Origin of the sequence: Polyangium sorediatum (assembly GCF_029946465.1) — a bacterium.
In the GTDB taxonomy this organism is placed as follows: Bacteria; Myxococcota_A; Polyangia; order Polyangiales; family Polyangiaceae; genus Polyangium; species Polyangium fumosum.
Genome location: NZ_JARZHI010000006.1, coordinates 115,343 through 230,685 on the forward strand (window position 1 = coordinate 115,343; position 115,343 = coordinate 230,685).

The window sequence follows — 115,343 nt, forward strand, 5'->3', positions numbered from 1 at the left end:
ACGCCATCTTCTAGCGTGGCGTCGCCATGGCTTCGCGCCGCGCGTTCGTTTCGTCGTTGCATCTGCGTCTGTGGATGCTCGGGGCCCTGCGGTTCTTTCGGCGCGGGCTGCTGGGGCTCGTCGCTCTTGGCGTTTCGGCATGGCTCCTCGGGTGCGGCGCGGCGACGCGCGTGCCGACGGAGGCGTGGGCGCAGGAGCTGCACGGCAAGAGCGTGTTTCGCGTCTGCCGGCGGCATCCCCGCGTCGGCGCGAATACGCGCTACTGGTACGAACTCGGGGACGGGGTGCATCGACCGGCATTCGAGCCGCTCGAAAAGCTCCTGGAAAACCCTTCGGTCAAGGCCGTCTTCATCCATGACCCTCACGCGTCGCCCGAGAGCCGGAGGCTCCTGGGGCTCGCGTACCAGGATCTGCCCTGCGACAAGCCGCCGCCGCCTCCACCGTCTCCGCCGCCTCCGGAGAAGATTGCGGCGAAAGAGTCGGAAGCCACGCCGTCCAAGCGTACGACGGTCCGAACCGAGACGCGGACGTCGGCGATAAGGCCCTGCGAGAGGCCGCGCAACAGGCCTCCGGATCAGCGTTTCGTCGGGCAAACGGCGCCCACGCCTGCGCCCGCGCCGGGGATGAGCGCGCCGTGTCCGCCGCCTCCGCCCGGGAGTACATACGAGGAACAGAAAGTCAACCTGGCGCGGAGGGACGCCGAGGAGGAGGCGAGGCGTACGGGGGAGCGGATCGGGCGCGAATGGGGGGCGACGCTTGGCAAGGCGGATGAACTGCCGAAGACCTTTGACCGCCCGTTTGTGGCGTTGGGGAAGGAGGGAGAATTCAAGAAGTTATTCCAGCAGGCCCCCCCCGAACGCGCCGAGCAGATTCAGGCCGATCTGGCCAGACAACTGAATGCAATCCCCGACCTGCCGACGTACGAAGACGAGCGGCTCGCCAGGATCGCGTGGGAGGCTTTCCTCAAGGGGTATGGCAGAGGCTGGGCGGACGCCGAGCTGAAGGCCGCGATTCTGAACGCCCTGGCGGACACGGCATTGACGCTCGCCACCATGGGAGCGGCGGGCCTGGAGACCGCGGGGGCGAGGGCGCTGCGGGCGGCTCAGCAGAGGCTCCGGAGCATGCCGGTGTTCCTGCCGAGCGCGGCGGGCGGACCGGGCGGGTTTCTGCGGCGGCCGAAGCTGCCGGGGCCGCCGGCCGCGAGCCCGCCGAAGGCAGCGGCGCCGCCCAGTGGGACGACGGTCACGACGACGACGAAGCCGGTCACGGGGCCGAACGGGGCGGCGGGGCAGGCGGGGGCGGCGAGACCCCGGAACGCGCACCTCGCGGGCAAGAAACACCCCGAGACCGGCGTGCCCTTCGATCCCGAGGGGTATCCAGACTTCAAGGCTGCCGGCGTCGTAAAGAAGGAGGTAAAGATTAACCAGACGGGGAACAGGCGTGCCGATGACAGGCTCGCCAACAAGGAGGCGGGATTGACGGAAACGCCGGAAGGCTATACGTGGCACCATCACCAGGACGGGAAGACGATGCAGCTCGTGCCCAAGGACATCCACGGGGCCACGGGCCATACCGGTGGGGTCGCAACGCAAGGGAGACAATGACATGGGAACCAAAGACCGTGGAGACCCCTGAGCGAGCAGTCCGGTCCCGCATGTGTTCAGTAATTCCCGCAGGGATAGTGAGGAGCGATCAATGACTACACCGTCCATCGATATACCGAAGCACCTCTTCGAGGTTCCCGTCTATCTGCCCTCTCTTCAGCCGAAGCTCACGCCGCGCGCGATCCAGAAAGCCGAGGCCCAGCTCGGCGTGAAGCTTCCGGCCGCCTACCTCGCGGCGCTCCGCGTACAGAACGGGGGCTACTTGCGCCTGTCGGACCACCCTTCATACCTTGCGCCTGTCGACTGTCTCGCCGGCATTGGCCCGCGCTTCCCGTCGATTCTCAGACACGACTGGGGCGATCTGAAGGCGTACATGAGCGAGAACAAGATCAAGAAGCCGCGCCGCATCGACGACCTCATTCCGTTCTGCGGAGACGGGCACTATCATTTTTGCTTCGACTACCGAAAGCGTGGGCGTGAGAGCGAGCCATGCATCACGTACATCGACGTGGAGTGCTTCGATGTCGACAAGGTCCTCGCCCCCGATTTCCTTACGTTCCTGCACCAGCTACGGGCCGAGCAGGAGCCTGCTTGTGGGATCAGCACGTCCCAGCCGATCGAAGCCGTGGCGGCGGCGTTGGCGGATGCGAGCGGATGCCCACTCGAAGATCAGGGCGATTGGGGGCATGGCTATCGCACATTCCATTTCGACCTGCCGGTGGCTGATGACAAGCAGGGGGCGTGGCTCACCCCGAACCGCGTCAGACGAGGCTTCGTGCGGCAAGACGATCCGGAATACGCCACGCTCGCCGCGCGGATGCCCGGGTTTGCGCTTCGCTATCCTGAGCACGCCGACTGCGACTATTTCCTTTCGACGAAGGTCGACACGGAGGCTTGGCGAAGTCTCACGCGTGCGCTCTCGTCGCTGCCCTACGAATCACGAGCCATCGTACTCGAATGACCATGCTTTGCCCCAGGGCAAGCGGCGCGCTCGTCGGACTTTGGGTCACGGGCCTGGTCCGAATCGGGGCACATTGGCTCACCACGAAGAAGCACGGCCTCGCCCTGAAGCTCTTCGTCGCGTACGCCTCGCTCGTGATACCCAATGCTGTTCTACGAGCTGTCCTTTCGCTCGTGGACCCGGCTTGAGTCGGCTCCCGGCCCTGGCCGCTCGAAAATCTGGCCTTTTCCCGCGCTTCGCGCTACCCGTCGGGCTCCCAGCATGAAACCCGGGGACGTCGTCGCGGATCGGTTCGAGCTCGAAAAAGTGGCGGGCTCGGGCGGCATGGGGAAGGTGTTTCGCGCGAAGGACCGCAAGACGGGCGGGATCGTCGCGCTGAAGGTGCTGTGGGCCCACGCCCACCAGGACACCGAGACACGCTTCGTGCGAGAGGCGGAGCTGCTCGAAGGGCTCGATCATCCAGGGATCGTGCGGCACATGGCGCACGGGCTCGGCGCCGAGGGAGAGCCGTGGCTCGCGCTCGAGTGGCTGGAAGGCGAGACGCTCGGCGAGAGGCTGCGGCGCACAGGGCTCGACGCCGCCGAGAGCGTGGGCGTGGCGCGGCGCGTGGCCGAGGCGCTCGGGGTCGCGCATGCGGCGGGGATCGTGCATCGGGATCTGAAGCCGGCGAACATTTTTCTCGTGGGGCAGAGCGCCACGGACGTGCGTCTGCTCGATTTCGGGATCGCGCGGGTCGAGGGGGGCGAGGCGCTGACGCACACGGGGTACGTGCTCGGGACCCCCGCGTACATGGCGCCGGAGCAGGCGCGGGGATCAAAGCGGATCGACGCGCGGGCGGACGTGTTCGCGCTCGGCTGCGTGCTCTTTCATTGCCTGACGGGGCGGCCGCCGTTCGCGGCGGAGGAGATGCACGCGGCGCTGCTCAAGGTGGTGCTGGAGGAGGCGCCGCGGGTCTCGTCGTTGCGGACGGGGGTGCCAGAGGCGCTCGACGCGCTCGTCGCGCGGATGCTGGCGAAGGCGCCGAAGGATCGGCCGAAGGACGGGATCGCTGCGGCGGCGGAGATCGCGGCGCTCGGGATCATCGAGGACACGGACGCGATCGAGGCGAGCCTGCGGCCGAGCGGGCTGACGGGCAAGGAGCGGCGTGTGGTCTCGCTCGTGCTCACGAAATTGCCCGCGGGCGAGCGGGCGCCGCGGGCAGGGGAGAGCGAGGTCTTCGCGCCGACGCTCGAGCTCGCAGGGGCCGAGACGGCCATCGAGGCGGGCGGGCGGGCGCGGTCGCTGGAGGCGATTGTCGAGCGGTATGGCGGGCGGCTCGACGCGCTTTCGGATGGAACGCTCGTGGTGAGCCTTTTGTCGACGGGCGCGGCGACGGATCAAGCGGCGCGGGCCGCGCGGTCGGCGCTGGATTTGCGGGCGGCATTGCCGGAGGCGCCGATGGCGCTCGTGGCGGGCGCGGAGGTGTCGTCCGAGGGGCTGCCGATGGGCGCGGTGATCGAGCGCGGCGTGCGGCTGCTCGGGAAAAAGGCGGCCGCGGGGAAGGCGCCGCCGATCCGGCTCGACGACGTGATGGCGGGGCTGCTCGACGTGCGGTTCGACGTCGACGGCGACGAGGGGGGGCTCTATCTGCGCGGCGAGCGTGACGTGGCGGAGGCGGCGCGCACGTTGCTCGGGCGGCCCACGCATTGCGTCGGGCGCGAGAGCGAGATGGCGATCCTGATGGCGCTCGTCGACGAATGCTTCGACGAGCCGCTCTCGCGCGCGGCGGTGATCCTCGCGGCGCCGGGCATGGGCAAGAGCCGGCTCCGGCACGAGCTTTTGCGAAAAGTCCGCGAGCAACGTGATTCGATTGGCGTATGGGTCGGGCAGGGCGATCCGATGAGCCAGAATTCGCCCTTTGCGCTGGTCGGACAGATGCTGCGCGGGCAAGCGGGGTTGTCCGGGGGGATGCCGCTCGACGTGCAGCGGCAGCGGCTGCGCGCGCGGCTCGGGCGGCACCTCGCGGGCAAGGCGCTCGAACGCGCGATGATGTTCCTCGGCCCGCTCGCGGGCGTGGCGCCGGCGGACGAGGAGAGCATCGAGCTGCGCGCGGCGCGGCGGGATCCTTTGCTCATGGGGGATCAGATCCGGGCCGCGTGGGAGGATTTGCTGCGCGTCGAGACGGACGAGCGGCCGGCGATGTTGATCCTCGAGGATCTGCATTGGGGCGATCGGCCCACGGTCAAGCTCGTCGACGAGATGCTGCGCGCGTTGCCCGAGCGGCCGATTTTCGTGCTGGCGCTGTCGCGGCCGGATTTGCCGGAGATCTTTCCGCGGCTCTGGGAAGGGCGCCCCTTGCAGGAGATCCGGCTGAAGGAGCTTTCGAAGAAAGCGGCCGAGCGGCTCGTGCGGGAGGTGCTCGGGGACCGGATTCCGGATGTGATGGTGGCGCGGCTCGTGGAGCGGGCCGGGGGCAATGCGTTTTATCTGGAGGAGCTGATCCGCGCGGCAGAGAGCGGGCGGGCCGCGGAGCTGCCGGAGACGGTGCTGGCGATGGTCGAGGCGCGGCTCATCGCGCTTGCCCCCGAGGCGCGGCGGCTGCTCCGGGCCGGGAGCGTGTTCGGGCAGGTGTTCTGGCGCGGCGGGGCCGCGGCGTTGCTCGGCGAGGGGCTCCGCGAGGACGCGCTCGCGCCGATGCTCGCGGATCTCTGCGCGCGTGAGCTCGTGGTGAAGCGGGCGCAGAGCCGTTTTCCCGCGCAGGAGGAGTACGCGTTCCGGCACGCGCTCGTGCGCGAGGCGGCGTATGCGGCGCTGACGGAGGCGGATCGGGCGCTCGGGCACGCGCTCGCGGGGGGCTGGCTGGAGGAGGCGGGGGAGCGGGACGTGGTTGTCCTGGCAGAACATTACGAGCGCGGGGGCGTGCCGGCGCGGGCGGCGACGTGGTACCGGCGGGCGGCGGAGCAGGCGCTCGAAGGGAACGATTTCCGGGCGGCGATCGAGCGGGCCGAGAAGGGGGCGCGGGGCGCGTCGGCCGAGGCGCGCGGGGAGCTCGCGTGGATCCAGGCGGAGGCGTTTCGCTGGCTCGGGGAGGCGGCCGAGGCGTCGGCGCGCGCGGCGCGCGCGATGCAAGCGCTGCCGCGGGGCAGCGGGGCGTGGTACGGGGCGGCAGCGACGGCGGCGTCGATGCTGGTCCGGCTCGGGCAAAAGGACGCGCTGGAGGATCTCGCGAAGGCGGTGCGGGCGCCGGGCGCGGAGGCGATGGGTTCGTCGGCGCCGGCGGTGAGCGCGGTGGCGCACGTGGCGGCGTCATTGCTTCACGCGGGGGAACACGCGGGGGCCGAGGAGCTCATCGGGCAGCTCGGCATGGTGGCGTGGCCGATCGCGGAGCGGGATCAGGGGGTGGCGGCGCGGCTTTATGCATTGCATGCGTCGCGGGCGCTCTGCGCGGGGGATCCGGCGGCGTCGCTGCTCGCGACCGAGCGGAGCATTCCGGCGTTCCTCGCGACGGGCAACCGGCGGGACGCGTGCGTGGGGCGGGTGAACGCGGCGCACGCGCGGATTCAGCTCGGGCTTTTTGCCGAGGCGGAGCGGGATCTCGTGGAGCTCCTGGGCGAGGCGCGGCGGCTCGGGCTTTCCAACGTGGCGGCGCTCGCGAAGCAGAACCTAGGGCCGGCGCTGGCGGCGCGCGGGGCGCTCGAAGAGGCCGAGAAACACGTGCGCGAGGCGATCGCCGATTTCGCGAAACAATCGAACCGGCGGCAGGAGGGGCGGGCGCGGATTTACCTGTCCGCGCTGCTGCTCGCGCGGGGCGACCTGGAGGCGGCGGAGATCGAGGCCGAGGGCGCGGCCGAGGCGCTCGCGGCGATCGGGCCGCTCCGGGCGTTCGCGCTCGCGGCGTGGGCGCGCGCGCTCCTCGCGCAGGGCAACTGGCCGTCGGGCCTCGGCATTGCAGGGGCGGCGATGGGGCTTTTTGCGTCGCTCGGGGGCATGGAGGAGGGCGAGGCGCTGCTCCGGCTCGTGTATGCCGAGGCGCTGGTCGCGTCGGGGAGCGCGGCGAGCGGGAAGACCGCGATTTTCCAGGCGCGCACCCGGCTGCTCGCGCGGGCGAATCGAATGACGGACGGCGCCATGCGGGAGAGTTTTCTGGAGCGGGTGCCCGAGAATGCCCGCACCATGGAGCGCGGGCGCGAGCTTGGCGCCTGAACCGACGCGCGCCGTGACGCCGTAGGTCGGGGGCGCCGGCCTTGTGCCAGCGTGGGCCACGGGGGCGGCGAGAAATGAAGCGCGCTTCGACGCTGAAATCGTGCACCCGCGGCCTGGGCATGCGGCTTGCTCGGCTTTGTCACCTCGCTTCGGGAGGTCTTCATGAACCAACGGTCGATGCGCGCGCTCGTCTTCCTTCCTTTGTTGGTGGCTTCGCTCGGCGGGAGCATCGCTGCTTGTCTTGCCGTGGATGACAACTCGGTCAGCACGGGCGGGTTCGACGAGTCGTCGACCGGAGACGGGCCTGCGGGATCGGTGGGCGTGGGCGGCTCCGGGGGTGGATTCAATGGGGGCGGCGGTTCCAGTGGGGGGGGCGGCGCGGGCGAGTTCCCGGGGGAGCCCGCGCCGGATCCGGCCGCGCCGCCCGCGCAAGGCCCGGATGCGGGCACGGACGCCGCCGCCCCGGAGTTCACCTGTGAAGGGCTCGATTCGTCGAAGCCCGTCGTCCTTTATCTCTCGGCCGACGATTCCAATTCGATGGGCTCTCCCGTCCACGTGCGCGAGCTGCTCGGCCAAGGCATCGAGCCGATGGCCCAGGAGATCCGCACGTACGAGTTCCTCAATTATTATCGAATCCAGTACGCCGCGCCGCCCGCGGGCAAGCTCGCGCTCTTCCCGGAGCTCGCGAATACCGCGGTGGTGAACGAGTTCGATTTCCAGATCGCCGTGCGCTCGTACGATGCCGTCAAGCCGCGGCGCCCGATGACGGTGACGTTCGTGCTCGATACCTCGGGCTCGATGGGCGGCCCCGGCATCGAGCGCGAGCGGGCGGCGGTGAAGGCCATCGCCGCGAGCCTCCAGGAGGGCGATATCGTCAATGCCGTCACCTGGAACACGAGCAACAACGTGGTGATGGCCGGTCACGCGGTGACGGGGCCAAACGATCCGGAGGTCGTGTCCCTGGCGAACGAGCTCACGGCGAGCGGCGGGACGGACCTGCACAGCGGGCTCGTGAAAGGGTATGAGCTCGCCGAGCTGAATTATGGTCCGGGGCGGCTGAACCGCGTGGTGCTGATCAGCGACGGCGGGGCGAACGTGGGGCAGACGGACGCCGATTTCATCGGCCAGAAATCGAAGGACGCCGACAAGGAGGGCATTTACCTGGTCGGCGTGGGCACGGGGCCCGGCGGATCGTATGACGATCGGCTGATGGACGTCGTGACCGACAAGGGGCGCGGCGCATACGTCTATCTCGACAGCATCGGCGAGGCGTCGCGTATGTTCGTCGATCGGTTCGACGAGACGATGGAGATCGCGGCGCGCGGCGTGCAGGTCGAGCTGACGATGCCGTGGTACTTCCAGATGCACAAGTTCTACGGCGAGGAGTATTCGGAGAATCCCGAAGAGGTCGAGCCGCAACACCTCGCGCCGAGCGACGCGATGATCTTCAATCAGGTGCTGAAGGCCTGCGACCCGGCGCAGATCGTCGCGACCGATACCATCACCGTGCGGGCGCGCTGGAAGACGCCGCTCACGTACCTCGACCAGGAGACCGAGGTGACGACGACGGTGGGGGATCTGCTCGCGGCGCAGAAAGCGGGGCTGCCCAAGGCCAAGGCCATCGTCGCGTTCGCCGAGGCGCTGAAGTCGCCGACGGCGCAAAACCTCGCCGATGCGTATGCGCTGGCGAGCGCGGCGAACGTGAGCGGAAACGATCCCGAGCTGCTCGAGATCGTGAGCCTCATTCAGAAGCACCCGCAGTATTGATGCCCGCGTAGCGACCTTAGGGCTTCTCCCGACGGCATGGAGGCCCTTGCGTACGGCCTCCATCCATTCGCTCCTACACGCCCACGTCCATTTACTGCTTTGCCAGGTTTGCCACATCAGGGGCGTGGCGCTGGGTATATGTCCATGGTACCCCCTGAGACCATTACAATTCGATCGGCCTTTTCGGCCGGCGGAGGGTGGCATGGACGGTGGTGGAGTCGACCGCGGACCTGCTGCAGAGGCCGCCATTTTGCGCTCGCTGCTCGATAACCTGGACGTCGTCGTCTGGGCCGTCGACTCTGAGGGGTACATGAGGTTCCACGACGGGAGAGCCGCGCGGAGCGAGGGCGATCTGACGGGGAAAAACGTTCACGATCTTTATACCCCCGAGGTCAACGTGTGGCTGAACCGCGCGCTCCAGGGCGAGGCGCACCGCAAGATCACGGAGCCTACGCCGGGTCATTTTTGGGAGAGCTGGTATACGCCGGTCAAGGACGAGAACGGCGTGGTGACCGGCGTGATCGGGATGTCGATCGACGTCTCCGAGGCGCAAAAGGCGCAGCGCGAGCTTTCGCAGAAGCTCGAGGTGATCGAGCGGCAGCAGGACGTGATTCGGAACCTGGAGACGCCGGTGCTCGAGGTATGGGAGGGCGTGATCGCGCTGCCGCTCGTGGGGATCATCGATTCGAGCCGCGCCGCGCGGGTGATGAACGATCTGCTTTCGGCGGTCTCGCGCACGAACGCCCGCTTCGTGCTGCTCGATTTGACCGGCGTCGATGTCGTGGATACGGCGACGGCGAACTACCTCATCGGCATGGTGCGCGCGATCGGGCTCCTCGGCGCGTGCGGGGTCGTCACGGGCATCCGGCCGAACGTGGCGCAGACGATCGTGTCGATCGGTATGGATCTCTCGTCCTTGAAGACGCTCGGGACCCTGCGGCAAGGGCTGTCGTATTGCATCCGGCAAATGGCGACGCAGAAGAAGGAGCCGGCGTTCTGACGGGGATTGGGTTCAACAGCCCTTGGGCAGCTCCGCGAGGAAACGGCGGAGTCGGCTCATCCCTTCGTGCTCGACGAGGTCGGCCTCGGACGAGGCGGGGTCCTTCGGAGGTTTTCGGTCCTTGCCCTTCCATGCGGCTTCGATGTCCGGCCTCGGCGTGACGATGGGGAATGCGGGGTCGCCGTCGTCGAGCAGCAGCAAGAATTCGAGGAACTTGCCGACGTTCCCTTCGAGCCGGGCCTTCTGCGTCGTGACGGCGTCGCGGAACGAGAGCTGTCCGAGCAGGACCGCGTCGAACGTGCTGCGCGTCGTCGTCACCGTCACGTCCGCGCCGGCGCGCACGTGGGCCACGTAGCTCAGGGCCCCGTTCGATACCTCCAGCGCGTAATGCTGGCCGGTATCCGTGAAACTCCAGTTCATGAGGATGTGCTCACGCGCCTGTGGGCCCATCAGGCGCGCGCCGAGCGAATCGAAGATCATGTCGAGCGTCATCGCGGAGAACATGCTCGCGTCGGTGGACGGCGCGTCCGACGGGATCGTCACGCCGTCGCGTAGCTCCTGTGCGCCCATCAGGTAGAAGTTCCTCCATGGGCCGGCCTCGGCCTGGTAGCCGAGCTGTTCGAGGGTGTTCGCCAGGAGGTCTTTGGCTTTCGTGTTCGTCGGATCGTGGAAGACCACCTTGTCGAGGAGCTCGGCCGCCCAGCGGTATTCGCCTTTGTCGAACGCGGCGCCGGCCGCCTTGAGGACCTTGGAGGCGCCGCCCATGAGCTCCACGTATTTCGAGCTGCTTCGCTCGGGCGGGAGCGGATGGAGGCGCGCCGGGTTGCCGTCGAACCAGCCCATGTACCGGTCGTACACGGCCTTCACGTTGTGGTTGACCGTGCCGTAATAGCCGCGGTTGAACCATTCCCGGGCGATGCTTTGCGGCATCTCGAGGACCTCGGCGATCTCGATGCCCGTGTAGCCCTTGTTGAGCATTCGCAGCGTCTGGTCGTTCAGGTAACGATACATGTCGCGCTGCTTGGAGAGGAACGAGGCGATTCTTTCCTGACCCCAGCGCGGCCAGTGGTGTTGCGCGAAGAGCACGTCGGTCTTGTCCCCGAAGAGGTCGAGCGCTTCGTTGAGGTATTTCGACCATTCGAGCGCGTCCCGGACGCGCGCGCCGCGGAGCGTCTGGATGTTGTGCATCGTGTGTGTGGCGTTCTCCGCTGCGCAGAACACACGGTGATCCGGGAAGTAGAAGTCGAACTCGGCCGGCGCTTCGGCGCCCGGCGTCATATGGAACTCGATGCGGACCCCGTCGAGCTCGATCGTGTCGCCCGTCTGCGAGATGGTTTTCGTCGGCGCGATGATCGAGATCCGGCCGACGGACTGGCCCTTGGCGAGGCCCGAATCGATCTGGCCCCGGGGACCGGCCACGAGGTAAGGGCCGTACATGTATTGCGCGCGCCGGATCATCGCGACGCCCGCATACACGTTCTCGCTGACGGCGTGCTCGAGGAAGCCCGCGGGGGCGACGATTTCGATCCGTTTGGCGCGGACGTCCTCGGGATCGACGACGCCGCACACGCCGCCGAAATGGTCCACGTGGCTGTGCGTGTAAATGACGGCCTTGACCTTCACGTCGGGGCGCTTGCGGAGCTCACGGTAGAGGCGGAGCGCGTCGGCGGCGCATTCGCAGGAGATCAGCGGATCGATGAGGATGAGGCCCTCGGCGCCCTCGATGATGGTCATGTTCGACATGTCGAACGCGCGGACCTGGTAAAACCCCTCGGTGACCTTGAAGAGGCCATTCATCGTGTTGAGCCTGGCCTGGCGCCACAGGCTCGGGTTCACCGTGGGCGGGCAAGGGGCGTCGCGCGTTTGATCCACATAAGGCGCGAGGGTCCAGACGGTCTTGCCTTTCTCGTTCGTGATCTGGAGCGGAGGATCCCACGTCCCGATGTAACCGCGGCTCGCGTCCTCGAAATCCGCCGTGTCGTCGAAGGGGAGGGTGTTCAACACCGCCGCGTTTGCGTCGATCGTGTAGGGGGAGGCGTCTTGGGGTTTCGTGGACATCGCTTCCGGATCCTTTCGACCTGGTGATTCGCAAGGGGCATACCAGGCGGCGAAAGGGTTCTTCCGAGCGAGCGTTACGCTCCTTTGACGGCCCTCGGCTTTCGCAACGCGAGGAGCACACCCGCCGCGAGCATGGCGCCCGCGAGGACGATGCGCGGCGTGAGGCGTTCGCCGAGGAGGAGCACGCTGCCCGCCGTCGCGAGGACGGGGACGAGGAGCTGCACGACGGCCGCGCGAATGGCCGTAAGGCGCGGGAGCGCCGCATACCAGAGGCTATAACCGACCCCGGAGGTGAGGGCGCCCGATGCGATCGCGAGGAGGAGGCCCCGCGGCGTGGCGCGTGGGATTTCGAGGAAAAACGCGCTCGCCAGGGAAAGCACGAGGGTGAGCGGGACGGCGCGGACGAAATTGTCGGCGGTCGCGGCGAGGGGGTTTGGGGGCGCAGCTCGGCTTGTCCGAGCGGAGCCCCCAAGCGTTGAATGGTTTTGGGCGGAGCGGCCCCGCAGGGAATAGATGCCCCACGCGACGCCCGCCGTTGCCATAAGGAGGGCGCCCACGGGATCGGGCGCGGTGGCTCCCGGCGCGGCGAGGACGAGCAGGCCGCCGAGTGCGAGCGCGAGGCCGATCCAGCCGCTCGCGGAAGGGCGTTCGCCCCGGAAAAGGCCCGCGCCGAGCATGGTCGTCTGGACACACCCGAAGAGGACCAGCGCGCCGATGCCGGCGCCCATACGGACGTATGCGAGGGAAAAACCCGCCGCATAAGCAAAGAGCGCGAAAGCCGAGCGAAAGGTGCCCTCGTGAGGGCGAGCACCCTGGGCGAGGAGGAGGAGCACGAGCGTCGCCGCGCCCGACGCGAGGCGCACGGTGGTGAACGTGACGGGATCGATGCGCGCGGCGCCGTCGGCGAGGGCCGCGCGGCAAAGCAAGGAGTTCCCGGCGAAACCGAGGAGCGCGAGGCTTACGAGCAACGGGACGGGAATACGACCGGGCGGCATCGTGGGAGGAGCGTAAACGAAAAGAGGCCGGGCGTCCTCGGAGATTCAGGGTAGAGTGGGGGCGTCGAGGAGGCCCATGCGGCACGATTCCACAGGACGAACGTTCGCCCCGGAGAGCATTGCGGCGCAGGCGCTCGGATGGGTGGACGCGGAGACGCGGGCGATCGTATCGCCGATTCACCCATCGACGACCTTCCTGCGCGATCCGGACAATCAATACCGGTCAGGCAGGGTGTACGGTCGATCGGACAATCCCACGTTCGATCAGGCCGAGGCCCTCGTGACGTCCCTCGAAGGCGGGGCATCGAGCATGCTCTTTGCCTCGGGAATGGCGGCGGCGACCGCGGTCTTTTTGAGCCTTTCGCCCGGCGACCACGTCGTCGTACCGGAGGTGATGTACTGGTCTTTGCGGAGCTGGATATGTGGCCCGGGAGAGCGGTTCGGGTTCCGGGCGTCGGTCGTGGACATGACGAACCCGGAGAAGGTCGCGGCCGCGATCGAGCCGGACAAGACGCGGCTCGTGTGGGTGGAGACGCCCGCGAATCCGCTCTGGTGCGTGACGGACATCGCCGAGGTGTCGCGGATCGCGCACGCGGCGGGGGCGCTCGTCTGCGTGGACTCGACGTCGGCGACGCCGGTCCTGACGCGGCCGCTCGCGTGGGGCGCGGATTTCGTGATGCATTCGGCGACGAAATACCTGAATGGTCACTCCGACGTGCTCGCCGGGACCTTGACGGCGGCGCGGACGGGCGATTTCTGGGAGCGCGTGCGCGCCACGCGGTCGCAGGTCGGCAGCATCGCGGGGCCCTTCGAGGCCTGGCTGCTCGTACGAGGCATGCGGACCTTGTTTCTGCGGGTGCGGGCGGCGTCGAAGAGCGCGCTCGCGATCGCCGAGCACCTGGAGCAGCACCCGCGGGTGCTCTCCGTGATGTACCCGGGTCTGCCCTCGTTCCCCACGCACGTGGTGGCGGCGCGGCAGATGGATGGGGGGTTCGGCGGGATGCTGTCGGTGCGGATCCGGGGCGGCGAGGAGGCGGCGGTGCGGGTCGCATCACGCGTGTCGCTCTGGAAACGGGCGACGTCGCTCGGCGGCGTGGAGAGCCTCATCGAGCATCGATCGAGCGTGGAAGGGCCGGATTCTCCGGTGCCGAGGGATCTGCTCCGGCTCTCGGTGGGGATCGAGGCGGCCGCGGATCTCATCGCGGATCTCGATCAAGCGCTCGCGCTCTAGCGCGGTTCTTGTCGAAAAACGTCTCTCGGTGCATCCTCGCGCGCCGATGATGGAGACGATTCCCTCCTGGATCCTCGCCCGCTTTCGTGACCTCGATCAAAGGCCCCACGCGCCCCACGGCGGGGGCCTCATCAACCGCACGTTCCTCGTCGAGGGGCGCGCGGGGAAGGTCATCGTGCAGCGGCTGCACCCGGTGTTCGCGGGGGTGGTGAACGAGGACATCGACGCCGTGACGGCGCACCTCGCGGCCAAGGGCCTTTGGACGCCGCGGCCTCTGCGCACCGACGACGGCGCGTTATGGGTCGACGACGAGGAGGGGCGGGCCTGGCGCGCGCTCTCGTACGTGGAGGGGCAGAGCCATGACCGCGTGCCGGGCCCGAGCTTCGCGCGCGAGGCCGGCCGCATGGTGGCGCGGTTTCACGCGGCCGTCGCCGATCTCGTGCACGACTACCGGCACGTGCGGGCTGGGGTGCACGATACGAAGAAACACCTCGCCACGCTGGAGACGGCGCTCGACGCGCATGCGGAGCATCGGCTGTTCGGCGAGGTCGAGCCGCTCGCGCGGCGGCTGCTCGCCGAGGCCGCGCGGCTGCCGGATCTCGACCAGCTCCCGCTTCGGCACGTGCATGGAGATCTCAAAATATCGAACCTCTTGTTCCAGGGTGAACAAGCGGTGTGCCTCGTGGATCTGGACACCCTCGGCCGGATGATCTGGCCCTTCGAGATGGGCGACGCGCTCCGCTCGTGGTGCAATCCGGCGGGCGAGGACGTGGCGCACGTGGCGATCGACGCGGGCACGTTTGGCGCGGCGCTCGCGGGGTATGGCGAGGTCGCGCGGGGGGCGGGGCTCGTGTCGGCGGAGGAGGCGGGGGCGGTCGTGGACGGGCTCGCGACGATATGCCTGGAGCTCTCGGCGCGGTTTCTCGCAGACGCGCTGCGCGAGGCGTATTTCGGCTTCGACGCGCGGCGATTCCCGGCCCGGGGCGAGCATAACCTGGTGCGCGGCCGCGGACAGCTCGCGCTCTTCGACAGCGTACAGGCAAGACGCACGGAGCTCGAGCACGCCGCGCGCGCGGCGCTGGGCTGAGAGGGTGTTCCATAGGCTGCTGCGCGGCTCGATACGTCGGTCGGCCTCGCTCGACGTACAGTGTACGCCTCGCTCGGCCTCCCTAGTATCGAGCCGCTCGCGACGCCTATGGAACACCCTCTGAGGCCTCGGTCGGGTTCGTCCCGTGGTAAAAATTTCGCCCAGGCGAGCGACTCCGCTCTTGCCGCGGAGGCGGATTCATGATCGTTTCCTCCCCTCTATTTGACGAGCCATCGAGGGCGCGTGGAGGATACGATGATCAAGCGCGGGTTCTTCGGGGTGATGTGGTTCGGCGCGCTGCTCGGAGCGACGAGCAGCGCCTACGCCGTGCCCATCACGCAAAACACCGATCCCCACTCGACCGGTCTTGGGATCTCGACCGCGTGTGGCAACAGCTCCGGCACGTCCCAGGCCTCCTATTATCGAGCGTTCGATCTGTACGGCATGGGCATTCCCGCGAGCGGGATCCGCAGCGTGCAGTTTGGCGTCGACGCGCTGTACAACGGCCCGCTGGAGATCCTCGTCAAGTTCTACACGCTCACCTCGACGCTCGCGGTGGCGAATCTCGTCCCGATCGGCTCGCCCACCGCCGTGACGGTCCCGTCGCAGCAGGGGACGCTGGTGACCGTCCCCCTGAACCCGAACCTCTCGTTCGATACGCAGGATCAGATCGTCGTCGAGGTCTTCGTGCCGGATGGCCAAGCGACCGGCGCGTTCTTTTATTTCGGCTCGAACTCGGCCGGCCAATCGGCGCCGGGGTACGTCCGCGCGCCGGCCTGCGTCGGCATGGAGGACATCACGGAGCTCGGGTCGCTCGGCAATGGGAACATGCACATCGTCATGACGCTCGACGTCGGCACCTGCGGCGACAGCATCGCCGAGATCTCGGCCGGCGAGACGTGCGACGACGGCAATGCCGTGAGCGGCGACGGCTGCGACGTGAATTGCACGGTGACGGCCTGCGGCAACGGCGTCCTGACGAACGGCGAGACGTGCGACGACGGCAACACCGTGAGCGGCGACGGCTGCGATTCGAACTGCAAGCCGACGGGCTGCGGCAACGGCGTGGTGTCGGCGGGCGAGGCCTGCGACGACGGCAATACCGTGAGCGGCGACGGCTGCGATTCGAACTGCACGGTGACGGCCTGCGGCAACGGCGTGAAGGCCGGCGCCGAGGCGTGCGACGACGGCAATACCGTGAGCGACGACGGCTGCGACGCGAACTGCACGTTGACGGGCTGCGGCAACGGCATCGTGACGGGCGGCGAACTCTGCGACGACGGCAACACCGTGGGCGGGGACGGCTGTGACGGCAATTGCTTCAACCCGGCCTGCGGCAACGGGTTCGTCGGCGTCGGCGAGACGTGCGACGACGGCAACGACGTGAGCGGCGACGGCTGCGACGTGAACTGCACGGCGACGGGTTGCGGCAACGGCGTGCTCACGGCCGACGAGATCTGCGAGGACGGCAATACGGTCGACGGCGACGGGTGTGATTCGAATTGCACGCCGAGCTTCTGCGGCAACGGCATCGTGACGCTCGGCGAGGACTGCGACGACGGCAACACGACGGACGGCGACGGGTGTGATTCGAACTGCAAGCTGCCCGCCTGCGGCAATGCGATCCTCAACGAGGGCGAGGCCTGCGACGACGGCAACAAGAGCGACGGTGACGGCTGTGATGCGGACTGCTCGCTCACGGCGTGTGGCAACGGCATCGTGACGCTCGGCGAGGAATGCGACGACGGCAACGACGTGGACGGCGACGGCTGCGACAAGGCCTGCAAGTCGACGACGTGCGGCAACGGCACGAGGACCGAGGGCGAGGACTGCGACGACGGCAACGACGTGGACGGCGACGGCTGCGACACGAACTGCACGGCGACGGGCTGCGGCAATGACGTCGAGACCGAGGGCGAGGACTGCGACGACGGCAACACGACGGACGGCGACGGCTGTTCGGCGACATGCAAGTTCGAGTCGAATGGCGAGGGCGGCGGCGCGGCGGGCGCCGGCGGCGACGGCACGGCTGTCGAAGGCGGCTGCGACTGCGCCGTCGCGGGCGCGAGCGACACGAAGACCTCGGCGGGCCTTTTCGGCGCGCTCTTCGCGGCCCTGCTCGTGCCCTTCCGGCGTCGTCGCCGGGCGGCGCAGGGCTGAGCCTTACGGAGCGACGCCCTCACCCTCCGCGGGAGAGGGGCTTTTCATCTAAAATTGTGACCATTGCGGAAGTCGGTGCGTCCGCGCGAAAAAGCATGGACGCGGCCGTCGGCCCCGGGCTATCCTCGCTTTTGCGCGCGCTTCTTGCCGTGACGAAAGCGAGATTCTCATGAGAATGCTTCTTCCCCTCGTCGCAATTTCCTTGGCAATCGTCGGTTGCTCCAGCTCCGGGAACGTCGATCTCGGAGCGGGTGCCGCCGGGCCCGGCGGGGCAGGCGGGAGTGGAGGGAGCGGGGGCGGCGGCACCGGTGGGAGCGGCGGCAGCGGCGGCAGCGGCGGCAGCGGCGGCGGGACGACGTCGTATACCGTGACGTTCGACCCCGTGAAGGTGCCGCCGGGGACCGAGCACACGCAATGCGTGGTGAAGCGGCTCGGCAACGACGCGCTCGAGCGCATCCACGAGATTCGCAACGTGCTGCCGACGGGCTCGCATCACCTCATCGTGTACCGGACGAACGACACGGTGGAGCAGCTCGAGCCCTTTGATTGCCAGCCCTTCGCCGACACGCTGGACCCGTCGAAGGGCGCGCCGGTGATGATCACGCAAAAACACGAGGACACGCTGACCCTGCCGGACGGGGTGGCGTTCACGATGCAGCCGAACCAGATGGTGCGGCTCGAAATGCATTACCTCAATGCGTCGCTCTCCGAGATCGACGTGTCGGCGACGTCGACGTTCTACACGATGAAGGAAGCCGACTTCAAGGACGAGGCCGATTTCCTCTTCATCGGCAACCCCGACATCAACATCGCGCCGCATACAAAGGCGACGCTCGGGCCGACGTTCCTGCCGCTGCCCGCGGACCTCGTGGGCTCGAAGTTCTTCGGCATCACCGGGCACACGCACCAGTGGGGCAAGGACGTGACCGTGTCGTGGGCGCCGTCGAAGAACGGGGCGGATACGACGGTGTACGACGTCGATGGATGGCTCTGGAGCGAGCCGCCGACCGTGGTGCACAATCCGCCGTTCCAGGTCCCCGAGGGCGGGGGCTTCCGGTTCACGTGCTCCTGGGACAACCAGAGCAGCCAGCAGGTGGGCTTCGGGGAGTCGGCGAACGACGAGATGTGCTTCTTCTGGGCCTATTACTACCCGAGCAAGGGGTCGCGCGTCTGCGCGCACACGGACCAGGTCGGGGGCGGGCTCGACATCTGCTGCCCAGGCAATCAGCTCTGCGGGCTCCTTTTCTGAGCCCTCCCCGGGGGACGGGTCCGCGCCCGTCCCCCAGCCTTCCCCTTCACCAGCCGCAGGTCTCGCCCTTGCTCTCCTCGCGGATGAACTTCCGCAGGGGCTCGAAGTATTCGAGGATCGCGCTCGCGTCGCCCTGGGTCTCGCCCGAGATCGCTTTCATCGCCTCCGGCCAGGGCTTGCTCGCGCCCATGGCCAGCATCGCCTTCAGTTTGTCGCCCGCCGCCTTGTTGCCGTAAATCGAGCAGGTGTGGAGCGGGCCCGTGTGGCCAGCCGCCTTGCAGAGCGCGCGGTGGAACTGGAACTGATAGATGTGCGCCAGGAAATACCGCGTGTACGGCGTGCCGCCGGGGACGTGGAACTTCGCGCCGGGGTCGAAATCCTTTTCGCTGCGCGGGACCGGCGCCGAGACGCCCTGGGTTTTCTGGCGCAGGTTCCACCAGGCCTCGTTGTACTTGCCGGGCGGCGTCTTGCCCGCGAAGACGTCCCAGCGCCATTGATCGATGAGCTTGCCGAAGGGCAGGAACGCGATCTTCGCGAGCGCCTGCTTCATGAGGAAGTTCGTCTCGGCCTTCGGGTTCTGCGGGGCGTCCTTGAGCAGGCCGATCGTCTTCAAATACCCCGGCGTCACGCTGAGCGCGATCGTGTCGCCGATGCCCTCGTGGAAGCCGTCGTTGGCGCCCGATTGGAAGAGGACCGGCAACGTGTAGTAGTAGGCATAGTAGTAGTTGTGCCCGAGCTCGTGGTGGATGGTGATGAAATCCTCCTCCTTGGGCTCGATGCACATCTTGATGCGAATGTCGCCGCCGTAGGTGACGTCCCAGGCACTCGCGTGGCAGACGACGTCGCGGTCGCGCGGGCGGACGAACATGGAGCGCTCCCAGAACGTCTTCGGCAAGCTATCGAGGCCGAGCGAGGTGAAGAACCGCTCGCCCATCTTGACCATTTCGACGGCGTCGACCTTCTTGTCGACGAGCGCCTTCGTGACGTCGAGCGACGCCTCCTTCGGGTAGGGCGTGACGAGGTCGTAGAGGTTCGACCAGTCCTGCGCCCACATGTTGCCGAGCAGGTGCGCCGGGATCGGGGCCTTGTCGCCGATCTTGTCCTTGCCATAGACCTTGCGGAGCTTCGAGCGGACGAGGCAATGCAGCTCGTCGTAGAGGGGTTTGACCTGGTTCCAGAGGCGCTCGGTGTCGGCCTCGAACGCCTCGGGCGTCATGTCGTACCCGGAGCGCCAGAGCGCGCCCACGTCCGAGAAGCCAATCGAGCGCGCGCCCTCGTTGCCGAGCTCGACGTACCGCGTGTACCGCTCGCGGAGCGGAGGCGCGATCGAATGCCAGCCCGTCCACGCGTCGAGCAGCTCGTCGTACTTGCGGCTCTTCCCCATGATGTTGGAGAGCTCGTCGAGGTTCAGGCATTTGCCGCCGAGGCGCGCGGGGCAGTACTTGCCCTTGCCGTAATCGGCCTCCATGGAGACGGCGATCTGCGCGAGCTCGGCGCGCTTCTTCGCGTCCGCAGGGGCCGGCAGGGTCGTCGAGAGCTTGATCAGCTTGAGCTGGCGCGCCACGGGCTCGGGCAACGTCAGGCCGTCGAAGCGCGTCGCGCCCGTGATCGCCGTGCCGAGGTATTCCATGTTGGCTTCCTCGGCCGCCGCCGAGATCGCCGTCGTATCGTCCGTGATGTACGTCTTGTTGACCCAGGCCGCGCGCGCCGAGGCGGTCCAGAGCTTCTTGAGGTCGTCGTTGACCCGGACCGTGAAGCCCTGCGCCTCCTCGGCCGTCGGCGGTTTTTCGCCTGCGGCCGCCTGGGTTTGCCCGGGCGTGGTCGTGGCCACCGCCGACGCCGTGGTCGGCGTGGGCGGCGGCGGCGCAGAGCTACACGCGAAGACGGCGGCAGCGAGCGTGAGCGGGGCGGCGAGGGCGATCGAGGCGTAGGGGCGTTGTTTCATGAACCGGGCTCCTAGGTTCTGCCCGGTATAGTCCGGAAACTAGGCGTCCGGGAAGAGCATTGCGAAGGCGCCGGGCGAAAGAAGATTGTCGCAGACAAACGTGGCGCCAGCCTCGCGCAGTGCTTCCGGGACGAACCTGCCCGTCGCGACCGCGAGCGACTCGGCGCCGATGGCGCGGGCCGCCGCGATGTCCTTGGGCGTGTCGCCGATGATGACGACGCGGCAATCGTCCCGGTCCTTGCCGAGCCGCTCGGCGCCGCGCCGGGCGCCCGCGTCGAGCAAGGCCGCGCGGTCCTCGTGGTCGCAGCCGAAGCCGCCGAAGGAGAACCTTTCGAAGAGGCTCGCGCGATCGAGCTTGATCCGGGCGCCGTCCCGCACATTGCCGGTGCCGAGGCCGAGCGCGATGTGGGGACGATCGGCGGCGTGATCGAGGACGTGGTTGATGCCGGGGTGGGTGATGTACCCGGTGGAGGCGGCGACCTCGGCGACGAGGGCCTCGAGGTAGGCGGCGAGGACACGATCGATCGCCGTGTCGTCGACGCTCGCGCCGACGGCGTCGAGGCCGCGACGGACGATGGCGCGGTCGGTCATGCCGTCGAAGGAGAAGTGCGCGCACGCGTCGGCCCGGCCGGCGATGCGCTCGAAGGCGCGGTCCATGGAGCGACGGCCCGCGCCGCCCGTGTCGATGAGCGTGCCGTCGATGTCGAAGAGGAGGACGGTGGGGTGCACGGGCGGAGTATGGCAGAGCCGACGGATCGTGCTCCCCGCGGCGTGCGGCCGGTCGATCGGAGAGGCGCGCGTCTCAGGCGCGGCCGGCGCGCCGCGCGAGCTCGTGCAGGTCGGGGGCGCCGATCGGGAGCTCGCCCGTGAAGCCCCTGCAGGTGAGCTCGAGGTGATTGCCGAAGGGGTCGTAGAAATAAAGGGACGCATGTCCGGGCGGGCCGAGCCTTCGTGGCCCCTCGGTGGCCACGCCGTTCGCTTCGAGGGCGTTCTTCATCGGGACGATGTCCTCGGGCGCGACGGCGAACGCGAGGTGGGGGTGGTCCTGCGTGGGGGAGGGCCATCCGTGGCCTTGCGGGAAGAGGTCGATACGCGCCGTGCCGAGCTCGACCGTGATGTGCGTGCTGCGCGCGACGTCGTCGCTGCGGCCGAGCGAGGCGAGGAGCTCGGGCGTGACGCGCATGAGGACCTTCGCGCCGAGGAGGCCGACGTAAAAACGCTCGGCGACGGCGAGATCCCCGACGGGCAACGTGAGGTGATCGATTCCGTGGATGCGGCCCGCGAAGGGGCTCTCTTCTACATCGCTCATGATGAGGACCTCCCCGAAGCCCTTCGTGAAGCAAGGGGAGGGCCAGGTCCCCTCGGTTTCGTGGGGTCCCGAGGCTGGGCCCTCGTGGACATACGCCGTGGGAAGGCAAGGGCATCCCCCCGAGGAGCTGTCGACAGGGCATGGACGGGAAGGCCTTGCTCCCCGTGCCTGCTCGATCGGACGTCGGGGGCAAGGCGACTCCGTCGATGCGCAGTCGACAGGGCATGGGGGTGAAGGCGACGCCCTCGACGTGCTGTCGACGGGGCATGGGGGAGGAAGGCGACCACCTCGACGTGCTGTCGACAGGGCGTGGGGGTGAAGGCGACCATCTCGAAGGCCTGTCGACAGGGCGTGGGGGGGAAGGCGACCCCCTCGAAGGCCTGTCGACAGGGCGTGGGGGTGATGGGGACTCCGTCGATGTGCTGCCGACAGGGCGTGGCCCCGGCGCCGGCGCCGAGACAGCGCCGGGGCCATTTCATTTCAGGGGTCGAGCATGGCAGGGAGAATCAGGATTCGGGGGGTGGCGTTTCGCGCGGCGGGGAGGATACGGAAAGCGTGAAGCTCGGGTTGGTGAACGTGCCGATCCACACGCGGTACGTGCCAAGGGCCGGGTTCTCGATGTCGAGCTGCGACTGGAAATCCCGCGGGCTGGCGTCGTCGTTGCAACGGTACGACCCATCGGGGAGCTGAACGACCAGCACCGCGTCGGAGGGCGGCGGTGATTCGATCCGCAGCCGCAGGGACGGCCGCTCCGTATCCACTTGCACCTCGAAGTTGGCCTCCTCCCCCACAAAGCCCGCGCAGCCCTCCAGGAGCTCCGACGCCGGCTTGGCGCCGATCGCGATGCCCGCCGCGCTCCCACTTCCATCAGGTCCCAGGGGCAAAGGACGCGGCTGAGCGTTCACCGACGCCGCAACCAGCCCTGCCGCCGCCATTACCATACCCATCGCCATTGTTTTCATGGGGATCCCTCCCTCTGTCCCCATGAAGAAGCAATGGTCGCGCCAGGACGAAACGGGCACAGCCGGTGCAACAGGCGCGCGCGATGCGCAGCACCGTGACAGCCGCGCCGGGGCGCTGCCCCGGTCCCCGCGGGGGGCTGTCCGCCCCCTCGACCCCGGACCAGCGAGGCGCTGGACCCAGGGTTGAAAAACTGCGCGGTGCGCAGTTTTTCAAACGGCCGACGAAAAGCCGGATTGCCGGCAGAACCCGCCGCGCGGCGGTCTTGGTGGGCAGGGTCGTTGTGGGTCTTGAACGGGCCTGTTCGATGAACTGCGCATCGCGCAGTTCATCGAGCTTGGGTCCAGCCCCTGGCTGGTCCGGGGTGGAGGGGGCGGAGAGCCCCCTCCTCGGGTCTGGGGCAACGCCCCAGCTCCGCGCCCCGGCTCACTTCGGCGGTTTTTGCGCGCAGAAGCCGTCGATGCACTCGTCGACCGGGTTGCAGCAGTCGGCCTTCGTGGTGCAGGCGTTGCCGGTCTCGGAGCAGGAGCCTGGGGGCGGGGGCTCGCCGCAGATGTACGCGCCGCTCGCCGGGTCCTTGACGCACTGGCCGCCGCAGCAATCGGCGCCCGTGACGCAGCCCTGGCCCTGCTCCTTGCAAGGCTCCTGCGCCATGTACGCGTTCTCGGAGAGGCCGCAGCCCTCCTGGCCGCGCATGTAGAAGGGCGGATGCGAGGGGTCGCCGGCCGTCGGCGGGTCGTCGATCGCCGTCATCCAGAGCTGCTGGCGGTTCGTGCTGACCAGCGTGTTGCCGTAGTCGCGGCGCGAGACGAAGACGAGCCAGTAATACCCGCCGGCGCGCTGGGGCGCGAAGACGGGGTTGAAGCTCTTGTTGTCGCTGGAGGCGATGGCGAGCTTCTTCAGCTCGCCGCCGTCGTTCTTGACGAGCCAGAGGTCGCCGTTGCCCGTGGAGCGTGAGCCCTGCGTGGGGCGGCCGAACGCGATGTACTGGCTGTCGGAGGTGAAGCTCGGGTACGCCGGGCGGCCCGGGCTGCCGGCCTGCTGGACGATGGGATGGACGTTGCCGACCGTGATGCCGTCGGCCGCGACGTCGCCCGTGGCGAGGTACCCGCTCGACGCGTCGAAGACCCAGCCGCCGCCGCCGAGGCCGCAGATGGCCGCGACCTTGTTGCCGTCGGGCGACCACGCAGGCTCGCCGCAGCCGTTGCCCATGACGTTCGCGTTGAGGACGCCGCCGCCCGCGGCGTTGACGATCCGCAGGATGGAGTTGCTCGGGTTCGAGGCCGCGTCGTTGCTGACGAGGATCTTGTCGCTCGAGTGGTTGAAGGCGCTGAAGGTGCCGCCGAGGCCGGAGCCGGGCGGGATCGCGCCGTACTGGGCGGGGGCCTGCGTGAGGTCGATCGTGATCTGCGGGAAGGGCAGGCTGCCGTCGAGCGTGGCCATCATGGTCTTGCCGTCGCGGCTGACCGTGTGGCAGCCCCAGCAGCCGCCGGGGTTGAAGAACTCCTCGGGCGTGGCGGAGTCGGGCTTGATCTTGAGGATGCGGCCGTTCGAGTTGCCGCCGCAGACGCCGGGCAGCTCCCAGTAGTACACGGCGCCGCGGACGCGGCCCTGCGCGACGTGCCAGACCTGGCTCGTGGGCGCATACGCGCCGCCGCCGGGCGCGAGGCGCGAGAGCTGCACCATGATCGGGTCGCTCTGCGCGCCCGTGCCGGAGGCGCCGATGGACTCCCAGTCCGCCTGGTTCATCAGATGCCGCGCCGGCGCGCCCGTCTGGAAGTACGTGACGTACTCCATGTGCTTCTCGGTGATCTTGAGGCGGTAGGTCTCGGTGCCGCCGACGCCGTTCCACTGGACCTCGGGCGCGAGGACGCCGAGCGGGAAGACGGTGTCGTGGTACGGGTAGACGATCTGCATGCCCGGGTCGGGGCCGATGGGGGTGTCGAAGGCCGCCATCTGCGCAGGATCGAGGCCCGCGGTGTTGATGTTCTTCTTGACGTTGACCGTGACGTTGGTGCTTGCCTCGGCCATGTTGAGCTTCGCCGTGAGGACGCCGGTGCCGCCGACGTTGCCGGTCGGCACGAAGGTGGCGCTGGTGATGTCACCGATGTCCGGCCGCTCGTAGACCCACGTGACCTGGTTCGTCACGTCTTGGCCGTCCTGCGTCTTCACCGTGAAGACCTGCGTCGGCTTGTTGAGGTCGACGACGTTCAGCGTGGGGTTCAGGGGCGCGATGATGAGCTGCTGGACGTTCGGCGTGCCCCCATTGCCGCCCGAGCCGCAGTTGAACAAGCAGCCGCCGTCGCCGCCCTGTCCGCCCTGTGCGGTGCCGCTGCTCCAATCACCAGCGTCGCCACCGTCGCCGCCCGAGCTGCTGTTTCCGCCGGTGGCGCCGCAACCGTAGGCGAACATCGCCACGCCGAGCGTGCTCACGAAACCAAGAAATGCGAAGCGTCTGCGCATGCCCTTCTCCGCGTTGGGTCGCCGACCGTACCTGGCGGGCGAGTGGCGCCAAGGATACCACCCAGCGGAGAGGCTCTACAGGGCGAAGTGGCAACTTTCCGACGGGAAAGGGGGATGCGCCCGGGTTTCCGCGTTGCTCGGAAGAAGGGGCTCTCGGGCGAAGGCGGGGGGTTCAGCCGCGGGCGGTCCTGCGGCGCAGGACGAAGGCGGCGCCGAGGAGCAGGGCGGCGAGGGACGCGCCGGAGGAGGGGGCGGGGACGCCGGCGACGCGGCATCCGCAGCCGCCTTGCTTGGGGGGCTCGGCAGGGGGCGCCTCGGTGGGCGTCTCGCCGGTCGCGGCGGGCTCCGCGGGCGCCTCGCCGCCGGCGGCAGGCTCGCCTTCGCCGTCTTTTTTCTCGGCCGAGGCGTCGTCCTTTTTCTCTTCGGGCTTCTTCTTCTTTTCGCCCGCGAAGACCATGGCGCGGCGGTCGACGATGGGGTTGTCGCCCTTGAGGATCAGCTTGATGGTCTGGCCCATCTGGGCGCCGTCGGTCTGGCGGGTGATCTTGAGGTCGTATTCGCCGGCCTCGAAGCCCTTGTCACGACGGATCACGAAGTCGAACTTCGTGATGTTGAAGACTTTGCCGCTCGCGTCGGAGAAGCCGACGTCCATGCTCTCGTTGATGCTCGGCTGGCCCTTCAGCGGGAGCCGCGTGAGGAGAGGGCGCTCAGGCGACTGGTCCGTGAGCGAGCGCTCGTAGAGCACGACGGGCGTGAAGCTGAAGATCATCGGGATGTACGAGATGTCCGGCTTCGCTCCGTAGTTGATCGTGAAGTTCAGCTTCCACTTGCCGTTGACCTCCTCGGGCTCCCGCGTGGCGAGGGTGACGGTGCCGGCGGCGCGCGCGTCGGTCGGCGCGAAGAGCACGAATGCGAGCGCGAGGGCGGCGAAGAGCGCGCGGAGGAGGGCCGCTCGACGCGGCGGTGGCTGGTTTGTGAGCGCTGATTTCATGGCGGGGCAACCTATCAGGTTTCAGGTTCGAGAGATCAGGGGAACCAGAGGAGCTTGTCCTCGGCGCCCTTGTAACAATCGGCCTGGGCCTGCTCCTCGTTGTCGCCGCAGCCGCCGCCGAGGCAACTGGCGATGTCGTGGAGCGCGGCGGCGTTGTAGCGGGTGGTGAACATGGCCTGCTGCGCGGGCTCGAGGCGCTTCATGGCGGCCTTGCACTCGGCAAACTCGACCTTCTCGCAGCGCGTCGCGCGGTTGCAGCGGGCGTCGATGACCTCGTCGACGCCGGGGCTGCTTATGGGGAGGTCGACGAGGGCCTTTTCGTTGCACTCGGAGAGGAGGAGCGCGCGGTCGGCGGCGGCGGGATCCCCGGCCTGCTTGGCCTCCTCGACGCGCTCGAAGTAGCACTTCGTCATGACACGGATGTACGCCGCGGAGGCCTTGGGGGAGGCCGAGCGGCACTCGGTCATGCGATCCCAGGCGCCGCCCGGGCCCTCGGACTTGGCGAGGGCGTCGCACCACGCAGCCTGCGCGGTCGTGACGTCGGGGCGGTCGGGGTAGTTGGCGTTCCCGCCGCAGGCGACGATGGCAAAGCCGGTGACGAGCAGGGCCACGGCGCGGCGCGCTGCGCGCAGGGGAGCCTTGGGAGGGGAGGAGACGTCGTGCATGGCGCGACGGTATCACGCATGCGCGGACAGGGACGAGTTCGTCTGTTCGCAGGGGTGTCAAGGGGGAAGTACGAGCAGGCGTGGAGGCGGGGACGGGAGCCGAAGGGGTTCGTCCGCGGAGACGATGCAGGGCTCCGGTGTGGAGGGGAGGGGGGAGGGGGGGAGAGGCGAGGCGCGACCGTCCTGAACAGGTCCAAACGCGTTTCCCTGCTCGCACGCTTGCGAAACGTGACGAAGCGCGGTACAAGTGCGCTGTACACGAAAACGTCCCTGGCCACTTGGCACGTCGCTCCTCTTCCGAAGAATGACGCTCGCTCGGAAGACTGGATGACGCAACGTGCGCCGCGGCGGACGACATTCCCATGATGGGTCTTCGTGCGTTTCGGTGCGCCACCGTTTCGCCTCCTGAGGCTTCTTCGAAACGGTTGGCGTGGGGCGTCCTTCACGGACGCTCATGAGAAGCCACGAAAGCAACATGGGCAATCGTCTCTACGTCGGAAATCTCTCCTTCAGCACCACCCAGGCCACCCTCGAGAGCGCCTTCGCCGCGGCCGGCGATGTTCGCGAGGTGGCGATGCCCACCGATCGCGAGACGGGCCAACCGCGCGGCTTCGCGTTCGTGACCATGGCCAACGCGCAGGCGGCGAACAACGCGATCGCGCAGCTCAACGGGCTGATGCTCGACGGGCGCTCGATCAAGGTGAACGAGGCGCAGGAGCGTCCCCCGCGCGGCGGCGGCGGCGGCTTCGGCGGTGGTGGTGGTGGCGGCGGCTTCGGCGGCGGCGGTCGCGGCGGCGGCGGCGGTCGCCGCTACTGATCGATCGAACGTGATCGGCGGCGCGAAGGCGCGGCGGCTCTGACGAGCTGGCGCGCAACGCGCCGCCGATGTGCGTTTCAGCCCTCGAAAGAGGGGCCCGATGGATGGGGCCGGGCCCACGACCCAGGGCCGCGGAGGTACGAATGGCGGTCGACAGTTGCGGAATCTGCGGCGGCGACGGCCGTATCACGAACTCCTTCGGAAACGAGACGCGATGCCCGGGCTGCCACGGGACCGGGCGAAGGTCCGAGGATGGCGGGCTGCGTGACGTGACGAAGACGAAGCCCTCGCATTACCGGGCGACGAACAAGGCCGCCGCCCCCCCGAAGGCCCAGGGGCCTGCGACGCTCGCGGGCATCGCCCTCGCGAACGAGGTGCAGGCGAGCGCGCACGTCTCGAATGACACGAAGGCCAAGCTGACGCGCGAGATCGCCGAGCACGAGGCCACGCACGGCAAGTGCACGGAGACCTTCATCAAGAAGGTCAAAAAGCAGCTCCGGCCGATCGCTCGTTGAAGGGCGCCGGGGTCGCGCCGCGCGGCCCCTCCACCGTGAGATTCAAGGAATCGAGGCTCTTCGGGGCCTTTGCGCCTGCGCGCTCGCTCGTCAGCGCCTTCCGCCCACCTTGGCTGTTCATGCATTGCCGTCGAACGACGATTCGAGGAGGGCAGCCGGCGCGCGGGGTTTCGACGTGGTCGGAGAACCATAACCTTCCGAGTCCTCTACGTCCGGAACAATCGCGTGAGCAAAATGCTTTCGGCTGTGGTATCTTACGTATCTTGGCCTGACGCGAGGAAACCACGATCGAGCTCGTCGAGAAGCGTGGCGCGTGATCGATCGTGACCGCGATCAAGGAGGACGATGAATTATCGCAAGAACCTCGAGCGCACGGAGCGTCGGAACCAGCGGATGGCGCGGGAAGACGCCGCGGGCAAGCTCCTCGAACGAGCTCCGGATTTGACGGATCTCCAGATCGAAATCGACGAGACGCCGAGGGGCGGCAGCGTGGGCGGGACCCGCTACATCCGGCGCGTCGTCCTCGCGCAGGCGCCCGCCCTCTTCGAGGTGTCGTGCTCCGAGCCGCGGTGTCGAGACGGAGGGTACGACGTGACGAGCGAGATCCTCGCGGCCCTCGCGTCGCGCCGGACGATGTTCGAGGGCCAGCAGTCGTGCGCGGGGCGGTGCAGCCTGGGCGATTGCGGCAGGGTCCTTCATTATGTGGCGACGGCGACGTATCGGCACGTCGAGAACGCAAAGGCCCCGCCGATGGGCTGATGTCGCGGCAGCCTGTCCGCAGTCATCCTCCGCGAATCCGCGCGAGCACGGCCCGCGCGATCGTCGACAACGTCGGCGAAATCTTTACGCTTGCCTTTCTCGCCTACGTCTCCGAAGGTGATGGACGAGCGTCGGCCGCCATGACGAACACCCCGGAGACAAGCTCCGCCGCGCGAACCGTGAGCGGCTGCGACGTGAACGAGCCTCCAGATCCAGGCCTGCTGATGTTCGGGCGTGGCATGAGCCGCGCGAAACACGTGAAGGCGGCCGATCGGCTCGATCCGAGGCGCTCGGGGGCCGATGCGCGGGCGCCTGATCTGGCGCGGGGCCCTCCGTCCGAAGCCGCGGCGCCGTAGCCGAGCCGCGCGCATCCGCCGATGATTTCGTCGGCCCTGGGTCGTGCGTCGTCCGCGATGCGCATGCGCCCGCGCCTCGGCGTTCTCCATTTGCGTCGTGATGCCGCTCGTCCGCGCTTTTGATCCGGAGGGGACGATGAGGTTTTCGTACATTCTCACGCGCTCCGAGCTCGTGCTTTTCGTGAAGCTCGGGCTGTTCGTATCTTGTGTCGTCGGATTGCGGTCGCTCGTCGGGGTGTTCGCCGATGGGGGCGATGACGCGCCGGACGAATGACCCGCATCTCGTGCCCCGGGAGGTCCAAGCCCCATGTTTCCTATCGCTCCGAGCCTCGTGATCACGACCCAGGATGCCGAACGCCTTCGCCGGGTGGTCGAGCTGCACCTCGAAGGCACCTCGCGCGCGGCGGCAGAGGCGCTCGACAGGGAGCTCGCGCGCGCGAAGCTCGTCGCGCCGCCCGCCGTGCCGTCCGACGTGGTGACGATGAACAGCCGGGTGCTTTATCTGGACGAGGGGACGCAAAAACGCCGCGAGGTGGTGATCACGTATCCGCGGGACGCGCGCGTCGAGGAGGGGCGCGTGTCCGTGCTCTCGCCCATTGGAACGGCGCTGCTCGGGCTCTCCGTGGGGCAAAGCATCACGTGGCCGATGCCGACGTCCGGCTCCCGGCGGCTCTGCGTGCTCGCCGTCCCCTATCAGCCCGAGGCCGCGGGCGATTTCCAGCTCTGACGGGCCGAGGGGCTCGGCCTGCAGCTCCCCCGTGGCAGACGCCTTGCTTGCCCAGCTCTGACGGGCCGAGGGGCTCGGCCTGCAGCTCCCCCGTGGCAGACGCCTTGCTTGCGGGGCCGTGGAACGGAGGCTGTCATGGCAAACGAGCTGACGGGGATGCGGGTGGCGATTCTCGTGGAGAATGGCTTCGAGCAGGTCGAGCTGACCGAGCCGCGGCGAGCGCTCGATGTGGCGGGTGCGCAAACGGCGATCGTGTCGCCGGTGAGCGGGCAGGTGCGCGGCTGGAAGTTCAAGCAGTGGGGGGATTCGTTTGATGTGGACGTGTCACTCGCGGATGCCCGGCCGGAGAACTTCGATGCATTGCTGCTGCCGGGCGGGGTGATCAACCCGGACAGGCTGCGGATGAACCCGGCGGCCGTTCAGTTCGTGCGCGCGTTCTTCGATACCGGCATGCCCATCGCGGCCATTTGCCACGGGCCCTGGATGCTGGTGGAGGCAGACGTGGTGCGCGGTCGTCAGGTCACGTCGTGGCCGTCCGTGCGGACGGATCTCGTGAATGCGGGCGCGTCGTGGGTCGATCAGGAGGTGGTGAACGACGACCAGCTCGTGACGAGCCGCAAGCCGGACGATATCCCCGCCTTCAACCGGGTGATGATCGAGCTGTTCGCAAAGGCCCGGACCGCGGCGAAGGCCGCGTAGGTCAAGGGCTCGAACAAATCGCCGCGTCGCTACGGCCCGCCTCCCGCACGAGGGATGCGCCGGGGGACGGAAATCGGACCACGAGGGTCGTGTTGTTCGGGGACAACCGGACCTCGAGCCCCTCCAGGCAGGTGCGGCCGGCCGAGACAGCGACGAGGGCCGTGGCCCCGAGGCTCGGGGCGTCATACGCGGGGTGCGGCGGGTCGAACTGGACGTCGACGAGGACCTCGGCAAGGAGGCGGTAGGCGTCGGGGTCGGGGCGGCACGCCGGGGAGGGGTCGAGGTTCGTGAGGCTGCCAGCGGCGCGCACGGGGCCGAGGGCAGCGCGGGCGAGGTCGAGGTCGGCGAGGAGGATGTCGCCGGAGGTGCCGGAGACGGCGCTCACGGCGAGCCGAGCGGAGGCGGCATCGCCGCGGCGACGGGCGATGCCGAGGCGGTGGCGGGTGACGTCGGGGACGCGGGCCATTTCGGTGATGGAACGGACGAGGCCGCCGCGGACGAGGGAGAGTTCGCCATCCATGCCATTGAGCGTGAGGAGGTCGCCGCGGCCGAGGTCGGCGGCGGAGGTGAAGACGCCGTTGTGCTTGAGGGCGACGGGGCCCTGGCTCGGCGCGCTGCCCGGGAGGCCGACGTCGAAGCGAAGCTCGTTCGTGCGGAGGAAGAAGCCGACAGGCGAGGCGTCGGTCGCGAGGAGGACGGGGACGACGGCGCCCTCGACGCGGGTGAGGGTCGGGGCCTTGAAGGTGACGCGGCGCGGGGGGCGCGGGTCGAAGGGGAGGCCGACGTCGACGTGGAAGCTGCCCGCGCGGACGACGCCGACGGCGACGCCGGGCGGGTTGCGGAGCGAGGCCGGGAGGGGCGGGGCGGCGGCGTCGCTCTTGCCGTCGTCGCGGGGCGCAGGGGCGCCGGGGCGTTCGAGGCGGCAACGGAGGGGGAGCGAGCCGAGGCGCTTGACGGGCGGCGCGGGGGCCGGGGCGAGGTCGGGCGGCGGGGGCGGCGGGGCCGCGGGCGCGGGGCCCCCCCAGCCGAGGCGGACGACGCCGTCGCCGAGGGCGCAGCCGAGCTCGGAGCAGCCCTGGACGACGTTGGCGTCGTAGGGGGCGCTGAGCTCGCCGACGGGAGGCGGGGCGACGGGGCGGAAGGTGCGGCCGCCGTCGGTGGTCTCGTGGTAGGTGGCGAGGCCGTCGGCGTCGGCGCGGGCGAGGGCGAAGGGGCCGCCGCGGATGAGCTCGACGATGCCGGGCGGGAGGGGATGGACCTCGACACGGCCGTCGGGCTGGATGTGGACGCCGGCGAAGCGGCCGCCGGGGCGCGAGGCGACGGGGAGCATGCGCTCGGAGCGGCCCTGGGGGAGGGGCTCGCGATCGAAGGCATCCTCGGCGGACTCGCCTTCGGGCGGGAGGACGATCCAGCCGTGGACGGAGCCGTCTTTCTCGTCGAGCCAGAAATCGCGGTCGATCGAGCGGTAGGGAGGCTCTTCCATGGGCGTGAGGACCGCCGGGAAGCGGGCGCCGTCGAGGGCGGGGTCGTCGGGGTCGACGCGGAGGATGCGGACGCCCTCGGGCGCGGGGGTCGAGGCGGGTTTCGTGTCCTTGCCGCGGAGGACAAGGGCCGTGGCTGTGCCGCCGTCGCCGGGGAGGAACCGGTACAGGTGGGTCGCGTCGTCGCCCGTGAGGCGTCGCTCGGTCCAGGCGCCGTCGGCGGCGCGGACGCAGACGTAGGCCTCGTCGGTGGGGGTGGGGTCGAGCGGCTCGGGCGGGTCTTCGGGGGGCGCGGTCGTGGACTCGCTGGGCCCGAAGAGTCGCAGGGGCGGCTCGCTGACGGGCGGAGCGCCCCGGAAATCGGCGACGGTGGGGACGAGCGCGCCGCATCGACCCGTGAACGCGAAGCGCGTGCCGAGGCCGGCGATGAAGGTGGACGGCTCGGGGAAGGTGGCTTCGAGGCGCGGCGCGGAGGGGTCGTCCCGGAGGGCGAGGACATGGGCGCCATGCGGATGGGTGCACGCGAGCAGGACATCGGCGCCGCGGGTGAGGGGCTGGCAGTGCGTGTAGGGCTCGGCGACGCCGAGGGAGTAGGCATCGTCGAGGACCTGGCCCGTGGCGAGGGCGAGGACACGGACGGACTGTTCACGCGTGACGAGGGCGCGGCCCCCCGGGAGGCGCGCCCCGGCAAAGACGGCGCCCGCGAGCTCGGACGGGGCGAGCTGGCGGCTCGTGGGGAGCGGGTCGTCGACGGCGTAGGGCGTCATGCCGACGCCGAGGTCGTTCTGCGGGGCCACAAGGAAGGGGACGAGGCCGGCGGCGGGGTCGAGGGCGAGCGTAGGGGGGTAGCCCCCCCGGTTTGGGTAGAGGAGGAGCCTGCCCGACGCGCCCTCCCCCACGTTGAAGACGCGGACGCCCCGCTCGGCGGTGAGGTCGCGGAAGGTCTTGCCGCCGTCGGTGGTGATCTCGGCGCGGCCAAAGGCGTCGAGGCGGACGCCGTGCTTGCCGTCGAGGGAAAAGGCCTCGGCGAAGCGCGCGAGGTCGGTGCGGCGGACGGTGGGGGTCGGGGCGCGGGGGTCGAGCTCGAGCAGGCCGAGGTCGGTGCGCAGGACGAGGGTGTCGAGCCAGGGGCGCGCGCCGCCTTCGGCCGCGATCTGCGCGAGGGGGCGGAGCTCGCCGAGGAAGGTGTCGGCGTGGTAGGTGCGCGTGTCCGACCAGAAGACGTAGCCGCCGCCGAGGCGCGCGGGCAGGGAGCGGAAGCCGTACAGCGTCTCGGGGCCACGCGCCTCGGCGAGGACGAGGCCGCCGTCGAGGAGGAAGCGGTTGCCGGAGGCGATGGCGGGCTCGGGGCGGGGCAAGGCGGAGGCGCGGCCAGCCTCGTCGAAGGAGACGCCGACGCCCTCGGCGAGGACATACCGGGCCGGGCCGAGGAGGGGCTCGGGCGTGGCCGCGGGTGTTGCGCGGAGCGGCGCGGGCGGCGGGGCGGAGGCGCTCGGGCGCGCGGGCGGCGTGGAGCAGGCGGCGAAGGCGGCGAGGGCGACGGACGCGGCCGCGGGGAAGGCGCGTTTCTTCATCGGACGATGCCTTCGCAGGTGAGCGGCTGGCGGACTTCGGTGCCGAAGCCGAGGACCACGAGTGTGCCCTTGCCGGGGCCCTTGCCGTCGAAGCGGGCGATGAGCTTGCGGACGGTGCCCGGCGGGTCGTAGGCGCCGAGCTCGACCTCGTGGCGCTCGTCGCGGACCGCGATCTCCACGGCTTCGAGGCAAACACGGGCCGGCGACCAGCGCAGGACGGCGAACCCCGCCGATCCACTCGCGACGATGCCGTGGAGCATGCCCTGGGCGAGGCCGATCTCCGTGTCGAAGGGCAGGACCACGCGGGCGTCGTCGGGCTGCGGCGCGCAACGAGGATCCGAGGCGGCGGTGAGGCCTTCGAGGGACGCGAGGCGTTTCTCCGGGCCGAGCGTGCCCCGATCCGGGTCGAGCGGCGCGAGCACGGCGTCGCCGCCCGCGTCGACGGCGACGACGACCGGGTCCTTTCCGCGCAGCAGGCCGGCGGCGAGGTCGAAGCGGCTCGCGGCATCGGGCGGATGGAGCAAGCCGAGCTCGCGCCGCGCGCCGGGGAGGACGGCGCGGCCCGGGGTCGGCGCGGAGCGGGGCAGCTCCACGGCGGAGACGGCCTGGCTGTTGCCGGTCCCGCTCACGAGCAGGGCGCGGCTCCCGTGCACGACGCCCACCGCGGGATCCTCGATGCACCCGCCGATCGGCAAGGTCAGGCCCGCGTCGTCGACGAGAGAGGCGGCGCAGCGGCCCATGCCCGCGGTGGCCACGGCCCGCACCTTCGTGCCGTCGAGCACGTAGCCGAGCCGGATTTCGTACGGATGGAACGGGGTGGGGCCGAGGCGCGAGAGCGGGATCGTGGTGCGAACGATGGGCGCCGCGAGGTCGAGCAGGGGCACGTAGGCGACTTCGGCGTCGCCCGTCGCGCCTCCGGGCTGCGGGCCGCTCCAGGGGATGAACATCCCGCCCGTGAAGCCGATGCGGCCCGGCGTCAGGCGGGCGATGGGCGTCTGCGTGTAGCCGAGGCCAAACGAGTCGGGGATGCGCTTGCCCTCGCCCGGGCCGGCGTACCGGCAGGCGAGGCGCACGAGCGGTGGCTCGGGGATCGGGCGCTGGTACTCGGGGTTCTGCTTGGGCGGGGCCGTGTCTTCGGGCGCCGGCGTGGAGCCGTCGTTCCAGCCGATCCGCACGAACGTGCCGACCTGGCAGCCGATCTCGCTGCACGACATGGGCTCGGCCGATCCGCCGCTTGGCGGGGGCTCGACGAGGCGGAAGCTACGGCCGTAGTCCGTGGTCTCGAAGAGGCGCTCGGTCTCGGTGCGGGCGATGCCGAAGCGGCCCGAGATCGTGAGGCTGACGGTCTGCGCCGGCAGGGCGTGTTGCCGGGGGCGGCCCTCGGCGTCGATGGTCACGGCCGCGAGGTTCGACGGGCCGTGCGCCGAGGGGAGCCAGCCTTCGAGGGTGCCGTCGGGCGTGACGTGGAGCGCCCGCGTGAGCAGCGCGCTCGTCTCGGAGCTGTACGTGGTGATGTCGAGCGGCGGCTCGTTGCGGCCCACGCGCACGACGCGGAGGGCGCCGCGCACGGTGACGCGGGGCGCGTTGTGGACGAACGTGACGGGGAGGGCCACGAGGGCCACGGCGGCGCCCTCGGCGCGCGGGATCCAGGCGACGACGTCGCTCGCGTCGGCGGGCGCGACCCTGTGCTCGACCCACGCGCCCGGCCCCTTGCGCACGCAGAAGACCGGGCTCCGTTGGTTCGAGGCGTTCGTCGGCGAGGCCGAGGCGACGACGTCGGCAGGCGAGCCCGGCGCGGGCCCCTCGCACGGGCCGACGAAGCCGAGCGCCTCGCCGTCCGCGACGACGAAGCGATCCCAGGTCGGCGCGTCCGGCAGGTCGAACGTGCGCTCGATGCGCCCGCCGCTGGCCAGGTCGAACACGGTGGCGCGGTTGTGCGACTCGCAGACGAGCAGCGCGCCGTCCTTCACGCGGAGCGGCGCGCACGTGTCCTCGGCCGTCTCGAGCGCGAGGAGCGCGGTCGCCCGGCCCGTGCGCAGGTCGACGCGCGCGACGGCGCCCTCCGCGATCGCGAGGGCGTCGCCTTCGAGCCAGCGAAGGCCGTACGCGGCCGCCGCTTCGAGGGGCGACTGGGCGGCGTCCTCGGGCCAGAAATCATCGAGCTCGGGCGGCGGCTCGTGGCGTCTCGGGCCCTGCGGCGCGCGGTCCGATACGAGGGCGCCGCGCGCGTCGACGAGCCGGCTCTCCTCGCCCCGGAGCAGGACGTGCAGATCGTCGCCGCGGACCTCGAGCTCCGTCGCCTCCGGGAGCTCCGCCGACACGTCGCGGTAGGTCGCGCCGCCGTCCGTCGTGAGGCGCGCGTGGCCGAACACGGTCAGCACGAGCGCGCGGCGCGCGTCGGCCGCGAGCCCCGTGGCAAAGCCAGGCAGGTCGAGCTTCCGTGGCGGGCCTCCCGCGGGCGACACCACGAACACGCCGGCCGCCGTCACGAGCCCGACGCCATCGAGCCAGTCGAACGTGTTTTGCACGGTCGCCGGCAGCTTCCCGAGGGGCCGGGCCTCGCCGAGCCACGTGGCCGCGCCGAACACCTCGCGCTCTCTCCAGAGCACGTACCGCGCGGGCGCGGCCGGCGCGGCGCTCCACGGCGGGGCCGCCGCCGCCCCCTCGAAATCGACCGTGTCCTTGGCCCGCGCGATCACGTCGGCGCCGCGCGCCTCGACGCGGCGTCCGCCCGCGAGGGATCGATCGATCCCGGCCTCGGTCCGCTCGATCCACGCGGCCGCGCCCGTCACGACCCAGCGCGGTGGACCGAGGGCCGGCGCCCGCGGCGACGCCTTGCTGTCCTCTTTCGCCCCGCGCGCGGCTTCCGTGGACGAAGGCTTGTTCGGCGTGGGGCGCGCCCCCGTGCAGCTCACCGCGGCCATGAGGAGCGCGCAGGCCGACGTGAGGGCGGCGCGCTTCATCGGGCTTGCTCCTGCGGCGTCGGTTCGAGCTTGCAGGTGAGCTCTTGCCGCAGCCCGCCCGCCTGGAGCACGGCGCCGCGGCGCTTCGAGCCCGAAGCTTCCCAGCGTACGATCAGGCTCCCCTCGCTGCGCGTGACGTCGTCGGGCCGGCGCTCGGCTCCGACGTCGATCGCCTCCACGCAGACCCGCTCCTCCGTCCAGCGCACGAGCGCCGCGCCCGAGCCGCGCAAGGTCACGCCCGGCAGCGCGCGGCTGTCGAACCCGAGCCACGCCGAGGGCTCCATGGGGACGAGCGCACGAAAGCCTGTGGCCTTCTTGCAGCGCGGATCGTCGGCCGGCGTCGCCGTCGTCCACGGCGCGAGCGGCGTCCGGGGCCGCGGGCTCGACGTCGCCGGATCGAGCTCCGCGACGGCGACCACGCGCGGCGGGCTCCCGTCCCAGAGCAAGATCCCGATCGCCCCGTCGTCCCGCCGGGCCAGCGTCAGCGGCCTGCGCCCGCCCGCGTCGCGCTCCTGGCCCACGAAGACCGGCGGGCGCAGCGGCGCCTGCGCGTGCTCCTCGAGCGTCATGCGCCGACGGATCTCGCCCAGCACGAGCGCGCGCTCCGGCCCGAGCAGGAGCCCGCCGCCCGGCGCGGTGTCGGCCACCGAGTAGCGCCGGGGCTCGAAGAGCGGCAGCGTCGCCACCCGCTCGGGCGTCACCACGAGCTCGTGCTTGTCCGTCACGAACAGGAGCCCGACCTCCCCTTTCGGCGTCAGCAGCGGCGTCACCACCACGCGCCGCACGTTCTCGAGGTCCGCGCCTGTCGCGTCGATCCGCAGCGGCGACGCGCCCGGCTCGAACGGCGCCCGCATCAGGAGCGAATGCGTGCGCAGCGTCGCCGCGCTCGGCTTCCGCGGCGGGGTCTTCCCCGGCGCCGGCGGGGCCGCGTCGGCCTGCGGCATGTTCTTCAGCATGGCCTGGAGCGCGTCCTTCGGGAGCTGCGCGAGCACCTCCGGCGGCAGCATCTGCACGAGCTCGGGCGGCAACCCCGCGTGCCCCGCCTCCTCCCCGGGCAGGTTCTCCACCTCGCGCACGAGCGTGACGATGTCGCCGAGCCCCGTTTGCCACGACAGCCGTCCCTTGTCCGGCACGAGCGCCGCGTCCGGCATGATCTCCGGCTTGCCGTTCGGCGTGCAGGTGAGGCGCATGGGCGGCTTCGACGCCGGCTCCTCGGAGGGCTCGGCCGGGTGCACCACGGGCGCCGCGCCGGTCGATCCCCAGCCGAGGCGCGTCACCGGGCCGAGCACGCACCCGAGCGCCGAGCAAAACCCGCCGAAGGACGCGGGCGGCAGCGGCGACCGCCCCGCCGCTTGGAAGCTCCGGCCATGATCGATCGTCTCGTACAGATCGCCGTCCCGCGTGAGCGCCACGCCGAAGTCGCCCGTCACGCTCATGCCGAGGACCCGCGACGGCAGGGGGAACGTCGTCACCCGCCCCTGCGGATCCACGACGACCCCGGCGAAGATGCCGCTCACCTCGCCCGCGTTCGGCGCCGCCACCCAGCCCTCGATCGAGCCGTCCTCGCGCGCCTGGAACCGCCGCTCCACGAGCGGCCCGATCGGCCCGCGCAAGCTGCCCGCGTACATGCCGTACGGGCTCCACGACGGGCGCGAGAACAACATGCCGGAGACCTCGGCCGGCACCCGCACGATCCGCACCCCGCCCTGCACGACCACGCGCGACGTGTCGTGTTTCGCCTCGGGCAAACCCTCCGTGTGGGGATCGACGACGAGCGCCACCGCCGTCCCGTCCCGCCGCGGCGCCCAGCCGTACACCTCTTGCCCGGGCGGCAGCTCGATCGCGTGCTCGACCCATTCGTCCGGCCCGCGCCGCACGCAGATCCGCGTCGCCGGCCGGACCTCGCTGCCGAAGTCCATGCGCGACGGATCGTTCGGATCGAGCAGCCGCGGCGTGTACTTGCACGGCCCCACGAACGCGATCGCGCCCGCGTCGTCGGTCACGAAGTAGCCGTCTTCGCTGAAGGCCCGGTCGACCACGGGCGGGAGCGCCCCGTCTTGCAGGCGCATCACGTACGACGTCGTGTCCTGGTACATCTCCCAGCCGCACACGACGAGCGGCGCCTCGGGCCCCGCCACCGCCGAGCACAGGAGCCCCGGCTGCGGAAAGTCCGTCACGGCGCGGAGGATCGAGGCCCGGGCGAGATCCACCTCCGCCATGGCCGACGGGCTCATCGCCAGCGCTCGCCCCGCCGCGACCCTCGCCCCGCCGAGCACCGCGGCCTGGATCGGCGGCGTATCCCGCCAGATCCACCACGCGTTCCGATCGTCCGCCCTCGACCCGGGCAGGATCGGCTCGAACCCGCGCCCGTGGCTCGATCCGTGTTGCGCCCCGTCCATCGGCCCGAACCGCCCATCCGCGCCGAGCGGCAGCCGCCCTTGCCACGTGTCCACGGCGAGCGCGCCCGGCTGCACCAGGAACGTCTTGCTCCCGAGGCCCGCGACCGAGGCCGCGTCGGTCCACGTCGCGCCCCCGTCCCCCGTCGAGGCGAGCCGGCCGAGGTAGTCCACGCGCGCCGCGCGCTTCGCATCCAGCGCCGCGAAGTCCGCGAGCCCCGCCTCGCTCGGCGCTTCCAGCGCGTCGCTCCCCTTCCGCAGCGCGGCCGTGCCCGCCTCCCCGAACACGAGCACCACGTCGAGCCCGCTCCGCGCCCCGCGCACGGCCCCGACCCCGAGCGCCCCACCGAGCGCGACCGGCCGCATCGGTCCCGTGAACGTGTCCGACCGGAACACCCGCGTCCGGCTCCAGTGCACGAACCCGCCGCCGAGGTGCGGCGCCACCACGAGCGACCCGACGAGCGGATCACTCTTGAGCGCCAGATCGACGTCCCACGCCGCCGCCAGCACCTCGCCGCTCTCCGGCGCGAGCTCGAACCGCACGCCCGCCGAGACCAACCGATCCCGATCCGCCTCGTGCGAGACCCAGAACGCGTCGTCGATCGCCGTATGAAACAGCCGCGCCCCGCCCACGAGCGGCTTGTCGAGCCCGAGGGACGGCGCCGGCTTTGGGCTGCTCTTCGCATGCACCGGCTCGGGCGCCGGGCGCGTGCAGGCCCCGAGCGCGAGGGCCGCGGCGAGGAGAGACGTTCGATCGAGTCGTCCCAGCATCGGGAAAGCGCGCCGACGGTAGCGAAAGCGGCGCCCGTGTCCTAGGGGTTTTTGCTACCTCGCCCCGCGTCCGAGCGGCACGTGCGCCTGCGAATACGTTCGCTTCTCCCGCACCTTGCCCCCCTCGAAATGCAGCACGTCGAGCCCCTGCCAGGCGAAGACCCGCCCATACACCCCGCGAAACACCAGGTTCCTCACCTCGGCGAGCCCGGGCAGCGCCGCCTGCCCGCCTTCGAGCTCGTGCCGGCAGGTCCAGCGCACCATTGCTTTGCCGGCCTCCTCGTCGAGCAGCCGGTCCTCCGCGAGGAATGAGATCTTGCCGAATTCTCCGCGGAATTGCGGCTCGAATGCCGCGCGGATCTTCCCCTTGCCGCGATGCTCTTTGCCGTCGTACGTCACGTAGAGCGCGTCCTCCGTGAAATGATGCATCACGGCGTCGAGGTCGTTCCGGTTGAACGCGTCGAGGAAGCCGTCGACGAGGACGAGCAAATCGTCACGGGAGAGCGCGTGGATCGCCATCGGCCGCGGCATCGTCGCCGCCGCTCGCTCCCTTGTCAACACGCGCGCTCGCCGCGCGGGGGCCTCGCATCCTCCTTCCCACGGGCGCCCCTTCCTGTGGTACGAACGCCCCGCGGCGCGCCTGTCCTCGCGGGCGGGGGTTCGCCGCGTACACCCGACGCGCCGCCTCTCGGTTTTTCGGATGTTCCCATGTGTGGCCGATACACCCTGACGAACGTAGCGCCGAACCTCCTCGGCCCCCTTTTCGGGGTCCTCGACGTCCCGCTCCTCTCGCCGCGCTTCAATGTCGCGCCCACCCAGGACATGCCCGTCGTGCGTGTCCTCTCGCCCGGCGCGCCGCGCACGATCGAGCTCGCCCGCTGGGGCCTCGTCCCTTCGTGGGCGAAGGACGTCTCGATCGGCGATCGCATGATCAACGCCCGTGTCGAGACCGCCGCCGAGAAGCCCGCGTACCGATCGAGCTTCAAGTCGAAGCGTTGCCTCGTCGTCACGGACGGCTTCTACGAGTGGAAAAAGCTCGGCACCGGCAAGAAGCAGCCTTGCCGCATCCACATGCCGGACGAGAAGCCGTTCGCCTTCGCCGGGCTCTGGGCGCGCTGGAAGAACGCCGAGGGCAGCGCGCTCGACACCTTCACCATCCTGACGGCCGAGGCCCGCGCCGCCGTGGCCGACGTGCACGATCGCATGCCCGTCCTCCTCGCCGCGGACGCCTACGGCCCCTGGCTCGATCCCGAGGAGCAACGCGCCGATGTTCTCCAGGCGATGGTCGCCGCGCGCGTGGGCGACGACCTCGTCGTGACGCCCGTCTCCCCGCGCGTCAACAACCCGCGCAACGAGGGACCGGAGAACGTGCGCCCCCTTTTCGCGCAGGATTTGCAGTGATCGCGCGACGTGCGAGGGGCGCGGACATCAGTGCGATGTCCAGGCATCAGCGTGGCTCGCGCGGGACGGACCTCCGGCGCGCGATCTTTGCGCGACACGCGCCACCTTCGCGCGTCATCTGCTCAATCGGGCCCTTCCCGACCGCATCCATGCCGTGGCATAAGAATTGTTTAAGTTGGTGGCGAATCCCCTGAACCCCCCGCCCCCCGGAGGAGGTACCTCATGTCCGCATTCGCCCTCGTCGCCGAACCCGATCCAATCCTCTCTGCTGCCCAGGTCGCCGTCGTCGACGCCCTCGGCCTCGTCCCGCTCGTGGCGCAGGACGGCGAGCGCGCCATCTGGCTGCTCCGCCGCTTCGGCACCCCGGCGCTCCTCATCACGTCGCTCTCGCTCCCGGTCGTCGACGGGTTCGAGGTGCTCGACTGGCTGCGCGCGCGCATCAGCGGTCGCAGCGCGAAGGTCATCGTCACCTCGCCGTTCCCCGAGCTCCGCGCCTTCGCCGGCGCGCTGCGCGAGCACCTCGGCATCAGCGCGATCCTGCCTCGGAACGCCTCGCCGGACACGCTCCGGAGCCTCGCCGAGGCCTTGCTGAAGGGCGCAGAGCTGCCGGCGCCGCTCTCGGAGGCCGCGCGCTCGACGCCGGTCCATTCCGTCCGCTCGATGCAGGAAGGGCCGCGAGATCCTCGCCTCGACTGGTTCGTCCGGTCGGCCGCGGAGGAGCTGCACGCGTCGGTGGCGCTCGCGATGGTGGCCCAGGGGGAGGGCCGCGCTCTGATCTCGGCCGTGGGGATGGATGCGCGCAGGTGGCCGGTGCTCGGGGGAATCGGCCGGCACGTGCTCGGGGCAGGGGAGACGCTCGTCGTGTCGGACGCGTTCGCGCATCCGTTCTTCCAGGGCGACGTATCGGTGATGGAGGGGCTCGTGCGAGGTTTCGCGGCAGCGCCGGTGCTCGACGCGGCAGGCCGCACGCGGGGCATGCTCTGCGTGATCGAGCCGAAGGCGCGCCTGCGCATCGGTCCGGAGGGCCTCGTGCGTCTCGCCGAGCGCGCGCGCCTCATCGGCACGGCAATCCCCAACATCGAGCCCGGCGTGGGCCGCCTCCTCCGCGCCAGCCGCCGCCGGATCATCGAAGCGATGCCGGACAGCGCGCCCATCTCGAGCCCGCGGTAGTCGACCTCCTCCCCGCAAAACCGAGGGTTCTACGCGGAAATGCAGGCCGAAGCTGGCCTTCCGCCTTGGATTCCGGTATCAGTGGCGCATGCCCCCGGCAGGCCCCCCGCGAACTCACTCCAGTGCGGAAGACCACGTCCGCTGGAGTAGGGGGGAGCTGCGTATCAAGGTTACCGACGACGTCGTCTACGAGCAGGTCAGCGGCTACCTCGAAAAAGAGGTGGTGAGTAAAATCACGCACCCTATCGACAAGCTGATCAGCCAGGGCGCGAAACCCATCATCTTCAACGATTGGTGGGAGCTCAGCGGCTACGACTCCGATGCGCGCCTCAAGCTGACGGATTGGATCTTCTGGATCCGCGGCAAGATTGTGGGCAGCCACATCCTCGTCCGCTCGAAGATTGTCAGCATGGGCGTCTCGATCGCGAACCTCGCGCTCGGTGGAATGCTCACGGTCTACACCGATCGGCAGGAGTTCACGCTCGCGTACCATCGCGCCTTACGGCAGAGCATGAAGCCGCCGCACACGTCGCCGTCCTCGGCGTCGAGCCCCGCCTCGATGGGTGCGCCCGCGTCCACGGCGACCCCGCCGGCCTCGCAGACCTCCGCCGGGGTCGCCGCGTCGCCGAGCGGATCCTCGCCGGGGTCCTCGCACGACGACCCGGTGCGGCCTCCCCGCTCGATCCGCTGATACGCCGTGGGCGGCGCGCGGGGTGGGGTGTCAAGAGGCAATGACCTGCCTTTGGGCATTCCGTGGCGTCCGTCCGGCATGATAGGAGTCGGAGAGGAGAGGCGGCCATGAGCACCGACAGCCCCAGGCTGCATCCCGACATCCCTGAAGGCGCGGCCGTGCCGCGTGTGCCGACGTGGTACGTCGATCGAACGGCGGCGCGTGAGCGCTTCGGCGAGGCCGTCGACTCGTTCGGGCCTTTCCTCATGCGCGGCGACCCGCCTGCGGACGAGCTCGTCGCCGTGTTGAACGAGCTTCGCCCTGCGCAGGCGAACCGCATGCTCCAGCAGGCGCTCGACGAGGGCATCGCCAGCGTCCGCCGCCCGCCGCGCGCGTTCGTGCAGTTCTTCCGGCAGATCGACGAGATCCCGCTCTGGCTCGACTGGGACAAACTCGACCGCGGCGGCCGCGCCGTGTTACGCACCGGCCCGCTCGGGGCGGTCGTCCTCGCCTGTTACTCGCTCCCGCTCTCCTATGCCTCGCCGGATGGTTCCAAGCCCCTCACGGCCTCGGGTCGCCTCGTCCAGCGCGCCTCCCGCAGGCTCACCGAGACGGCGCGTTTCCTCGTGGAGACGTGCCGCCCGGGGGGCCTCCGTCGTGGCGCCGAGGGCTTCAAGATCACGATCCGCGTCCGGCTCATGCACGCCCAGGTGCGCAGGCTCCTGCTTCAGCGCAAATCCTGGCCCTACGAGCGCTGGGGCATCCCCGTGAACCAGGCGTACATGGCCGGGACGAACGTGCTCTTCTCGTCCGTCCTCATCGAGGGCCTGTCCAAGCTCGGCTACGAGGTCCCCCAGGCCGAGCGCGACGACATCGTCCAGCTCTGGCGTTACGGCGGCCTGCTCAGCGGCGTCGATTCGACGATCTGCGCGGCCACGGAGGCCGAGGGCCTGCGCCTCATCCGGCTGATCCATGCGGTGATGGATCCGCCGGACGACGACTCGCGCGCGCTCGTGAAGGCGCTCATGGAGGCGCCGCTCGAGCTCGCGAAGAGCCCGGCGCAGAAGGTGGTGGCGCAGCGGCTCGTGGATCTGCTCTACGGTCTGTCGCGGCACCTCGTCGGCGAGGACCTGGCGAACACGCTCGCGTATCCGCGCACGTCGTGGCGCCATGTCGCGCCGGTGCTCCGGGGGATGAACATGATGATGAACTCCTTCCAGCGCCGGGTGCCCGAGAGCCGCGACGCGCTCTATCGGTTTGGGCTCGAAGCTTGGGAGAGGGTCATCGAGAACGGCCTCGCCGGCATCCCGGCGGCGTTCGATTTCCGCAAGGCGACCGTGGGGGATCAGGGAGGTCCGACGCATGCTCCGTGACAAGCTGAGTTTCCTGGGGGATCAGGACATCGAGCTCCTGCTCCGTTCGAGCCAGAGGCGTCACGTCGTGCGCGGCGAGACCATCGTCCGGGAGGGCCAGAGCCCCGAGGCGATCTTCCTCGTGCAAGAGGGCTTCATCTCGGTCCGCGCCGGCGGCGTCACGGTCGGCTACTTCGGCCCGGGGCAGATCCTCGGCGAGATCTCCTTCCTCGAACGGCGCAGCGCGAGCGCCACCGTCGTCGCCGAGGGCGACGCCGTCCTGAACCGCATCGACAACGCCGACCTCGAGGCCCTCCTCTCCGCGCACCCCGACCTCGCGGCCCGCTTCTATCGCTCGCTCGCGGTGAGTTTGTCCCGCCGCGTGCGCGCCTTGAGCGGCAGCCTCACGAAGCTCCGCGGCCAGCGCTCGCACAAGGCGCGTTACGGCCAGCTCTCGGCGCGGCACGTCCCTTCGAGCCTGGTCGACGGCCTCACGGGCGTCTTGCGTGAAGTCCAGCGCGTCGAGGAGTCGCTCGCGGCGCGCCGGATGGCGTCGGATGCGGCGGCGCGTGTGGTCGCGTCTTCGTGTGATCGCGTGGTCGCCTTGCTCGAAGAGCACACCACGGAGAAGGCGCTGCTCGCGATCAGCGTCGACGACCTCCTCACGTTCCGGGACATCAGCCGCTTGCGCGAGGGCGTCGGCAGCTTCGTCTTCCGCATCTGCTTCGCGCTGCTCATGTCGAGCGCGACGATCGCGCGCCTCTACGACAAACCCGGCGGTGTCGCCGAGGACGACGAGACGCGCCGCGCGATCGCCGACGCGGATGCCGAGGGCGACGGCCTCATCGGCCCGCTCGTCGACCGGTGGTTCCTCGATCGCGCCGTCTGCCGGGCGCGCCGCGACAGCCGCAAGGCGATGGTCGCCGAGATCGTCCGTCGCGCCACCGAGCACGCGGGCCCTGGCTCGTTCCTCGTGACGAGCATCGGGAGCGGCGGCGGCGACGAGCTGCTCGACGCGATGGACGAGGCGGGCGAGGGGGTCCTCGCGGCGACGTGCATCGACCCGGATCCGGACGCGCTCCGCCGGGGCAACCACCTGGCTTCGGAGGCGGGGCACGCCTCGTCGATGACGTTCCTTTGCGCGGAGCCTTTGAGCCTCTCCGGCTCGGGCTCGGAGATCTTCCTTGGACCGCAGCACATGGTCTACGCGCTCTGCTTCTTCGATTACCTCTCGGACGACGACGCGGTGGCGCTGCTCGACTGGATCTGGGGCCACCTCGCGCCTTCGGGGACGGCCGTATGGACGGCGCTCGGCCCGGACCTCACGGATTTGCCGATGATGGAGCACCTGCTCGAATGGGCCGTCGTCCCGCGCGACGCCCCGGCGATCCGCGCGCTCGTCTCGCGTTCGCGTTTTGGCCGTGCGGTCGAGGTCCAGCCGCTCGAGAGCTCTTCGCTCCACCTGGTCACGTGCACGCGGGAGTCGGCTCCGTGACCATGATCCCGTCGAGTCGCGGCGGGCCCAAGGAGGTCTACCGCAACCCGTACATGGTTGTGCGGCACGACGTGACCCGAAAGCTCCTGATCGTGACCCGAACGAGCGTCTCGTACCCCAGCATCGAGACGTTGCGAGACACGTTCGTCGAAATGGAGACGGCGATCGGATACGTCTCGCGGCCGCGGACGATGTTGCTCATCGACGCGCGCCTGGCGCCGCCGCGAAACGACCCTGATTTCGAGGCGGAGTTCGGGCGACTGCGAAAGCACTTTTTGCGGGAGTTCCAGAAGATCGCGACGCTGGTGCAGACGGCGGTGGGGATCCTGCAGGTGACGCGGCAGGTGCGTGCGGACGAGCGGCCGACGGGGGTGTTCACGGATCCGAGCGAGGCGCTGGCGTACCTCGGGGTGGTGCTGGAGCCGGAGCGGATTGACGTGCGGGGGTAGGGGCGAAGCGCGGGGCGTTCATTCCCGATGTGTCGATAGTCCCCGGGTTTGCGCGTGATGGGCGACCTCCTCCAAGAGCCCAGGAAGCGAAGCGACTCGCCTCAGTTCTTCGAGCGTCGACCAAGAGAGCGCAATGCCCTCTCCCTCGCGCGGCTCCGCGTGACCGCTCACGCGATGGGCAAAATAGAAAAAGCCCTCCCAGGAGATTCCAAAGAGGTCGAAGACGCCTTGATGGATGAGCTCCAGCGAGGTGATCTCCGCATCGAGCCCCACTTCCTCAAGGAGTTCCCGTCGGGCTGCTTCGATTGGTAACTCGTCCCTTTCGACTTTGCCGCCCGGAAAGTTCCACCACGGCCTGCCCAGCTCGCGAAGCACGAGGAACCGCTCTTCGGGGGTGCGAATGAGCACACGCACGAAGCGCTTCATGGCAGGACGTTCTCCTCGCGGAAGCAGTCATGATTTCGCCGCGAGAACAAGATGAACCAGCAGAAGACCGTGCGCAGTCTGTACCTCAGAGGTCGTGGTAGACGGTGAGCCCCGGGGTGATGACGAACGACCAACTCCCGATGAGACGCTCGCCAAAGTTGGCGACTTCATCCGGGGTCTGCGACGTCCTGAAATTCGCGGTGAATGAAGCTTCGTATTGCGGTACATTCGTGGGAGCGACCCCGAGGATTCCCAGCCTCAAATGAATCGGCCAGCCAGGAGCGAGCGACCAAGGGGTACGCCATGACGCCTGTAGCTGAGTTACCACGCCTGCGAATCCGGCTACGGGAGTCTCTGTCGGTGGCACGAGGTCGAACGTGGGCGAAGCATCGAAGGCAGGGCGGCCCTCCTGCGCAGTTCGTCTATTGACGAGGGGGCCACCCATGATTCCCAGGACGAACCCGACGTCGAACTGTCCGCCGCCAGCCATGAAAGAAGCAGAAATCTCGGGCCCAGCAAAAAACGAGTTCAAGAACAGATCGTCATCGACGTCGGCGAACTGGGGGGCTCCATCGACCAGCACCCGCGCGCCGAGTCGAGATCGTGTCTGCCACAAAAAAAGATAGCCAGCCGTTGCGCCGATATGAAGGAATTCGGTGAACCTGTAGCGGTAGCCGCCGCTGATGAGCGCGCCAATTCCGGGCCCGGCGCCACATGCATCGTCGCAGTCGGTCACCGCCCCACCGAGGCTTGGGCTCAACGGGAGGCCGACTCCGACATGCATCGAATGCACGGCGAGTGGTGGCCGAGGCGCTTCCTGGGGCGTGGTCGGTGCAGGGGCCAACGACACCGCGACCCGGACGGTTTCCTTCGGGAGCACGGTGAACGTCGTCTCGAGGGGCAGATAGGACTGCGCCTCGATCTTGACGGTGTGCATTCCTATGGGCAGACGCAACGGTCGAGCTTGAGGTATCGTGCCGACATTCTTGCCGTCCACGATGATCGTCGCGCCTGGATAGTCGCCATCGAAGACCGCCATCCCGACAATACGATCGAGCGAGGTGCGGAGTTCGACCGCAGTCGCTTCATTGTCGGGTCGAAGCGTCGGAAAATCACGCCGGAGCACGTCGAGCATGTCGAGCGCCTCCACGGGCCGATCGAGCGCTTTCAAGACGAGCACGATGTTCAGCGTGTTATTTTCGGACGGGCACAACTCCCGTGAGTTTCGAAAACTTGCTAACGCGCCATCGAGCTTGTTCGCATCGAAGAACTCCCGTCCTTGCTTGATATACGAAGTGGCTGCAGTACGATCTTTGCAAGATAACTCTGAAGCCTGTGCAGAGGTGGCTGGAGCCAGCAGCGAGACCGAGAGAGCTGGACTTAGCAGCAGGGCGATGCGTTGGATTCCGCGCATGATTCTAAATCTTCTGACGGTCCGAGGAGATCAAAGCTCGTCTCGAATTTTGTGATTCGCCGAAGCGTTGGGCTTGGGCGCTGTCGCTGTACTGGGAGGCCTAAGGCGCGAACCTTGCGCACTCGAGGTGCCTACGACGTTCGCCGCGCTCGGGGGCGGTTCCGGAGCTTTGTTGCTCGCGTGGGTCGTCGGCTCGGCAGGGGGGGCCGTCTTTTCCACCGGAGGAGCAGCCGGTGCTGACTCCGCCCCTCCCGTCTTCGGCTCAGCCGTATCCTCCGTGCTGGACGAAGTATATTTGAAAGTAAAAAGCGTGACCGCGGAGATGGCGATCATGACGACCCCAGCGAACGTCAGGACGGCCGTTCGCACCTTGGCGCTCTGGGAGTGTGGCGCGAGTCCAGGAAGGGGCCCCGAGGCTGCAAGTGGCGGTGCCGTCGTCGACGGCATCGGTGCGCGACCTGCCATTGGCAGCCGCGGTGCTACCCGTAGACGCTCTCGTTCGGGCAGGGGGGAGAACATCTCCTTACGAAGGTTCCAACCCGCAGGCAAAAGCTGCTGAATGGCGGCGAGCATTTCGCTGACGTTTGCAAATCGATCCTCAGCGTTCAGTTGGAGCGCCTTGTGAGCGATGGCAGCGACCTCGGGCGGGACCCAGGGCGCGAGATCCTGAAGCGGCGGAGCGGGTTCGGTGCAGATGGCCACGATGAGCTGCCCGATGACCTGATGCACATGATGCGGGGTCTTCCCGCAAAGCGCCTTGTAGAGCACAACGCCGAGCGACCAGATGTCGCTGCGATGATCCAAGGTTCGCAGGCCCTTGGCTTGCTCGGGCGACATGTATTGCGGAGATCCGATCGTCGCGCCCGTCTGCGTCAGTTCGCCGGTCGTGACAGCCGAGGGGTCGTGTTTTCGGATTCGCGCGATCCCGAAGTCCAGGAGTTTCACCACGAGTTCCCCGCCGTCACGCTCTGCCAGGAACATGTTGGCGGGCTTGATGTCGCGATGGACGATACCTGTCTCGTGTGCCTTCTGCAGCCCAAGGCAAGCCTGCGCTACGACGCGCAGGGCGAGTTCCGGCGGCAACGGTCCATTGCGCTTGATGTGCGCATCGAGATCCATGCCCGCGAGCAGCTCCATCACCATGTATGGATGCCCGGACGAACGGTCTACCCCGAGATCGAAGACCTGGACGATGTGCTGTGTCTCGATGGCCCCAAGGGCGCGTGCCTCGCGCTGGAACCGCACGAGCATCTCGTCGTTCGCCGCCAGCGCTTCCGACATCACCTTGACGGCGACGCGGCGTCCCGTACCCGTGTGCCGAGCCTCGTAGACGGAGCCCATGCCGCCCGTCCCTAGCGTACGCGCCACGTGGTATTTGTCGTCAATGGTGCTGCCTATCAAAGTGTAGGCAGGAAATCATGGTTTGGCCGTGCCTGTCAAGTTGCGGCACCCGGTTGTGGGAGCGTGGGCAGGGCCCGGTCACTTGAGGAGTGCCGCGGAGTTGCTCCGGGGTAGGGCATCGACGGGAGCGCGAGCTTGGGGACCGAATTCATCGGATGGAACGATCTCCTCATGAATCGCAAAGTGCGGCCCTCGCGAGCTTGCAATCGGAGCTGGCCCTGTTCCCCGTCGCTGGCGGCCCCCTCGATCCAAGCGCCACCGACGCCCAGGCCAAGGGCAAGACTACGCCGAGGTCCCTCCGCCACCTTCCGCCGGAGAGGCGACGCCCACCACCCCGTAGCACCTCGAACCTGCTCGCCGCCCCGCGGCTTCCCCCGGCGAGCTCCTCCGACCTGCCCGAACCTACCTCCCGCCGCCTCCCGCGGTGAGATCCGACAAGCTCCCCGGCGCCGCCCGGCGCCTCGACCGAGCATCTCCGACCTTCTCGCGGACCCAGCCCGAGGCACGGGCGCGCTCCTCCAACCTGCTCCGAGAGGCTCCGCGCGGGTGTTCGGGCAGGTCCGATCTGCTCGGAAGTGGGGGCCTGCGGGTATCCGAGCAGGTTCGAGAAGGTCGTCGGGAGGACGCCATCCCACCTCCGAGCAACGTCCACCTCCTCGCGATACCCGACCGCACCCCCTCGAAGCTGGTCCGATGAGGTCGCAGGGGCGCGCGTGACGTGGTGCGGGTATGTCGGGGAATCTTCCCGGAGATTCGTCCCGCTCCAGCGAGCGCCTCCGAACCCTGGCAAACCCCCCACCCCCGTCCCCCGTTTCACCCGCCCGACGCTTCCCCCGGGGAAACCTCTTGCCCCCCGATCCCCCCCCTGCCAAAAAGGCGCGCCTGTTTCTCGCGCCCACCGATCGCCACGTCGAGCTCGCTCTTGCTGCGCCGGGCCAAGCTGCTCGTGGCGCCAGGACCTTGCGCGCCTTCGTGCAGGGCGCCCTTGCCATGGTCGAGCCGGATTGTGGCCTCGCCTCGAACGCCGTCACCCGCCTCGTCTCCCGCGTCGCCCTCGAAGCCGGCCCCGTCGCCGGCGTGGATCTCCCCGACGCACCCGCCGAGCGCGTCGCGTTTGCCGATGTCGTCGACTCTGCCCTCGGCCGCCTCCGGCGCGCGGGCGTTCGGCCTGACCACCTCTTCCAGGCCGAGGGCCCCCAGGCCGCGCTCCTCGCCGAGGTCATGCGCCGGGCCGACGAAATCCTCGCGAGCAAAAGCCTCGTCGACCCCCGCAGCGCCGGGTTCGTCCTGTCTCGCGCCCTCCGACGGGGCCCTTGTGACGCCCTCCTCCAGGAAATGTCGGCGTACGACGTCACCGTCTCCGGCCTCGTCTCCTTCGAGGCCGACGACCTCTCCTGGCTCGAAGCCTTGCACGCCCGCGCACGCGAGGCCGGCGGCCGTGGCCTCGTCGTCGACATGCCGCTTTTCTCGGGCGAATCCCTGTTCGAACCGACGGACCTCGACGAAGAGGCCGTCGGCTCTGTCGCCACCGTCCTCGAAAAACGCTGGTCCGAGCTCGCGTTTGGCCCCTCCCTCGATTGGAGCCCGCTCCGCGACGGCGCTGCCTCCCTCGTCTTGCGCGCCGCGGGCCCCGAGGGCGAAGCGCGCGCCGTCGCGGCCGAGGTCTTGAGCGCGCTCGGCAGCGGCGTCCCGCCCGAATCCATTGCGATCGTCGTCCCCGCGCTCGACGACGGCACCCTCGATCCGCTCCGCGCCGCCCTCTCCGATGCGCGCATTCCTTTTCACGAGCCCCGGGGCCCCTCGGCCGACGCTTCGCCCGAGGGCCGCGCCGCGCTGGGCCTCTTTGCGCTCGCGTCCGGGCCCGTCACGCGGGAACGGGTCATCGATATCCTCCGCGCGCCCGGCCTTCATTCCGGTATCTGGGTCTCCGAGCGCGCCGAGCGCGACGCCGAGGCAAAGGCCGCATTGCTCGCGCATAGGTTGCGCGACGTCCCCGTCGAGGTCGATCGGACCGGCACGCTGCTCGTCGAGAATCTCCGCGCCGTCATCGAAGCTGCGGGCGATACAGACGAGGCCTGGATGCCGGATGCGCTCACGCGAATGCTGGAGAGCGTCGCGCTCCTCGCGAAGGGAACCACCCGGGCCGAGATTGCGGTGAGGTTTGGCGCGTTATGCGACAAACTCGATCTCGGCCGGCCCTCGATCGGCGAGCTCGGCGCGGCGCTCCGGGTCGAGGCGCTCCGCGGCCGATCCCTCGCGCTCCGGGCCATTGGCGAAGGGCAAGCCGCGGTGCGGGCCATTCGCGACGCGACACGCGCCGTCGTCGAAGCGGCGGCCATGCTCGGCCTCGAAGCGACGCCGGCCCGCGTCGAAGAGCTTTATGCCGAGGTGCGTCGGGCGAGCGCGACGCAAGGTCGATCCGACGGCGGCGGCAGCCGGGCCAGCGCCGTTCGTATTGCCCGGCCCTCCGAGCTTTGTGGCATCCCGTACGACGTCCTCCTCGTCACGGGACTCGGGCCTGGCGGGTATGGGCCGGAGTCGGACGGCGGCCTCATCGACGAGCGGCTCTGGTCCACGCTGCCGGCCTCGGCCCGACCGCCGACGGCGCGCGAGCGGGATCGGATTCGTCGCGCCGAACTCGCCTGGGCCATGGGCGGAGCGCGGCGCGTCGTGCTCTCGTACAGCACCACCGACGACGAGGCGGCCCCGCACCCGACCGTCACGCGCGCGCTTCGATCGAAGATCCCCGAGCGCGTCGAGCCCTCCTCGCGTGTGTCGCGGGCGGCCTCGCGGATCGATCCCCGCGGCGCGGAGCTCGTCGCGCTCTCGGCGGGCTCGCTCCCGGCGCCGCTCATCGCGGATCGCGTCTCCATCGAGCGGGCGCGTCTTGCGTACTTCCTGGATCCGCGTGCGGACGCGGGGCCCTTCACGGGCCGGATCGACGTGGCCGATCCCGAGCTCGCCGCGCACCTCCGCGCGTGCGTGGGCGGGGACTTGCCCGGGCGCCCGATCGCGGTCACGCACATCGAGAAGGCCGCGGGCTGCGCGTTCGCGGGGTTTGCTCGGCGCGTCTGGCGCACGCGTCGCCAGGAAGACGCGCTCGAAGCGGCCGATCCACGCGAGCGGGGCACGCAGGTCCACGCGGCCACGGCGGCGGCGTTCCGGGCGGCGTGGGAGGCGGGCGGGCGCGCGAACCGCAGAAAGGCGCTCGAAGCTGCGCGTGATGCGGCGATGCGCGAGGTCGGCGCGGACAAGGAGGCGGCGCCGCTCCGGCGTGAGCTCTTGATCGCGGCCGTCGACGTCGCGCTTGGCTTCGTCGCGCATGGCCTCGAAGAGCAAGGGTATTCCTTCGCGCTCGCCGAGCAGCCCTTCGGCCCGTCGGTCGCGGCGCCTTGGGACGCGCTCCCGATCACGCCGATGCCGGGGGAAGGGGAGGGGGACGCGGCGCCGGGGGCGTCGGTCTTCGTCGAGGGCAAGATCGACCGCGTGGATCGAGGCGACGGCGGCAAGAGCGCGGCGCGCGTCGTCGACTACAAGACGGGGCAGATCCCGAGCAAGAGCGAACAGGGAACCTTGCACCTGCAACTGCCGCTCTACGCCGCGGCCGTGGCGCGGGCGACGGGCGCCGAGGAGGTGCAGGCGCTTTACCTGGGGGTGGACAAGCGCGGCGAGATCAGCGCGAAGCCCGCCAAGGACACGGATCGAAAGGCCATCGCGGACAAGCGCCTCGACGCCGAGCGCACGGCCCGCAAGGTGGTGCTCTCGCTCTGGGACGGGCGTATCGAGCCGCGGCCCGTGAAGGGGGATCTCTGCGATCGGTGTGACGCGCGGGACGTCTGCCGCAGGCCGGCCGTGGTGCCGGGCGAGGCGGACGAGGAGGGCGGCGGATGAGCCTCACGCTTCCGCCGGAAGACGCGCTCCTCTACGCCTTCCGCCGCAACATCGTCGTCGCCGCGAGCGCGGGTACCGGCAAGACGTACCGGCTCACGGCGCTCTACGTCCTGCTCACGCTCGGGCTCACCTCGATGGGCCAGGCCGAAGGCGACGAGCCCGCCGCGCCGATCCCGCCCGAGCGGATCGTCGCGACGACCTTTTCGCGCGCCGCGGCGCAGGAGATCGCGACCCGCGTGCAAGCCGCGCTCTCCGAGATCGCCGCGTGGGACGACGAAGGACCCGAACCCAAGCTCGCCGGGCTCATCGCAGCGCGGCGCGCGATCCTCGCCGATCCCCCGTCCATCCCCGAGATCAAGCGCCGCGCGGCGGACGCGCTCGGACGCGCCGCGGGCGCGCGCATCGACACGTTGCACGGCCTCGCGCAGCAGATCGTCCGGACCCATGCGCTCGCGCTCGGCGTGGATCCGCAGGCGCGCGTGGTCGAGGAGGACGAGGCGCAGGCGCTCGCGGATCTCGCGGTGGACGAGGCGCTCTCGGCTGCGCTCTCGGCCGGCGGCGATCAAGCCGAAGCCGCGCGCGCGCTCGTCGCCGCCGCGAACGGCGTGTGGGGCGCGCGCAAGCAGGTCGCGAGCCTCTGCGACCGCCTCGACGAAGAAGGCCTCTTGCCCTCGGAGCTCCTGCTCGCTGAACACGAAGGCGGCGCCCGCTCCCTCCGCGCCTCGCTCGACTCCATCGTCGCCACCTGCATCGCGGGCGGACAACGCACCAAGGACGCCGCGCAGGTCCTCGCGCGCGCCCTCGCGCAGGCGAGCCCCGGCGAGCTCGTCCCGGCCGTCGCGGAAGAGCCGCTCCGCGAGCTTTTCGCCGTCGCCATGCGCGGCAAGACGAGCGACGCCGACAAGGAGTTCGCCGCCTTCCGCGAGGAGCTGCCCGGCGACAGCAACCCCGACCGCGCCGCAGGCCTGCTCGCCCTCCTCCGCGAGGCCCCCGCGCTCTCCGTGCGCGAGCGTGGCATCGTCGCCCTGCTCGAAGACGCGCGCACCCGCCTCGGCGCCCTCCGCCGCAAGGAAGGCCTCCTGAGCTTCGGCGACATGCTCCGCATGGCCCGCGACGGCCTCCGCGATCGCCCCGAGATCGCCGCGCAGGTCCGCGCTTCCATCGACGCGCTCCTCGTCGACGAGTTCCAGGACACGAGCCGCGCGCAACGCGACATCGTCTACCTCCTCCGCGAGCGCGAGGACAGCGACCGCCCACCCGGCCGCGCTCCCATCGCGGAAAACCTCGTCGCCCACGGCCTCTTCCTCGTCGGCGACCGCAAGCAATCCATCTACGGCTTCCGCGGCGCCGACGTCGCCGTCTTCTCGCGCATCACGGGCGAGCTCTGCGGCCCGCTCGCCCGCGAGGCCCTCGCCCTCGCGCCCGAGATCTGCGCCGACGAGGCCCGCGCCGACCTCGTCGCCCTCCGCGAGAGCCGACGCAGCGGCGGCAAGATCCTCGACTTCGTCAACGCCTTCTCCGCCCACGATTTCCACGCCCCGGGAGACGCGCACCCGCGTGACTTCGAGGTCGTCTATGGCCCCGCCGATCGCCTCGTCCCCGTCGCGGAAGCCGCAGGCACCGGCGAGGTCGTGCTCGTCGACGACGACGGCGCCTCGCCGCCCGACGCCGAGCCCGTCGTCCGCGGCGCCACGCGCTCCATGCGCGAAGCCTTCGTCGCCGCGGCCTTCACCGCGCGGTACGTTCGCAGCGGCGAGGGCGCCTTCCGCGACATCGCCATCCTCGCGCGCCGCCGCAAGACACTCCCGCTCCTCGAGCTCGCGCTCGCCCGCATCGACATCCCGCACATCGTCGCGGGCCGCGCCCTCTTCGACACCTCCGAGGTCCGCGACGTCGCCGCGGTCCTTCGCCTCCTCGTCGATCGGCGCGACCGCCTCGCGCTCGCCACGGTCCTGCGCGGCCCAGCGGTCGGTTTGTCCGACGCCGCGCTCGCGTGGCTCGGCGCGCCGAAAACCGGTTTGTCGTTGCCCCTCGAACGATCGGACGCCCCGCGCCTGCTCCCGGCCTTGCCCGCCTGGGAAAAGCTCGGCCCCGCGGATCGTACGCGCCTCGAAGACTTCGTCCGCCGCTTCACCGAGCTACGCCGCGCGGCCCTGCGCCTGCACCCGGGCGAGGCGATCCGCGCGGCCGTCGCGGCCTTCGACCTCGACCGTGTCTTCGCCTCCATGCCTCGCCCCGAGATGCGCATCGGCCACGTCGATCGCCTCCTCGGCGTGGCGCGGCGCCGCGGCGGCTCGCTCCCCGGCTTCGTCCGCTGGCTCGATCGCCGCATGCGGGACGACTCCGACGAGCGCGACGACACCACGTTCGCCGAGGAGGAAGACGCCGTCCGCCTCATGACGATCCACGCGAGCAAGGGCCTCGACTTCCCTGTCGTGATCGTCCTCGACCTCGACGCAGGCGTCGCGCCGCGGCCCTCGGGCCTCCAGATCGCCTCCCTCGGCGGTCCCAAGCCCACGCTCATCCTGCGGCACCACGCCTCGCGCCCGGATCCGCTCTCCGACGTGATGCTCTCGCGGCTCGAACGAGGCGAGCGGCCCGTGCTCGACGCGCTCCGCACCGAAGCGCAGGCGAAAGCGGACGAGCTTGCCCGCGCGCGTGAGCTCGCCGAGCGGCAGCGGCTCACGTACGTCGCGATGACGCGGCCCAAGCGCGCGCTCGTCATGATTGGCGTCCCCGATCCGCCGGAAGGGTCGCGCAAGCGCGCGAAGGGCGGCTCCGCGTTCGAGTCCCTGAAAGACGGCCTCACGAAGGCCACGATCAAGGACGCAATCACGCGCCGCGAGCAAGCCTCGGCCCTCCTTGCCGATCCCCACGCGCAGCCCCGCGAGGCGCGCCATGGAGCCGTCTCCCCGACAGGCCCCGCGCCGCCCTGGCCCGAGCGCCCGCCGACGCGCACGATCTCGATCGCCACGACCCCGCTCTCGCTTTTCCAGGGCTGCGCGCGCCGCTTCCGGTTGCGCCAGCTCATGGGCTTCGACGAGCCGATCAGCACCGGGTACGTGGAGCTGCCCGGCGATCCTGCGGCCGAAGCGGTGGAGGTCGACACGGAGGCCGATCTCGACCCGCGCATCCGTGGCCTCGCAGCCCACGGCGTCCTCGAACGCTGGCCGCGCGAGGCCTTTGGCCGCTCCGTCGACGTCGCTGACGTCCGCCGTCGCCTCGCGCTCGCGGGTCTCCGCCCCGAGATGCCCGAGGCCGCACGCATTGCCGAGGGGATTGCAGCTTTCCTCGACGGCCCCTACACCCGGGGGATCCGCGATCAGGGCCTGCGCATGCTACGCGAGGAGCCGTTTGTCCTCACGATTGGCCTTTCCCCAGCGCCTGATGGCTCTGCGCGTGCGCTCGGTCTTCGTGGAGCCGTCGATTTTGTCGTTTTTCGCCCCGATGGCACCGTCGACGTCATCGACTACAAGCTCTCGCGTCCGCGTTCGGACCTCTCGGTTTATGCGTTCCAGCTCCACGCGTATGCGCTCAGCATGCATCGCCGCGAGCCTGAGCGGCGCATTCGCGCGGGGGTCGTGTTTCTCGCAGGTTCCTCGCCGGAGCCGATCTTTCTCGCGTCGGACGGGGAGGGCGGAACGATCACGAATGCAGAGCATGACCGCTTCTCGAACGAGCTGAGGACCCTCGGCGAGCGCTTCGCCGAGGCACGCTGGGCCGATCGTTTTGATGCCGTCCCGCTCGATCGATGCCGCAAGCTGCATTGCGGCTTCGTGGGGGCCTGTTACGGGCCCGAGAGTACGTTGTAGCTGCCGCTTCCGCTTCCGCTTCCGCGACCGCTTCCGCTTCCGCGACCGCTTCCGCGACCGCTTCCGCGACCGCTTCCGCTTCCGGTGCTTTCGGGACGGTTGTTCTTTGTTTTCGTCCGGGGAGGTCGATTGTGTCCGCGTGCTCGGCTCGTTATGGCAATCGTATCCACGGTTCTATTCGTTCATTGGGCGGTCCGATAGCAGGTTATGGATGTGCGGCGCGGCGCGTTCCGATTTGATGCCGGTCGTCCGGCAAGGGGAACAGATGGCGCGCCCGCGGTCACGCGCGGAGCCCGACGAGCGCAGGGGTCCACTTCGCCAGCGCATCGAACATCATCTTCGCGTGCGTCTCTTGAAGCTCGCTCGGGCTGAAGACTTGATGGACGTCGATGCTGTTCGCGAAGAACGGCACCATCACCGATTCGTTGAGCGGCATCATCTTCAGCGCGACCAACATGGGCTTCACCATTTGCACGGCGCGTGTACCGCCGGCCGGACCGCCGTAGCTCACGAAGCTCACCGGCTTGTACGCCCACTCGTGGACCAAGTAGTCGAGCGCATTGATGAGCGACGGCGGCGCACCGTGGTTGTACTCGGGCGTGACGAAGACGAACGCATCGGCCGCGTCGATCTTCGCGCTCCATCGCTTCGTGTGCTCATGCTCGTACTGCCGCAGCCGCGGATGATTCGGCTCGTCGAACAGCGGGAGACCTACGTCTCGCAGATCGACGAGCTCGGCATCGAAGCCGCCATGCGCCTTCGCACGCTCGAAGGTCCATTGCACAAGCGGAAATCCGGCACGATTCGGACGCGTACTCACCCCGATGACATAGAGCTTCGGCAGGCGCGCTATGTTGACGCCCGCCGCGACGGCCTACAAGGAGGCACATGCGAGGTGCCAGGCCTCTTGGGCCGAGCGGTCTGTGAGCTCAGGGTTTTCGGCCGTAGAAGTCCGACCGACGCACGGGGTTGGGGCGAAGGGCGCCGTAAGGCGACCGAAGCCCCCAAGCGTCGAACGACCGCGCAACAAGCCTGTTGAACACCCTCTGAGCAACCAGTTCAACCCGGAGGAACACCCTGGGTGCGGCTCTTTCAGGCGGCAGGTGCCTGAAAGAGCCGCGCCGCCCATTTCTTTTTCAACACGCGGCGCCAGCCGGGGTTCTATCCAGCCAGAAGCGCCATGCCCAAGGTGATCCTCCTCGAGCCGCGCCGCGAAGCGGCGCGCGCCGCCGCGCCGCTCAACGAGCGGCCCGATGATGATCTGATGCTGCTCGCCCGCACCGGGTCGAAGGCGGCCTTCGCCGCGCTCGCCCAGCGTTACGTGGGCCGCTTGACGAGCTTCTGCGCCAAGCAGATCGGCGACATCGCCGCCGCGGAGGACATCGTCCAGGAGACGTGGATCCGCATCTGGGCTCACCGCGTGTCGTACCGGCCCCAGGAGAAATTCCTCGTGCTCCTCTACACCACCGCCCGGAACCTGTGCCGCAACCATGGGCGTGGGGCCCGGCGGCGTGAGCGTTGGTTGCCCAGCGTCGCCGCGCCCGCCGATCTCGAGCGTGTCGTCGACGAGCGCCCCGACCACGTGGAGGCGCTCATCGCACGCGAGCTCGAGGGCGACGTGCACCGCGCGCTCGGCGAGCTGCCCGAGCCGATGCGCGAGGCGCTCCTCCTGCGGTTCAGCGAGTCGCTCGCGTACGAAGACATCGCGGCCATCGTCGGCGCCTCCGAGTCGACCGTGCGCTCGCGCGTCTTTCATGGCCTCAAGCGGCTTCATGGCCACCTCACGGAGTGGAGACGATCATGAGCCACGAATGCTCGACAGAAGACGAGTTCATCGCGCTGCTCGATGGACAGGCGACAGAGAACCGCGCCGCAGCGCTGCGCGCACACATCGCGGGCTGCGCGCGGTGCCAGAAAGCGCTGGCCGCGCTGGAGGCGCTCACGCGCGCGCTCGCGGCCCCCGTACACGGCGCGCCGTCGCCGGACGCCGTGGCGAAGATCATGCGCCGGATCGAGGTCGAGCCGCCCGCGCACGCTCCGGCAAAGAGGGGCGCGCGGCGCCTTCCATGGGCGCCCTTGGGAGCGCTCGCGGCCGCGGCGGCCGTGGCCGCGTTCTGGATCGGGGCCCGCGCGATGAGCCACGACGCCGGCCTCTTCACGGCGCGTGGCGGAGTGGCCTCCGCGTCCTTGCAGCGCGACGTGGGCATCTTCATCCATCGCGCTGGCGAGCGCCTCGAGCCGCTCGCCGCGGCTGAGGTGGTGACGAAGGACACGGCCTACGCGGTCTCGTATGTCAACCTCGGCCCCGCCGGATCGGCGTTCCTGTTGGTGTTCGCCGTGGACGCCGCCGGCGAGGTGCACTGGATCCAGCCCGCTTACCTCGACGCCGCGGATGATCCGGGCGCGATCGCGCTCGAGCACGCCGAGACCGACGCGCCCCTGCCGACGGCCGCCGTGCTCGACGCGCCCGCGCCGGGTCCGCTCCGCCTCGTGAGCATCGTCTGCCCGAGGTCGCTCCACGTGTCGCAGATCGAGTCGCTCGTGCCCTCCGCCCTTGACCTCGCGTCGCTGCGCGCCCGCTTCCCAGGCGCCGTGATCCAGGAGCTCACCGTCTCTCTCAACCCACCCGGCTCGCCTTGAGGATCCCTTCATGAACCGCTCTGCTCGCGTCGCTCACCTCGCCGCCTCCTCCACGCTCGCGCTCGCGCTCGTCGCCATGCCTGCCCGAGAGGCCGCCGCGGCGCCGGCCCGCGCCGTCTTCGCGCTCGTCGTCACCAACAACCGCAGCGCCGAGCTCGGCCGCCCCGAGCTCCGCTATGCGGACGACGACGGCGCCAAGTACTACGAGGCCTTCCGCATGCTCGCGCCCGAGGACAACGTCCACCTGCTCACCGAGCTCGATACCGACTCCACGCGCCTCTTCCCGGTGGTGCAGAAGAAGGCGAGCCCGCCCACGAAGGCGGGCGTGAAGGCGGCGGCGGCGCAGATCGCGCGCGCCGCAGGCGAGGCGACGCGCGACGGGGCAGAGGTCGATTTCTACTTCATCTTCGCCGGCCACGGCGACGTCGACCAGGGCAAGGGCTTCCTCGAGCTGCGCGACGGGCGCTTCACCTCGGACGAGGTCGAGGCGATGCTCAAGTCGATCCCATCCACGCGCTCGCACGTCATCCTCGATAGCTGCAACTCGTTCTTCGTGCTCAACGCGCGCAAGCCCGGCGGACAGCGGCTCGCCGTCACCGCGAAGGCTGCGAGGAGCCTCAGCGATCGGCTGCCCAACGTGGGTGTGTTCCTCTCGACGAGCGCCGAGGCCGAGGTCTTCGAATGGTCGGAGCTGCAATCGGGCATCTTCAGCCACGCCGTGCGCTCGGGGATGCTGGGCGGCGCCGACGCGAACGGCGACGGCGAAGTCACCTACCATGAGCTGCGCGCCTTCGTCGAGGTGGCGAGCGAGAAGGTGAAGAACCCACTTTACCGCCCGCATGTATTCGCGCAGGGCCCCAGAGGAGACGGGCGCACGCCGCTCTTCCCCGTGCAGCGCGCGTCGGGCGCGCGGCTCGAGCTCGACGCAGAGAGCCCCGTGCGCCTGACGGTGCGTGATGAGAACGCCCTGCCTTGGATCGACGTCCATAAGGAGCGCGGCGCGGCGGCGACGCTGCGGATCCCGGCCTCCTGGGTGGCGCGCGCCACCGTGGAGGAGCGCGAGGTGAGCGAGTCCGGCGGCCGCCCGCTCCACCGCTACACCCTCGACGGGGCGAAGGTGGCCGAGCCGATCCGGCTCGCCGCGCTCACCCCGACCGAGCCCCCGGTCGAGCCGCGCGGCCCGAACGAGGTGCTGCGGATGCTGTTCGCGGCGCCTTTCGGCCCCCGCGCGCTGGCCGCTCACGCGCGCGCGGACTCGACGGAGAGCGCCGAGATCTACGGCGTCTCGCGACAGGACGCGCTGCGGATGGACCACATCCTCTTCGAGACGGCCGATTTCAGCCGGACCTATCGTCAACTGACCTCCGGGGCAATGTTGACGATCGGAGGGTTCGGGGTCGCGACCACGATCGGGCTTCTCACGACCGACCTGCGAAACGATCCGTCGGGGAGGGTCACGATCGGCGCGAGCGCGCTCTCGGGCGCCCTCCTTCTCGGCGGGGGGATTTACGGGCTACTCACGCTCTCGGAGGAGGAGAAGCTGTATCGAGACTTCGCGACGAGCCTCCGCGCCACGTCTGCTGCGGGCTTGCCGTCCCTCATCGACAGGACGGAGGAGCGCCTCTTCAAGCTGGCCGCCAGAGCCCGCACCGGCCGCCTGATCACCGGCAGTGCGTTTACAGGTGTGTCCCTCCTCTGCCTCGGGATGTTCGCCAAGACTCAGCTCGAAGAGCCCGGTAACTACACGCTCAGCATGGAATATGGTGGCCTCGCCACGATCTCGGCGGCAGCCTCAGCGGCGTTTTTCCTCTTCCCCACGCCGGTCGAGCGCTTCGCCAGCGCGTGGGCGGCGGACTCAGGCCGGCTGATGCTGCCGCCGCCGACCTTCTCGCTCACCCCTGTCCAGAGCGGTAAAACGATAACCGGCGCGATGCTCTCGGTGAGCGGCGCCTTCTGAACCCGGCAGGCAGCGCGGCCGAAGTCGCCGATCACGGCTTGAACACGTATGGGGTGGTCGTAGGCGCGCCCGGTAAGTCACCAATGCCAGGATCCGATGCAGGGCTTCTCTTTTGGCGGATGGATCTGGCCGCATCCCGACGATAGGCCCTGACGAAACCATGGGATCCGAAGTCGAACGTTTGGCGAACCAAACGGCTTGTCAAGGTCAAACTGTAGGGTGCAAGGCGCAGTTTACGTTTTGGGAGCGCACGCCCATGGCGCATACCTTCCAGATGTATACGCCCGCAGGAACGAAGACCGTGACGAGTTATCGAGGCGCGCGAGCATGGCGAGCATGGCGAGCACGGCTTGGCCTTTTGCCTTCCGAGCACGCGGGTAGAATGGAGGAGCCCGGACGAGGCCCATTGAATGCGCTTTCCGCGGAAGCGGGAGCGGAGGCGGAGGCGGAAGCGGAAGCGGTCGCGGAAGCGGCAGCGGAAGCGGCAAGCGTTGCTCACGCGCAAAGCGGGCCGCCACCTTGGCGCTTCAGGGCGTTTCGGGGTGGGTCGCGTGCACCGCGCACGTGCTCATCATCTGCGACGGGAACACCGCATTCACCCACGACGTGGCGGTGGCGCAGTCAGCCTCTGTTTTCCGGCAAGTCCACACGACCTGCTTCATGTTATTCCTGAATTGTAAACAGTAAGCCTGCGCGAGACCGTTGCACGCTTCGACCACCTTCGCACCCTGGCGGGTCGATTCGGCTAGGCTCGTTTTGCATTGATCGAGGGTCGGCTTGCATTCGGCAACCTTCTCGCCGTCAGCCTCTGCCGCGTAACAGTGAAACGGCTGCCCGGAGGCCGGGGCTGAGCTGGAGCCGCTCGCAGGGGTGGCGCCTGATGGTTCGGCGGATTGGGTCGGGGGAGGGACGACGGTCGGGGTCTCCCTTGGTGAGGTGCTTCCGCCGCACCCTTGCATCCCGAGCAGGACGACATTTCCGGCGACGAACACGAGCCGGCGAAGGCAAGAGTCGACCTCGAGCGTATTCAGACGACGTGCCATGCTTCTGCCACCACATTCACCGAACGGCCAAAGTTCAAGACGCGGGGGCCCGACCCTAGCAGAGACCACCGAAACACACTCTTTCCGTGCAGCTCCTCCGCCCACCCCACCGCGGGCACGCGCGCCGCGCCGCACCCGAGGAGCCATACCGAGACGCAACACGCCCGAGGATGCGGCGACCGGGATGCGGGCACACGGTGTGAAGGCATCGCTACCCCAGGCGAAAGGAAGGCGATCGGGCCCACAAGCGTGCATACACGCGTGCGTTCAGCGACCGAGAATAGGCTTGACATCCCCTCCGAGATGAATCGGCGCACTCCGATCGGTGTCTGCAACGCGTGCAAACGCACGACAGGACGTCGGAAGACCCGTTCGCAACACGTGCACGCGGCACAACGCACGATCGAAGACCCGTTCGCAACGCGTGCAAACGTCACACCCTACGTTCGAGGACCCGTGTGCAACACGTGCAGACGGCAGAACGAACGTTCGTAGACCCGTTTGCAACGCGTGCAGACGGCACACGCACGTTCGTAGACCCGTTTGCAACGCGTGCAGACGGCACCACGCACGTTCGAAGACCCGTTTGCAACGCGTGCAGACGGCACACGCACGGTCGAAGACCGGTTTGCAACGCGTGCACGCGGGGTCTGGTGCGCCGCGATCTGCGTTTGCAACGCGCGCACGCGGGGTCGGGTGCGCTGCGACGCCCCCCTTCGAGGTGAAACTAAAACTCCCCGTCCGCGACCGCCCGCATCAGCACCTGCATCGTCACGATGCCGAGGTACCGCCCCTGATGCTCCACGATCACCGGATCGTACACGCGCGACTCGTCTCGCGATGTCGCCAGCCGCAACGCGACCGGCAGCGACGTCGCCTCGTCCACGCGCAACGGATGCGGATCCATCAACGCCACGATCGGGCTGCCACCACGACGCATGTGCGCGAGCTCGTCGAGCAGCCGCTCCCGCGTCGCCAACCCAAGCACGTGCCCCTCACTGTCCACCACGGGCAGCGCGGTAAGTCCCGTCGATCGCCGGAGCAGCCCCGCGACCTCCCCCGCGGGCGTCCCCGGCAGCACCGACGCATGCGAGCCACGAAGCGCAGCGATCGTGCGCGGCGGCGGGCTCGACTGCCCATCCCGCTCCGCCTGCTTCGCCGCGCGCCGCACGAGATCCTTCACGGGCGTCGGGAGCGGCCCGAGCTCCGGCGCAGGCCTCGCGAGCAGATACCCCTGACCAAGCTCCACGCCGCACGCGAGCAGCGCTTGCAGATCGTGCTCGTCCTCGATGCCCTCGGCGATCACCTGGATCCCCGCGCGCCGCCCGAAATCCGCGAGCGATCGCACGAGGTGCGCGCGCAGCGGATCCCCCGCGAGGTGCCGCACGATCGCCTTGTCGAGCTTCAGGAAATGCGGCCGCACACGCACGAGCGCCGTCAGCGACGCATACCCCGCGCCCACGTCGTCGAGCGCGATCCGAAACCCTTGGCTCGCGTAGTGCCGCACGATCCGCTCGAGCCGATCGCTGTCGAGCACCGCCCCCGACTCCGTCAGCTCCAGGACGATGCGCGTCGGCGCGACCCCATGCTCCTCCAGGAGCCGCCGCGTGAAACCCGCGCTGAACGCCGGATCGTCGATCACCCGCGGATCGACGTTCAGGAAAAACACGCCCTCGGATCCCACACGCGCGAGCGTCTCGATCCCGATCTCGCGAAAGCGCCGATCCACGGCCACGAGCCTGCCGTGCGAGTGCGCCATCTCGAGGAGCGCCTGCGGCCCCGACACGCCACGCGCGTGGGCCTCCGACGCGCCCGGGCCGAGGCGACCGAGCACCTCGCGCCCCATCACCTCGCCCGTGCCGAGATCCACGATCGGCTGGAAAGCCACGTGCAGGTGTTCACTGACGAGCAGTTCGTCGAGCCACGCGGGGGCCGTCGCCACCGCGCCCGAGCCAGGAGGGATGGTCCCTGGGGGGATCGTCCCGAGGGACTCGTCCCTCGTCATCGACGGCGCTTCTGCGCGGTGCTCCCCTGCCTTCATCGGTAGGTCGATCCTCCGGTCTCCACATACTACCGGTTTTTTTCGGGACGGTAGCATTCCCGTTTCTTGCGAACGTACGTACGCAGCCATTCGTGGTTTCGCTCGCGTACGCACGCTTTCGAGTCTGCCCGCCTGGTACTAGGGCCTTCCTTAGGGGAGGGCGTATGCCGAGGGAACGGGCCGAGCTCGAAGTCCTGGTCACGACGCCTCACAGCGCGCCTGTCCAGGGGGCATCCGTGCGTCTGCTCGGCCCGCGCGGGGCCGTGGTGGGGCAGGAGGTCACGCCGGGGCGGTTCCGCGTCGTCTTGCCGCGCCGCGGCGATTACGAGCTCATCGTGGAGCCCGGAGCCTCGCCGTTCGAGCTGCGCTCGCTCCGCACCACGCTTTTCCTGACACCCGGGAAATGCGGCAACGTGCTCGCCGCGATGAGCGGCCTCGAAGGCGTGCGCTCCCGCGTCGAGCGCGTCGAGTGCGCGCCGGGTCGAAGCGTCGCCCACGTCGTCCTCGATTACGTATGGTTTTCCCACCTCGGATATCCTCCGACGCTCGGCAATCGCGTGGACGTGCTCGTCGACGGGGAAGACGGCTGGCGCGCGGTGGCCGAGGCGCTCCTCGCGGCGCGCCGCTCGATTCGCGTCACCACGTGGGTCTACGAGCCCGAGCTCGAGCTCCTGCGCCCCGACCCGCTCGCGGAGCCGGCGGAGCGCGAGGCCTATACCATCCAGCGCATCCTCGAATCCCGGGCCCGCGCGTCCGTCCTCGTGCAGCTCCTCCTCTGGGACCCGCCCGTGTTACCCATTCCCGGCGAGGCGCGCCGCGTCGCGCTCACCGCCAGTGACGGATTCGAGGTCCTCACCGAGAAAAACCCCACGGAGCGCCCGCTCTTCGGCGCGCGGTATCCGCTCGGAAACCGCCTCCTCGGCGAGGTGCAAATCGGCTCGTTTCACCAGAAGACCGTGGTCGTCGACGGCCGCATCGGGTTTTGCGGCGGCATGAACATGCGCCAGAACGATTGGGACACCCGCCACCACCGCCTCTTCGAGCCCAGCCGGTGCCGCTTCACGCGGCCGAGCGCGCACCGCGCCCGCGTCAAAGAAGGGCTCTGCGTCGCGGACCACCCGCCGCGCCACGATTTCGTCGCGCGGATCGAGGGGCCAAGCGTCGCCCACCTCGAAGAGAACTTCCGGGAGCGATGGAATCGCCTCGTCGAACGCGGCGCGCCGCACGCCGAGCGCTCCACGTTCGTCCCGCCGCCCGATCCCGCCGCGCTCCCCGAGGCGCCCGGACGCTCAGCCGTGCAGGTCGTCCGCACCATGCCCGCGCCACACGCCGAGCGCGGCATCCTCGACGCCTACCTGCGCGCCATCGCGGCGGCCCGCCGGCTCCTTTACATCGAGGATCAATACTTCCGATCGACCTACGTGAGCGACGCGATCGCCGAGGCGGCCCGGAAAAACCCGCGCCTCGCAGTCCTCGTCCTCACGAGCGAGGCGCAAGCGAACCACCCCTTCAGCGGCGCCTGGAGCCACGCGTGCTTCGAGCGGATCCGCGAGGCGCTCCCCGATTTCGAGCTCTACGGGCTCCGCTGCGCGGGCCGCGACGGCCGGGGCAAACGCCGCGTGCAGGAGATCGACCATCACGGAAAACTCCTCCTCGTCGACGACGTCTTCGTCATGGTGGGGAGCTGCAACGTGAACGACCGCGGCTTCGAATACGAGGGCGAGTGCAACGTGGCCATCGTCGATCCGGCCTTCGCCGCGACGCTCCGCCTCGGCCTCTTCCGCGATTACCTCGGCGGCGATCCGCGCCTCGGAAAGGACATCGAGCGTGACGTCGAGATCTTCCGCGAGCACGCCGCGCGGAATGCCAAGGGCCCGCCCGAAGGCGAGCCGCACCCGTACCTCGTCCCGTTCGCCCCGCGCCCTCGCCGTTCCCAGATTTTCGACCGCAGCGTCTTCTGACCCCTCCCGCGCCTCCCCCCTTGACGGCCGCGCGCCGCTCCGATGTTCTTTCGCGGCCATGCAGATCGACCGCTCCCGGTTTCTCCTCCTCACCGCGACCATGGCCTCCGGCGCGTGCGGCGGCGCCGCGCAGCCCGGGGCCGGGGATCCCGTCGTCGCGGCCCCGGTCGTCACGTTGCCCGAGGAGGAGAAACCTGCGTCCGCCGTGCCCCGCGGGGTCGCCGGCTCCCCGGGCGGGACGGGCGCGGACGAGCCGAGCGCCATCGTCGCGACGCTCGACGGCACGGGGGTCACAGGATTGGAGGATCTCGTCACGTGTGACGACGACGGCGTCGCGCCCAAGGGGTGCAGCACCCTGCGCGCGCCGGGGCCTCAATGCGAGAGCTTCACGGACACCCGCGACATGTGCGGCAAGCTCGCGCATGGGCTCAAGCCGAGCGTGGCCGAGAAGGCGGTCGATTGCCTGCTCGCGAAGAGCGGCAAGCAATCGATCTGCAGCTTCGACGCCGCGAACCAGTGCGGGATGTCGGCCGTGCGCAAGGCGTCGTGTGTCGAGCCCTCCACGCAATCGGCGTGCTCGCCTGCCGTCAAGGCCTGCGGCGGGCGGCTCGCGATGAAGGAGTGCCAGGCGTTGCTCTCGGCCGTGACCAGCAAAAACCGCCAGAACATGATCGCCTGCGTGACCGAGGGCTGTTCGATCGATTATTGCATGTATTCGGTGGAGTAACGCGGCGTCAAGCGGGCAGGGGGGAACGGGCGCCGCGCAGGCGCCGCCGCGCAAGGGAGAGCAGGCCCGCGCCGAGCGTCGAGAGGACGACGACGAACGTCCCGCGATCCTTGTTGGATCCAGAGCCGCTGCCCGGCAGCACGACCACGCCGGACGGGCAGATCGTGTCCACGTTCGTCGACGAACGCGCCCGGATCTCGTGCTCCACCTCGACCTGGAGCTCCGACGGCTCGATCTCGAGGTCCTTCGCGAGCGCCTCGCGCGGCAGCTTCGCTTCGAGCCGCGTCAGCCAAACGTCCGCCGGGTGCAGGCCATTCAGCGCCGTCGCGACGTCGTCCATCGTCGAATCGACGAGCACGTCGCTCTCGCCGCATTCGAAGACCCGCGCGTCGATCTCCCCCGCGCCGACCTCCCCGCAGGACGGATCGTCCGACGGTTTGCCCGCCGGACACGGATCCACGACCATCCGGGTATCGCCCGAGAACGTGCTGAAATTCATGACGCACGTCTGGTCGGTCGTCTCCCCGTTCAGCATGCCCTGGCCGATGTACCCCTCCGCGATCGTACTGGCCGTGCGGGTGGGGAACCCGAATTCGTCGGCCGAAAGGACGATCTGCGCATTCCCCCGCACCGCGCCCTGGAGCGGCGCGAGCAGCGCTCGCGGCTTGGCGAACGTCGTGATCCACGTGGTCCCGCCGTTCGCCGCGAGCGTCGTCTCCCGCAGCGCCGCGTAGTTCGAGGCGTTCGTCGCGAAGTCCCACGACACGAGGCTCTCCGGGACGAGCGCATTCTCGAAATTCTTCGCGCCCCAGCGCCCCTCGGTGATCAGGAACAACGTGATGTCCACGTTCGCGCCCGTCCCCACGGCGACCATACGCAGCGGCAGGGTCGGGCTGATGCCGGGTTGCACCACGCGGACCGGCTTCATCTCGTTCACGCCTTTCTCCGGCAGGAGCTGGAGCGCGATGAAATCGAACCCCTCCGCGACGTACGCGTCGATGACCGGCGCCGTCTCCGCGGGGATCACGTAGCCCGCGCTCGTCAGCCAATCGTCGAGCACGCCCGGCGTCTCTGTGCTCAGCGTCACGGTCTGGTACGGCCCCACCGTGCCGCGGTGCACCACGGTCACGCCCCCGCCACCCGGCCCGAGCTCACCCCCCGCGGTGGCATCGGACTGCGCGCACCCGCAATCGAAATCGGGGCCATTGTTGCAACTGATCGGCGGCGCGAACACCGTGGTCGACGTCGCCGCGTCGAGCGTCTCGAACCAGGCGTCCGTGGAGACCTCGACGACCGCGCCAGGCTTCACGGGCAAGAGCCAGCCCCAGTTCTCGGGATCGCCGTTGTACCGAATCTGATCCCATAACACCGTCTGCTTGGGCGAGACGGAGAGCGCCATCCGGTGCGCGTTCACGATCGTGTTCACCATGGGCGGCACGACGCAGCCGCCACACGCGTGGGCGTCGTTCGGCGCGAGGAACGCGGCGAGCGGCGCGCCGATGAGGAGGGTCGCAAGCAAGGATGTCTTCATGAAGGTCTCCCATCACGCCGGGCAGAATGGCGGCGCGGGTGCCATCGTAGAACAAGTCGCGCCCCTCGATCGTGCTTTCGCCTGCTACGCTCGGCGTAATGTTTCCGCCGCCGCCCCGCTGGTCACGCCGCATCACCACCGTGGGCGTGACCGGCACGAACGGCAAGACGACGACGACGACCTTCCTCGCGGCCGCGCTCGCCCGCCTCGCCCGGCCCGTCCTCCGCGTCACCACGCTCGGCGCCTTCCTCGACGACGAGCCGCTCCCGTTTCCGACGACGCACGACGTCTTTCTCGACGCCATGCGCCGCGGCTTCGAACAGGGCGCGCGTCATGCCGCCGTCGAGGCCACGAGCGAGGCCCTCGCGCTCGGGTTTGCGAAGGCGTGGCCTATTTCCCTCGCGGTCTTCACGAACCTGACGCGGGATCACCTCGACGCGCACGGCTCGCCCGAGCATTACCTCGCGAGCAAAGCACAGCTCTTCGTGCACCTGCCCGCGGGCGGCGCGGCGATCCTCAATGCCTGGGATCCCGCCTCGGAGCTGCTCGCCGAGGTCGTCGCGAGAGGCGCGCGCACCGTCACGTACGGCCTCCCCTCACGTGCACCGGGAAAGCCGGTCCTCCGGCCCGATCTCGTGGCCGAAGAGATCTCCGTGGGCTGGGAGGGAACACGCGCCCGGCTCGTTTCCACGGCGCGTGGCCGAGGTATGCCGCAGGAAATACGCATTCGCGCGATCGGCGAGCCGTTCCTGGAGAATGCGCTCGCCGCGCTCGCGGCCGCGATCGAGGCGGGGGTCCCTCCGGCAGAGGCGGCGGACGCGATCGCCGAGGTGCCCGCGCCGTCCGGCCGATTCCAGGTCCTCGGCGCGGGGCCACGCGCCGTCGTCGATTATGCGCATTCCCCCGACGCGCTCGCCCGTACGCTCGCGACGGCGCGCGCCCTCGTGGCGGGCCGGGTGTTCGTGGTCTTTGGCGCCGGCGGGGATCGGGACCGCGGCAAACGCGCCTCGATGGGCGAGGCCGCGCGGCGGGCCGATCGCATCGTGCTCACGAGCGACAACCCCCGAAGCGAGGATCCCGCGGCGATCGCCGAGGAGATCCGGGCCGGGCTCGGCGATCACCCCGGCGTCCGTGTCGTCCTCGACCGCGCCTCCGCGATCCGCGGGGCGATCGCGGAGGCGGGCCCGTCCGACGTGGTCGTGATCGCGGGCCGTGGCCCCGAGACCGAGCAGGTCTTCGCCTCGGGAAAACGCAGGCTCGTCGACGCGGAGGTCGCGGCCGCGGCGCTCGCGGAGGCGTGAAGCAAAAAAAACACCGGCGTTCCCCGTACCCGCCGCGCGCCGTTCGGGCATGATGCGCGCGATGCTGCGAGGGTTCGTCTTGCGCTTCGTCCAGCGCGTCGTCGCCGTGCGCCCCGAGGAGATCGGCGCCGTCGTGTGGTCGTTCGTCTACTTCTTCCTGCTCCTCTTCGGGTATTACCTCATTCGCCCGCTCCGCGACGCCATGGGCATCGCGGGCGGCGAGAAGGCCCTGCCGTGGCTCTTCTCCGCGACGTTCGGGGTGATGCTCTGCGCCGTCCCGCTTTATGGCGCCCTCGTCACGCGCCTCTCGCGCCGCCGCCTCGTCCCCGTCGTTCACCGATTCTTTGCGGCAAACCTCCTCCTCTTTTTCGCGCTCGCGTCCCTCGGCGTGCCGCGCCCCCTCCTCGGCCGCGTCTTTTTCGTCTGGACCAGCGTCTACAACCTGTTCGTCGTGTCCGTCCTCTGGAGCTTCCTCGTCGACGTCTTCACGAGCGAGCAGGGCAAGCGCCTCTTCGGCGTCATCGCCGCGGGCGGCAGCGCGGGCGCGATCGTGGGCCCGCTCGTCACGGCAGCCGTGAGCAAGCGGCTCGGGCAAACGCACCTCTTCTGGTTGCTCGTCCTCGCGGCCGTGACGCTCGAAGTGTGTGTCCTCTGCGCGCGGCGCGCCGAGCATTACGCGGGCGCCCGTGACGCATCGGCGGCGCGCGCCTCGTCGGACAAACCCGTCGGGGGCTCGCTCTTCGCGGGCGTCCGTCTCCTCGTCGGGTCGCCGTACCTCGCGGGCATCGCGCTCGCGATCTTGCTCCTGACGACGATGAACACCTTTCTTTATCTCCAGAAGACGGATCTCGTCCGCCGCGCGGGCCAGGATTCGGCGGCGCATACGGCCCTCTTCGCCTTGAACGACACGGCCGCGAACGTCCTCTCCGCCTCGCTCTCGTTGTTCCTCACGGGCCGGCTCATGACGCGGCTCGGCCTCGCCGCGGCGCTCGCCGTGCTCCCCGTCCTCTCCGGCCTCGGATTCTCGGCGCTCGCGGCCTATCCATCACTCGCGGTCGTGACCGTGGTCGAGGGCGTCCGGCGCGCGGCGCAATACGCGATCGAGCGACCGGCGCGCGAGGTGCTTTATACCGTCCTGCCCCGCGAAGCGAAATACAAGGCGAAGAGCTTCATCGACACCGTGGTCTTTCGCGGCGGCGACGCCGTGAGCGCGTGGGCGCACGCGGGCTTGCTCGCCCTGGGGTTGTCGTCCTCGGGCGTCTCGCTCATCGCGGTCCCGCTCGCGGGCCTATGGCTCGGCGTGGCCCTTTTCCTGGCCCGTCGCGAAAAGGTCCTGGCGGAGGAGGGGGCGGAGGCACGCAAGCCGGACGCGCCGGCGGCCGTGACGTGAACGGCGTCTACCGCCCGATCCCCTTCTCCCGCAGCCACGCCACGCTTCGCGCCATTCCCTCGTCGAGCCCGATGCGCGGCGTGTACCCGAGGGCCTTGATCCGATCGATCCCGTATTGCCCGCGGCGGAGCACGTAGCGCACGGCCTCGCGGTTCATTTCGAGCTCTCGACCCAGCACGGAGGCCGCGCGATCGAGCGTGGCGGCGGCGCGGAGCACGAGCGGCCCCGGGAGATCGGGCAGTGCGCGGATGCCGAGGAATCGCTGGTAGTGGCTGAAGAATTCGCGCGCCGTCGTGCGCCGGTCGTCCGTGACCGTGAAGGGCAAGCCGCCCTTGTTCGCGGCAAGCACGAGGTCGATCGCGTCGAGGAGGTTGTCCACGTACACGTGGTTCACGTGACAAACCTTGCTGTCGACGTAGATCCACGACCGCGCGGCCATCATGCGCGTCGGCCGCTCCGTCCAGGGGATCGAGCCGGGGCCATACACATCGCCGGGCCTCACCACGTAAACGTCGAAGACGCCGGGCTCGTGCGCCGCGAGCGCGAGCGCCTCGCTGCGGATTTTCGTCGCGCAATAAGGGTTGTCGAAGCCGCCCAGGGGCCCGTCCTCGGGCACGCCGTCGGGGAAATCGAAGCCGTGCACCATGACCGACGAGATCATCACGAAATGGCGGACGCCCGCGCGCCGCGCCGCGATCAGCATCGCCCCCGTCCCGCCCACGTTGACCCGCTCGAAGAGCGCCATCGGGCCCGATTCCCGCACGACCGCGGCCGTGTGGTAGACGGTCTCCGCCCCCGCGCAGAGCGCCGCGCAGGCCGCCGGATCCGAGACGTCCCCGCGGAGCCGCTCGATCGAAGGGCTCCCCGCATGATCCGGCGCGAGATCGAGCCCGCGAACCTTCCTGCCCGCGGCGAGCGCGCGCGCGACGAGCGCCCGGCCGAGGAACCCCGACGCGCCCGTGATGGCCACGATCGATCGGCTCATTCTTGTCCCCGCTCCTCCTCTCCGAAAGGGGACCTTGACCGCAAGGCCCCTTTCGGTTTCCTTTCTCGCATGCCCCACGTCGATCTGAATGGCCAGAAGATTTTCTACGAGGACTCCGGCGGCGAAGGGCCGCCCGTCGTGCTCGCGCACGGCTTCTTGATGGATCACACGATGTTCGATCCGCAGGTCGCGGTCCTCGCGCCCGCGTTCCGCGTGATCCGCTTCGACGCCCGCGGCTTCGGCCGCACGCAGAGCGACGGGAAGCGCTTCTCGTACTGGGATTCGGTCGAGGACTGCATTCGGCTCCTCGATCACCTCGGCATCGAGCGCGCCGTCATCGGCGGCATGTCCCAGGGTGGGTTCCTCACGCTGCGCGCGGCCTTGAAGTGGCCCGATCGCGTGAAGGCCCTCGTCCTCATCAACTCGCAGGGCGGCGTGGACAACGCCGAGACGCTCGCCGCGCACCGTGGCCTGCTGGAGACCTGGCGGCAGCAGGGCCCGGTCGATGCGCTCGTCCACCCGATCGCCGGCCTCATCCTCGGCGCGCCCGAGCACTGGGAGCCCTGGGTCTCGATGTGGCGAAAGGTCCCGGTCGAAGACCTCGTGGCCCCCACGCTCGCCCTGATCGAGCGCGACGACATCACCGATCGCCTCGGCGAGATCAAGCAGCCCGCGATTGTCTTCCACGGCGACGCGGACCTCGCGATTTCGATCGAGCGCGGTCGCCTGCTTGCGGACAAACTCTCGGGCTGCAAGAACTTCGTCACGGTGAAGGGCGCCGCGCACGCGTCGAACCTCACCCACGCCGATCAGGTGAACCCGCCGCTCCTCGCGTTCCTCCGCGCGTACGCGTGATCTGGGTTGACTGAACATCCGAGCAGACACGCTGGCGCCTTCGCGCTAGGATGCGCGGCATGCCGCGCCCCGTGCAGAACCCGCCGAACCCCTGGGCGAAGACCGAGGTGGAGTGGCTCGACGAGCCGCCGAACGCGACGCTCCAGATCTTCGAGGAGCAGGCCCGCTCGATCCTCTCCGAGAACGAGAGCCCGGATCTGCCCTTCCGCTTCAGCCTGAACCCCTACCGCGGCTGCATCCACGCCTGCGCCTACTGTTATGCCCGCCCGAGCCACCAGTACCTCGGCTTCGGCGCGGGCACCGATTTCGATCGCAAGATCGTGGTGAAGACGAACGCGCCGCGCCTCCTCCGCGAGGCCTTCGAGAAGCCGAGCTGGCGCGGCGACGGGATCGTCCTCTCGGGCAACACGGATTGTTATCAGCCGCTCGAAGCGAGCTACGAGCTGACGCGTCAATGTCTCGACGTTTGCCTCGCGTTCCAGAACCCGGTCTCGATCATCACGAAGAGCCGCCTCGTGGCGCGGGACGCGGGCCTCTTGGCGGAGCTCTCGCGGCGGGCGCGGGCGCATGTGTTCCTCAGCATTCCGTTCGCCCGGGACGAGGACGGGCGCAAGATCGAGCCCTGGGCGAGCAAGACGAGCTTGCGCTTCGGCGCGATGCGCGCCCTCGCCGACGCGGGGGTCCCGGTCGGGATCGCCATTGCGCCGGTCATTCCGGGGCTCAACGATCCGGACATCGCCGAGCTGCTCGAGCGCGCGCGGGAGGCGGGGGCGGAGGCGGCGTTCATGCAGCCCCTTCGGCTCTCGGCCGAGGTGCTGCCCGTCTTCGAAGAGCGGCTGGCCGAGGCGTACCCGCTGCGGGCGCAGAAAGTACGCAATGCGATCCAGGAGATGCGCGGCGGCAAGATGAACGAGAGCGCGTTCGGGGCGCGCTTCTCGGGGCTCGGGCCCCGGTGGGCCATGATCGAGCGGGTGTTCGAGGCCCATTGCGCGCGCCTCGGCCTGAACCGGGAACGGATCACCCGCGAAGCGCCGACCACGTTCCAGCGACCGAAGAGGCAACTCTCGCTCTTCGACGACCGATCCCAAAACCGGTAACGGTACCACGGCGCGGGGGCGCGGCGCGCCGTTTTCCCTTCCGCGGCGGCTCCGTCCCCCGAAATGGGCGAAACGCGAACCCTCCAGGATACCATCCTGCGCCGAGCGGCGACCACGAGAATCCGCCGAGCGTTTCGAATGCGCCCATGAAGTGAGACATTTCTCACCAAACTTACGGCTTCGTACGATTCTGCGCCAAAAATGAAGGTTCGCGCCAGCGGTCGGGTTACGCTGGAGATGGTCACTGTGCAACGACGTCCGGCGCCGCCCCCCCCACCCGGCGTGCACGTCCCCGCAGTGCCGGAGGTGAGGTGTATCCATGCCCAAGTGCCCGGCCATGTTCCGTGTTTCCGCTATCTTTTTCCCTTGCTTGACGCTCGCGGCGAGCCTCCCCGGCTGCCTGCTCGACGTGGAGGAGCCGCTCGATATCGCGCAGATCGGCGCCCCGCCCGAGGACGACGACGAAGTCAAAGAAATCGAGACGGATCCCAAAGGGAAAAAGGCCAGCGGCAGCTCGGCTCCCCAGGCGGGCGCGGCGTGTACGGTGGCGGCGACGATCAAATACACGACATCGGGGGACGTCACGACCGCTTCGATCAACAGCACGGCCGTCGCCTGGTTCACGAAAGGCGCGTACACGGTCCGGATGACCGGCCCCTCGCGGACCCTCTCCGCCGGGGTGACCGGCGTCCCGTCCGTCACGACGACGATGTGGATTCGCACCCTCGCCACGCCCTTCGATCCGGTCACGATGGGGACCACGGCCCGCAGCGCCTGGCTCAACGCAGCGCGTGCTGTCAATTGCGTGACGGGAACGTCGGACATCCTCGGCCTCGCCTATCAGTATATCGAGGGCGCGTCGAAGGACGCCGGGTACGCGAACGGCGCGGACTACCACGATTACCTCGGCCTCGCCTGGGATCCGATCGACGCGAACATCATCGCCGCGGACACCACGCAGCTCGGCAAGATCGATTGTTCGGGGTACCTGCGGCTCCTCTTCGGCCAGCACGCGAACTTCCTCTACAACGGCGTGGAGGCGAAGATCCCGATGTCGCTGTACGTCGCGGGCACCCTCACCCGGTCGAGCAAGGATCAATATCAATCGGGACCGGGCAAGGTCATCGTGCCGTTCCGGACCCAGCCGACGGGCGCCACGGCCTTCAACGGGACCCCCACGGCCACGGAGCTCGCGGCGATCGAGGTTGGTGATATCGTATTTTTCGATTCGAGCTGCGATTACTCCGTGTCGACCCCCGCCTGCGGCACCGACTGGACCTCGATCGGCCATACCGGGATCTACGTCGGTCGCGACACCGCGAACAACGCTCGTTTCATCTCGTCCCGCTCGACGGCGAACGGCCCCACCGTGGCAAACACGGGCGGCTGGTCGGTCTTCAACAACGCCACCGGCGTCAGCGGGACCTACCCGAAGCGGTTCCGAGGCGCGCGACGGTTCTGACGGCGCTCTGTCGGCGCGGCACGCGGCGCGCTTCGCATTGCATTTTTCTCGCCCGATAAGAATTGCAATGGCGATACGGGGGCGCGCGGTCCGGACTTTTTTTCATATCGACTGTGCCTCCCGTGCCACAGGTCCCCCTGCGGTCCGGAGGGGACCCCGAAGGCCCCACCTAGCTCCGGGCCTCGCGACGGTTCCGATCGTCGTAAATTCGGCCGGCACACCGCTTGCAGCTTATCGTTGCCGAACCACGCCGCCTCCCCCGGCGGCAGGCCCGGTATCCCCGGCGCCGCGCAACCCCGACCCTCGGAGGTTCCCCCCATGGCCACGATTTTGGCTGCCTTTCGCTCTTTTGCAGGCGCGCTCCTCCCCAGCCTCGCGATCGCCGCGACCCTCACCGGCTGCCTCGGAGGTGGAGGCGGCGCCGACGCCGGCGACGAAGATACCGAGATCACGAGCGGTGACGAAGGAGAGGAGACGGGAGGGGACGAGACGACGACGCCGCCCGGCGACGAGCCGGTCGTGGAGGTCGGGGGCGAGGAGCAAAGCGCGGGGCCGTGCGGGAAGGTCGCGACGTTCTCGTTCGCGAGGTCGGGGGAGACGAAGATCGCGTCGATCGGCGGCGAGCCGGTCGCGTGGTTCACGCACGGCGGGTATTCCGTGCGGATGGCGGGGCCTTCGCGCACGTTCGGCGCGAACAAGGCGGCGAGCTCGGTCACGACGACGACGTGGGTGCGGACGCTGAGCGAGCCCTTCGACGCGGAGAAGACCTCGGAGGAGACGCTCTCGGCGTGGCTGAATGCGGCCCGCGGCGTGAACTGCGAGGCCGGGACGCAGGACGTGATCGCGATCTCGTACGACTACGCGGAGGGCGGCTCGAAGGACGCGCGGTACGCGCTCGGCGCCGATTTCCACGACTTCCTCGGCATCGATTGGGACCCGATCGACGCGAAGAGCATCCTGGCCGACCTCGGCCTCGAAGGCGCGCTCGACTGCTCGGGCTACATGCGCCTCGTGTGGGGGAGCCGCGCGAACTTCACGTATGACGGTGCGGACGCGAGCCTTCCCCTCTCCCTGAAGTCGGTCCCCGGGCACCTGCCGCGCACGAGCGAGGACATGTACCGGTCCGGCCCCGGCAGGATCGTCGTCCCCTTCCGCACGCAGCCCGCGGGCGCTGCGCCCTTCCAGGGTGCGCCGACGACGACCGAGCTCGCTGCGATCGAGCCTGGAGACCTCGTCTTCTTCGACTCGCAGTGCAACTACACGATCGCCACGGCCCTGCTCTGCGGCAAGGATGTGGGCGCGATCAGCCACGTCGGCATGTTCGTGGGCCGCGACAACGGCGGGAACTACCGCTTCATTTCGAGCCGCTCGCAGGCGAACGGCCCGACCGTGGGCAACACCGGCGGCTGGTCGATCTTCAACGCGGGCGTGGACGGGACGGGCTCGTACCCGCAGCGCTTCCGCGGCGCCCGTCGCCTGTAAGCTGGGCTGAGGCTCTGACGCCTCAGGCGCGTACGCAAACCTGGGCCTCCGTTTATCCACCTGGATCAAGGATGTACCAGGATCCCGGATCCTGATTCCTGCATCCGATCGCCTGGCTGGGCTTCCCGCGAGCCGCTCTCGGCGCCACGTTCCCCCTCGGGGCGGCTGAACGAGGGGAGGCGAGGCGTGGAACGTTTCGACGTGCTCATCGTCGGCGGAGGTCCGGCCGGGCTCGGGGCGGCGCTCATTCTTGGGCGCTGCCGCCGCAACGTGCTCGTCTGCGACGCCGGGACCCCTCGCAATGCGCCCGCGCGAGGCATTCACGGCCTGCTCGGGCACGATGGTTTGCCCCCGGCGGAGCTCTTGCGGCGGGGGCGCGAGGAGGCGCGGCGGTACGGCGTCACGATTCGCGACGTCGAGGTCTCCGACGTCCGGCGGAGCGGAAATGGATTCGAGGCCGACCTCGCGGACGGAGGCCGGGTCGAGGCGCGCAAGGTGGTGCTCGCGACGGGGATGCGCGACGTCCTCCCGTCCATCGAGGGGATTCTCACGTATTATGGGCGCGGCGTGTACCATTGCCCGATCTGTGACGGCTGGGAGTGCCGGGACCAGCCGATGGGCGTCCTCGGCCCCGCCCGCCGCGCGATGCGCGCCGCGTTGTCGCTCCTGCGCTGGAGCGACGACGTCTTCGTCTTCACGCACGGCCCGGCCGCGTTCACCGACGACGACAGGCGTATGCTCGAAAATCATCGAATCGGCCTGCGGGAGGCGCCCATCCTGCGGCTCGAAGGTGAGGGCGAGGCGCTCGCGCGGGTCGTGCTTTCCGACGGCGAGGTCGTGCCGCGGCGGGCGATCTTCCTGAAGACGGGCGAGGTGCCGCGCTCGGACCTGCCCACGAAGCTCGGCTGCAAGATCAACGGCGACGGCACGACGGAGGCGGAGTTCCACGGAAGCACGGAATCCGAGGGCGTCTTCGTCGTCGGCGACGCTTCGCCCCGCGTCCAGCTCGTCAGCGTGGCGCAGGCCGAAGGGGCCGCCGCCGCCGTCCGCATCAATGCCATCTTGCAGGAGGAAGACCTTTCTTTGCGTTAGGCCGAGACATCGGCGCGCAGGTTCTGTGATAGGGTGCGCCAATGTCCGCGTCCGCGCCCTCCCCGGTCCCCGAAGCCGAGGCCGCCGCCCCCGCGCCCTCGGCCTCGCATGCGCCCCACGAGCCGTACGTACCCGCGCGCGAGAGCCCACGCGAGCTTACTGTGCGCGCCGTGGCGCTCGGCGCGCTGCTCGGCATCGTCTTCGCCGCGTCTTCGGTGTACCTCGCGCTCAAGGTCGGCTTGACCGTCTCGGCGTCCATTCCGATCGCCGTCATGTCAATCACGATCTTCCGCTTCTTCGGACGCGCGACGATCCTGGAGAACAACATCGTCCAGACGACGGGCTCCGCGGGCGAGTCGATCGCGGCGGGCGTGGCATTCACGCTGCCCTCGCTCTTGCTCATGGGCTACGACCTCGCGGCGGGCCGGGTGCTTTTGCTCTCGGTGCTCGGCGGCCTGCTCGGCGTGTTGATGATGATCCCGCTCCGGCACGGGCTCATCGTGGAGGAGCACGGAAAACTGAAATACCCCGAGGGCACGGCCTGCGCCGACGTGCTCATCGTGGGCGAGACGGGCGGCACGAACGCGAAGACCGTGTTCGCAGGCTTCGGGCTCGGCTTTTTGTACAAGCTCCTCGGCGACCCGCTGAAGCTCTTCAACATGAACCCCGCCTACCGGTTTTCGAGCTGGAAGGGCGCGAGCATCGCGGGGGAGCTGACGCCGGAGATGCTCGGCGTCGGTTACATCATCGGCCCGAAGACGGCGAGCACCACGATGGCGGGCGGCGTGCTCGCATATCTCATCCTGATTCCGCTCATCGCTTTCTTCGGCGACAAGATCGACAGCCCAATTTTCCCGGCGACGACGCTCATCCGCGACATGTCGCCGAACGACATTCGCAGCCGGTACGTGCTCTACATCGGCGCGGGCGCGGTGGCGACGGGCGGCTTCATCAGCCTCGGCCGCGCGCTGCCCACGATCGTCAAGGCGTTCCGGAGCGGCATCAAGAGCTTCCGCGCAGGCAAGGCCGAGAAGGCGACGCCGCGCACGGAGAAGGACCTGCCGTTCAACTTCGTGGTGTATGGCCTCGTCGCGCTCCTGCTCGCGATATGGCTTGCGCCCACGCTCGGGATCTCGCTGCCCACGGCGATCCTGATCATGCTCTTCGGCTTCATCTTCGTGACGGTCTCCTCACGGATCACGGGCGAAATCGGCTCGTCGTCGAATCCGATCTCGGGCATGACGGTGGCGACGCTCCTCATCACGTGCCTGCTCTTCCTGGCGATGGGCTGGGTGGGCGTGGATCACCGGGCAATGGCGCTCTCGACGGCGGCGATCGTATGCATCGCGGCCTCGAACGGCGGGGCAACGAGCCAGGATCTGAAGACGGGATATCTCGTGGGCGCGACGCCGCGGCGGCAGCAGATCGGCCTGCTCGTCGGGGTCGTCACGAGCGCGCTCGTCATTGGATACACGCTGCTCTTCCTCAACGCGTCCTACACGACGCGGGCCGCCGAGACGTACGAGGTGCCCATTCCGGTGGAGTCGATCACGGCGCAGGTGGAGAAGGGCCCGGACGGGAAGGACTATCGCGTCGCCTACCAGCCGAACTCGGGCGCGGCCATTCCGCAAGGAAAGTACCTGGTCGAAGAATCGGGGAAGGTGGCATTCGTGATCGACCCGGGCATCGGCGGCCGCGTGCCCCACGAGCCGAAGAAGCTCGAAGGCGACACCGCCGTGCCCGCGAACGCGGCGAGCAAAGGCACGATGCTCGGCCCGGATCGCAAATCGTACACGGTCTACGAGGTGGCCGAAGGCGGGGCGATGCACGCGGGGCGGTACCTCGGCGAGGACGGGAAGCTCGTGTACGAGCTGCGCGAGGTGAAGAAGCTCGACGCCCCGAAGGCGAGCCTGTTCGCGCTGATCATCGACGGCATTCTCACGCGCAAGTTGCCCTGGAGCCTCGTGCTCATCGGCGTGATGCTGGCGATCGTGATGGAGCTCTGCGGCGTGGCAGCGCTGCCGTTCGCAGTCGGCGTGTACCTGCCCATTTCGACGAGCGTGCCCATTTTCGTCGGCGGCCTCGTGCGGTGGCTCGTCGACCGGAAGCGCGGGCAGGCAGGCAGCGATGAGGAGTTCAGCCCGGGCACGCTGCTCAGCTCGGGCTACATCGCGGGCGGCGCGATCGCGGGCCTCGTGGCGGCACTCGTCGCGGGTGTCGGGATGGAACACAAGTTCGACCTGTCCACCGTGTTCACGCGTTTTTCGGCCTCGAACCTCTCGGGCGTGCTCGCGTTCGGCGCGATCGCAGGCGCGCTTTACTGGGCCGCCGTTCGGGGGAAGTCGGCCGTCGGCAAGTCCGAGGGCTAAAGGGCAAAGGGGGCGCGGCGCGGACCTTGCCAGCCGCCCCCCCGATGTCTCCTCGAAACTACCTGCAATACCTCCTCGTTTTTCCCCTTCTCCCCGCCTGCGCGGGCCCCGATCCCGAATTCCTCGCGGAAGAATCCGAATCCCTCGCCGAAGATGTGTCCGCGATCGCGCGACGATGCGAGGACGCCTCCGATTGCGCCGGCGGCCTCGGCTGCGTCCAGGGAGTCTGCGCGGCGTGCAATCGTCACGCACACTGCGCGAGCGACGTGTGCGACCTTTACCAGGGCGGTCGGTGCATCCCCGAAAAGGAGGTCCTTTATGTGGGCCGCGAGGTGGTATCCCATTACCAAGAATGCGACGACGCCACGGGCGTGAGGAACGATCCCTTCTGCCAGATCCGGGATGCCATTCCGGCGCTGGGCAACGGCAAAAGGGTGATCCGCGTCGCGCCAGGCTTTTATTTGCCGTTTCACGTGAGCCTCGGCGAGGTGTTCACCGTGTACGGCCCGGCCGGCGAGGGCGGGATCGCCCAGGTCACCGAAGAGGACGTGGGCGGGCTCAGCGTGCGCGGCGGCGCGCGCGTCGTGCTCGATGGGCTCGAGCTCGGCCGCTATTCGCACGGCTCCGGCGTGCGCTGCGAGGGCCCAGGCACACGTGTCGTCGTGCGGCGCAGCCAGATCTTCGCCGATACACGGGCGCCCATGTACACGAACGGATGTGACCTCCGGCTCGAGCACACGGAGGTGTTCACGCGCGAGTAGGAGGGTGCATTGGGGAGGCGCGGAGCTGGGGCTTTGCCCCAGGCCCCAGCAGGGGCTATCCGCCCCTGCACCCGGACCAGCCAGGGGCTGGACCCAAGCTCGATGAACTGCGCGATGCGCAGTTCATCGAACAGGCCCGGTGAAGATCAGCCGCGGCGTTGCCGACCGAGACCGCCGCGCCGCTTCGGAGCCGTCTCCACACCCTTGCAATGCGTCCGGATCTGCTGCCCGTCCGATTCCCCTTTGTCGGAACGCACGTCGTCCTGCGCCGAGGTCGATTCCGCGTTTCCAGAGCACGCGCGGATCCATTTTCCGGAGCGTTTCCCTTTTTCGGGACGCCCCCCGCCTCGTTTCCGGGAGCCTTCCCCTTTGTCGGAACGCAGCGCGACGTCGCCCCCGAGGCTCTTCCCACATCGTGCATCGCGCCGGGATCCGCTCCCGGGGACGTTCCCAGTTCCGGGAACACGTCCCGCCGCGGGATGGAGCGCGTTCCGACAAAGGGGAACGACCGTTTCACGGTTTCCGGGGGCATTGTCCCTCCCGCAAAGCGCGTCCGCAAGTCCCGCGCTCCCGTTGCACGGACCGGGCGCCTCATCAGGTACACTTTTCGTCAGGCAACTCCTTGCGGCGTGACAAGCAGCGGCCGCTCGTGGCGGGCTCCGCGGGCCGGCACTGGCCCCCCGACTTCTTCGCCGGCCTGTTGAAACAACTGCGCACCGCGCAGTTGTTTCACCCCGGGTCCAGCGCCTCGCTGGTCCGGGGTCGAGGGGGCGGACAGCCCCTCGCGGGGTCCGGGGCAGCGCCCCGGCGGCACGACGTGGCAGGGCGCAGAATCACTCGTCGATGGCGACGAGGTAGTCGTCGAGCGGCGGCAGCTTGTCGATGATGCCGAGATCGAGGAGCTGCTTGGCGAGCGTATCCCAGCGCTCGCGCGTCATCATGCCGAGCTTTTTCGTCTCCGCGTTCTCGACGAGCGTCTTTTGCGCCGCGGCGACCGCGGTGAACGTCTCGGCGTCCATCGTGGTGTTGAGCTTTTGCATCACCGCATTCGCGGGGGCCGGGTCGTCGAGGTACACGCGCCAGCCTTCCCGCGCGGCGCGCACGAACGCCTTGATGCGCTCCGGGTTCTCTTTCCAGAGCGCCTTTCGCGTGATGATGACCGTGGCGTAGGGGTTATACCCTTCGTCGGCGACGAGAAAGACCTTCGGCTCCGCGCCCTTCTTCCGTGCGGCGATTGGCTCCGAGGTGATGAAGCATTGCTGGGCGTACTCCTTGTCCACGACGAACCGGGCGATGCCGCCGTCGTAGGGCACGACCTTCACCTTGTCGAAGCCGTATTTTTTCTTGAGATACGCGCTGTACGCGGCGCCCGGCTCGATCGAGAGGGTGCCGCCCGTGAAGACGTCGGCCATGGTCTTTGCGTCGCGCGAGGCGTGGACCATGATGGCCTGCGGGAAGGTCTGGTACGTCGCGAAGATCGGGACGACGTCGGCGCCGCGCGCGCGGGCGATGACGACCTCGTCCCCGCCGACGACGCCGAAATCGCTTTGCCCATTCGCGACCATCTGCAGGACGGGCACGCCCGCGCCGCCGGGCATGATTTCGACGTCGAGCCCGGCGCGCTTGAACGCGCCGCCGTCACGCGCCGCGTAAAACCCTCCGAACTCTGGCTCGGCCACCCAGTTCAGCGTGAGCTTGACCTTGCCGGCGCCCGCGCCGCCGCCCTCCGCGGAGCTTTTGCAGCCCGCCGCGGCCGCGAGGAGCCCGAGCGAGAGGAGGAGCCAGGTGCGGCGAGGCAGGCAGGAGGGAGGTGCCGTTCTCATGGGAGAACGTTGATCCCACGGTCGCGAAGGCGCCGCAAGCCTCAGCGGACCTGTGCCCAGAGGAGCGCGAACAGCTTGCTCCGCGCCGGGGCGTCGAGCTTGCCTTCCGCCGCGTATTCGACCCGCCCGTCCTTGCCCACGAGCACGACGCTGCTGACGCCGCGCCGCAGGGCGTACGTCTTCCGGAATGCGCCGTCCCAGTCGCAATAGATGGTTTGTCCGACCTCGACGGCCTTCTTTCGCACGGAGCTCTCCGCGAAGCCGCGCAGCGGCCAGGAGCGATACGCACTCGTGTCGGCGATGGCCACGAACTGGATCTGCTTGGCCTCGGCTTTCGTGTCCGCGAGCTTGTTGAGCTCGTCCTTCAGCGCCCGGTTTTGCGCCGCCGATTTGCGATCTTCGTAGAGGATGAGCGTCGGCTTCGGGCGGGGGAACCCGAGGTCCATGACGCGCCCGTCCGGATCCTCGACGACCACCCGCCGCACCGGCTGGCCCACGCGCGGCAGGGCGAGCGCCGAGCCCGCGGGGATCAGAAGGAACAGGACCAGCAACGCCGTCCCGATGATTCCGGGAAAAACGCGCATTTTCCGGACGAACGCTTGCTTCATGGGGTTGCCTCCTCGCCCCGATCGTCCGGGGACGCGGGGCGTAGCACCTGGGGGTACAGGAGGCATGCCGCGTCGCTCCGCGCCCGCGGATTCATTTCGCAATCGTGGTGCCGGGGAACGGGCGGGCGGGCGTGGGGAGGCCACGGGGGCGGTGGATGGGGTGCGCGGTGCGCCGAACAAGGGGACGTATTGAACGGAGGCTCATCCAGGGCTCAGCGCGCCTGCCGCTTCGAGGGCGCTCGTGCGCTCGGTTTCACGCACGATGTACTCGATGAGCTTCGCGAGCCGGCCGTCCTTGGACTGCTCGAGGAGCCCGGCCGTGCGCGCGGGCGCGTGCTGATAGAGAAGCTCGAAGAGCTCCATCTTGTTGGCCGCAAGAGAGCGATGCATCTCCCGTCCGAGTTCCGAGAGGAGATTGTCCTCCAGGAGCATCTCCTCCATCATGTCGAGGATGTATTCGCGTGCAGGATTGTCCTGCCACGCGAGCGCCTCCTTGAACACCTCGATACGCATCAAACGCTCGACGTTCCCCTTGTACGTCACTTCCTTTTCACCGGGATACAGGAGCTCGTCCCGCGTGAGTTCCAGGGCTTCGTGGCTCGACAGGAGGGCACGATAGTTCTGACGGCCTTGCTCGTCGAGGAGGACATGTTTGCGGTAGTGCGTGAAGACGGCAAGGAAGCGGTCCTCCGCGAGAATGGCTTGCGCCTCATCGTCGAAGGATTCGAACCTGGCGTCCACTTTCGTGTCCTGTAGGACCCTTCGCCAGTCGGCGGGGGCGGAGGACTCTGCCGTCTTCTCGTCCGCCGCCGTTGCGTCACGTCGGTGCAGGCGGGGTTCCTGTGCGGCGGGGGCGATCGCGTCCGCGTCGTGGTTCGCAGCGGACACTTCCTCCCGGGGCTCGTGACGCCCGGACAGCGTCGTTCGACCCAACCACGACGCGCAGACGCAGAGGCCCGTCAAGATGAGTCCAAGATACACTCGCCGTGCGCTGAACCGCATGATCACATTCCTCGTTTTTTGGGGAGCCGCGGAAGGAGAGGTGCGCGCCGAGCTACGTCGTCGTCTCCCGGCGCGCACCGCGATGGTCAGGGCAAGACCTCGTCCGGGATCGAGCGATGCAAGACGATCTGGTTCACGTAGTTGATGTAATCGTTCTGAAAATGGGACGAGCCCACGAGGTAGCCCTGCGCGACGAGGACATGGGTCACCGGATCGGTCGTCTTCGGCTTGACGTTGTAAACCTTGCCAAAGTGGGTCGTCCGCTCGACGGACACGACGGGGTCGAGCTGGCCGTCTTCCTTGACCAGGTTGTCGCCCTTCTGGAGGGCCTTCGCCTGCACGATCTTGCCACTGCCATCGACGAGCGGGTGCTCGTCGGTCACGCGGAGCATCCCGCCGGAGGCCGTCTTGATCTCGAAGATCACGTGCGTGCTGTCGAACAGCTCGGCCGTGTAACTGCCGACCTTGTTCGTCGTATAGGCGATCTTCTCGAGCGAGGCGTCCTTCGACAACGTGACGATCTCGGGCCGAAGCGCCTTGACGGCGTCACCGATACGCTCGTAACCCCCGGGGAAGAGCACTTCCTGGTCCGGCGTGTAGCAGCTCGATTCGCAGAAGCCATTCACGTAGTAGCTGCTCGATAGCTTCAACCAGGTCTGCTCGGCCGCGATCGGCGTGGTGTAGAGCACGCACGGGGAGCTCGCCGTCAGGTTGGCAGGCGGGTACAGAGCCGCGCTCGTATTGATGTTCGTCGTGGATCCGTAGGTGGGATAGAGCGGCCGCGGCAGCTTCTTCTCCGGATCGCTGATGTTCGAGCCGGAGCGTACCCGCCACTTCTTCCACCCCGCTGCGTCCGTGAACTGGAAGTTGATCCCGGCTGCCGTGTCGTAAAGGTTGTTGCGGAAGATGCCGTTGATGCCTCCCGCGACTCCGTCCGTCAAGAAGCTGTTGGTGCCGACATTCGTTGCGTTGTAGTCAATGAACTGGAAGATGAGCGTGCTCGGCGCCGCCTCGTCGAACCCGAGCTGCGCGACGTTGACGAATGCGCTCGCACCTCCGACGAGATCATTCTGAAGCGCGCACTTGCGCGCCCACTCCAGCCGCACCTCTGCCTCGGCCGGAGTGAGGGAGTCGTGATTGCAGCGCTGCTTCAGGATGTCCGCGCTCGCCGCGCTGGGCAGCGCGGTCATCGTGGATGCAATGATGACGGGCGAGAGGATCGCTTTCAACGTCTTCGAGGCCATGACTGTTCTCCTCCACCGAAGTTCCGTGCCGGTGCGCGAGTCGAAGGATGCTGGCACGCTCGGGGGTCGCTCAGGGACAAGACCCCGAATTGCAACGACCATGCCGCGTCGAGAGGCTGCAGAATCCGCGGGAAAATTCGATTTGCGCAAACCCGGCCGCGTAAAATTGCGCAAGCTGATCACGACGTTGTGCAAACCTGCACAAGGGCCCGCGTCGTCGTGCGCTTCAGCCAGCGTTCATCGCAGATCCGGGGGAGGCTGGGGGACCCGAGCCCCCTCCCTCACCGCCCCTTGCGTGGCCTGGCAATCCCGTACAGATCCAGCCGCATGAGCAGCGTGCGCCGCGAGATGCCCAGCATCTCCGCCGCCTTCGACTGATTCCCCCCGCACGCCTCCAGCGCCAGCACGATGCGCTGCCGTTCGTCCTCTCCCATCGGCACCCGCAGCGGCGCGATGGATACGATCCCGTCGGGCTCTGGGCTCGATGGCCGCGGCGGCGGTATCGTCACGAACTCCGGGCTCGACTTCCGGGAAGCTCCCCGCCCGCTCAGTCCCAGGTGCTCGGGCTGGATCATCTCTCCGGCGCTCAGCACCACCGCGCGCTCGATGACATTGCGCAATTCGCGGATGTTCCCCGGCCACCCATAACCCAGCAGCACATCGAGCGCCGCGTTCGACAGCCGCGGCTCCGCCCGCATGTTCATCTGCACCGCCGCGCGCGCCACGAAGCTCCGCACCATCGGTTCGATCTCCGAGACCCGCTCTCGCAGCGGCGGAATCTCGATCGTCACGCCGTTCAATCGAAAATACAGGTCCTGTCGGAATGCGTTGCGGGACGCCTCCCCCTCCAGGTCACGGTTCGTCGCCGAGATGAAGCGCACGTCGATCGGCCGCTTCTCGACGCCCCCCACCCGCAAGACCTTCCGCTCCTCCAGCACCCGCAAGAGCTTCACTTGCACCGAGACCGGCAGCTCCCCGACCTCGTCGAGGAACACCGTGCCGCCCGCGGCGACCTCGAAGAGCCCCGGCTTCGCCCGCGTCGCCCCGGTGAACGCGCCCGCCTCGTGCCCGAAGAGCTCACTCTCGAGGAGCGATTCGTGGATCGCTGCGCAATTGAGGCAAACGAGCGGCCCTCGTCCCCGCGGCGAGCGCCGATGAACCGCCTCCGCCATGACCTCCTTGCCCACGCCCGTCTCCCCGAGCAAGAGCACGTTGATGTTGCTCTGCGCGACCCGTTCGACGAGCTCGTACAGCTTGCGCATCCCGCTGTCGTGGATCACGGGCACGGAGTAGGAACGAATCACGCGGGAGGACGCCGGGTTGTCCTCGGATGCGCCCGCGCGCTGCACGACGACGAGCGTGGCGCCGAGCTGAATCCCGTCGCCGAGCGCGAGCTCCATCGATTCGTGAGGGGGGATGCGGTACTCGACGATGCGCGCCGTCCCGTCCGCGTCCTCGGACCGCGACACGCGCAGGCCGTTCGAACTTCCCACGTCTTCGATGCGCAGGGGAGGCCCCAGGTCGAGCACGGCATGGCGTCGCGATATCGACGGATCCCGCAGGACGACCTGGTTGTTCTCACCCCGGCCCATCGCGAGCCGACCTGTTGCCGGCAGCGGACGTACACGCGTGGTGTCCGCTGTAACGATGAGAAGTTCGAGCGAGACCTGGTCCTTCACGCTTAGTCAGATTACAGCCGGCGACTATAGAAAAGCAAGTATTTGTGTTCCAGAAGAAACGTTTGACGGCGTGCGTAAGTATGGATGCTTCCGTCTCATCCCGGTCAAATCACGAGATCGGAGAGCGAACTCCGTGCGCCAGCATTCTGTCGACTGTTTGGCGATCGCCTTACGGGAGCGAATGAGGGCGCGGCGCCGCTTGCTTTCGTTGCCCCTCCGAAAGCAGCGCCCGGTAGGTCTCCGAGCTCTGCACGAGCTCCTCGTGCGTGCCCATCGCCGCAATACGGCCCTTGTCGAGCACCACATTGAACGTCGACTTCACGAGGTGCGGCGCGTGCGTGACGAGGATCGTCGTCCGCCCGGCCGAGAGCTCGACCACGCTGCGGAGCAGCTCCTCCGCCGTGGCCCCCGGCAGCCCCGCCTCCGGCTCGTCGAGCACGAGCAGGCGCGCGTCGCGGAGGAGCATTCGCGCCAGCAGGAGCCGCCGTTGCTCCCCGCCCGAGAAGTTCGGCGGCACCTTGCGCACGACCGCCCCGAGCCCCCGGCCGCCCTTGTCCTCGGCCAGATCGTCGAGGCGCACGCGCGCGAGGAGACGCCGCATGGCCGCCTCGTCCGGCGGATCGGCAAGGCCGAGCGCGAGGTTCTCCGCGACGCTGCGCTCGAAGAGCACCGACGCCTGGCCGAGCACCGCGAAGAGGCGCGAAAGGTCGCGCGGCGAGAGGCGCGTGAGGTCGACGCCGCCGACCTCGATTTTGCCGCGCGTCGGATCGTCGAGCCGCAAGAGCAGGCGCACGAGCGTGGACTTGCCCGAGCCCGAGGCGCCGCAGATGGCCACCACCGCGCCCGCGGGGATCCGGAGCGAGACGTCGTGGAGGACGTCGTCCTGGGCGCCCTCGGGCCGGTAGCCGACGTGATCGAGGACGACCTCGTCGTTCGTGATTGCCGCGAGCGGGAGCGGGCTCTCGGGCTCGGGCGGGTGCGGCGGCAAGGAGAGCAGATCCCGGAGCGAGGCGAGCAGCGGCGCGCGCTCGAGCAGGCCCGCGCGGAGGCCGTCGAGCGCCTCGAAGCGCGCGAGCAGGAGCGGCGTGACGAGCAGGAGTTTTGCGATGTCACCGGCCTCGTACGTCCGGCCCGAGAGGCGGAGCGCGACGAGGAGGACGAGCGGTGACATCGCCGCGAGCACGCTCTTGATCTGCCCCGACGCCGCGAGCGCCGCGGCAAAACTCCGGCGCGCGTCGGCCGCGCGGTGCGCCGCGTCCGTGACCTCCGTGAGCGCCGTTTGCCGCGCGCCGAGCAGGCGAAGCTCCTCGGTGCCCGCGAGCATCTCGCCGAGCGCGCCGAAGACCGCGGTGTCCGAGCGCTGCATCGACTGCATCCGCTCGCCCACGCGGCGCGAGGCGCGATCGGAGAGCACACGCGAGAGCACGAAGAGCAGCGCCGTGCCCACGAGCACGGGCCACGCGCCGCCCGTCGCGAGCTCGAACGCGAGGACGAGGAGCGTGACGATCGCCTGCGGCAAGCCCGTGATGACAGCAACGGCAAAATCCGACACGGCCGCCGCGTCGCGCGCGATGACGAGCTTCACCGCCTCGAAGCCGCGCACGGCGGGCGCCTTCACGCCGGGCGGCGCGGGCGGACCGCCTTTGGGCGCGAGCGCGCGCGCGCCGGCCGCGTCCACCGCGCGCGGCGAGGCCCAGAGCGCCGCGCGCACGAGCTCCACGCGGAGCGCGGCCGTGAGTTCGGCCGAGAGCTCCGAGCCGGCGCGGCTCTGCGCCATCGTGACGCCGACGCTGATCGTCACGGCCACGAGCGTCGCCGCGATGACGAGCCACGGGCTCTGCCCCGACACGAGGCGCGCGAACAGGCCCGCGAGGCCGGGGCTCGGCGACGCAGGTCGCCCTTGGATCGCGCCGATCGCGACGCCCACGAGGCCCGGCAGGACGCCGGCCATCACGCCCGCGAGCGACGCGAGGCCCACCGCGAGGACGAAGCCGACGAGCGGGCCGCCGCGCAAGGAACGACGGACGACGCGGAGGATCCTCCAGAGATCGCGCACGGGCCGCGGATGCTACCCGAAGACGGCCGAGCAAGGGCGCCCGTTGCAAGCGGCGCGCTTTCGGTAGACCCTACGCGTGGTGCGAAGAGAGCAGAACGGAGGCCTCGTGGTGACGGTCGCGTGGTGCGCCGCCCTCGCCGCGTGCACGAGCGAGCCCGCGCCCGCGCCCGCGCCCGTGCCCGCGCCGCGCGCCGCCTCGTCCGTGTTCTCGCCCGAGGTCGCCGCGCGCTTGCCGCTCGCCGAGCCCGAGGACGGCGGCGCGCCCGTCGCGAAGGCGCCCGTGCCGGGTGTGCTCGAGGAGATCCTCGCCGCCGCGCCGAAGGCCTCGGCCACGTCGACGGGCCCGGACGGAGGGACGCTCGTCGGTACCGAGACGGGCGTCCGCGACGAGGCGCAGAGCACGGCGGAAGGCCTCGACGGCGGGCTCGACGCATCCGCGCCTCGCCTCGGCAAACGAATGCAGATCCAGGAGGGGAGCCTCGACGTGCACGAGGGAATCCCCTCGCCGGCCGTCGAGCGCGCCGCGCGGGCGCAGCTCTATTATCCGCTCGTCACGCGCTGCCGCGGCGCCGATGGCAAGCTCCTACCGCCCGACACAATCGTGCTCCGTTTCAAAATCGACGTGGACGGGTACATCGTGCCCTCCTCGATCAGCGCGAGCGGCGCCGAGGCGCGCTACGAGGCCGCGGCGAACTGCATGCAACGCGAGCTCTCGGCCGCGGCGTTCCGGGCGCCCGCGGCCGCGCGGGGCGTCGCGACGTGGGTGAACGCCACGGTTCCGTCCGTCGATTGATTGACGCCCGAGCGTGCTCCGCCTTTCGAGCTGCGGTTCGGCTTGCATGACCGGCGCGGCGAGCCCAGCCTGACGCGATGCCTCGCGGCGCAGGGCAGGGCAGGGGAGTGCGGAATGCGGACCTTTTCGTGGGCCGCATCGCTTGCCCAATCGGCTTGCGGGGTCTTTTCGAGCCTTCGCTTCCGTCCGTGAAATACCGGGATGGAGTATAAGGGCCGAGCGCCGCCGCGATGTGCTGAGGGTACGAGGGGTGAGCGGAGACCGACGGTGGACCTGAGCGACCAGTCCCAGACCCTGGTGATCATCGGCAACGGGATGGTCGGCTGGAAGCTCTGCCAGCGAATGGTGGAGTACGGCGCGAACGACGAGATCCGCATCCTCGTCTTCGGCGAGGAGCCGTTCCCGGCCTACGACCGCGTCCACCTCACGGAATACTTCGCCGGGCGCCCGCTCTCGACGTTCTCGCTCGCGCCGCCGAACTGGTACGAGCAAAACCGGATCGAGCTCTTCCTCGGCGATCCGATCGTCGAGGTCGATCGCGAGCAGAGCGTGGTGCGCTCGCGCTCGGGCCTGCGCGTCGAGTACAACCGCCTCGTCTTCGCGACGGGGTCGCGCCCGTTCGTGCCGCCGATCGAGGGCGCCGACCTGCCGGGCGTCTTCGTCTACCGCACGCTCGACGACGTCGCCGACATCGAGGAGTACGCCTGTGATTTCGCGCCGATCAAGAGCGCGGCGGTCATCGGCGGGGGGCTGCTCGGGCTCGAAGCGGCGAAGGCGGTCTTCGACCTCGAGCTCGACGTGCACGTCGTCGAGGTCTCGTCGTACCTCATGCCGCGGCAGCTCGACGCCGAGGGCGGCGCGGTCCTGCGCGACAAGGTCGAGCGGATGGGCGTGAAGATCCGCTGCGGCAAGAAGCTCCTCCGGATCGAGGAGGTCACGCTCGATCCACCCGGCGAAGCGTACGGCGCCGCCGCCTCGTACCGGGCCCCGACGCCGGACGCGGTCGTCAGCGAGATCGGCCCCCCGATGGGCCTGCGCCTCCACTTCGACGACGGCGAGACGCTCCTCGTGGGCATGGTGGTCTTCGCGGCCGGCGTGCGCCCGCGCGGCGAGCTCGCGAAAGTGGCGGGCCTGCAGATGGCCGGCGACGGCGGGATCGTGGTCGACGATCGGCTGCAGGCGATCGACCGGAAGACGCGCCATCCCGACGAGCAGATCTTCGCCGTCGGCGAGTGCGCGTCGCACCGGGGCACGACCTACGGCCTCGTCCTGCCGGGCTACCAGATGGTCGACGTGCTCGCGGCGAACCTGCTCGGCGCCGAGCGCAAGTTCGAAGGCGCCGACATCTCGGCGAAGCTCAAGCTGATGGGCGTGACCGTCGCGGCGCTCGGCGAGCACGACGGCGACCAGCGACTCGGCGGCAACGCGCTCGTGTTCAACGGAGGCGGCGTCTACCGCAAGCTCGTGATCCGCGACGGACGGCTCATCGGCGCGGTGACCGTGGGCGAGTGGGAGAACCTCGACCGCATCCGCGAACTGCTCAAAGCGCCGCTGCCGCTGTCGTTCTGGGACATGCGCAGGTTCCGCGGCACGGGCAACCTGTGGCCGAAGTCCGAGTCCTCGCCCGTCGCGGACTGGCCCGCCGAGGCGATCGTCTGCGGCTGCGTGCGCGTGACGCGCGGCGCGCTCGCGCTGGCGATCGAGGGCGGCTGTTCGTCGGTCGAGGCGCTCGGGACGAAGACGGGCGCGGGCACGCTCTGCGGTTCGTGCAAGCCGCTGCTCTCGGAGCTGCTCGGCCAAGACGGACCCGTGAGCGTCTTCGAGCCGATGCCCGCGTCGTGGCGCGAGGGGCCGCGCAGCCGGCGCGGCGACGGCGGGCCCCGGTCGCGCCGGGGCGAGGGGCCGCGCAGCCGTCGCGGCGGCGAGCTCTCGCCTTCGTCGCGGCTCGACTCGTCGCAACGCACGAGCGTCATGCCTCCCTCGTCGCTCGCCACCGTCCCGTCGTCGTCGCTCGACAGCGACGCGCCGCGTTCGCGCCGCGACGGAATGCCCTCCTCGCTCGAGACCCTCGCGGGGATCGAGCTCGCGCCGCCCTCGGTCCGCGACATCGCCCCGCCTTCGCATCGCTTCTCGATCACCATCACCGCGCGGCCGCCGGAGCTCCCGATCGCGCACGGCTTCGGCGCCCGCAACGCCGCGCCCCTCGCGCCCCTCGCGCCCGCGCCGGCCTTTGACGACGCCGACATCGAGCCGGCGCCGATGTCCGTACGAGGTCCCATGATCCACGCGCCGGCCGAGGACGACGCTGATGCGGGGCCCGCGTCGATGCGTAGCGCGTCGCTGGCCACGCACTTGGCCGTGGACCTGCCGCCTCCGAGCACGCTCCGCTCCTCGATCCCGCCGCCTTCGTCGGTGGATGTGCCCCAGGCGGCGAACTTCCGCGCCTCCTCGTTCGAGGTGAAGGACGCGCCGGAGGAGGCGCCCGTCGCGCGTCGTGGCGTCGCGCTCGCGTCTGAGACGCCTCCGGCCGGCACCGAGATCGCGCCCCGGTCCGACGCGACGCTCGTCGACACCCGCGCCGACCTCGCGCCGCGCTCGGACGCGACGCTCGTGGAGGTGCCGCCCCGCGAGCCCATGAAGACCCCGCCGACGGGGACCGAGATCGCGCCGCGCTCGTCGCGCCTCTCGCTCGAGCCGGCCCCGCGGGTCGACGCCGCGCCGACGCCGCCCACGGGCATGCCGGTCGTCCCGCGATCAGCGCGTTCGTTCGAGGTCCAAGCACCTGCCTCGGTCCGCGCGTCTTCCCTCACGCCGGCCTCGGGCATCGCGATCACGCCGCGCAGCCCGGTCCGCACAGCGACGCCGCCGGCCGGCATCGCGCTCATCGGGCTTGGCGGCGAGGCGCTCCCGCCCGCGCTCCCCCAAACCCCGGCGACGGGCCTCGTCCTCGGCCTTGCAGCGCGCGCGACCGCCGAGGGCCCGATCCGCCGATCGACCCCGCCCGCCGGCTCGGTGCGCGTCGTGTCCGTCGCGCCGCCGCCGCCCTCCTCGCAGGCCGCCCCGTCCTCCTCGCGGCTCCTGCCGCCCTCGTCTGCCTCGCCGACCTCGTCGCGCCCGCTCTCCAGCGGCGTCATCCTCCCGCCCTTGGACGTGGCCATTCTCTCGGTCGACGAGCCGCTGCCGAGGCTCGCCCCCTTGCCCGTGATCGAGTCCACCCTCTTCTCGGCCTCGGATGTGCCGCCTTCCTCCACGCGGCGGCTCTCGGCGATGGAGGGCCTCATCGACACGGAGGACCGCAAGGAGAGCTCCTCGACCCGCTACTCGCGCATCTCCCTCCTCGCGGGCGTCGAGGAGGGCGAGATCACCGACAGCCTCTCGGTCCCGCGCGACGGGCTCACCCCGGGCCTCACGCCGAGCGTCCCTCCCGTGGATCGGGCGCCGATGTCCCGGCGGAGCTGGGTGCCGCCGAAGCGCCTCAGCATGCCGCCGGGCGCGCTCCAGACCCCGAGCATGCCGCCCGTGCGCCCCTCGATCGCGGCTCCGATCCAGGCTCCGCCGGAGCGCGGTCGCAAGATTCTCCTCGTTGCGTCGGCCGTGGCTTTATCCTGGGTCCTGGTGCTGGCCCTCGCCCCCTCCCTCGCTCCCCCCCGCTCCGTCCGGACGGGCTTCTTCCTGGACGCGCTCCTGCGTCCGGGCGTCGCGAAGCAGGTCACCGGCTACGCGCTCGTCGCGCTGGCCGTGGCGAGCCTCGGGGTCTCGCTGCGCAAGCGGTGGCGGCGGTTCCGGTCCGCGGACGTGCCCGTGTGGCGCACGGTCCACGCCGTCCTCGGCGCGGCGACCCTGCTCCTGTTTTTCCTGCACACGGGCCTCTCCGCGGGGACCCGGGTGAACCTCGTCCTGGCGATCGACTTCCTCGCCGTGGTGCTCCTCGGCGCGCTCGCGGGGGGCGTCTTCGCGGTGAGCTCCCGGTGGAGCCCGCTCGCGGCGCGCAACCGCCGTTTGCGGGCTTCCTCCGTTCACCTTTTCCTGACCTGGCCGCTACCGATCCTCGTCGCCCTCCATGTGCTTGCCGTGTACTACTACTGAGAGGCGGGCCTGCTGATGAGCACGCGTACCTCGATATTGGCCTGGCTCCTGCTCACGGGGCTCGTGGGTGGCTTTGGGGCGTTCCGGCTCACTTCACGGGACCAGACGCTTTATTTGCCGGACCAGACCTCGCACGGGCACCATCAAATCGAAATGGCGTGTGCGTCCTGCCACACGCCGTTCGGCGGCGTCAAAGACGACGCTTGCACGAATTGCCACGGCGAACAGCGCACCGCGGCCGACTCGCACCCCGCGTCGAAGTTCAACGACCCGCGCAACGCCGGGAACCTCGAAAAGATCGACGCGCGCCGCTGCGTCACGTGTCACGTCGAGCACTGGCCCGAGGGGACGCACCACGAGGGGCACACGATGCCCGTGGATTTCTGCGTCACGTGCCACGCCGACGTCGGCACCGAGCGGCCGAGCCACGCCGGGATGTCGTTTACCACGTGCAGCGACGCGGGCTGCCACAACTACCACGACAACCGCGCGCTCTGGGAAGATTACCTGAAGAAGCACCTCGGCGAGCCTGTCGTGCTCGCGTCGGCGAAGGTCTTGCCGCGTGGGGTCGCGATGGTCGCGAAGGGGCCGAAGTCGCTCGCCGCGAGCAATCAGGACGCGCCGCGCACGGTGGCGTTCTCGGCGGCGCTCGTCTCGGAGTGGGAGGAGTCGGCGCACGCGCGCGCGGGCATCAACTGCTCGGGTTGTCACGGCGGAACGCAGGGGATGGAGTGGGTGAACAAGCCCCCGCTGACGATCTGCGCGGGCTGCCACACCGAACAAAACAAGGGGTTTGGCCTGGGGAAGCACGGAATGCGCGTCGCCGCGGGCCTCGGCCCGATGAGCCCCGGGCTCGCGCGTTTGCCGATGCGGGCCGAGGCCAAGGAGCTCGAGGTCGGCTGTGAGAGCTGTCACGGCGGGCACTCGGTGAACGCCCGAAAAGCGGCCGTGGACTCGTGCCTCGGGTGCCACGACGACGAACACAGCCGGTCGTACCAGCGGTCGCCGCACTTCAAGCTGTGGGAGGCCGAGATAAACCGCACGGCTTCGCCCGGGACGGGTGTATCGTGTGCAACGTGCCACATGCCACGAGAGAAGTCGTCGAGCAGCGCGGCTGTCGTGGTGCAGCACAACCAGAACGACAACTTGAGGCCGAGCGAGAAGATGGTCCGCAACGTCTGCACGAGCTGCCACGGCGTGGGCTTCTCGCTCGATGCGGTCGCGGACCCGGAGCTCGTCCGGCACAACTTCGCCGGTCGCCCGAAGAAACACGTGGCGAGCGTGGACATGGTCGAGAAGCGCGCAGCGCAGGGGAAGCGCTGAGCAAGGAGAAGGACGACGTGAAGATGGGACACTCGAAGGCGGGCGCGATGGTGTGCGGTGCCGTGGCCCTCGCCGGCGTGACGGCGTTTGGGTGCGGTGGTCAGGGTGGCGGCGGCGCGGCGGCGGGCATCCAGCCGCAGCAGATGGCGGACGCGCTCTACGCCGTCATCGCGGCCGATCGCGCGACGTACGCGGGCCAGGTCGTCGATCGGCTCGTGAAGGAGAACGCGATCAAGGCGACCGAGCGGTTCAAGGAGGAGAAGACGCTCCCCTTGCCGGCGCAGATGCTGCGCATGGGAGCCGAGCACGCGCAGAAGACGAACTCGAGCTTCTCGTACGCGCTCCTCTCGCAGTGGCCGATCAACCAGCAGAACAAGGCGAAGACGGAGGCCGAGAAGGCGGGCCTCAAGTTCGTCGCGGAGAACCCGGGCAAGAACTACTACACGGAGGAGAAAATCGCGGACAAGACCTATTTCACCGCGGTTTATCCGGACAAGGCCGTCGCCGCCGCGTGCGCGAATTGCCACAACGAGCACGCCGACAGCCCGCGCAAGGACTTCAAGGAAGGCGATATGATGGGCGGGCTCGTGATCCGCATCCCCGTGAACAAGTAACACCTCGGCCGGGGGGGGGCCGAGCGGGGGGGTTTTACTCGCCAGCCGGCGCCGGTGATGAAGGCGCTTCGGGAGAGGGAGGCGCGTCGGGGGCGGGGGACGAGGACGTATCCGCGGGCTGTGGAGGCGGCGGGGGCAGGGCCTTGGGCGGCGCGGCGAAGAAGGGATCGGGCGCGGACGCGAGCCGGAGGAGCGTGGGCGACTGCGTGGAGACCTCGGCCGTGTAGGCCTCGGCGCCCTGGGTGGTCTCGCCGGCGTTCAGCGTGGTGGTCACGCGGTAGAGGCCCGGGCGCGGGAACGTGCCGCGCGGGCAGACCTCGTGCAGCAGGATCGTGAACGAGGTCGAGGCGCCGGGTTTCAAGGTCCGAAACGCGTCCGGCGGCAGCCCGCGCGGCGGATCGCCGAGGCAGCTCTTCGTGTGCCCGTAAGGCCCGTCGATACGGAACGAGAACATCCACGGCCGGAGCGCCACGAAGATCGGCCGGAGCCCCGCGTTTTTTGCGGTCACTGTCAGCGATACCCCGTTCGGCGCGGCCACGTCCCTGAACGCGTCGGCCGAGATTTCGAGCCTCCCGGCACGCTCGTCGACGACCGGCGCAGGCGCGGCCGGCTTGCCGTCCGAAGGCTTTGCCCCGTTCGCGTTTGCGTTCGCGGCCGGCGGCGGCGGAGGCGGGCTCTCGCCGAGCACGATCGCGGGCGCGAGGAGCTCCGGCGCGGGCGTGAGGGTCGGCTCGCGCTCGGTGCTCTCGGCGGCGAAGGGCGGCTCGGGCGGCTTTTTCGTGCCTTTTTTCGGCGGATCCCAGCCGAAGCGCGCGTGCAAGGTGACGCCCGGCCGGAGCGCCGCTGCGGCCTTGCCGAAGCAGAAGAGCCGCGGATCGAAGGGCTCGACGTACGACTGCCCCGGGCCGAGCAGGAGCGCGCGGCTCTCGGGGAAGCTCGAAGGCCGGAGCGACTTCGGCAGCTCGCACGACGTGGGCTTTTTCTCGCCTTCCACCTCGATCTCGAACCGGAGCAGCCGCGGGTCGGCGGGCACGCGCAGCGGCACCGTGCCCTCGTTGTCGATCCGCATCGTCCACGGCCCGGTCATCGTCGGCGCGACGATCCAGAGGCGCGCTTGCGCGGGCGGGAGCGGCGGCGGCTCGGGCGCTTTCTGGGCCTTCGTCGCCTTGGCGGGCGGCGCGGCGTGGGCGCTCGGTGAGACGAGGCTCGAAAGGCAGAACAACGAGGCGAGGAGGGAAGCGCGCGAGGATCGCATCACGGGAGCTCCGGAGTCGGTCGAGAGGCGGCTTTCCGCTTTCCTTCCGAGGGCGTCAACCTTAGCGTACAAATGAGCGCCCGCATGCGAGGTCTGTACGCCATCGTGGACACCGCCGCGCTCGACCGGCGCGGAATCGACGTCGTCGCCTTCGCCGAGGCGGTGCTCGCCGCCGGCCCCGCCGCGCTCCAGCTCCGCGACAAGACCTCGGGCGTGCGGCGGACGCTCGCGCTCCTCGCCGAGCTCACGAAGCTCGCCGCGCGCGCCGGCGTCCCGCTCTACGCGAACGATCGGCCCGACCTCGCGCTGCTCACGGGTTGCCCGGGGATCCATGTAGGTCAAACGGATCTGCCCGTGCCGCTCATCCGTGCGCTCGCGGCGCGGACGGGGGGGTCGTTCGCGGTCGGCCTCTCGACGTACGACGAGGCGCAGATCGACGCAGGCGTCGCCGAGGGCGCGGACTACCTCGGGATCGGGCCGGTCTTTGGGACACAAAACAAAGACGACGCCGAGCCGCCGATCGGCCTCCCGCGCCTCGCGGCCCTCGCAGAGCACGCGCGGTCGGTCGGGTATACACGCCCGCTCGTGGCGATCGGCGGGATCACCCTGGAGAATGCGGCCGCGGTCGGCGCGGTCGTCGACGCCGCGGCGGTCATCGGCGCGCTCCTCCCGATCGCGAGCGGCGACGCGGGGCTCGCGGAGACGACGGGCCGCGCGCGGACGCTGCACGAGGCGATCCTCGGCGCGATGCCGCGAACGGAGCATCCATGAGCCTCGTCGCCATCGCCGTCACGGCCGCCGTGGCCGCGTCCCTCGGCTACCTCGCGAGCCGTCGCCGCGAGAGCGCGCGCGAGGCGTTCGGGCCGGACGAGACCAAGGCGCTCGATGAAAAGAAAAAGCCTCGCGCCTTGAAGGCGCCCCCGCCCGCCGATCCGCTCGCGGGGCTCGCGCTCGCGCTCGGCGACGTCGTCTCCGCGGAGGGCGACGAGCGCTGGCTCGCGGGCGCGATCGTGGCGCGGGAGCAGGCGCTCGCCGCGGTGATCTTCGTGGCGCCGGAGGGCCTCGCGCATCACGCCGTGGCGCTCGTCCCCGCCGACGCGCGCGCGCTCCTTTGGCTCAGCCCCGAGGTCGTGGACACGCCGCCCGAGCCGCCTGGGACGCTGGAGATCCGGGGCATGGCGATGCAACGCAGGAGCCGCTTGCCCGTGACGTTCGAGCGCTTCGGCCAGGGCGCGCCCACGGTCGGCGCGTCGGGCCTGCTCGCCGTGTACGAGGCCGGCGGCCGCGAGGTCGCGATCGTCGTCACGAGCGAAGGCAAGACGCTCGCGTGGGCCGGTCGCCGCCTCGACGAGGGCGAGTACGACCGCATGGGCCGCGGCGACGCCGAAGGCTGATCAGGGCATCGCGTCGCGCAGCTCGGATACGAGCTGGATGATCGACAGGTTCGGCGAGGCGTTGCGCTCCAGGTAGCCGATCGTGCGGAGCACGAATTCGTAGCGCCGTGCGTCGATCACGGCCGCGCGCGGGTCCCGCGCAGCGCGGGTGCGCGACGATCGGGCGAGCGCCGCGCCGAGGGCGCGCAGATCGTCGCGCAGCCGATCCTTGTTCTTCGTATCGAGCGACTCCGCGAGCGCCACGGCCGGCCCGAGGTCCGGCGCTGCCACGGCCGAGAGCATCGACGTGACGAACTCGTCGCGCGCCGCCGTCCGCTCGGCGTCCGCGAGATCGAGCGCCGCTGCCGCGCTTCCTGCGGCGAGCTCGATCGCGAGCTCCTGCTGGCCCGCGGGCATCCCCTTCGCCTCCAGGATCTTGTGCAGCACGGCGTCCGAGAGCGGCCCGAAGCGGATCTTCAGCGTGCGCGATCGGATCGTGTCGAGCATGCGATCCGGCCGCGACGTGAGCAGCACGAAGTGCGTGCCTCGCCGAGGCTCCTCCAGCGTCTTCAAGAGCGCGTTCGCGGCCGCGGTCGTGATCTCCTCGGCCCGGCGGATGATGAAGAGCCGCGCGCGTCCCTCGTGGGGCGGGTACGACGCGTGGGGCAGCACGATGCGCCGCACCTGCTCGACCGAGATGCCCTGCACCTCCTCGGTCTTCTTGTCGAGCGTCGCCGGCGGGTAGAGGCCTTTCTCGACGAGGATCACGTCCGGGTGCTTCGGCACCTCCGGGCGCTCGGCCCCGAGCGTCACGGCGCGGTGGCAGGCGTCGCATCGCCCGCAGCCGAGCTTGTCGCCGCCGGTGCACACGAGCGCCTGCGCCAGCGCGAAGGCGGCCATCTCTTTGCCCACGCCGTCGGGCCCCTCGAAGCGGTAGGCGTGGTGAACGCGCCCGCTCTCGAGGGCCTGCACGAGGGTCCGGATGGCCTCGTCCTGACCGAGGATGCGCGAAAACGGCACGCGGGACTGCCTAGCACGGAGCCCCGCCGCGTTGAAGTGCGCGTTCACGCGACGCGGGCAGGGGCACCCTCTTCGGATCCTCTCCTTTCCCGGATCGTTGAATGTGGAGGGCCCAAAGAACAACCAAGATCCGCCAACGATGAGGATTCCGAAGGGAGGAGTCATGCGCGGATCGTCTCGTGCTGCTTTGCTCGGTGCGCTCGTGGTACTCGCGGGGGGGCTTTCGCCCGGCCTCGCCCATGCAGACACCTGGACCGTCGCGCGCCACGACGCCGCGCGCACCGGGGCCTCGGGGGGAGCCGTGCCCGTGGTCGAGCCCGTCGTCACGTGGCGCGCGTACATGGGCGGCCGCCCGACGGGCCGCGTCGCGCGCTTCGGCCTCGGGAATCCTTCGCAGTTCGTCGCCGCCGTCGGCGGGCGGTTCGTCGCCAAGCACGGCGTCTCGCAGGCGACGTTGTGGAAGAGCGACATCCTCGGCGTCGGCGTGGTCGAGGCCTTTGCCGATCTCGACGGGAATGGCAAGAACGAGGTCGTGGTCCGCACCGAGACGCGCGCCCACGTCCTCGACGGCGCGACGGGCCAGGTCCTCTGGAGCTCGCCCCTCGGCGAGTTCCGCTCGCCTGCGTCCGTCCGCGTGACCGATCTCGACGGCAATGGTTTGCCCGACGTCTACATCGACGAATGCTCGAGCTGCGCGACGCCCGGCACGATGACGGCCGGCGCATTCTCGTTCGCCGGGGGATTCGGCGCGGCGAGCGCGCTCTGGATGCGCCCGGCGAATGCGTCGCCGCCGCCCTCGCACAGCGGCACGGACACGATCCTCGACCTCGACGACGACGGTTTGCCCGAGGTCGTGCTCACCTCGCCGGCGGAGATCGTGATCGTGCGCGGCAAGGACGGCCAGACCGTGACCACGCTCGTCTTGCCGGGCGGCGCGCAGGACAAACCTTTTTCGCAGGCGTACGTGCTCGCGGCCGAGATCGACGGTTTGCCCGGCAAGGAGCTCGTCGTCGTGCAGCCGTACGGCCAGGTCGCGGCGAAGGTCGGCCCGCCGGGGTTCACGGTGTTCAAGATCGACCCGCAAACGAAGGCCGGGACGCTCCTCTTCGAGCGAAAGACGGCCGGTTACGACGCCGAAATGGTCACGCTCGCCGACGTCGCAAAGGACCTCGACGGCGACGGCATCGACGAGCTCGTCTTTTCGCACCGCGCGTCCCCCGCGTCCCCGTTCACCACGGAGATCCTGAAGGGCGCGGCGGGCACGACGGCCGCCGTGCTCCCGGGCGCGCGCTTCGAGGGCGCGGCCGATCTCGGCGCTTCGGCCGGCGCGGAGCTCGTCGTCGCGAGTGCCGCGGGCCTCTCCGTCCATCATTTCGACGGCAATGCCCTCGCGATCCTGGCCGGCCCGATCCCGGACGTGCGCGCCCATTCGATGCCCGACCCCGCGCGCAGCCAACGGGGCCCGCTCGATCGCCGCCTCGGCGTGCTTCCGCGGCCCGGACAATCCGCGGCGTTGCTCGTCGGGCGGCCGAAATCCGAGCTGCCCTACGCGTCCCTCGAGAACCCGCACACCTTCCGGGACATCCAGGCGTTCACGTTCGACGCGGCCGGTCCGAAGAAGATCGGCGAGCATACACCGCTCATCGGCGACGTCACGGGCGTCTTCGGCGCCGATTTCTCCACGCGCCCTTATCCGCAGGTCGCCGTCGGCACGACCGCGGGCACGATCGTCGTGCTCGGACAAACGTTGCAAGGGACGAACGGCATCGTGGTTTGGGGCGGGCAGGCGACAGGCTCGCTCGTCGGCGGCGGCATGCAGCCGAGCTCGGGCGCCGTGGGCGGGCCGCTCGTCGGGAGCGACGACCTCGGGCCGTTCGTGGTCCTGCCGGGCTCGCCGCTCGGCCTCTACGTCGGCGATGCGCGCGCCGCCTCGCTCATCGTCCCGCCGCTGCCGCGCTTCATCCAGCCCGGCATGCAAGCGGCGAGCATCGTGGACCTCGACACGCTCGGCATGGCCGTCGTCGGCGTGGAAGGCAGCGCCCTCGTGGCGCGCCGCTCGCAGGATGGCGCCTCCCTCGGCGCCGTCGACCTCGGCCCCGGCGCGCCGCACGGCACGCCTTTGCCGCTCCGCGTGCAGGGCGCGAGCGCGCCGCGCGTCGGCATCGACTGGCGCATCGAGGGCGTGCAGATCGTCCAGTCCGCGGTCGATTTCGCCTCCAAGACCCTCGTTTGGCAGGGCGCACCCTTGCCCTTCGGCGGCTTCTTCGGCTCGAGCGTCGGTGACCTCGACGGCGACGGCACGGACGCGTGGTATTCGATGAACGACGGCCTGAACGCGCGCGACGCCGCCACGGGCCTCGTCAAGACGACCCCCGGCAATTCCATGTGGTATTCGCTCCCCATGCTCGCCTCGTTCCAGGGCGGGCCCGGGCCCGAGCTCTTGCTCCAGGCGGGCGCGTCCTCGCCGCGGCTGCTCCAGGCGGACCTCGGCACCGCGTGGCAATCGGAGAGCTCCGAGCAGGTCAATGGCATGGCAGGCGCGCGCGTCGTTTGCGGCAATGCGGCGCGCTTCGTGACCCCGGCCGTCCTCTCGCCCACGCTGCGCGCCTTCGACGGCGCGACCGGCGCGCTTCTCGGCGCCCGCGCGCTCGCCGGCGGGAGTGTCTACCCCACCGTGAACGCCGCGATCGCCGCGGGAAAGCGCCCCGGCGTCCTCTCGAACGCGACCTCCGTCGCCTCGCTCGGCCCGGGCGGCCCCGCCATTCTCGCGGGCTCGACGGACGGACACCTCTATGCCCTCGACGCCTGCACGCTCGATCTCCGCTGGTCGAAGTTCCTCGGCGGCTCGGTCGCGGAGCCCGTCGTGGGCGACACCGACGGCGACGGCGCGGACGAGATCCTCGTGGGCGTCGCGGACGGCTACATCCACCACATCGACGTCCCCGGCTGCCTCTCGCCGAGCTGGATCGCGTTTGGCGAGACGGACGACGGACCGTCCGAGGCGCCCCACGTCGTCAAGCCCGGCGAGGCGGTGAAGGTCGCGTTTGCGCCGGTCGCCGAGGCGAAGAGCTACACCTATGCGCTCGTGGGTCCGGACGAGCAGCCCCTCTGGTCGCCGGCCTACAAGTCCAGCTCGGGGACCTCGGTGTCGATCGACCTCACGGGCATGCTCGCCGCGCGCCCGTACCGCGTGGCCGTTCGCGCGATCGGCCCGAACGGCGTGAGCCCCGAGGTCTTTTCGAGGCCCGTCGTCATCGCGGACGGCACGCCCCCGACGCTCGACGCCGACGCGAAGGCCGAGAGCACGGCCGTGCACGTCGCCTTCGAGGCGACGGACGACCTCGCGCTCGACCATTGGCTCGTCCGGATGCACGAGGCGGGTGCGGCAGAGGATGAGGCGCTCGTCGCCGGGGAAGGGCTCCTCGTTGGCCCCGCGGGCAAGGCCGAGCTCTCCGTCACGCCGCCGGCCTCGCTCTTCGGCAAGAAGGTCGTGGTGCGTATCTCCGTCCTCGACTCCGCGGGCAACCCGGCGGTGGCCTCGGTGAATGCGTCCGTGGATGACGAAGGCCACGTGACGCACGTCGATCCGCCCGTGATCCTGCCTGCGGATCCGAATGCCGGGGCTCCTCCGTCCGGCCCCACCACATTCGGCGGATGCGGCGTTTCAGGCCGAACGCCGGACGCGTCCGCCCTCGTGGTGGCGCTCGCGCTCGGCCTCGGCGGTCTCTTCCGTCGCGCGCGTCGCAGCTCGAACGAGCCCTGCTGACCGAACGCATTCGCATCCGTGCGCCCCGCCGCTGCGCAGGCGCTGCCCAACCGAATTCGTGGAACAGCGAGAGTCGACCGTCAGGCGGGCGCGAGGCTCGCCGCGCATTCCACGACACTCCCGCGTCGGCCTTGCCCGCCCCGTGGCACGACGATGGCAGTGGACCCCTCGCATGAACCGTATCTCGAACATGCTCTCGACCGGGGTTTCCGCGACTCTCGTGCTTTCGACGCTGGTGATCCCGGTGAACGAGGCGAATGCCTTTCCGTGGTCTGGACTCGAATGGAACCTGAAGGACAGCGGCGAGGCGCCGGTCGGCCCCGGCCCGAACGTGTTTTCGGGGGACAACGTCTTCGTCGACGCGCAAAACCGCCTGCACATGCTCATCGAGGACGAGGACGGCGACGGCGTGTGGAGGAGCTCCGAGATCATCTCGACGCGGGCCGTGGGCTACGGCACGTACACGATGACGTTGGAGACACCGATTCGCTCGTTCCACAACCAGGCGGTGCTCGGCTTCTTCACCTGGAGCAACGAGGGCAACAACACCGAGCTCGACGTGGAGGTGGCGCGCTTCCAGGGCACGGGCCCGAACGCCCCGCGGCTCGTGCATTCGGTGCAGCCGCAGAGCTCGCATTACCCGGTCCCGACCACCTGGAGCAACGCGACGTTCCACCAGCTCGTCTGGACGCGCCAGCGCGCCACCTTCACGAGCCGCCCCCTCGCGGGCGCAGCCGCGCCGATTCAAACCGTGATCAACAACCCGCTGCGGCCGTTGCGCTCGACAAACCTCCGCATCAACTTCTGGCTGCGCGCCGGGGCGGTGCCCGCCGGGGCCACGAGCCCCCTCGAAGTCATCATCCGCAGCGTGTCCTACACCCCGGCCTGATTCTCCTGCCGTGAACTGTTAAGAAGTTCGCGCTTGCGCGGCGCGCGTTGACAGCCCCCCCGCCGCGCCACAAGCTCCTTCCACGGCGCGAGGCATAAAGCCCGCGCTCGAAACACCCGCCGGGCGCGCTGAGCCCCGGCGAGGAGGAGTGAACATGCATCCTGCATTCGTGGCGTGGTGGCACGCGGGCCGAGGCGGCTCGTGTGGCCCCGAGGGTTGGTCCGGTGGTCGTCGTGCGTGGTTCGGAGGGGGCAGCGGCCCCGGACGAGGCGGCGGTCATGGGCACGGGGGGCACGGGGGGCACGGGGGCGGCGACGACCTGCCCGGCGGCTCCGACTTCGACGGAGGGGGCGGCGGCAACTTCGGCGTGCGCCGGCCGCTGCGATTCCTCGCCCACCGGCTGGAGCTCGACGACGGGCAAATCGCGGAGCTCGCGACGATCCTGGACGAGCTGAAAATCGAGCGTGCGCAGGCCGCCGTGGATCATCGGCGCACGACGAGCGCGTTCGCCGATGCGGTGCTCGGGGAGAAGCTCGATGAACCGCGGCTCGATCAGATCCGCGCGGATCGGGTGAAGAGCGCCGAGCAACTGCAGGCGTCGGTGGTGCGCGCGCTCGGGCGCATTCACGCGCTCCTCTCGGCCGAGCAGCGGAAGAAGCTCGCTTATCTGCTGCGAACCGGCGCGCTCGCCATCTGAATCCCGGCGCGTGGGGGGCTCCGGCCCCCCATTCGCTCCTTCCGTTTCACGGACGGCGCTCGTCCTGTTCCCCGTGCGCGGCTAACGCCCGAGGTGCCGCGTCTCGCCCACGTCGAGGATCCAGAGCTTTTCCTCGGCGCCGCCTTCCGCCTGCCATGCCGCGCGCGCCCGCTCCGGCGGCTCACCGATCGGCTCGTCCGTCAGCTTGAACGTCCCCCAATGCATGGCCACGAAATGCGTAGCCCCGAGCATCTTCGCGGCCGACGCCGCCTCCTCGGGCCCCATGTGCTGCGGCTCCATGAACCAGCGCGGCTCGTACGCGCCAATGGGCAACATCGCCCAGTCGATCGGACCCGCGCGCTGGCCGATCTCCTCGAACGTATCCCAGTACGCGGTATCCCCGGAGTGATACGCCGTCCCCTCGGGCCCACGAATCACGTACCCGCCCCAGAGCGCGTCATTCCGATCCCAGGGCAAATGCATCGACCAGTGCCGCGCCGGCACGAGCGTGATCTCCAGCGAATCGATCCCCGTCGTCTCCCACCAGTCGAGCTCCACGATCTTCGCCGATGCGCCGGCCGCCTTCAAAAAGCGCGTATTGCCGAGCGGCGCCACGTACGTCGGCCGATCGCCGAGCCGCTCGATGCTCCACGCGTCGAGGTGATCCCGGTGGTTGTGCGTGATCACGACGATGTCGATCGGCGGCAACGCCTGCCAGCCGATGCCCGGCGCCACGAGCCGCTTGATCGGGCCGATCCGCTCGCCGAGCACCGGATCGAAGAGGATGTTCTTCTTGCCGAGCGTGAGCAGAAAACTCGCGTGCCCGATCCACGTCAGGCTCGGCGCCGGGCTCTTCACGAGGTCCACGTCGTAAGGACGCTGCGGCGTGACGAACCCGCCCGGATCCTTGATCCTCTTGCCTTGCAGCGGATCGAGGACCCGCCAGCGGAAGAGGTCGGCCGGGCCGCGGCGCGGCTGCGTGGCGAGGTGATCGAATCGACCCACGGGACCTCCTCCTTTTCGCGCTAGCTCACGATACGCAGGCTCTTGCCGACGAGGACCTCGTTGTGGCTGCCGACGCGGTAGCCGGCGAGGTCGAGCGTGACGTACTTGAACCCGTGCTGCTTGCCCGCCGCGACGATCGCGTCGCGCATCTCCGGCTCGGCCGCGCGCCCGAGCTCCGCGAGCGCGAGCTCGATCCGCGCCAGCTCACCGTGGTAACGCACGCGCACCTGGCGGAAGCCGAGCCGCTTCAGCGCGCCCTCGAAGCCGCCGATCTGCGCGAGCCGCTCGCGCGTCACGCTCGTGCCGTAGGGGATGCGGCTCGAAAGGCAGGCGGCCGCGGGCTTGTCCCAGATGGGCAACCCGAGCGCGGACGCGCCCGCCCGGACATCGGCCTTCGTGAACCCGAGCTCGACGAGCGGGCTCACGACCTCGGCCAGCCGCGCCGCTTCGAGCCCCGGCCGGTAGTCGCCGAGATCGTCGACGTTCGTCCCGTTCAGGATCGCCGCGAGCCCCCACTCGACCCGCTTCTGCGCCGCGATGCGGTAAAGCTCGCTCTTGCAGTGGAAGCAGCGGTCCGGGTTGTTCGCGACGTAGCCGGCATCCTCGATCTCGTTCGACGCGACGAGCCGATGATCGGCGCCGATCGCGGCCGCGACCGCGACGGCGTCCTCGTGCTCGCCCGGCGCGAGGCTCGGTGAGACGGCGGTCATGCCGATGGCGCGTGGCCCGAGGGCCGCGTGGGCGGCCGCGAGCACGAACGCGCTGTCGACGCCGCCGGAGTAACAAACGAGGACCGAGTCGAGCTCGACGAGCCTCTCGCGCAGGCGAGCGAGCTTCTCCTCGATGGCAGGGTCCAGGGCCATGGGAGGAGGATCTAACACGCCGTCACTCCCCGGGAGGGGAGGCAGCCTGCTTTTCGTCGGTCTTCTCCGGCGCGACTGTCGGCGCGGACCCCTCCGCCTTGCCGTCGGGCGCCTTCGACTCGTCGGGTTTGGCCTCGGCTCCGGTCGTCTTCGGTGTGTACTCGAACACCTGCAGGTTTGGTTCGAGCAGCTTGAAGACGCCTTTTTGCACGTCGTCGCCCATCTGGCCGGTGATCACCGCGATCCAGTGCGGGTGCGTGTTCGCGGCTTGTTCGAGGCGGTTCCACATGCGCGGGCGCAGGCTCACGCGCGCGCCGCGCTTGCCGAAGTCGACCAGAAACTCCTTCCAGCCGTTCTTGTCCGTGGTGACCTCGGTGGGGAGCCGGTTGATCTTGATGGTGACTTCGAGCTTGCCGACGAGCGCCATACGAGCCTCCGCGCCCTCCGGACGGTGCCCAAATCGGCGCCGGAACACAAGACGCGCCCGCCTTGTACCGAGTTACTTGCGGGAGAAGGCCGGAATGGGTGACGCTTGGGGCCTCTCATGAACCGCACCTCGCTTGGAAGGTCCGTCGCGCTCGCCGCCACGCTGGGGGCTTTGGCTGCGCTCGCCGGCTGCTCGGACAACCGCTTGCCGCCCGTGCCCGTGCCGAAGGCGGAGCAGAAGAGCCAACTGCCGCGCTGGTACCCCGAGAAGGCCTGGACCGCGAAGGAAGGCCAGAGCCAGATCTACATCGAGGGCAAGATCGTCTTCCAGACTGGCAGCGCCACGATCCACAAGTTCGGCGAGACCGAGAAGGTCCTGAAGACGCTGCTCGCGTTCGTCAACGAGCACCCCGAGGTCACGCGCCTGCGGATCGAGGGGCACACGGACGACAACGGCGCCGAGGACAAGAACCAGGACCTCAGCGCGCGGCGCGCGCTCAGCGTGTGCAACTGGCTCGTCGACAACGGCGTGAACCACCTGCGCCTGCTCGCCGTGGGCTTCGGCGAGACGAAGCCCATCGCGCCGAACGAGCTCGAGATGGGCCGCGCGGAGAACCGCCGCACCGAGTTCCACGTCGCCGAGGTCGACGGCAAGCCCTTCCTCGGCAAGGACCCGACGGGCGGCGGCATGGTGCTCGACGTGCCGAGCCTCGAAGAGCGCAAGGCCGAGGAAGAGGCGCGCAAGAAGCCCGTGATCGCGGTCGTGCCGACCTTGAACTTCAAGCCCACGGGCAACGAAGTGAAGAAGGTCCAGGACAAGCAGATCTCGCTCGACCCGACGCAGAAGAAGCCCGAGCAGAAGAAGTAACCGCCGGGGGTTCGGGGGCGTGGCTCCGCGCGCCGGAGCGAAGCCCCCGAGCGTCGACTACGGACCGAGGTGCCGCGCGGCCGGGTTCGGCGTGCGGTACTGATCCAGCATCGCGAGCGTCTCGCGGAGCGACTGCCAGTAGTCGAGCACGTTGCCCTTGGGCGTCGCGTATTCGAGGAAGAGGTTGTCGTCGGTGGAGACGAGCGGCTCGCCCGGCGTCTCCGCGACGAACCGATCGAGCTCCTCGCCCGAGGCCACGAGCTCGTCGAGCAGGCCTGGCAAGGTGCCGGCGCCGAGCGTCTCGCGGATCGCCGGCGCCGTCGCGAGCCGATCGAGCTCGGCGCGCGAGGCGACGAGGGGCCGCGCGCTCGCCACGAGGATGCCCTGCGATCCGCCGACGAAGAGCGCGACGTGCGGGAAGACGGCGCGCAGCGTGCGCACGATGGCCGCGAGCTCGCGCCGGCGGATGTGGTGGAGCTGCACCCACTGCTGGAGGATGCCGCCGTCCGCGAGGCGCGCGCGCACGAGCTCGTAGAACTCGCGGCTGTAGAGGCTCGCGGCGCCCGCGAACCACACGCTCGTCAGCTCCATCGTCACGAGGTCGTAGCCGCCTGGCGACACGAGCAGGTGGTTGCGGCCGTCTTCGAGCGAGAGCACCGTGCGCGGATCGTCGAGGGAGTTGCGCGCCGGCCCCGCGAAATACTTCCGTGACGCGTCCACGATGGCGGGCGAGATCTCGGCGACCTCGATGCGCTCCCACGGGTAGGTGGCGATCGTGCCGAGCGTCGTGCCCGTGCCGAGCCCGATCACGAGCACGCGCTTCTCCGTGCCGCGGAGGAACATCGAGGGGAAGTGCGCGAACCTGCGCTGCGCGGCCATCTCGGGCCCGTTGTCGCCCTGGAACTTGCCGTTCGTGTAGAGCGTGAGCACCTCGGCGCGCCGCGCCACCGTGGTCACGCCGCCGTGCACGTCCTCGCGCACCATCTCGATGCGATCGGGCGGCGGGCCCGCGGAGAAGTACACGTTCGCGCCGTTCGTCATGCGCGCCATGTCCCAGCGCGGCAGCACGGCCGCGACGACGATCGCGGCCGCGGGCAAGCCGAACCGCGATACGGCCGAGCCCTTGTCTCCGCTGGCCACGCGCGAAGCGAGCACCGACGCGATCGCGAGCGCCGCGACGACGCCGAGCAACGTGCCCTGGGATCCGAGCGCCGGCAGGATGACGTAGCCCGTGATGATCGAGCCGAAGATCGTGCCGACCGTGTTCACCACGGTCAGCCGTCCGACGCGCGCGCCGACGTCGGGCATCGACGCGACCCGGTGGAGCAGGAGCGGGAACGTCGTGCCCAAAAAGACCGTGGGGACCGAGAGGATCAAGAGCGCGGCGAGCGCGCGGACGAGTTCGCGGCCCGTCCAGGAGTGCACATGTTTGCCCGCGAAGAGGAAGAGGCGCGGCAGCTCGGCCCAGAGCGGCATGGTGAGCGCGAGCGAGATCGCGGCGGCGCCGAGGCCGAACGCGAGCGCGCGGTCGCCGCGCTTCTCGGCGAGGGCAGGGGAGCGCGCCGCGCCGATCGCCAGGCACACGAGGAAGACGGCGAGCATCAGGCCGAACGCATACGCGCTGTTGCCGATGAGCAACGCGAGCAGGTGCGTCTCGACGACCTCGGCCGCGAACACGATGAACCCCGAGGCGAACGCGAACGCGAGCGCCGTGTTCTCGTGGTACGGGCCGTGCTCCGGCGCCGCGGGCGCCGGCTGCTTCGCGCGCTCGTCGTTCGTCGCCTCCGCCGCGGGCGCGGGGGCCTCCACGGGCGCGCGCCTCCCCACGACGATCGCGGTCACGCCGATCGTCACGTTCGCCAGCGCCGCCGCCCAGATCGTGCCGCGCACGCCGAGCGCGGGCAGGACGAGGTAGGCGCTCGTCAGCGCGCCGATCGCGCCGCCCGCCGTGTTGATGGCGTAGAGCAACGAGAGCCGGCGCCGGCTGCGCTCGCCGACCTCACCCGCGACGACCCGCGCCAGGATCGGCAGCGTCGCGCCCATCGCCACCGTCGGAACGATCACCACGAGCGCCGTCAACGCGCCGCGCGCCGCCGTCAGGATCGCGAGCGAACCCGGGGCCTTCTGCGCGACATGGACATAGGCCGCGGTGAGCGCTTCGAGCGCGGCGGGCGAGGCGGCGACGACGAGGCCGACGATGATCTCCAGCGCCCCGTAGGCCACGAGCGGGCGGGCGATGCGCGCGGCGCGCTTGCCGCCGAGGTGCGCGCCGAGCGCCATGCCTCCCATGAACGCGGCGAGCACCGTGCTCACGGCATACGCCGTCGCGCCGAAGACGTAGCCGAGCAGCTTGCCGAACGCGACCTCGTAGAGGAGCCCGGTCGATCCGGAGACGAGGAAGAGCGTCACGACGAGGGAAAACCGAGGGCGCACGCGGCGGACGATAGTCCAAGGGGCCGAGATCGCACGGCGTGAAAAAGGTCATCGGCGCCGATCCCGGCGCGCGGGGCCCGCGGTATCCTCGGGGCCGATGCGCGGCCCCGTGATGAAGATCGAAGACATCGCCGTTCGTTACGGCGATTGCTGGTCCATCCGATCGGCCACGATCACCCTCGAGCCCGGCGTGATCCACGCGATCCTCGGGGAGAACGGGGCCGGCAAGTCGACGCTGCTCAAGGCGGCCGCGGGGTTCGCCCCGCGCGTGGCGGGCACGGTGCGGATCGAGGACGGCGCGGCAGCCATTGGAATGGTGCACCAGCACTTCATGCTGGTTTCAGCGTTCACGGCGCTGGAAAACCTCGTCCTCGGGAGTGAACCCACGGGCTCGTTCGGCCGACTCGACCTCGCGAAGGCGCGGCGCGAGGCCGAGGCGCTCATGGAAACGACGGGCCTTCGTGTGAACCTCGACGCGCGCACCTCGGATCTCGCGGTGGGCGAGCGGCAGCGGCTGGAGATCCTGCGCGTGCTCTACCGCGGCGCCCGCGCGATCTTGCTCGACGAGCCGACCGCGGTCCTCTCGCCGCTCGAAGCGGAGGAGCTCTACACGACGCTCGGCGCGCTCGCCGAGGGAGGCGCGACGATCGCCGTCGTCACGCACCGCATGGACGAGGTCCTCCGCTTCGCCGGCCACGTCACGATCATGCGGCGCGGCAGGACCGTGCTCTCGCGGCCGATCACAGCGGACGAGCGCGACCACCCGAAGCGGCTCGAAGACGAGCTCACGCGGGCGATCATGGGAGGCGAGCCGCCGCCCGAGGCGAGCCCGCCCGCGCTCGCGGAGGACGCGGAGGTCGCGCTCTCGATCGAGGACCTCGTGCTCGTCGACGCCGCGGGCAAGCGCGTGCTCGATGGCCTCTGCCTCGCCGTGAAGAAGGGGGAGATCGTGGGAATCGCGGGCATCGAGGGCAACGGGCAACGCGAGCTCGTGCGCGCGGTGGCGGGGCTCGAACCCGGCGTGGCCGGATCGATCGTCCTCGGCGGCGCGCGCCTGCCTGCCGTGAGGTCCACGGAGGATCTTCGCAAGCGGCGCCGCGCGATCGCCGTCGTCCACGAGGATCGCCACGCTGACGGGCTCATGCTCGACGCGACCGTGGGCGACAACCTCGTGCTCGGCGAGCTTGGCCAGATCGACGGGCCTGCCGCGGAAGCCGCGTTGATCAAGCGTCGTATCGATCGGTTCGGCGTGAACCCGCCTGACGCGGCGAGGCGCGCGGGCGAGCTGTCCGGCGGCAACCAGCAGAAGGTCGTCGTGGGACGCGCGCTCGATCGCATCGAGGCGAGCCCCGAGCGCGCGCTCGTCGTCCTCGGACAACCGACCCGCGGCGTCGACGTCGGGGCGGCGGCGACGATCCACGGCGCCATCGTCGCGGCCGCGGAAAAGGGCCTCGCCGTGCTCGTGGTGAGCGCGGACCTCGGCGAGCTCAGGCGCCTCGCGCACCGCATCCTCGTCTTGCACCGCGGCCGCATCGTGGCGGAGCTACCGCCCACGTCCTCCGACGACGTCATCGGCCGGGCCATGCTCGGCATGGAGGACGCGTGAACGACAAGCGTGTCCGCGCCTTGCTCCCGATCGTCCTCGCGATCGCGGGCGGCATCCTGATCTTCAACCTGATCGCGTTCGCGTTCGGGGAAGCGCCGGCCTCGGCGCTGCGCCTCGCGTTCGAGGGCACGTGGGGCACGCCCTACGGCCTCGGCCAGGTCCTCTTCAAGGCCACGCCGCTGCTCTTCACGGGCCTCGCGTTCGAGGTCGCGCTGCGCGCGGGCCTCTTCAACATCGGCGCCGAGGGGCAACTCGCGCTCGCGAGCCTCGTCGGCGGCCTCGTCGCCTCGAAGCTCCCCGCCTCGCTCCCCATGCCGATCGCCTTGCCGATCGTGCTCGCCTCCGCCGCGGCGGTCGGCGCGCTCGTCGCGTTCGTCCCGGCGATCCTGCGCGCGCGCCGCGGCGTACACGAGATCATCACGGCGATCATGGTCAACCGCATCGTGGACGCGATCCTCCCGTGGACGTTCACCACGGTCCTCGGCTCCAATTCGCTCCGCACCGCGGACATCGCGCCCGGCGCCGCGCTCCCGCGCCTCGATCGCATCGTGCCCTCCTTCGCGGGCAGCGCCGCGAGCTTTGCCTTCCCTCTGGCCGTCGTGAGCGTCTTCGTCGGAATGGCCTTGCTCGAACGCAGCCGGCTCGGCCGCGAGATCCGCTGGGTCGGGTTTCGCGCCGAGGCTTGCCGCGCCGAGGGCATCGACGTCGAGCGGCGTTTGCTCCTCGCGATGCTCCTCTCCGGCGCGATCGCGGCGCTCGCCGTCTCCTCGACCGCGCTCGGGTACAAGGGGTACTACGAGCTCGGCCTCGGCGCGGGCGCGGGGTGGAGCGGCATCGCGGTCGCCATGCTCGGCCGCGGCAAGGCCGTCGGCATCGTCCTCGCCGCGATCTTCCTCGGCACGCTGGAGCAGGCCGGCCTCGCGGTGAACGCGCGTGTCCCGAAGGAGGCGATGGACGTCCTCGAAGCCACGCTCATCGTCCTCGTCGCGGTCGCGAGCCGCGTCGCGGCGAAGGGCGCGCGCGCAGCGACGAACGAAGGCCCCGAGCCTGAACCTCCCCGCGACAAACCCGCCCCCACGCCTGCCTCCGAGGAGGCCCGCTCGTGAGCTCGATCTTCTCCCTCACCATGCTCGCCGAGTCGATCCGCATCGCCGTGCCCTACACGTGCGCGGCGATCGGCGGCGTGTGGGCCGAGCGCGCGGGCGTCATCCAGATCGGCCTCGAAGGCATCCTTCTCACGGGCGCGTTCACCGCGGTCGCCGTCACGCACGCGACGAACAGCCCCACGCTTGGCCTCGTCGCGGCGATCGCCGCGGGCGTCGCGCTCTCGCTCGGCCATGGCCAGCTCACGGAGCGCGCGCGCGTCCATGCCGTCATCAGCGGCATCGCCTTGAACCTCTTCGCGCTCGCCGCGACCCGCATGGGCTTGCGCGCCCTCTACGACAGCGCCTCGAACTCCCCTGGCATCGAGGCGTATCGGTTCGGCCCCACGGGCGCCACGGGCGGCGCGATGCTCCTGCGTGTCCTCGCCGATCCCGTCTTTTTCCTCGCGCTCGCCGCCGTCGCCGCGACCCCGTTCCTCCTGCAAAGGACCCGCTTCGGCCTGCGCGTCCGCGCCGCGGGCGAGAACCCCGTCGCCGCCGCGAGCGTGGGCATCGCCGTCACGCGTGTCCGCCTCGCTGCGCTCGCCGTCTCCGGCGCGATCTGCGCGCTAGGTGGTGCGCACCTCGCGTACGACCAGCAGCGCTTCGAGTCCGGCATGTCCGCGGGCCGTGGCTTCATCGCGCTCGCGGCCGTCGTCGTCTCGGGCTGGCGCGCGGGCCGCGCCGCGCTCGCGTGCCTCGCGTTCGGCACGCTCGAAGCGCTGCAAATCGTGCTCCAGGACGAGGTGCGCAAGACCGCGATCGGCGATCTGATCCAGACCTTGCCCTACGTCGCCACCTTGCTCGTCCTCGCGCTCGCGCCACGCCGCGCGGGCGCGCCCGAGGGTCTCGGCAAACACGCCGCCGACTAGGTCCCAAAAGCCCGTGCATGCGCGCGAGGGCCCGCGACGT

Annotated in this window: 84 protein-coding genes; 52 read left to right on the forward strand and 32 right to left on the reverse strand. The window is 69.7% G+C overall.

What is annotated here, in order from left to right:
- Positions 1–26: 26 nt before the first annotated feature.
- From QHF89_RS09865 to QHF89_RS09890, 6 genes are all read left to right on the forward strand, one after another.
- Positions 27–1,604: an HNH endonuclease gene (locus tag QHF89_RS09865; RefSeq protein ID WP_284720309.1), complete on the forward strand. Its 1,578-nt coding sequence runs from the start codon at positions 27–29 to the stop codon at positions 1,602–1,604.
- Positions 1,605–1,656: 52 nt separating this feature from the next.
- Positions 1,657–2,565, forward strand: coding sequence for an SMI1/KNR4 family protein (locus QHF89_RS09870; protein WP_136965660.1), 909 nt, complete (start codon positions 1,657–1,659; stop codon positions 2,563–2,565).
- A gap of 2 nt (positions 2,566–2,567) precedes the next feature.
- Complete coding sequence (locus tag QHF89_RS09875) at positions 2,568–2,753, forward strand: hypothetical protein (protein ID WP_136965659.1); 186 nt, start codon at positions 2,568–2,570, stop codon at positions 2,751–2,753.
- A gap of 73 nt (positions 2,754–2,826) precedes the next feature.
- Positions 2,827–6,747 (forward strand): protein kinase domain-containing protein, encoded by a 3,921-nt coding sequence (locus QHF89_RS09880; protein ID WP_136965658.1) that lies wholly within the window; start codon positions 2,827–2,829, stop codon positions 6,745–6,747.
- Positions 6,748–6,909: 162 nt separating this feature from the next.
- Positions 6,910–8,514: a vWA domain-containing protein gene (locus tag QHF89_RS09885; RefSeq protein ID WP_284720310.1), complete on the forward strand. Its 1,605-nt coding sequence runs from the start codon at positions 6,910–6,912 to the stop codon at positions 8,512–8,514.
- Positions 8,515–8,716: 202 nt separating this feature from the next.
- Positions 8,717–9,514 carry an STAS domain-containing protein gene (locus QHF89_RS09890; protein WP_136965657.1) on the forward strand — a complete coding sequence of 266 codons (798 nt, stop codon included), beginning with the start codon at positions 8,717–8,719 and terminating at the stop codon, positions 9,512–9,514.
- A gap of 12 nt (positions 9,515–9,526) precedes the next feature.
- Here the strand turns inward: QHF89_RS09890 and QHF89_RS09895 are convergent, their stop codons facing one another.
- Together QHF89_RS09895 and QHF89_RS09900 are read right to left on the reverse strand one after the other, a co-directional pair.
- Positions 9,527–11,572: an alkyl/aryl-sulfatase gene (locus QHF89_RS09895; protein ID WP_136965656.1), complete on the reverse strand. Its 2,046-nt coding sequence runs from the start codon at positions 11,570–11,572 to the stop codon at positions 9,527–9,529.
- Positions 11,573–11,646: 74 nt separating this feature from the next.
- Complete coding sequence (locus QHF89_RS09900) at positions 11,647–12,567, reverse strand: DMT family transporter (protein ID WP_284720311.1); 921 nt, start codon at positions 12,565–12,567, stop codon at positions 11,647–11,649.
- Between the two features lie 76 nt (positions 12,568–12,643).
- Between QHF89_RS09900 and QHF89_RS09905 the strand changes: the two genes are divergently transcribed.
- The 4 genes from QHF89_RS09905 (at position 12,644) to QHF89_RS09920 (ending at position 18,294) form a co-directional block, all read left to right on the forward strand.
- Positions 12,644–13,798, forward strand: a complete 1,155-nt coding sequence (locus tag QHF89_RS09905) for a trans-sulfuration enzyme family protein (protein WP_136965655.1) — start codon at positions 12,644–12,646, stop codon at positions 13,796–13,798.
- A gap of 46 nt (positions 13,799–13,844) precedes the next feature.
- Positions 13,845–14,885 carry a phosphotransferase enzyme family protein gene (locus QHF89_RS09910; RefSeq protein WP_284720312.1) on the forward strand — a complete coding sequence of 347 codons (1,041 nt, stop codon included), beginning with the start codon at positions 13,845–13,847 and terminating at the stop codon, positions 14,883–14,885.
- 255 nt (positions 14,886–15,140) lie between these two features.
- Complete coding sequence (locus tag QHF89_RS09915) at positions 15,141–17,045, forward strand: DUF4215 domain-containing protein (protein ID WP_136965654.1); 1,905 nt, start codon at positions 15,141–15,143, stop codon at positions 17,043–17,045.
- A gap of 169 nt (positions 17,046–17,214) precedes the next feature.
- Complete coding sequence (locus QHF89_RS09920) at positions 17,215–18,294, forward strand: monooxygenase (RefSeq protein ID WP_136965653.1); 1,080 nt, start codon at positions 17,215–17,217, stop codon at positions 18,292–18,294.
- Positions 18,295–18,340: 46 nt separating this feature from the next.
- On the opposite strand, the gene QHF89_RS09925 is transcribed toward QHF89_RS09920, so the two are convergent.
- From QHF89_RS09925 to QHF89_RS09955, 7 genes are all read right to left on the reverse strand, one after another.
- Positions 18,341–20,239: a M2 family metallopeptidase gene (locus tag QHF89_RS09925; protein WP_136965652.1), complete on the reverse strand. Its 1,899-nt coding sequence runs from the start codon at positions 20,237–20,239 to the stop codon at positions 18,341–18,343.
- 39 nt (positions 20,240–20,278) lie between these two features.
- Positions 20,279–20,968: an HAD family hydrolase gene (locus QHF89_RS09930; RefSeq protein ID WP_284720313.1), complete on the reverse strand. Its 690-nt coding sequence runs from the start codon at positions 20,966–20,968 to the stop codon at positions 20,279–20,281.
- 73 nt (positions 20,969–21,041) lie between these two features.
- Complete coding sequence (locus QHF89_RS09935) at positions 21,042–21,548, reverse strand: VOC family protein (RefSeq protein ID WP_136931543.1); 507 nt, start codon at positions 21,546–21,548, stop codon at positions 21,042–21,044.
- Positions 21,549–22,054: 506 nt separating this feature from the next.
- The gene (locus QHF89_RS09940) at positions 22,055–22,510 is read right to left on the reverse strand and encodes a hypothetical protein (protein ID WP_136965650.1); all 456 of its coding nucleotides are present in this window, start codon (positions 22,508–22,510) and stop codon (positions 22,055–22,057) included.
- Between the two features lie 424 nt (positions 22,511–22,934).
- Positions 22,935–24,971, reverse strand: a complete 2,037-nt coding sequence (locus tag QHF89_RS09945) for a TolB family protein (RefSeq protein WP_136965649.1) — start codon at positions 24,969–24,971, stop codon at positions 22,935–22,937.
- A 172-nt stretch (positions 24,972–25,143) separates the two neighbouring features.
- Positions 25,144–25,962, reverse strand: coding sequence for an MYXO-CTERM sorting domain-containing protein (locus QHF89_RS09950; RefSeq protein ID WP_136965648.1), 819 nt, complete (start codon positions 25,960–25,962; stop codon positions 25,144–25,146).
- A 35-nt stretch (positions 25,963–25,997) separates the two neighbouring features.
- Entirely contained in the window at positions 25,998–26,627 is a 630-nt protein-coding gene (locus QHF89_RS09955) for a hypothetical protein (RefSeq protein ID WP_136965647.1), read from the reverse strand.
- A gap of 454 nt (positions 26,628–27,081) precedes the next feature.
- Here QHF89_RS09955 and QHF89_RS09960 point away from each other — a divergent pair, with 454 nt between their 5' ends.
- From QHF89_RS09960 to QHF89_RS09990, 7 genes are all read left to right on the forward strand, one after another.
- Positions 27,082–27,444 (forward strand): RNA recognition motif domain-containing protein, encoded by a 363-nt coding sequence (locus tag QHF89_RS09960; protein ID WP_420814219.1) that lies wholly within the window; start codon positions 27,082–27,084, stop codon positions 27,442–27,444.
- 143 nt (positions 27,445–27,587) lie between these two features.
- Positions 27,588–27,959 (forward strand): molecular chaperone DnaJ, encoded by a 372-nt coding sequence (locus QHF89_RS09965; RefSeq protein WP_136931551.1) that lies wholly within the window; start codon positions 27,588–27,590, stop codon positions 27,957–27,959.
- A gap of 345 nt (positions 27,960–28,304) precedes the next feature.
- Positions 28,305–28,718, forward strand: coding sequence for a hypothetical protein (locus QHF89_RS09970; RefSeq protein ID WP_232379732.1), 414 nt, complete (start codon positions 28,305–28,307; stop codon positions 28,716–28,718).
- 140 nt (positions 28,719–28,858) lie between these two features.
- Complete coding sequence (locus QHF89_RS09975; protein WP_136965646.1) at positions 28,859–29,074, forward strand: hypothetical protein; 216 nt, start codon at positions 28,859–28,861, stop codon at positions 29,072–29,074.
- 136 nt (positions 29,075–29,210) lie between these two features.
- Positions 29,211–29,348, forward strand: coding sequence for a hypothetical protein (locus QHF89_RS09980; RefSeq protein ID WP_170229346.1), 138 nt, complete (start codon positions 29,211–29,213; stop codon positions 29,346–29,348).
- 33 nt (positions 29,349–29,381) lie between these two features.
- Positions 29,382–29,801, forward strand: coding sequence for a nucleoside diphosphate kinase regulator (rnk, locus tag QHF89_RS09985; protein WP_136965645.1), 420 nt, complete (start codon positions 29,382–29,384; stop codon positions 29,799–29,801).
- 135 nt (positions 29,802–29,936) lie between these two features.
- On the forward strand, positions 29,937–30,500 hold the full coding sequence (locus tag QHF89_RS09990; RefSeq protein WP_136965644.1) for a type 1 glutamine amidotransferase domain-containing protein: 564 nt from the start codon (positions 29,937–29,939) through the stop codon (positions 30,498–30,500).
- 1 nt (position 30,501) lies between these two features.
- Here QHF89_RS09990 and QHF89_RS09995 read toward each other — a convergent pair whose 3' ends face one another.
- The 4 genes from QHF89_RS09995 to QHF89_RS10010 are packed head-to-tail and all read right to left on the reverse strand — an operon-like array spanning position 30,502 to position 40,204.
- Positions 30,502–33,555 (reverse strand): hypothetical protein, encoded by a 3,054-nt coding sequence (locus tag QHF89_RS09995; protein ID WP_136965643.1) that lies wholly within the window; start codon positions 33,553–33,555, stop codon positions 30,502–30,504.
- On the reverse strand, positions 33,552–36,518 hold the full coding sequence (locus QHF89_RS10000) for a hypothetical protein (RefSeq protein ID WP_136965642.1): 2,967 nt from the start codon (positions 36,516–36,518) through the stop codon (positions 33,552–33,554). The genes QHF89_RS09995 and QHF89_RS10000 overlap by 4 nt, the downstream gene beginning before the upstream one ends.
- Positions 36,515–39,685, reverse strand: coding sequence for a hypothetical protein (locus QHF89_RS10005; protein WP_136965641.1), 3,171 nt, complete (start codon positions 39,683–39,685; stop codon positions 36,515–36,517). The genes QHF89_RS10000 and QHF89_RS10005 overlap by 4 nt, the downstream gene beginning before the upstream one ends.
- A 54-nt stretch (positions 39,686–39,739) precedes the next feature.
- On the reverse strand, positions 39,740–40,204 hold the full coding sequence (locus QHF89_RS10010; RefSeq protein ID WP_284720314.1) for a YybH family protein: 465 nt from the start codon (positions 40,202–40,204) through the stop codon (positions 39,740–39,742).
- 189 nt (positions 40,205–40,393) lie between these two features.
- Between QHF89_RS10010 and QHF89_RS10015 the strand changes: the two genes are divergently transcribed.
- The 6 genes from QHF89_RS10015 to QHF89_RS10040 all read left to right on the forward strand — a co-directional run bounded on the left by QHF89_RS10015 (position 40,394) and on the right by QHF89_RS10040 (position 46,222).
- A complete protein-coding gene (locus QHF89_RS10015; RefSeq protein WP_284720315.1) occupies positions 40,394–41,086 on the forward strand; it encodes an SOS response-associated peptidase in 693 nt (230 codons plus the stop codon).
- Between the two features lie 222 nt (positions 41,087–41,308).
- A complete protein-coding gene (locus tag QHF89_RS10020) occupies positions 41,309–42,256 on the forward strand; it encodes a response regulator (protein ID WP_136965638.1) in 948 nt (315 codons plus the stop codon).
- A 223-nt stretch (positions 42,257–42,479) separates the two neighbouring features.
- On the forward strand, positions 42,480–42,947 hold the full coding sequence (locus QHF89_RS10025) for a hypothetical protein (RefSeq protein WP_284720316.1): 468 nt from the start codon (positions 42,480–42,482) through the stop codon (positions 42,945–42,947).
- A gap of 107 nt (positions 42,948–43,054) precedes the next feature.
- Entirely contained in the window at positions 43,055–44,299 is a 1,245-nt protein-coding gene (locus QHF89_RS10030) for an oxygenase MpaB family protein (RefSeq protein WP_136965637.1), read from the forward strand.
- The gene (locus QHF89_RS10035) at positions 44,289–45,773 is read left to right on the forward strand and encodes a cyclic nucleotide-binding domain-containing protein (protein ID WP_136965636.1); all 1,485 of its coding nucleotides are present in this window, start codon (positions 44,289–44,291) and stop codon (positions 45,771–45,773) included. Before QHF89_RS10030 ends, QHF89_RS10035 begins: the two co-directional genes overlap by 11 nt.
- Positions 45,774–45,775: 2 nt before the next feature.
- On the forward strand, positions 45,776–46,222 hold the full coding sequence (locus tag QHF89_RS10040) for a hypothetical protein (RefSeq protein WP_136965635.1): 447 nt from the start codon (positions 45,776–45,778) through the stop codon (positions 46,220–46,222).
- 18 nt (positions 46,223–46,240) lie between these two features.
- Here the strand turns inward: QHF89_RS10040 and QHF89_RS10045 are convergent, their stop codons facing one another.
- The 3 genes from QHF89_RS10045 to QHF89_RS10055 all read right to left on the reverse strand — a co-directional run bounded on the left by QHF89_RS10045 (position 46,241) and on the right by QHF89_RS10055 (position 49,430).
- Positions 46,241–46,648, reverse strand: coding sequence for an NUDIX hydrolase (locus QHF89_RS10045; RefSeq protein ID WP_136965634.1), 408 nt, complete (start codon positions 46,646–46,648; stop codon positions 46,241–46,243).
- 85 nt (positions 46,649–46,733) lie between these two features.
- A complete protein-coding gene (locus tag QHF89_RS10050; protein WP_136965633.1) occupies positions 46,734–48,062 on the reverse strand; it encodes a PEGA domain-containing protein in 1,329 nt (442 codons plus the stop codon).
- A gap of 30 nt (positions 48,063–48,092) precedes the next feature.
- The gene (locus tag QHF89_RS10055; protein WP_284720317.1) at positions 48,093–49,430 is read right to left on the reverse strand and encodes a serine/threonine protein kinase; all 1,338 of its coding nucleotides are present in this window, start codon (positions 49,428–49,430) and stop codon (positions 48,093–48,095) included.
- A 1,023-nt stretch (positions 49,431–50,453) separates the two neighbouring features.
- Here QHF89_RS10055 and QHF89_RS10060 point away from each other — a divergent pair.
- Together QHF89_RS10060 and QHF89_RS10065 are read left to right on the forward strand one after the other, a co-directional pair.
- The gene (locus QHF89_RS10060) at positions 50,454–53,354 is read left to right on the forward strand and encodes a PD-(D/E)XK nuclease family protein (RefSeq protein WP_284720318.1); all 2,901 of its coding nucleotides are present in this window, start codon (positions 50,454–50,456) and stop codon (positions 53,352–53,354) included.
- Positions 53,351–57,166, forward strand: coding sequence for a UvrD-helicase domain-containing protein (locus tag QHF89_RS10065; RefSeq protein WP_136965630.1), 3,816 nt, complete (start codon positions 53,351–53,353; stop codon positions 57,164–57,166). The genes QHF89_RS10060 and QHF89_RS10065 overlap by 4 nt, the downstream gene beginning before the upstream one ends.
- Before the next feature lie 280 nt (positions 57,167–57,446).
- On the opposite strand, the gene QHF89_RS10070 is transcribed toward QHF89_RS10065, so the two are convergent.
- Entirely contained in the window at positions 57,447–58,010 is a 564-nt protein-coding gene (locus QHF89_RS10070) for an NADPH-dependent FMN reductase (RefSeq protein WP_136965628.1), read from the reverse strand.
- Positions 58,011–58,346: 336 nt separating this feature from the next.
- Between QHF89_RS10070 and QHF89_RS10075 the strand changes: the two genes are divergently transcribed.
- Genes QHF89_RS10075 through QHF89_RS10085 form a run of 3 tightly spaced genes read left to right on the forward strand, consistent with a single transcriptional unit; the run spans position 58,347 to position 61,763 of the window.
- Positions 58,347–58,970 (forward strand): RNA polymerase sigma factor, encoded by a 624-nt coding sequence (locus tag QHF89_RS10075; protein WP_136965627.1) that lies wholly within the window; start codon positions 58,347–58,349, stop codon positions 58,968–58,970.
- Positions 58,967–59,806, forward strand: coding sequence for an anti-sigma factor family protein (locus QHF89_RS10080; protein WP_136965626.1), 840 nt, complete (start codon positions 58,967–58,969; stop codon positions 59,804–59,806). The genes QHF89_RS10075 and QHF89_RS10080 overlap by 4 nt, the downstream gene beginning before the upstream one ends.
- A 10-nt stretch (positions 59,807–59,816) precedes the next feature.
- A complete protein-coding gene (locus QHF89_RS10085) occupies positions 59,817–61,763 on the forward strand; it encodes a hypothetical protein (RefSeq protein ID WP_136965625.1) in 1,947 nt (648 codons plus the stop codon).
- 1,770 nt (positions 61,764–63,533) lie between these two features.
- On the opposite strand, the gene QHF89_RS10090 is transcribed toward QHF89_RS10085, so the two are convergent.
- Complete coding sequence (locus QHF89_RS10090) at positions 63,534–64,847, reverse strand: EAL domain-containing protein (RefSeq protein WP_284720319.1); 1,314 nt, start codon at positions 64,845–64,847, stop codon at positions 63,534–63,536.
- A 164-nt stretch (positions 64,848–65,011) separates the two neighbouring features.
- Here QHF89_RS10090 and QHF89_RS10095 point away from each other — a divergent pair, with 164 nt between their 5' ends.
- Positions 65,012–66,808, forward strand: a complete 1,797-nt coding sequence (locus QHF89_RS10095; RefSeq protein WP_136965623.1) for a phospholipase D-like domain-containing protein — start codon at positions 65,012–65,014, stop codon at positions 66,806–66,808.
- A gap of 58 nt (positions 66,809–66,866) precedes the next feature.
- Positions 66,867–67,535: a hypothetical protein gene (locus tag QHF89_RS10100; protein WP_136965622.1), complete on the forward strand. Its 669-nt coding sequence runs from the start codon at positions 66,867–66,869 to the stop codon at positions 67,533–67,535.
- Between the two features lie 7 nt (positions 67,536–67,542).
- On the opposite strand, the gene QHF89_RS10105 is transcribed toward QHF89_RS10100, so the two are convergent.
- Positions 67,543–69,066, reverse strand: coding sequence for a DUF2330 domain-containing protein (locus QHF89_RS10105; RefSeq protein WP_136965621.1), 1,524 nt, complete (start codon positions 69,064–69,066; stop codon positions 67,543–67,545).
- Between the two features lie 98 nt (positions 69,067–69,164).
- Between QHF89_RS10105 and QHF89_RS10110 the strand changes: the two genes are divergently transcribed.
- Together QHF89_RS10110 and QHF89_RS10115 are read left to right on the forward strand one after the other, a co-directional pair.
- A complete protein-coding gene (locus tag QHF89_RS10110) occupies positions 69,165–70,367 on the forward strand; it encodes a UDP-N-acetylmuramyl-tripeptide synthetase (RefSeq protein WP_136965620.1) in 1,203 nt (400 codons plus the stop codon).
- A 61-nt stretch (positions 70,368–70,428) separates the two neighbouring features.
- Positions 70,429–71,757 (forward strand): NTP/NDP exchange transporter, encoded by a 1,329-nt coding sequence (locus tag QHF89_RS10115; RefSeq protein ID WP_284720320.1) that lies wholly within the window; start codon positions 70,429–70,431, stop codon positions 71,755–71,757.
- A 7-nt stretch (positions 71,758–71,764) separates the two neighbouring features.
- On the opposite strand, the gene QHF89_RS10120 is transcribed toward QHF89_RS10115, so the two are convergent.
- The gene (locus QHF89_RS10120) at positions 71,765–72,742 is read right to left on the reverse strand and encodes an NAD-dependent epimerase/dehydratase family protein (RefSeq protein WP_136965618.1); all 978 of its coding nucleotides are present in this window, start codon (positions 72,740–72,742) and stop codon (positions 71,765–71,767) included.
- A 69-nt stretch (positions 72,743–72,811) separates the two neighbouring features.
- Between QHF89_RS10120 and QHF89_RS10125 the strand changes: the two genes are divergently transcribed.
- The 7 genes from QHF89_RS10125 (at position 72,812) to QHF89_RS10155 (ending at position 81,860) form a co-directional block, all read left to right on the forward strand.
- Complete coding sequence (locus QHF89_RS10125) at positions 72,812–73,597, forward strand: alpha/beta fold hydrolase (protein ID WP_136965617.1); 786 nt, start codon at positions 72,812–72,814, stop codon at positions 73,595–73,597.
- Positions 73,598–73,656: 59 nt separating this feature from the next.
- A complete protein-coding gene (locus QHF89_RS10130) occupies positions 73,657–74,694 on the forward strand; it encodes a PA0069 family radical SAM protein (protein ID WP_136965616.1) in 1,038 nt (345 codons plus the stop codon).
- A gap of 337 nt (positions 74,695–75,031) precedes the next feature.
- A complete protein-coding gene (locus tag QHF89_RS10135; RefSeq protein WP_136965615.1) occupies positions 75,032–76,156 on the forward strand; it encodes an NlpC/P60 family protein in 1,125 nt (374 codons plus the stop codon).
- A 318-nt stretch (positions 76,157–76,474) separates the two neighbouring features.
- Complete coding sequence (locus tag QHF89_RS10140; protein ID WP_136965614.1) at positions 76,475–77,638, forward strand: NlpC/P60 family protein; 1,164 nt, start codon at positions 76,475–76,477, stop codon at positions 77,636–77,638.
- A gap of 186 nt (positions 77,639–77,824) precedes the next feature.
- Entirely contained in the window at positions 77,825–78,730 is a 906-nt protein-coding gene (locus QHF89_RS10145; protein WP_284720321.1) for an NAD(P)/FAD-dependent oxidoreductase, read from the forward strand.
- A 41-nt stretch (positions 78,731–78,771) separates the two neighbouring features.
- Entirely contained in the window at positions 78,772–81,099 is a 2,328-nt protein-coding gene (locus QHF89_RS10150; protein ID WP_136965612.1) for an OPT family oligopeptide transporter, read from the forward strand.
- A gap of 44 nt (positions 81,100–81,143) precedes the next feature.
- Entirely contained in the window at positions 81,144–81,860 is a 717-nt protein-coding gene (locus QHF89_RS10155; protein ID WP_136965611.1) for a hypothetical protein, read from the forward strand.
- Between the two features lie 833 nt (positions 81,861–82,693).
- On the opposite strand, the gene QHF89_RS10160 is transcribed toward QHF89_RS10155, so the two are convergent.
- The 6 genes from QHF89_RS10160 to QHF89_RS10185 form a co-directional block, all read right to left on the reverse strand.
- Positions 82,694–83,683, reverse strand: coding sequence for an ABC transporter substrate-binding protein (locus QHF89_RS10160; RefSeq protein WP_136965610.1), 990 nt, complete (start codon positions 83,681–83,683; stop codon positions 82,694–82,696).
- A gap of 41 nt (positions 83,684–83,724) precedes the next feature.
- Complete coding sequence (locus tag QHF89_RS10165; protein WP_284720322.1) at positions 83,725–84,291, reverse strand: YtfJ family protein; 567 nt, start codon at positions 84,289–84,291, stop codon at positions 83,725–83,727.
- Between the two features lie 201 nt (positions 84,292–84,492).
- On the reverse strand, positions 84,493–85,032 hold the full coding sequence (locus QHF89_RS10170; protein ID WP_136965608.1) for a hypothetical protein: 540 nt from the start codon (positions 85,030–85,032) through the stop codon (positions 84,493–84,495).
- Between the two features lie 347 nt (positions 85,033–85,379).
- On the reverse strand, positions 85,380–86,537 hold the full coding sequence (locus QHF89_RS10175) for a Hint domain-containing protein (protein ID WP_284720323.1): 1,158 nt from the start codon (positions 86,535–86,537) through the stop codon (positions 85,380–85,382).
- 281 nt (positions 86,538–86,818) lie between these two features.
- Positions 86,819–88,216: a sigma 54-interacting transcriptional regulator gene (locus QHF89_RS10180; RefSeq protein WP_284720324.1), complete on the reverse strand. Its 1,398-nt coding sequence runs from the start codon at positions 88,214–88,216 to the stop codon at positions 86,819–86,821.
- A 169-nt stretch (positions 88,217–88,385) separates the two neighbouring features.
- Positions 88,386–90,272 (reverse strand): ATP-binding cassette domain-containing protein, encoded by a 1,887-nt coding sequence (locus QHF89_RS10185; RefSeq protein WP_284720325.1) that lies wholly within the window; start codon positions 90,270–90,272, stop codon positions 88,386–88,388.
- A gap of 76 nt (positions 90,273–90,348) precedes the next feature.
- Here QHF89_RS10185 and QHF89_RS10190 point away from each other — a divergent pair, with 76 nt between their 5' ends.
- The 4 genes from QHF89_RS10190 to QHF89_RS10205 all read left to right on the forward strand — a co-directional run bounded on the left by QHF89_RS10190 (position 90,349) and on the right by QHF89_RS10205 (position 97,088).
- A complete protein-coding gene (locus QHF89_RS10190) occupies positions 90,349–91,065 on the forward strand; it encodes a hypothetical protein (protein ID WP_284720326.1) in 717 nt (238 codons plus the stop codon).
- Positions 91,066–91,332: 267 nt separating this feature from the next.
- A complete protein-coding gene (locus QHF89_RS10195; protein ID WP_284720327.1) occupies positions 91,333–95,151 on the forward strand; it encodes an FAD-dependent oxidoreductase in 3,819 nt (1,272 codons plus the stop codon).
- A gap of 15 nt (positions 95,152–95,166) precedes the next feature.
- Positions 95,167–96,474, forward strand: a complete 1,308-nt coding sequence (locus tag QHF89_RS10200) for a cytochrome c3 family protein (protein WP_136965604.1) — start codon at positions 95,167–95,169, stop codon at positions 96,472–96,474.
- 23 nt (positions 96,475–96,497) lie between these two features.
- Positions 96,498–97,088: a Tll0287-like domain-containing protein gene (locus QHF89_RS10205; RefSeq protein ID WP_136965911.1), complete on the forward strand. Its 591-nt coding sequence runs from the start codon at positions 96,498–96,500 to the stop codon at positions 97,086–97,088.
- Between the two features lie 34 nt (positions 97,089–97,122).
- Here the strand turns inward: QHF89_RS10205 and QHF89_RS10210 are convergent, their stop codons facing one another.
- Positions 97,123–98,343 (reverse strand): hypothetical protein, encoded by a 1,221-nt coding sequence (locus QHF89_RS10210; protein ID WP_136965603.1) that lies wholly within the window; start codon positions 98,341–98,343, stop codon positions 97,123–97,125.
- Positions 98,344–98,427: 84 nt separating this feature from the next.
- Here QHF89_RS10210 and QHF89_RS10215 point away from each other — a divergent pair, with 84 nt between their 5' ends.
- Complete coding sequence (locus QHF89_RS10215; protein ID WP_136965602.1) at positions 98,428–99,114, forward strand: thiamine phosphate synthase; 687 nt, start codon at positions 98,428–98,430, stop codon at positions 99,112–99,114.
- Positions 99,111–99,737 carry a hypothetical protein gene (locus QHF89_RS10220; protein WP_136931479.1) on the forward strand — a complete coding sequence of 209 codons (627 nt, stop codon included), beginning with the start codon at positions 99,111–99,113 and terminating at the stop codon, positions 99,735–99,737. The genes QHF89_RS10215 and QHF89_RS10220 overlap by 4 nt, the downstream gene beginning before the upstream one ends.
- Here QHF89_RS10220 and QHF89_RS10225 read toward each other — a convergent pair whose 3' ends face one another.
- Positions 99,738–100,736 (reverse strand): DNA polymerase III subunit, encoded by a 999-nt coding sequence (locus QHF89_RS10225; RefSeq protein ID WP_136965601.1) that lies wholly within the window; start codon positions 100,734–100,736, stop codon positions 99,738–99,740. It lies immediately after the preceding gene.
- 163 nt (positions 100,737–100,899) lie between these two features.
- Between QHF89_RS10225 and QHF89_RS10230 the strand changes: the two genes are divergently transcribed.
- The 3 genes from QHF89_RS10230 (at position 100,900) to QHF89_RS10240 (ending at position 106,088) form a co-directional block, all read left to right on the forward strand.
- Complete coding sequence (locus tag QHF89_RS10230) at positions 100,900–104,502, forward strand: FG-GAP-like repeat-containing protein (protein WP_136965600.1); 3,603 nt, start codon at positions 100,900–100,902, stop codon at positions 104,500–104,502.
- A gap of 172 nt (positions 104,503–104,674) precedes the next feature.
- Positions 104,675–105,391, forward strand: a complete 717-nt coding sequence (locus QHF89_RS10235) for a LamG domain-containing protein (RefSeq protein WP_136965599.1) — start codon at positions 104,675–104,677, stop codon at positions 105,389–105,391.
- Between the two features lie 154 nt (positions 105,392–105,545).
- A complete protein-coding gene (locus QHF89_RS10240) occupies positions 105,546–106,088 on the forward strand; it encodes a Spy/CpxP family protein refolding chaperone (protein WP_136965598.1) in 543 nt (180 codons plus the stop codon).
- 81 nt (positions 106,089–106,169) lie between these two features.
- On the opposite strand, the gene QHF89_RS10245 is transcribed toward QHF89_RS10240, so the two are convergent.
- The 3 genes from QHF89_RS10245 to QHF89_RS10255 are packed head-to-tail and all read right to left on the reverse strand — an operon-like array spanning position 106,170 to position 108,383.
- Entirely contained in the window at positions 106,170–107,093 is a 924-nt protein-coding gene (locus QHF89_RS10245; RefSeq protein WP_136965597.1) for an MBL fold metallo-hydrolase, read from the reverse strand.
- Positions 107,094–107,113: 20 nt separating this feature from the next.
- Complete coding sequence (larE, locus tag QHF89_RS10250) at positions 107,114–107,956, reverse strand: ATP-dependent sacrificial sulfur transferase LarE (protein WP_136965596.1); 843 nt, start codon at positions 107,954–107,956, stop codon at positions 107,114–107,116.
- A 22-nt stretch (positions 107,957–107,978) separates the two neighbouring features.
- Positions 107,979–108,383, reverse strand: coding sequence for a hypothetical protein (locus QHF89_RS10255; protein ID WP_284720328.1), 405 nt, complete (start codon positions 108,381–108,383; stop codon positions 107,979–107,981).
- A 117-nt stretch (positions 108,384–108,500) separates the two neighbouring features.
- On the opposite strand from QHF89_RS10255, the gene QHF89_RS10260 reads away from it, so the two are divergent.
- On the forward strand, positions 108,501–109,250 hold the full coding sequence (locus tag QHF89_RS10260) for an OmpA family protein (protein ID WP_136965595.1): 750 nt from the start codon (positions 108,501–108,503) through the stop codon (positions 109,248–109,250).
- A gap of 57 nt (positions 109,251–109,307) precedes the next feature.
- On the opposite strand, the gene QHF89_RS10265 is transcribed toward QHF89_RS10260, so the two are convergent.
- Complete coding sequence (locus QHF89_RS10265; protein WP_136965594.1) at positions 109,308–111,683, reverse strand: fused MFS/spermidine synthase; 2,376 nt, start codon at positions 111,681–111,683, stop codon at positions 109,308–109,310.
- Positions 111,684–111,780: 97 nt separating this feature from the next.
- Here QHF89_RS10265 and QHF89_RS10270 point away from each other — a divergent pair, with 97 nt between their 5' ends.
- From QHF89_RS10270 to QHF89_RS10280, 3 genes are read left to right on the forward strand one after another with little or no spacing between them, the layout of a single operon-like run.
- Positions 111,781–113,289: an ABC transporter ATP-binding protein gene (locus QHF89_RS10270; protein ID WP_136965593.1), complete on the forward strand. Its 1,509-nt coding sequence runs from the start codon at positions 111,781–111,783 to the stop codon at positions 113,287–113,289.
- Positions 113,286–114,395, forward strand: a complete 1,110-nt coding sequence (locus QHF89_RS10275; protein WP_136965592.1) for an ABC transporter permease — start codon at positions 113,286–113,288, stop codon at positions 114,393–114,395. The genes QHF89_RS10270 and QHF89_RS10275 overlap by 4 nt, the downstream gene beginning before the upstream one ends.
- Complete coding sequence (locus QHF89_RS10280; protein WP_136965591.1) at positions 114,392–115,303, forward strand: ABC transporter permease; 912 nt, start codon at positions 114,392–114,394, stop codon at positions 115,301–115,303. Before QHF89_RS10275 ends, QHF89_RS10280 begins: the two co-directional genes overlap by 4 nt.
- The last annotated feature ends 40 nt before the right edge of the window (positions 115,304–115,343 follow it).

Coding starts and splice junctions, on each gene's coding strand:
- QHF89_RS09865 (WP_284720309.1), top strand. CDS start 27: ATGGCTTCGCGCCGCGCGTTCGTTTCGTCGTTGCATCTGCGTCTGTGG.
- QHF89_RS09875 (WP_136965659.1), top strand. CDS start 2,568: ATGCTTTGCCCCAGGGCAAGCGGCGCGCTCGTCGGACTTTGGGTCACG.
- QHF89_RS09880 (WP_136965658.1), top strand. CDS start 2,827: ATGAAACCCGGGGACGTCGTCGCGGATCGGTTCGAGCTCGAAAAAGTG.
- QHF89_RS09885 (WP_284720310.1), top strand. CDS start 6,910: ATGAACCAACGGTCGATGCGCGCGCTCGTCTTCCTTCCTTTGTTGGTG.
- QHF89_RS09890 (WP_136965657.1), top strand. CDS start 8,717: ATGGACGGTGGTGGAGTCGACCGCGGACCTGCTGCAGAGGCCGCCATT.
- QHF89_RS09895 (WP_136965656.1), bottom strand. CDS start 11,572: ATGTCCACGAAACCCCAAGACGCCTCCCCCTACACGATCGACGCAAAC.
- QHF89_RS09900 (WP_284720311.1), bottom strand. CDS start 12,567: ATGCCGCCCGGTCGTATTCCCGTCCCGTTGCTCGTAAGCCTCGCGCTC.
- QHF89_RS09905 (WP_136965655.1), top strand. CDS start 12,644: ATGCGGCACGATTCCACAGGACGAACGTTCGCCCCGGAGAGCATTGCG.
- QHF89_RS09910 (WP_284720312.1), top strand. CDS start 13,845: ATGATGGAGACGATTCCCTCCTGGATCCTCGCCCGCTTTCGTGACCTC.
- QHF89_RS09915 (WP_136965654.1), top strand. CDS start 15,141: ATGATCAAGCGCGGGTTCTTCGGGGTGATGTGGTTCGGCGCGCTGCTC.
- QHF89_RS09920 (WP_136965653.1), top strand. CDS start 17,215: ATGAGAATGCTTCTTCCCCTCGTCGCAATTTCCTTGGCAATCGTCGGT.
- QHF89_RS09925 (WP_136965652.1), bottom strand. CDS start 20,239: ATGAAACAACGCCCCTACGCCTCGATCGCCCTCGCCGCCCCGCTCACG.
- QHF89_RS09935 (WP_136931543.1), bottom strand. CDS start 21,548: ATGAGCGATGTAGAAGAGAGCCCCTTCGCGGGCCGCATCCACGGAATC.
- QHF89_RS09940 (WP_136965650.1), bottom strand. CDS start 22,510: ATGAAAACAATGGCGATGGGTATGGTAATGGCGGCGGCAGGGCTGGTT.
- QHF89_RS09945 (WP_136965649.1), bottom strand. CDS start 24,971: ATGCGCAGACGCTTCGCATTTCTTGGTTTCGTGAGCACGCTCGGCGTG.
- QHF89_RS09950 (WP_136965648.1), bottom strand. CDS start 25,962: ATGAAATCAGCGCTCACAAACCAGCCACCGCCGCGTCGAGCGGCCCTC.
- QHF89_RS09955 (WP_136965647.1), bottom strand. CDS start 26,627: ATGCACGACGTCTCCTCCCCTCCCAAGGCTCCCCTGCGCGCAGCGCGC.
- QHF89_RS09960 (WP_420814219.1), top strand. CDS start 27,082: ATGAGAAGCCACGAAAGCAACATGGGCAATCGTCTCTACGTCGGAAAT.
- QHF89_RS09965 (WP_136931551.1), top strand. CDS start 27,588: ATGGCGGTCGACAGTTGCGGAATCTGCGGCGGCGACGGCCGTATCACG.
- QHF89_RS09970 (WP_232379732.1), top strand. CDS start 28,305: ATGAATTATCGCAAGAACCTCGAGCGCACGGAGCGTCGGAACCAGCGG.
- QHF89_RS09975 (WP_136965646.1), top strand. CDS start 28,859: ATGACGAACACCCCGGAGACAAGCTCCGCCGCGCGAACCGTGAGCGGC.
- QHF89_RS09980 (WP_170229346.1), top strand. CDS start 29,211: ATGAGGTTTTCGTACATTCTCACGCGCTCCGAGCTCGTGCTTTTCGTG.
- rnk (WP_136965645.1), top strand. CDS start 29,382: ATGTTTCCTATCGCTCCGAGCCTCGTGATCACGACCCAGGATGCCGAA.
- QHF89_RS09990 (WP_136965644.1), top strand. CDS start 29,937: ATGGCAAACGAGCTGACGGGGATGCGGGTGGCGATTCTCGTGGAGAAT.
- QHF89_RS09995 (WP_136965643.1), bottom strand. CDS start 33,555: ATGAAGAAACGCGCCTTCCCCGCGGCCGCGTCCGTCGCCCTCGCCGCC.
- QHF89_RS10000 (WP_136965642.1), bottom strand. CDS start 36,518: ATGAAGCGCGCCGCCCTCACGTCGGCCTGCGCGCTCCTCATGGCCGCG.
- QHF89_RS10005 (WP_136965641.1), bottom strand. CDS start 39,685: ATGCTGGGACGACTCGATCGAACGTCTCTCCTCGCCGCGGCCCTCGCG.
- QHF89_RS10010 (WP_284720314.1), bottom strand. CDS start 40,204: ATGGCGATCCACGCGCTCTCCCGTGACGATTTGCTCGTCCTCGTCGAC.
- QHF89_RS10015 (WP_284720315.1), top strand. CDS start 40,394: ATGTGTGGCCGATACACCCTGACGAACGTAGCGCCGAACCTCCTCGGC.
- QHF89_RS10020 (WP_136965638.1), top strand. CDS start 41,309: ATGTCCGCATTCGCCCTCGTCGCCGAACCCGATCCAATCCTCTCTGCT.
- QHF89_RS10030 (WP_136965637.1), top strand. CDS start 43,055: ATGAGCACCGACAGCCCCAGGCTGCATCCCGACATCCCTGAAGGCGCG.
- QHF89_RS10035 (WP_136965636.1), top strand. CDS start 44,289: ATGCTCCGTGACAAGCTGAGTTTCCTGGGGGATCAGGACATCGAGCTC.
- QHF89_RS10040 (WP_136965635.1), top strand. CDS start 45,776: ATGATCCCGTCGAGTCGCGGCGGGCCCAAGGAGGTCTACCGCAACCCG.
- QHF89_RS10045 (WP_136965634.1), bottom strand. CDS start 46,648: ATGAAGCGCTTCGTGCGTGTGCTCATTCGCACCCCCGAAGAGCGGTTC.
- QHF89_RS10050 (WP_136965633.1), bottom strand. CDS start 48,062: ATGCGCGGAATCCAACGCATCGCCCTGCTGCTAAGTCCAGCTCTCTCG.
- QHF89_RS10060 (WP_284720318.1), top strand. CDS start 50,454: ATGGTCGAGCCGGATTGTGGCCTCGCCTCGAACGCCGTCACCCGCCTC.
- QHF89_RS10065 (WP_136965630.1), top strand. CDS start 53,351: ATGAGCCTCACGCTTCCGCCGGAAGACGCGCTCCTCTACGCCTTCCGC.
- QHF89_RS10075 (WP_136965627.1), top strand. CDS start 58,347: ATGCCCAAGGTGATCCTCCTCGAGCCGCGCCGCGAAGCGGCGCGCGCC.
- QHF89_RS10080 (WP_136965626.1), top strand. CDS start 58,967: ATGAGCCACGAATGCTCGACAGAAGACGAGTTCATCGCGCTGCTCGAT.
- QHF89_RS10085 (WP_136965625.1), top strand. CDS start 59,817: ATGAACCGCTCTGCTCGCGTCGCTCACCTCGCCGCCTCCTCCACGCTC.
- QHF89_RS10090 (WP_284720319.1), bottom strand. CDS start 64,847: ATGAAGGCAGGGGAGCACCGCGCAGAAGCGCCGTCGATGACGAGGGAC.
- QHF89_RS10095 (WP_136965623.1), top strand. CDS start 65,012: ATGCCGAGGGAACGGGCCGAGCTCGAAGTCCTGGTCACGACGCCTCAC.
- QHF89_RS10100 (WP_136965622.1), top strand. CDS start 66,867: ATGCAGATCGACCGCTCCCGGTTTCTCCTCCTCACCGCGACCATGGCC.
- QHF89_RS10105 (WP_136965621.1), bottom strand. CDS start 69,066: ATGAAGACATCCTTGCTTGCGACCCTCCTCATCGGCGCGCCGCTCGCC.
- QHF89_RS10110 (WP_136965620.1), top strand. CDS start 69,165: ATGTTTCCGCCGCCGCCCCGCTGGTCACGCCGCATCACCACCGTGGGC.
- QHF89_RS10115 (WP_284720320.1), top strand. CDS start 70,429: ATGCTGCGAGGGTTCGTCTTGCGCTTCGTCCAGCGCGTCGTCGCCGTG.
- QHF89_RS10120 (WP_136965618.1), bottom strand. CDS start 72,742: ATGAGCCGATCGATCGTGGCCATCACGGGCGCGTCGGGGTTCCTCGGC.
- QHF89_RS10125 (WP_136965617.1), top strand. CDS start 72,812: ATGCCCCACGTCGATCTGAATGGCCAGAAGATTTTCTACGAGGACTCC.
- QHF89_RS10130 (WP_136965616.1), top strand. CDS start 73,657: ATGCCGCGCCCCGTGCAGAACCCGCCGAACCCCTGGGCGAAGACCGAG.
- QHF89_RS10135 (WP_136965615.1), top strand. CDS start 75,032: ATGTTCCGTGTTTCCGCTATCTTTTTCCCTTGCTTGACGCTCGCGGCG.
- QHF89_RS10140 (WP_136965614.1), top strand. CDS start 76,475: ATGGCCACGATTTTGGCTGCCTTTCGCTCTTTTGCAGGCGCGCTCCTC.
- QHF89_RS10150 (WP_136965612.1), top strand. CDS start 78,772: ATGTCCGCGTCCGCGCCCTCCCCGGTCCCCGAAGCCGAGGCCGCCGCC.
- QHF89_RS10155 (WP_136965611.1), top strand. CDS start 81,144: ATGTCTCCTCGAAACTACCTGCAATACCTCCTCGTTTTTCCCCTTCTC.
- QHF89_RS10160 (WP_136965610.1), bottom strand. CDS start 83,683: ATGAGAACGGCACCTCCCTCCTGCCTGCCTCGCCGCACCTGGCTCCTC.
- QHF89_RS10165 (WP_284720322.1), bottom strand. CDS start 84,291: ATGAAGCAAGCGTTCGTCCGGAAAATGCGCGTTTTTCCCGGAATCATC.
- QHF89_RS10175 (WP_284720323.1), bottom strand. CDS start 86,537: ATGGCCTCGAAGACGTTGAAAGCGATCCTCTCGCCCGTCATCATTGCA.
- QHF89_RS10200 (WP_136965604.1), top strand. CDS start 95,167: ATGAGCACGCGTACCTCGATATTGGCCTGGCTCCTGCTCACGGGGCTC.
- QHF89_RS10205 (WP_136965911.1), top strand. CDS start 96,498: ATGGGACACTCGAAGGCGGGCGCGATGGTGTGCGGTGCCGTGGCCCTC.
- QHF89_RS10210 (WP_136965603.1), bottom strand. CDS start 98,343: ATGCGATCCTCGCGCGCTTCCCTCCTCGCCTCGTTGTTCTGCCTTTCG.
- QHF89_RS10215 (WP_136965602.1), top strand. CDS start 98,428: ATGCGAGGTCTGTACGCCATCGTGGACACCGCCGCGCTCGACCGGCGC.
- QHF89_RS10220 (WP_136931479.1), top strand. CDS start 99,111: ATGAGCCTCGTCGCCATCGCCGTCACGGCCGCCGTGGCCGCGTCCCTC.
- QHF89_RS10230 (WP_136965600.1), top strand. CDS start 100,900: ATGCGCGGATCGTCTCGTGCTGCTTTGCTCGGTGCGCTCGTGGTACTC.
- QHF89_RS10235 (WP_136965599.1), top strand. CDS start 104,675: ATGAACCGTATCTCGAACATGCTCTCGACCGGGGTTTCCGCGACTCTC.
- QHF89_RS10240 (WP_136965598.1), top strand. CDS start 105,546: ATGCATCCTGCATTCGTGGCGTGGTGGCACGCGGGCCGAGGCGGCTCG.
- larE (WP_136965596.1), bottom strand. CDS start 107,956: ATGGCCCTGGACCCTGCCATCGAGGAGAAGCTCGCTCGCCTGCGCGAG.
- QHF89_RS10255 (WP_284720328.1), bottom strand. CDS start 108,383: ATGGCGCTCGTCGGCAAGCTCGAAGTCACCATCAAGATCAACCGGCTC.
- QHF89_RS10260 (WP_136965595.1), top strand. CDS start 108,501: ATGAACCGCACCTCGCTTGGAAGGTCCGTCGCGCTCGCCGCCACGCTG.
- QHF89_RS10270 (WP_136965593.1), top strand. CDS start 111,781: ATGCGCGGCCCCGTGATGAAGATCGAAGACATCGCCGTTCGTTACGGC.